Genomic DNA, 99,723 nt, shown 5'->3' with positions numbered 1-99,723 from the left:
CCCGGGCGCCGCACGGGCCCCAACCGCGGCCCGTCCGGCGACCGAGTACGAACAGACCTAGGTCGTGTCTTCGAAGTAGCGCCGTCCGCCCGCAGGGCGGGGCCCGCGGCGGCTGGTGCGGTGCATCGCGAGGCGGAGGATCGGCCTTGTGGATGGACCAGCCGTACTTGGCCGACTCCGACAACGCGGCGAGGCGCCGTGCCAGGCGCCGCGGGCCAGGCGGGACTTAGAAGACACGGCCTAGCGCCATGGTCCCGTGATCGCGAACGTCTTGCCCGGCGTGTAGGAGTTCACGTACATAGTGTCGCCGTCCGGCGCGAACGTGACCCCCGCGAACTCACCCCACTCCGGCTCCTCGGGCGTCCCGATGTTCTCCGCCGCGCGCGCCATCTCGTACAGCTCGCCGTGCCGCGTCAGCCCGTACACGTGCTGCACGCCACCGCCGTCCTCGCACACCATCAGGCCGCCGCTGGGCGCGAGGCAGATGTTGTCGGGGGACTCGCCGGGCAGCTGGATGTCGGTGTCCGGGCCGAAGGCGATCACCAGCGTGAGCCGGCGCCGCTGCGGCTCGTACTTCCACACCTGCCCGTAGTGGTCGGCGGCCGAGCCCTCCGCGCTCTTCGCGAAGCTCGACACGAAGTAGACGGAACGGTCGCCCCAGTAGCAGCCCTCCAGCTTCTGGGCGTGCGTGATGCCCTTCTTGCCGAAGTCCTGGAGCCGGATGGGCGTCTCCTTCGCCTGCGAGTCGGGCACGGGCACCCACTCGACGCGGTCGAAGCTCGCGCCCGGCTCCTGGATGACCGACAGATCGGGTACGCCGGGGACGCGCATGGCCTCCAGCGTGCCGCCCGCGCGCAGCGACCCCAGGCCGCCCAGCGGCTTCTCGGGCAGGAAGCGGTAGAAAAGCCCGAAGGGCTTGTCGAACGCGTCCTCCGTCTCGTACACGACACCCGTACGCGGGTCGATGGCGATCGCCTCGTGCTGGAAGCGGCCCATCGCCTTCAGCGGTACGGCGCCGGTGCGGTGCGGATCGGCGCCGTCGACCTCGAAGATGAAGCCGTGGTCCTTGGTGTAGCCGTTGGTGCCGGCCTTGTCCTCGGTCTCCTCGCAGGTGAGCCAGGTGCCCCAAGGGGACGGCCCGCCCGCGCAGTTGACCGCGGTGCCGGCGATGGCGACACGCTCGCCGAGTACGTTGCCCTGCCCGTCGAGTTCGAGCGACGTACAGCCGCCCTTGCCCATCGGGTCGTAGGTCAGACCTTCGACGGTCGGGACGCCGATCTTGCCGTCGGCCCGGTTCTCGTGGTTGCGGACCAGATGGACGCGTCCGCGGCGGCCGGCGAAGGCCGCCATGCCGTCGGGATTGCTGGGGACTTCGCCCTCGCCCGAACGGAGCTCGTCGCCCGTTCTGGACAGGACGCGGTAACGGAAACCTTTCGGCAGGTCGAGCAAGCCGTCCGGATCGGGTACGAGCGGGCCGTAGCCGCTGCGCCCCACTTCCTGTGCGACAGCGGTGCCGGCGAAAAGCTCCGACACCGCTCCGGTGAACGCGATTCCGGCGACCGATGCTCCGGTGGCCAGGACCTGACGTCGTGTTGCGGACATGAGGCAACTCCCTGTTGGCGGACAGGAGACGTGACCCGCACGTGTGTATCACGGGTGTTGTGCACACGTGAACTGTGCGGGCCACTGAGCCTGATGTGTCCTGAGAGATCAGCGGTTCAGCGGATCAGTGATTCGGCGGATCCGTAGGTCCGCGATCCGCAGTCCCCAATCCGCAATCCGCAATCCGCAATCCGCAGTCGCGGTCCGCGGTTCAGGCAAGCGAGGCGGTGAGCGTGATGCTCGTGCCCGCGAGCGCCTGGCTGACCGGGCAGTTCGCCTTCGCGTCCTCGGCGGCCTTGACGAACGCCGCCTCGTCCAGGCCCTCGACCTCGCCCTGAACGGTGATGTGGACGCCGGTGATACCGGTGCCGGGCACCAGTGTGACCTCGGCCTGGGTGGTCAGCTTGGTCGGCGGGGTGCCGGCCTTGGCGAGACCGTTGGACAGGGCCATCGAGAAGCAGCTGGAGTGAGCGGCGGCGATCAGCTCCTCCGGGCTGGTCTTGCCGTTCGCCTGCTCGGCGCGGGAGGCCCAGGAAACCGGCTGCTCGGCGATGCCGGAGGAGTCGAAGGTGACGACGCCACTGCCCTTGAGGAGGTCGCCTTCCCAGACGGTGTGTGCCTGGCGCGTGGTAGCCATGGTGATGGGAACCCTTCTGTATCGGGCACGCGGGAGCTGATCGACCGCACCTCGCGCGCCGCACATCGTTACGGCACCGAACTTACTCGGCGAGCAGGCCCTTTGCGTCGCGTGCCAGGGCGGTGAGACGTGAGATCGCACGGAAGTACTTCTTCCGGTAGCCGCCGTTCAGCATCTCTTCGCCGAACAGCCGGTCGAAGGGCAGCCCGGAGGCGAGGACCGGTATCTCCCGGTCGTACAGCCGGTCGGCGAGTACGACCAGCCGCAGCGCCGTCGACTGGTCGGGCACGGGGCCCACGTCCGTGAAGCAGGCGGCCCGCAGACCCTCCGTCAGCGCGCCGTACCGGCTGGGGTGGACGGTGGCGAGATGGGCGAGAAGAGAGGGGAAGTCGTCCAGGCTGGCGGCCTCGGTCGCGTGCGCGGCGCGCGTCACCTGCTCGGTGGTGAGCGGGGCGGGGGCCTCGGGCAGCCCCCGGTGCCGGTAGTCCTCGCCGTCGATACGCAGTGGGCGAAAGCGCGCGGAGAGCCCCTGGATCTCGCGCATGAAGTCGGCGGAGGCGAAGCGGCCCTCGCCGAGCTTGCCGGGCAGCGTGTTCGAGGTCGCGGCGAGCGCCACGCCCGCCTCCACGAGCCGGCTCAGCAGGCTCGATACGAGGACGGTGTCGCCCGGGTCGTCCAGTTCGAACTCGTCGATGCAGAGCAGCCGGTGGCCGCCGAGGGTCTTCACGGTCTGCTGGAAACCGAGCGCGCCGACGAGGTTCGTCAGCTCCACGAAGGTGCCGAAGGCCTTCTCCTCCGCGGCGGCGGGAGTGGCGTGCCAGAGGGAGGCCAGCAGGTGGGTCTTGCCGACGCCGTAACCGCCGTCGAGGTACACGCCACGGGGGCCGGCGGCGGCGGTGTCGGCGGGCTTCCGGCCGAACCAGTGTCGCTTGCCCCGCTTGGTGTCGGCCGCGCCGTCGAGCCCGGCGGCGAATGTGCTCAGTACGGTGACGGCCTCGGCCTGGCTGGGCTGCCTCGGGTCGGGGACGTAGGTGTCGAAGCGCACGGAGTCGAAGCGCGGCGGCGGCACCATCTCGCCGACCAGCCGCTCGGCGGCGACGCGGGGGGTGCGTGCGCAGAGGGATACGGGGCGGGGGCTTGCGGCGGGGGAGACGGGCACGGTGCTCAACTGTAGAGCGTGTGGCGAGGTCCGGGTGCCTGCGGGCGGCTCTGTCCTCAAGCGCCGGACGGGCTGGTGGGCGGCGGGGCCGGGCTCGGGCCCGACTGCCCGTCGTGGGGGTGTCCTCAAGCGCCGGACGGGCTTGAGAGGCGGGCCTGGGCGGGCTTGCGATCCGGATGCCGTTGGGGAAGGGCCCGCCTGCCGACCGGTTCGTCCTCAAGCGCCGGACGGGCTTGGAACGTCTGCCTGGGCGGGGTTGAGAGGCGGGCCTGGGCGGGCTTGCGATCCGGATGCCGTTGGGGAAGGGCCCGCCCGCCGGCCGGTTCGTCCTCATGCGCCGGACGGGCTTGAAAGGCCCGCCGGGCTGGTTTGAGAAGGCGCGCCTGGTCCTCAGGCTTGTCGCCCTGGGTCGGGCACAATCAGCCCGTCCGGCGATTGAGGACACACCCCCGTCCGGGAGAACGTTCGCGTCCCGGCTCGGCCAACCTCCAGCCCGTCCGGCGCTTGAGGACAGAGCCGCCCGCAGGGCACCCCCGGCCCACCCAGCCGGAGGCCACCGCGCGTGTCAGACTGCGCGCATGCGACGCCTGTTCCCCGTGCCCTCCGAGCCGCCGACGCCAGACCACGAGTGGGCCCTGGACGACCTCGCCGACGCGTACGCGTACCCCGAGCCCCGCGAAGACCGGTCCTGGCTGCGCGCCAACATGGTTTCCACGCTCGACGGCGCCGCCCACCACAATGGCCGTTCGCAGGCCATCTCGTCCGACGCCGACATGCGGATCTTCGGCACCTTGCGCGCGCTCGCGGATGTCGTCCTCGTCGGTGCTGAAACGGTTCGCCTGGAGGGCTACCGGCCCGCCCGCGCCCGTGACGCCTTCGCAGAGCGGCGGGCCGCCGCCGGGCAGGCGCCCGCCCCCGTGATCGCCGTCGTGAGCGCGAGCCTGAACCTGGACTTCTCGCTTCCGCTTTTCGTCTCGCCCCTCGTCCAGACCCTGATCCTGACCGGCGCCGCCGCGTCCCCCGACCGGATCCGCGCCGCCGAGAAGGCGGGCGCGCGGGTGCTCGTCGCCGGGGACGGGCCGGGCGTCGAGCCGCCCCGCGCGGTCGCGGCCCTGGCGGAGATGGGCCTCAAGCGCCAGCTCACCGAGGGCGGCCCCCGCCTGCTCGGCCAGTTCGTGGCGGCCGACGTACTGGACGAACTCTGCCTGACCGTCTCCCCGCTCCTCGCGGTCGGCAACGCGCAGCGCATCACGGGTGGACCGGACCTCGCGGACCCCGAGCGCTTCGCCTTGGCGGCCGTACTGGAAGAGGGCGGGTTCCTTTTCGCTCGATACCGCCGGATCTGACATTGGGCGGAATATCTCGTTCCGGTTAGCTTCCGCTGGGCACACTTACTCACGCAGACCCCGTGCGGACACGGGGAAGGATGGTTTCCGCAGCGGGCCTCACGGGCCCCTGAACGATGAAGGGCGCCTGTCGTGTTCACAAGCGTATTGATGATCGAGAAGCCCCTGTCGTCCGTGGACGTCGACTTCGTGACCACGCTCCACGGCGAGGAGAACGTCACCTTCATCGTGCTCATGCAGCCCCGCGGCGACCAGGCGGACGCCCTGCTGCGCGCCATCGACGACGTCGCGTTCGGCGAGCTGCGAGAGGCCGGCCGCGAGGGGGAGGAGCCCGAGGGCGCCGCCGCCCGCGGCCCCGCCGAGCTGGCCCTCGCCCACTCGCTGGCCGCGCTGAAGGCGGCGGGCCGGGAGGCCACCGGCCTGGTGGTCGAGAACCACCCGTTGGACCACCTCAAGTCCGTCGTCGAGCAGTCGGCCGCCGACGAGGTGATCGTGCTCACCGAACCGCACTACGTGGAGGAGTTCTTCCACCGGGACTGGGCCTCGCGCGCCCGCCACAAGGTCGGCGTACCCGTGCTCAAGCTCTTCGCGCACGGCGCGGAGGACGACAACGCCGAAGGGCGGACCAGGGGGGCGGGCTGAGCCGGCCGAAGCGAATAGGCTGGGGGATCGCTGACGGCGTGCGTACGGCCGACGGCCCCGCACCGAACGCACGGAACGCACCGCACCGACAGCCCCGCACCGACCGCACCACCCTGGGAGAACACGTATGGCACCCGGTATCCCCACCGCCATGGAACGGCCGCACTTCATCGGCATCGGCGGCGCCGGAATGTCTGGTATCGCCAAGATCCTCACCCAGCGGGGCGCCAAGGTCGCGGGCAGCGACGCCAAGGAGTCCGGCACCGCCGAGGCCCTGCGCGCCCTCGGTGCCACGGTCCACATCGGCCACGCGGCGGAGCACCTCGCGGACGACGCCTCGTGCGTGGTCGTCTCCAGCGCGATCCGGGCGGACAATCCGGAGCTGGTACGGGCCGCCGAGCTGTCCGTCCCGGTCGTCCACCGCTCCGACGCGCTCGCCGCCCTGATGGGCGGTGGCCTGCGGTCCATCGCCGTCGCGGGCACGCACGGCAAGACGACGACGACCTCCATGCTGGCCGTCGCGCTCACGGAGCTGGGCCTCGACCCGTCGTACGCGATCGGCGGCGACCTGGACGGGCCCGGCACCAACGCCCGCCACGGCGACGGGGAGATCTTCGTCGCCGAGGCGGATGAAAGCGACCGGAGCTTCCAGAAGTACGACCCCGAGGTCGCGATCGTCCTCAACGTCGAACTGGACCACCACGCCAACTACGCCTCCATGGACGAGATCTACGAGTCCTTCGAGACGTTCGTCGGCAAGATCGTCCCCGGCGGCACGCTGGTGATCGCCGCCGACCAGCCCGGCGCGGTCGAGCTGACCGCGAAGGTCCGCGACCTGTCGACGATCAAGGTCGTGACGTACGGCGAGGCGGCGGACGCCGACGTACGCGTCCACAAGGTCACCGCACGCGGTCTGACCAGCGAGGTCACGGTCGTCCTGGCCGGCCGCTTCCTCACCTTCACGGTCTCCGTCCCCGGCCGCCACTACGCCCACAACGCGGTGGCCGCCCTCGCGGCGGGCGTCGCGCTCGGCATCCCGGCGCACAACCTCGCCTCCGCGCTCGGCAAGTACACCGGCGTCAAGCGCCGCCTCCAGCTCAAGGGCGAGGCGAACGGCGTGCAGGTCATCGACTCCTACGCGCACCACCCCACCGAGATGACCGCCGACCTGGAGGCGATGCGCGCCGCCGCCGCTCCCGGCTCCCGGCTCCTCGTCGTCTTCCAGCCGCACCTCTTCTCGCGCACGCAGGAGCTGGGTACGGAGATGGGCCAGGCCCTCGCCCTGGCCGACGGCTCGGTCGTGCTGGACATCTATCCGGCTCGCGAGGACCCGATCCCCGGCATCACCAGCGCGCTGATCATCGAGGCGGCCAAGACGGCGGGCGCGGACGTACACGCCGTTTCCGACAAGGGCGCGGTGGCCGATGCCGTGGCGGGAATGGCGAAGCCCGGTGATCTCGTTCTCACCATGGGGGCGGGCGACGTCACGGACCTCGGTCCGGAGATCCTCGCCCGGCTGTCCCACTGAGGCGCATCACCCCGAGGCGCGAGAGAGGAAGTCATGGCGTACGACATCGACAAGCCCGACGAGCAGTGGCGCGAGGAGCTGTCCCCGGCCGAGTACGCGGTGCTGCGCCAGGCCGGTACCGAGCCCGCCTTCGTCGGTGAGTACACGGACACCAAGACGGCCGGCGTCTACTCCTGTCGCGCGTGCGGCGCGGAGCTGTTCCGCTCCGACACGAAGTTCGAGTCGCACTGCGGCTGGCCGTCTTTCTACGACCCGAAGGACAGCGACGCGGTCGAGCTGATCGAGGACCGCACGATGGGCATGGTCCGCATCGAGGTCCGCTGCTCGCGCTGCGGCTCGCACCTGGGCCACGTCTTCGAGGGCGAGGGCTACCCCACGCCGACCGACCAGCGCTACTGCATCAACTCGATCTCACTGCGCCTGACCGCCGACGAGACCTGAGCCCTCCGCGGTACCGACGGCGGCCACCTGGCGTGATCACTCGCCTCCGGTGGCCGCCGCTGCCTCCGCCTCGGAGCGCAGCAGCGGATGGATCACACCGGGGAGCACCCGCACCCGCACGACTTCCTCCGCCGACCCGCCGACCACGACGGTTTCGGCGACGCCCCAGGGGCGCCCGGCCAGGTGCACGGTGAGGGTGTACGAGGAAGAGCAGCCGGTGCACTCGTACCGATCGGCCCAGGTCTCGATCTCGGTGGTGCTGCCCGGGTAGCGCTTCACATGGCGGTGCCGCGCGTGGCAGTGATCGCAGGTCTCACCCGGCTCACAGGTCTCACCGCACGGGCAGGGCACATCAAAGCTCTCGGCGGGCAGCCAACGCTGCACGAGGGCGGCATCGCGGGTGGCGCCCATGTCCTTCATGGCCTTGAGATTGCGGGCGGCGACGTTGTACGACTCGCCGGTAGCGTTCATCCGGTCACGGATGACGTCTTTGCGTCCTCGGTTGGTCGTCATGGGCTTCCTTCACCTCTGTCTTCGGGTGTCACGCAGCCCGCAGGGAGGTGCACGAGATTGATAACCCCTACGGTACCCGGCAGCCCCGGGCCCGCGCCCCGCGACGGTTCTCTTCCCGCCCGAGGCGGGCGGATCATCTTCTTGAACGGGACGTCGAGTTCGGGGAAGTCCAGCATCGCAAAGGAACTGCTGCACCGCTTGGACGAGCCGTACCGGGGTTTCCACCGGGCAGTCGCCGGAATGGCCGCAGCGGGCAACAGCGTGGTGGTGGACCACGTACTGAGCGAGGAGTGGCGGTTGCGGGACTGTCTCGCCTTCTTCCCTGCCAGGGATGTGGTCCTGGTGGGGGTGCGTTGCTCGCTGGAGGAACTGGAACGGCGGGAGCGGGAGCGCGGCGATCACCCGGTGGGACGGGCTGTACGACGTCGAGTGCGATACGTCCATGGCCAGTGCGGTGGACTGTGCCCTGAAGATTCAGCGCTCCGGGCCGGGCAGGTCCAGGGCGCGTGCGAGCGCGGCGGTGACGGGGGTGGCGTGCGGTAGGTGGCGGGTGGCCCAGAGGGAGGCTGTTGCGAGAAAGGCGGTCAGGTCGCGCTCGACGCTGGCCAGCAGCCGGCCCAGCTCGGTGACGGGAAGCTCGATCACCGGGCCGTCGTCGCGGTCGGCGTCGACGGTCAACCGGACGGTGTCGCCGAGGCGTTCGGCGCGCGGGGCGGGGTCGTGCCCGAACTCCGCCGCGCCGTCTCCCTCCCCGTCCACCACCCCCAGCCAGCCTCGCCACTCCTCAAGTCCGGTGCAGCATCCCGGCACCAGGACCGTGCCGGAGGCGGTGTCCGTGAACCTCAGGCCGCCGGACGCGTAGAGATCGTCCATGGTGAGCAGCCCGTGCAGGAAGCCCGCGAGGGGGTCGGCGGGTCTGGGCGGGCGGTCCTCGTCGTGCTCGGGGTCGATGTCGTTGCACTGGGCGATGCGCCTGACCGCCGTGCCGATCTCGATGGGCTGGAGCGCGCCGGTGAGGGGCATGAGGCCGTACGAGTCCGACTCGGCGACCGCCCAGAGCGCGAAGCCGTCGGAGCCGTAGACCTGCAGAACGGGCTCCGCCACGACGGTCGTTGGGCGGTGCTTCCGTCTTCCCATCGGCGGTCGGGCCCTTCGTGCTCCCGGGCAGTGACACTTTCTGTCCGCCCTCCGTGATCGTACGCCGACGCGGGGGCGGAACTGGACCTTCCGCACTCAAGGGACGGTCCGCTCCGGTGGCCTTGTGCGGGGTTGGCCTGTCCATGACGATGAAGCGCCGGTTCATCGCTTCGGAAGGGATATTCCATGCCCGAGCAGTCCGCTGGAACGCCACGCAGACCGCGTAGAAGGACCGTACTCACCTCGGCCGCCGTGACCGCCGCCGCCGGCGTTCCCCTGGTCGCCTCCGCCGGGCAGGCCGTCGCCGCGTCCGGTGGTGGACGTGAGAGCGGCGGCGGGGCCGCCACCACCCAGGCGCCCGACCGGGAGTTGCGCAAGCTGCTCAAGGAGATCGACGCGGACCGTATCGAGGCGACCGTACGGCGGCTCGCCGACTTCGGGACCCGGCACACGCTGTCGGTCCAGGACGACCCCGAGCGTGGAATCGGCGCCGCTCGTGACTGGATCCTGGCCGAGATGAAGAAGTACGCGGCGGTTTCCGGCGGCCGGATGACCGCAGAGCTCCAGTCGTACGTCCAGGAGCCCGCCTCGCGGATCCCGGTGGCGACGCGGATCACCAACGTCGTTGCCACGCTTCGCGGTTCGGTCACCCCCGACCGCGTGTACGTCGTCGCCGGGCACTACGACTCGCGCGTCACCGACGTCATGGACGCGACCAGCGACGCGCCCGGCGCCGATGACGACGCGTCAGGTGTCGCGCTGGTCATGGAACTCGCTCGGGTGATGGCGAAGCGGCGCCCGGCGGCGACGATCGTGTTCACCGCGGTCGCCGGTGAGGAGCAGGGCCTGTACGGATCTCGTTACGCCGCAACGCAGTTCAAGGCGGCGGGTGTTGACGTCCAGGGCATGTTCACCAACGACATCATCGGCAGCTCGCGCGCCGACGACGGCACCCGCGACCCGTACACGGTGCGGCTCTTCGCGGAGGGCGTGCCGACGTCCGAGACCCCGGCGCAGGCCAACACCCGCCGATCGGTGGGCGGCGAGAACGACTCGGCGACCCGGCAGCTCGCCCGCTTCGTCAGCGACGTGGGCGACAACGACGCGACCGGCATGAACGTCCGCGTGGTCTACCGGCGCGACCGCTATCTGCGCGGCGGCGACCACATCCCGTTCCTCGAACAGGGCTATCCGGCGGCCCGGTTCACCGAACCGGCCGAGGACTTCGCGCATCAGCACCAGGACGTACGGGTGGAGGACGGCAAGCAGTACGGCGACCTGCCCGAGTTCTGCGACTTCGACTACATCGCGCGCGTGACGCGCGTGAACGGCGCGGTGCTGTGGACCCTGGCGCAGGCACCGGGCACACCGCGCGAGGCGCGGATCGTCACCAGCAACCTCACCAATGACACCGAGCTGAAGTGGGCGCCCGGCACGGAGCCGGACCTGGCGGGCTACGAGGTGGTGTGGCGCGAGACCACGGAGCCGGAGTGGACGCATGTGATCAAGGTCGGCCTCGCGACCACGCACACCGTGGACCTGTCCAAGGACAACGTCTTCTTCGGCGTACGCGCGGTCAACCGTGACGGGAGGCGGAGCCCGGTGGCTTTCCCGATGCCGGGGAACTGACGCGCCCACCATCCGGGCGGTGGCGCGCCCGGATGGTCGGTGAGATGTTGCCGCGCCGAACGCCCACCGTGACGCTGAGCGAAACGTCACCCGGTCTCAGCGAGCGTGGGCGCCAACCGCGCCGGTCGTGGTGGGCGGAAGGAGCGAGTGCCATGCGGGTCATGTTGAGAGCGCGGTTCGACACCCAGGTCGCCAACAAGGCGATCAAGAACGGCGCACTGCAGAAGATCATGCAGTCGATGACGGAACAGCTCAAGCCCGAGGCGACCTACTTCGGCCCCAGCGAAGGCGAGCGTTCCTGCACTTTTGTCTTCGACATGAAGGACAGCTCGCAGCTCGTGGTCATCTCCGAGCCGCTCCTCGAAGAGCTGGGCGCGAAGATCGAGATCCAGCCCGTGATGAACGCGGACGACCTCCAGAAGGGGCTTGCCGCGGCGCGGTAGCCCTACGGGGCGGCCGGCTGGAGGAGGTCCCAGCGGTTGCCGTACAGGTCCTCGAAGACCGCGACGGAGCCGTACGGCTCGTGCCGGGGCTCCTCCAGGAAGCGGACGCCCGCGGCCGTCATCCGGGCGTGGTCGCGCGCGAAGTCGTCCGTGTGGAGGAAGAAGCCGACCCGGCCGCCGGTCTGCGCGCCGACGCTCGCCCGCTGGGCGTCATCGGCCGCGCGCGCCAGCAGGAGCGCGCCTCCGCTGCCGCGCGGGCGCACGACCACCCAGCGGGAGCCGTCGCCCCGGTCGGTGTCCTCGACCAGCTCGAAGTCGAGGGGGCCGGTGTAGAAGGCGATGGCCTCGTCGTAGTCGCGGACGACGAGGGTGACGAGGGCGATGTGTGGCATGCGGGCACGTTATACGTATGACCGGGTGGTAGGCAAGATAGGTCCGGGCCCGCCCGGTTGCCGGTCCGTCCTCAATCGCCGGACGGGCTGGATGGTGCCGGTCCGTCCGGCGCCCGGCGGGCTCGGTAGCGCCGGCGTCGGACCAGCTTGATTCTTGCCGGACAGGGGGAAATCAAGCCCGTCCGGCGATTGAGGACATACTCCGGGCCGGGGGACCGGCCACCTCCGCGGGCCTGGGTGGGAGAATGCCCCGCATGGACGCGCGGCAGTTCGACGTACTCGCCCGCCGTGCCCGGCAGCTCGCCGCCCCCGGGCAACGGCGGATCCTCGGCATCGCGGGCGCGCCCGGCGCGGGGAAGTCCACCCTCGCCGCCGACCTCGTCGCGGCGCTCGGCGGCAGCGCCGTACTCGTTCCCATGGACGGCTTCCACCTCGCCCAGGCCGAGCTGCGCAGACTCGGCCGCGCCGACCGCAAGGGCGCGCCCGACACCTTCGACGCCGTCGGGTACGCCGCGCTGCTCGCCCGGCTGCGAACACCCGCGCCGGGGGTCGTCGTCTACGCGCCCGCGTTCGACCGGTCGCTGGAGGAGGCCGTCGCCGGCAGCATCCCGGTGGGCCCCGACGTCCCGCTGGTCGTCACCGAGGGCAACTACCTGCTGCACGACGGCGGCGACTGGGCGCAGGTCCGCGCGCTCGTCGACGAGGCGTGGTTCCTTGAGATCGACCCCGTCGTGCGCGTGCGGCGCCTGGTCGACCGGCATGTGCGCTTCGGTAAGGAACGGCCCCACGCGGAGCGCTGGGTCAGGGACTCCGACGAGGCCAACGCGCGACTGGTGGCACAGGGCCGGCACCGCGCGGACCTGGTGGTTCCGGTCACCGTCGGACCCGGCCGGCCGGCACCGTAAGCCCCCTACCGGACATCAGCCGCCATCCAGGGCCTACCATCTAACGTTCGACGCACATCGACGATCACAGCGGTAGCGGGGAAACGGGGACGGGGACCGACGGGGACCCGGACCAGGGGCCGGGGCACGAAACCGAGCGCGATCATGGGGAGGCGGACGACGTGGGGTTGTTCAGACGTGGGCCGAAACGGCACGGGCGCGAGATGCCACGCGATCCCGAATTCTCCTTCTTCTCGACCGGCGAGGCAGCCCTCTTCCGCAGTCAGGTCCGTGAGGCGTTCGCCGAGCGGGGCCTGGAAGTCACCGTCTACTCCGACCTGGTGACCGACAGCGCGGGCCGCCAGTTCGGGCTCGCCAACCTCGCCGCCGTCTGTCACAACGACGACCGGGGCGCCCGCGTCTGGGGCGAACTCGTCCGGCAGCACGCCGGGATGGTGCTGCGGACCATGGACGGTCCGTCGGCGCTCGACACCCTCTCGCCCACGCAGATCCGCGCCCAGCTCTACCCACGGGTGATCAGCGGCGACAGCCTCGACGCGCAGTCCTTCGCGTACGCGCGCTCCGTCGCTCCCGGACTGTACGAGATCCTCGCCCTCGACCTCCCGGAGAGCGTCATGATGCTCACCGACGAGGCGCTGGAACCGCTCGGCCCGCTGCCCGAGCTGCGGGCGCAGGCGCTCGGCAATCTGCGTCAACTGCCCGTCGAGGGGCGGGAGACGGTCAAGGACGCGGAGGGGATGCGGTTCGAGGTCGTCATGGGCGACTCGTTCTACACCGCGAGCCGCGTCCTGGCGCTGGACAGTCTCGTACAGCAGGTCACCGGTCGGCGCCTCGGTACGGACGGGGCGCTGGTGGCGTTCCCGTTCCGCCACCAGGTCGCGTTCCATGTCATACGCGACGCCACCGTCATCCCGTCGCTGAACGCGATGGCGTCGTTCGCCGCGTCCGGCTTCGAGGACACTCCGGGTGCGATCAGCCCGTACGTCTACTGGTGGCGCGACGGCACGCTGACCCAGCTCAGCGACAAGGACGAGGGGAACGTCGAGGCGGGCGGGCTGCGCATCGTGGTCGGTGAGGACTTCCAGGAACTGCTGGAACGCCTGGTGGCGCCGTCGGGGCCCGCTGACGAGGCCTGACCGTTCAAGCACCCGGCGGCGGCCCGTAGTTGCCGGCAGTTGCCGGCACACGGATGCGGTGTGCGCACGGTGCGCGTGGGTTCCGCCGGACGGCAGAACGATGGGCGAGGAGATCTCTCTCCTCGCCCTTCTCAACGTATAGCGCACCGGGGGGCTTGCGGCAAGACCCGGGTGGTGGCGCAAAATCGTCGGCCGAGACCACAATCCGCGGGAATTTGGGGGCACGACGTGCGTGTGTTGTCGACGTATGGGGGACGCCGTTCGGGGCGCCGGGACACGGCCGGCCCGGAGGTGTCGCGATGACCGAGCGGGACGTATTGGATCTTCAAGAGGTTGACGAGACGCAGGTCTCGGTCGTCGGCGGCAAGGGCGCGAACCTGGGCGGGCTGTCGCGGATCGAAGACATCCGCGTGCCGGTTGGCTTCTGTGTGACGACGGACGCCTTCCGGCGGATCATGGCGGAAGCGCCGTCTATCGGCGATCGGCTCGATGAGCTGTCGTGTCTGGACCCGGACGACCGGGAGGGGATCCGAACGCTCAGTGCGCAGATCCGCCGGAGCATCGAGGACATCGCCGTCCCGGCCGATCTCGCGGCGGCGATCACCCGCTCGCTCGCCCGGCTCGGCGAACACGCCGCCTGCGCCGTCCGGTCCAGCGCGACGGCGGAGGACCTGCCGACGGCGTCCTTCGCCGGCCAGCAGGACACGTACCTGAACGTCATGGGTCCGGAGGAGGTCCTCCGGCACGTCAGCCGGTGCTGGGCCTCGCTGTTCACCGAGCGGGCCGTGACGTACCGCCGCCGGAACGGCATCGACCACCGTACGGTCCACATGGCCGTGGTCGTACAGCGCATGGTCTTCCCGGAGGCCGCCGGCATCCTGTTCACGGCCGATCCCGTCACGGGCAACCGCAAGGTCGCCACCGTGGACGCCGGCTTCGGCCTCGGCGAGGCGCTGGTTTCCGGCCTGGTGAACCCGGACGTCTTCAAGGTGCGGGACGGCGAGGTCGTCGGCAGGACGATCGCCGCCAAACAGCGTGCCGTACAAGCACTGCCCGACGGAGGTACGCGGGAAGTGGCGATCGACTCGCGGCGGCAGGAGCTGCCGGCGCTGACGGACACTCAGGTGGTGCGGCTCGTGGGGCTCGGGCGGCGGATCGAGGCGCACTTCGGCCGACCGCAGGACATCGAATGGTGTCTGGGCGACGACGGCTTCCAGATCGTCCAGAGCCGGCCGATCACGACGCTGTTCCCCGTCCCCGAGGTCGGTGACGAGGAGAATCACGTCTATCTCTCCGTCGGTCATCAGCAGATGATGACCGACCCCATGAGGCCCCTGGGACTCTCCGTCTGGCAGCTGACGGCCATGGCGCCGATGCTCACGGCCGGCGGGAGGCTGTTCGTCGACGCCACCCGGCGCCTGGCCTCGCCCGCGAGCCGCGCCGGCTTCCTGGACGTCGTGGGGAGGGGCGATCCGCTGATCAGGGATGCGCTGGAGACCGTACTCGGCCGTGACGGTTTCGTCCCGTCGCTCCCGGACGCGGGTCCCGGCGGGCCGCCGGCCGGTGCGTCCGTCCCGATCGAGACCGATCCGGCCGTCGTCACCGAGCTGATCGAGCGCAGCCAGACGTCCGTCGCCGCCCTGAGGCGCGATATCCGGACGAAGACCGGACCGGCGCTTTTCGACTTCCTGCTGGAGGCCTTCGAGGAGCACAAACGAGTCCTCGGCGACCCGCTGAGCCTTCAGGTGATCATGGCGGGGATGGAGGCCACGTGGTGGCTCAACGACAAGCTGTGGGAGTGGCTGGACGAGAAGAACGCGGCTGACACGCTCACGCTGTCCGCCCCCGACAACGTCACGTCGGAGATGGGCCTGGCGCTGCTCGACGTCGCGGACGTGATCCGCCCTCGGCCGGAGGTGGTGGCGTTCCTGCGGGGCGTCGAGGACGAGGGTTTCCTGGACGAGCTGGCGAAGATCCCGGGCGGTACCGAAGCGCGCGACGCCATCGTGGCCTACCTCGACCGGTACGGCATGCGCTGCGTCGGCGAGATCGACATCACGAGGCCGCGTTGGCGCGAGCGCCCCACCACGCTCGTGCCCGCGATCCTCGACAACGTCAGGAACTTCGAGCCGGGCGCGGCCGGGCGGCGCTTCGAGGAGGGCCGGCAGAAGGCGCGGAAGAAGGAACAGGACGTGCTGTCACGCTTGCGGGCCCTGCCGGACGGGGACCGGAAGGCCGACGAGGCCAAGCGGATGATCGACCGGGTCCGAACCTTCATCGGATACCGGGAGTACCCCAAGTACGGCATCATCAGCCGCTCCTTCGTCTACAAGCAGGCTCTGCTGGAGGAGGCCGAGCGCCTGGTGCGGGCGGACGTGCTTGCCGAGAAGGAGGACGTCTACTACCTCACCTTCCCGGAGTTCCACGACGTCGTGCGCTCGCGGCAGGTGGATGACGGGCTCATCCAGCGGCGCAAGGACGCGTTCCGGTCGTACCAGGCGCTCACACCGCCCCGGGTCCTCACATCGGACGGCGAGGCCGTCAACGGCGCGTACCGGCGCGACGACGCGCCGGCCGGTGCCCTGATCGGCCTCCCGGTCTCCGCGGGGACCGTCGAGGGCAGGGCCCGCGTCATCCTCGACATCGCGCAGGCCGATCTTGAGCCGGGCGACATCCTGGTCACGGCCTACACGGACCCCAGCTGGTCGCCGCTGTTCGTCGGAATCGCGGGCCTGGTGACGGAGGTGGGCGGCTTGATGACCCATGGCGCGGTGATCGCCCGCGAGTACGGCCTGCCGGCCGTCGTGGGCGTGGAGGGGGCCACGCGGCTGATCCGGGACGGCGAGCGGATCCGCGTGCACGGAACGGACGGGTACGTCGAGATCCTGCCCTGACGCTGTCCTTCACCCGGGACGAGCCACTGGGGAGGGTCCTGGGGCGTGTCCGCGAAGTAGCGCCGTCCGCCCGCAGGGCGGGGCACACAGCGACTGGTGCGGTGCGTCGCGAGGCGGAGGATCGGTCCTGTACCGGACGTACTTGGCCGACTCCGACTCCGACTCCGACTCCGACAACGCGGCAAGGTGCCGTGCCAGGCGTCGCGGGCCGGGCGGGACTTTGCGGACACGTCCTAGAGCGTCCGCAGCCAGGCGGTTCCCCGAGGGGAGAGCGTGTAGCCGGTGTCGAGGCTGAGCGTGAGGCCGAGGGTCTTCAGCTTGCGGATGTCGCGCTTCAGTGTGTCCTTCTCGACGCCGAGGGTCCCCGCGAGGTCCACGGCCCGCGTGCCCCGGTTGTCTTCGATCAGCCGCAGCGTCTCGCGTGTCCACGCGCCCCGCGTACTGCGGGCGTCGAGCCGGTCCAGCGCCCCCGCGATGCGCGCGACGTCGTCGGGCGTGAGCGCGGCGTCGGCCGCGATCGCGTCGCGGGGGTCCGGGCCGCCGTACGACAGGGCGATCCGGAAGACCGGATCGCCCGCGGCGCCGCGCAGCGTCGCCAGGATGTCTCCGACACCGCCGGCGCCGGCCGCGTGGGCGTCCTCGGGGGTGATCGTCACCGGATCGATCCGCTCGACGGTCTCGACGACGATCACCCCCGCGACGGAGAGGAACGTGCCGCCGGGGGAGACGCGGCTGGTCGCCCAGCGGCGGAACGCGAGCGTGACGTCGCCCCTGGCGACACCTTCGGCGACGGCCCGCGTGAGCATCATGACGGCGCGCCGTTCCGGTCGGTCGTGGCCGTCGGCGGGGCGGTCATCGTCGTACTCCCGGGGGCCGGCGGGCAGGTTGGGACCCATCCTGCCCCAGGCCCACGACATCCGCGCCGTGGCCCTGGACCGGCCTCCGGCCTCCGGCCTCAGACGAAGCGCGACAGCACGTTGTACGGATACGGCAGCGGCCGTGCGCTCGCCTCGTCCAGACGGGCCGTCTGAGCCTCCGTCAGCTCCCAGCCCACCGCGCCCAGATTGTCCGTCAACTGGTCGTGCGTGCGCGCGCCGATGATGGGGGCGGTGACTCCCGGCCGGTCCAGCAGCCAGCGCAGGGCCACCTGCGAAGGGGTGTGCTCCGTCTCGTCGGCGATCGCCTGGACGGTCTCGACGACGCGCCAGGTCTCTTCGTTGTCCCGGCCGCGCCAGCTCTCGCCGTCCCCGTGCGACTCGCGGCTGCCGGGCGGGACCGATGTCATGCCGCGCCGGTACTTGCCGGTGAGCCAGCCGCCCTGGAGGGGGCTGTACGGGATGACGCCGACGCCCGCCGCCTCGCTCTGCGGCAGCAGTTCCCACTCCACCTCGCGCGCCAGGAGGTTGTAGATCGGCTGGAGGCAGACGTACGGTGCCCAGCCCCGCCGGTCGGCCACGTCCAGCGCCCGCTGGAGCTGGCCGGGCGAGACGTTGCTCGCGCCCAGATAGCGGACCTTGCCCGACTTCACGAGGGTGTCGAGCGTGCCGAGGGTCTCCTCGATCGGTGTTTTGAAGTCCCAGACATGTGTCTGGTAGAGGTCGATGTAGTCGGTGCCGAGTCGCCGCAGGCTCGCCTCCACCGACGCGATGATGTGTTTGCGGCTCAGGCCCGCGTCGTTGGGACCCCCACCCATCGGGAGGGCCACCTTCGTCGCGACGACGAGTCCGTCACGGTCGCGTCCCTTCAGCCAGCCGCCGAGTACTTCCTCCGAGACGCCCTGGCCGTACGCGTCCGCCGTGTCCAGGAAGGTGCCGCCGGCCTCCGTGAAGGTGTCGAGGATGCGGTGCGCGCCCGCCTCGTCGCCCTTCACGAAGGTCATCGTGCCGAGACAGAGTTCGCTGACACGGAGTCCTGTCCTACCGAGAGTTCGCTGCTTCATGGCGTAGACGCTAGATGTTCGAGCGCACACCAGGGCAGTCGATTTCCCTCGCGGCAGAATCCCGTTCCGGCGCCGGGAGTTCACCCGCCGCCGGTTCGCCCGCCCCCGGTTCAGCCGCCCCCGGTTCCCCCTCTCCCGGTTCAGCCGCCCGACAGCACCGCGCAGGACTCCGGCGGCAGCCGCAGCACGCCGTCGGGGCCGGGCGGCTCCACGGGGTCCCAGGTCACCAGTACCTGGCCACTCCGGCCGCCCAGGGGGATCTCGACCGGCTCTGCGGACAGGTTCAGGGCGACGCGCAGATCGCCGCGCCGGTACGCGAGCCAGCGCGCGCCCTCGTCGTACGCCACCTTCACGGTCGCCAGGTCCGGATCCGAGAGGTCCGGGTGGCTGTGGCGAAGGGCGATCAGGTCGCGGTGCCAGGTCAGCAGCCGCGTGTGCGGCTCGCGGGTCGGCTCCGTCCGGTCCAGGCACGAGCGGTCGCGCGTGGCCGGGTCCTGCGGGTCGGGAATGGACTCGGCCGCCCAGCCGTGCGCCGCGAACTCCCGCCGCCTGCCGTTGCGTACGGCCTCCGCCAGCTCCGGGTCCTGGTGGTCGGTGAAGAACTGCCACGGCGTACGGGCGCCCCACTCCTCGCCCATGAAGAGCATCGGTGTGAACGGGCCTGTCAGGACGAGCGCGGCGGCGCACGCCAGCAGACCGGGGGAGAGGGTCGCCGACAGCCGGTCGCCGAGCGCGCGGTTGCCGATCTGGTCGTGGGTCTGCGCGTAACCGAGGAAGCGATGGGAGGAGGTCCTGGCGGGGTCGACGCGGCGGCCGTGCGTCCGGCCCCGGAAACTCGAATACGTACCGTCGTGGAAGAAGGCGTGGGTCAGGGTCTTGGCCACCGCGGCGATCGGCTCGGCCGCGAAGTCGGCGTAGTAGCCCTGCGATTCGCCGGTGAGCGCGGCGTGCAGCGCGTGGTGGAAGTCGTCGTTCCACTGGGCGTGCAGTCCGAGTCCGCCCTGTCGGCGCGGCGTGGTCGTCCGCGGATCGCCCAGATCGGACTCGGCGATCAGGAACAGCGGACGGGCCAGCTCGGCCGAGAGCGCGTCGACGGCGGTCGACAGTTCTTCGAGGAAGGTCAGCGCGCGTGAGTCGGCGAGGGCGTGTACCGCGTCGAGCCGCAGCCCGTCGAAGCGGTAGTCACGCAGCCAGGCGAGCGCGCTCTCCAGCAGATACTCGCGGACCTCGTCCGAGCCGGGGGCGTCGAGGTTGACGGCGGAGCCCCAGGGCGTGTGGTGCGTGTCCGTGAAGTACGGGCCGAACATGGGCAGGTAGTTGCCGGACGGGCCCAGGTGGTTGTGCACGACGTCGAGTACGACGCCCAGGCCCAGCCCGTGCGCCGTGTCGACAAAACGCTTCAGCGCCTCGGGCCCGCCGTAGGGCTCGTGGACCGCCCACAGCGACACACCCTCGTACCCCCAGCCGTGCGTCCCCGGAAAGGGGCACACCGGCATCAGCTCGACGTGCGTGATGCCGAGCGCTGCCAGCGGGGCCAGATTGGCCGCGGCGGCGTCCAGCGTGCCCTCGTCGGTGAACGTGCCGATGTGCAGCTCGTACAGGACCGCGCCCGGCAGCGGACGGCCGCGCCAGGGATCGGCCCACTCGTACGCGCTCTGGTCGACGACCGCGCTGAGCCCGTCCGGTCCGTCCGGCTGGCGGCGCGAACGGGGATCGGGCAGAACAGGGCCGTCGTCCAGCGCGAAGCCGTAACGGGCGCCGTCGGACGCGGGTACGTCGGCGGTCCACCAGCCCTCGCGGAGCGGATCGCGGGTCATGGTGTGGTCGGCGGCGTCCCCCAGACGGAGCGTCACCCGGTCCTGCGCTTTCGGTGCCCAGACCTCGAACTGCACGGATGGTCCCCCTCGATCGCCTCTGCCGTCGGCACTCTTGTCACCATATGGTGACAAGAGTGCAGGCCGGAGGCTCGATGATCGTGCCGTTTCGCCGGACACGACCGGAACCGGTCAGACCAGATTGATCCGTTCCTGGACCACCGGGTAGCCCGCGCGCGTGAAATGTGCGGCCATCGGGAAGTTGCCCTGGTCCGTCCCGCCCGCGATGAACGTCGCCCCGTTCTCCGCCAGCACGTTCGTGCACTCGACCAGCAGGTCGTACGCGTACCCGTGGCCGCGCTGCTCCGGTACGACCCCGATGAACCCGACGCACGGCCCGGACGGGTTGTGCGCGGGTACGTGGATGCCGACGAGCTCACCGGCCGCGTCGTACGCCAGCTGCCACCACTCGCGCGGCGACGGGCACCAGCGGAAGAAGTCCAGCTCCTCCTGGGCGGCCCGGTCCAGACCCTCCTCGTCGCTCGCACGCGACGCGTGCGCGTCGAGCGTCGCGGAGTGGACGCGGCGCAGCACGTCGAAGATCACGTCGTCGTCGGGCTCGGGGCGGAACTCCAGCCGGCCCGGCCGCTCCGGCAGCCCGAGATCGGGCGTCCACCGGTACTGGAAGCGCTCCACCAGTGGCTTCATCCCGGCCGCCCGTGCGGCGTCCGTCCGGCACTCGACGGCTTTACGGACTGCGGGGTCGTCGCGCCAGCCGGCGGGCGCGATCAGTTCGAACTCGATGTTCCACGGTGCGCGGCGCAGCAGTTCGGCGCCCGCCTCGTCCTCGCCGTCCGCGATGTCGAACCAGTTGAGGAGCAGCGGCTCCCGGTCGTCGGGCCCGCCCCACCAGGCGGCGCGTGCCACGACGACGCCGTCGCGCAGCGCGACCCAGCTCCACTCGGGGCGGTAGTCGCCGCCCTCGGCGACGGTGCGGTACTCGACTCCGGTGATCGCGCGGCCGACGAGGCCCGCGTCGGGCAACGAACGGAAGAGGGGGGCCTCGGAGTCGGTGAGCTGACGGAAGACCGGGGCGGACGGGTCCGCCGGGGTGGGCTGGTCGGACGGGTTGGACGGGACGGACGGTTCGGTCATGAAAGAAGTGCCTCCAGAAAGGGGCGCTCACCGTAAACGACCAGCCCGTGGCCGGGCGAACGTTTTTTCGCCGACGGATTAGGTCCTTCTGGACACGTCACGAACTCGGCCCGACAATCAGTCATGTGACGTCCTCGTTCGAGTTCCACACGTATCCCGCGCGGCTCTCCGACGCCGAGCGCGACCGTGTGCTCGCGGTCCTCAGAGAAGGGGCGGCACAGGGCAAACTGTCGCACGACACCTTCATACGCCGGATGGACCTCGCGCTGGCCGCGCGCAGGTCCGAAGAGCTGGCGGTGCTCACCGCCGACCTGGACACCGACGGCCGCTGGGCACGGCGGCTGTTCGGCGCGGTGGGCCGGGCGTCGGCGTTCTCGGCACGGCTGCGCCGGGCCTGGCAGATCGAGCGGCTGCCGAAGCTGCTGCTGCCCGATCCGGGCCCGGCTCCGCTGCGTATCGGCCGTGATCCGATGAACGGGCTGCGGCTGAGCGACGACACCGTCTCCCGGCTCCACGCCGAGCTGATGATGCAGGGTGGGCGGTGGATCCTGCGGGATCTGGGATCGACGAACGGCACGACGGTCAATGGTCGTCGGGTGACGGGGACCGTGGTGGTGCGGGACGGGGACATGGTGAGCTTCGGCCAGCTGAGCTTTCGCCTGGCGGCGCACTGAAGTGTGGCGGGCGGGGGTGCGGGGTGTTGTCCTCAATCGCCGGACGGGCTGATTTTCTGCGCGGGCGCCTTGCCCGTGCGGCCGGGTGGGCGGTGTCCTCAAACGCCGGACGGGCTTGAATTACCCGCGGACCGGCTCGCGCCTGCGACCGGTCGGGTGGGTGTCCTCAAACGCCGGACGGGCTGGTTGGTGCGGCCCGACGATGGGTGTCCTCAATCGCCGGACGGGCTGATTTGCGCGGCCCGGTGGTGGTGTCCTCAAGCGCCGGACGGCTTGATTTTCCGCTGCCCCGGCTGAAAATGGCCGTCCGGGCTGCGCGGGCAAGCATGCCCGCGCGCAAATCAAGCCCGTCCGGCGATTGAGGACACCACCGGCCGGCGGGTGAGAACCAAGCCCGTCCGGCGATTGAGGACAGAGCGCGCAGCCTGTCCGGCGATTGAGGACAACCTCCGGCCGGCCCAGCTACTCGCGGCGCGACAGGAGTGCCACCGGGCTTGTTGAGAGGAGTTCCGTCAGGGAGATCGGGCCGCCCGGGAACTCGCGGTCCGGGGACAGCGCGTCCGTCCAGCGGCCCGCCGGCAGCTCCAGCACCGTGCCCGACCAGCCGCCCGACGCCGTCAGGCGCAGGGACAGGCGTGTGATCACCGAGATGACCTCGCCCGAGCGGGAGAACGCCGTGCAGTGGTCCGTCGCGGGCCCCGTCGCCGTCAGTGGGGTGTACGTGGCCGACTCCGCGAAGGCGTGCGGGCGTTCACGGCGCAGGCCCAGCGCCGCCACCGTGAGCACCGTCTTCTCGTCCGGCGGGCCCGTACGGAAACGTTCGCGGTTGTCCGGGTCGACCAGGGCCAGATACTCCCGCTCCGTCCGCTGGTAGATGTCCGGCACACCCGGCATCGTCAGATGCACCAGCGCCGCCCCGAGCGCGTTCGCCCGTACGTGCGGGGCGAGTTCGCGGGCCAGGCGGGCCACCGCCTCGCGTGGCCGGCCCGCCGGGCCCGCCGCCACGAAGTCCCGTACCGCCTGTTCGTACACCGGGTCCTGCTCCGTCCAGCTGGTGTGCAGCCCCGCCTCCCGCACCGACTTGAGCAGCGCCGGCTCCATCCGGGTGCCGTCCGGCGGCGCCTCCACCGGGGTGAAGCCGATGGCCGTCTGCCAGGCCTGCCAGGCCAGTTGGGCGTCCGGCGCGGCCACCCCCGCCAACTGGCGCAGCAGCGCGTCCCACCGTTCGGGGCACTCCGACAGGACGGCGATCCTGGCCCGTACGTCCGCGCTGCGCTTGGTGTCGTGCGTGGTCAGTACGGTGCCCGTGGCCGGCCAGTCGCGGGCCAGCCGCGCGCAGTAGTCGTGGAAGCGCTCAGGGCTCACCGCGGGCCGCCCCGGATCGCCCCCGACCTCGTTCGCGGACAGCAGCGGCACATGGCGGTAGAACGCCGTGTCCTCCACGGCCTTGGCGCGCAGCGCGGACGACGTCTGGGCGAAGCGCGCGCAGAACGCCGTCCGGTCGGGGCCGCCGCCGAGCCTGCCGAGCGCCAGCTCCCGTACGACGTCGACGGCCGTCGCCTCCTCCGGCACGGCGAAGGCCGCCTTCGCCTGCCGCGCGGCCTCCTCCGACACCGCGACCTCGTCGGACTTGCGGCACGGCCCGCCCGCGACCGTGTACGGCCGGTAGACAGGCACCCGTACCAGCAGTTCCCGGATCGCCGTCCGCAGCGCCCACGGCGCGTGGTCGCGCAGCGCGACGTCCGCCGCGCAGATCCGTTCCGCGATTCGGGTCAGCGCGTTGGTCTCGGCGGCCAGTTCGTCGATGACGACCTTGTACATCGCGCGCCGCACGGTCGCTTCCCAGTAGCCGCCCCGGTCGCCCGCCGGTCCGGCGAAGTCCCGGAAGCGGTGCGCCAGTTCGACGGCGCCGGCCGGGTCGGTGAACAGCCCGTCGATGTGGTGCAGCGCGTCGTAGCCCGTCGTCCCGGCCACCGGCCAGCTCGCGGGCAGCGGTTCGTCACCGGTGAGGATCTTCTCCACGACCGTCCAACAGGCCCCGCCCGTGGCGTCGTTGAGTCGTCGCAGATACTCCTCGGGGTCGGCCAGACCGTCCGGGTGGTCGACACGCAGACCGTCGACGACGCCGTCCCGCACCAGTTCGAGGATCTTGGCATGGGTCGCGGTGAAGACCTCGGGGTCCTCAACCCGCACCCCGATCAGCTCCGAAATGGTGAAGAAGCGGCGGTAGTTGAGTTCGGTGCGGCCCAGCCGCCACCAGGCGGGCCGGTAGTGCTGGGCGTCCAGGAGCGCGGGCAGCGGCAGCTCCTGCGTGCCGGCGGCGAGCGGGAATCGCTGTTCGCCGTGGTGCAGCATGCCGTCCTCGACGCGGAGTCCGGCGAGTTCACCGCCCACCGGACCCGGCAGCACGGGCAGCAGCAGCTTCCCGCCGCCCGCCTCCCAGTCGATGTCGAACCAGCGCGCGTACGGGGACACGGGCCCCTCCCGCAGAACCTCCCACAGGGCCCTGTTGTGCCGGGGCGCGGTCGCCATGTGGTTGGGGACGATGTCGAGGACGATCCCGAGCCCGTACTCGCGCGCCCGGTGGGCGAGCTGCCGCAGCCCCTCCTCGCCGCCCAGTTCGGCGCGTACGCGCGTGTGGTCGACGACGTCGTAGCCGTGGGTCGAGCCCGGCACGGCCTCCAGCACCGGTGACAGATGCAGATGCGATACCCCGAGCGCGGCGACGTACGGCACGGCCTTGGCGGCGGCGGCGAACGGGAAGTCCGGCTGGAGCTGGAGTCGGTAGGTGGCAGAGGGGGTCATGCGAACGTACGTACCCCGCTGAGCGGCATGTGTGTCATCCGCTCATGCATTCGGCAGCCCACACGCGATCAAGCGCCACCACACACCACGACACGTCACCACACACCACGACACGCGACGACAGGACCAGCCGGGACCCGTCAGGACCGACCGGGGCGGAGGCACGTGTCCCGCACCCCCGCCCCGGCCGTTCCCGCACCGCTCCCGCGCCTACACCGACCGCATCAGCACCGTCAGGCTGCGGCCGATCATCGTGATCCGCTCGGCCGCGTCCACCTTCGGGCCGTCGCCCGGCGGTACGCCCTCCGGGCGGGACGTGTCCACGACGATCCGCCACTGGCTGCCGTGATTCACGGGCACGGCGAATTCCAGCGTCTCCGCGCTCGCGTTGAACATCAGCAGGAACGAGTCGTCGGCGATCCGCTCGCCGCGCGGTCCCGGCTCCGAGATGGCCTGCCCGTTCAGGAAGACCGTCATGGCCTTCGCGTCGGTCGCCTGCCAGTCGCCCTGGATCATCTCTTCACCCTCAGGGGTGAACCAGGAGATGTCCGACAGCTCGTCGTGCGTCCCCTCCACCGGACGGCCGTGGAAGAACCGCCGCCGCCGGAACACCGGATGGTCGCGCCGCAGCCAGACCATGGTCTGGGTGAAGGCCAGCAGGCCCTTGTTCTTCTCGTCGCCCTTCTCGGGCCAGTGCACCCAGGCGACCTCGTTGTCCTGGCAGTAGGCGTTGTTGTTACCGCCCTGCGTACGGCCGAACTCGTCGCCGTGGCTGAGCATCGGCACGCCCTGGGACAGCATCAGCGTCGCGATGAAGTTGCGCACCTGACGGTCGCGCAGCTCCAGCACCTCGGGATCGTCGGTCTCTCCCTCCACGCCGCAGTTCCACGAACGGTTGTGGCTCTCGCCGTCCCTGTTGCCCTCGCCGTTCGCCTCGTTGTGCTTGTCGTTGTAGGCGACCAGGTCGTGCAGGGTGAAGCCGTCGTGGCAGGTGGTGAAGTTGATGGACGCCAGCGGACGCCGCCCGTCGTCCTGGTACAGATCGGACGACCCGGTGAGCCGGGAGGCGAACTCCGCCAGGGTGCGCGGCTCGCCCCGCCACAGGTCGCGGACGGTGTCGCGGTACTTGCCGTTCCACTCGGTCCACAGCGGCGGGAAGTTCCCCACCTGGTAGCCGCCCTCGCCCACGTCCCACGGCTCGGCGATCAGCTTCACCTGACTGACCACCGGGTCCTGCTGGACCAGGTCGAAGAACGACGACAGCCGGTCAACCTCGTGGAACTGGCGTGCCAGTGTCGCGGCCAGGTCGAAGCGGAAGCCGTCGACATGCATCTCCTCCACCCAGTACCGCAGCGAGTCCATGATCAGCTGGAGTACGTGCGGACTGCGCATCAGGAGCGAGTTCCCGGTGCCGGTGGTGTCCGTGTAGTAGCGGGGGTTGTCGGCGCCGAGACGGTAGTAGGAGGCGTTGTCGAGGCCCCTGAAGGAGAGCGTCGGGCCCAGATGATTGCCCTCGGCCGTGTGGTTGTAGACGACGTCGAGGATCACCTCGATGCCCGCCTCGTGCAGCGCCTTCACCGCCTGCTTGAACTCCAGCACCTGCTCGCCCCGGTCTCCCCAGGAGGCGTAGGTGTTGTGCGGGGCGAAGAAGCCGATGGTGTTGTAGCCCCAGTAGTTGTTGAGGCCGGCGTCCACCAGCCGGTGGTCGTTGACGAACTGGTGCACCGGCATTATTTCCAGCGCGGTCACGCCCAGCTCGGTCAGATGCTCGATGACCGCCGGATGGGCGAGCCCCGCGTACGTACCGCGCAGTTCCTCCGGCAGATCCGGGTGCAGCATCGTCAGGCCCTTCACATGGGCCTCGTAGATGACGGTGCGGTGGTAGTCGGTACGCGGACGGCGGTCGTCGCCCCAGTCGAAGTACGGGTTGACCACCACGGCCGTCATCGTGTGCGGGGCCGAGTCCATGTCGTTGCGCGAGTCCGGCTTGCCGAAGTGGTACCCGTACACCGACTCGTTCCAGTCGATGCTGCCGCTGATCGCGCGGGCGTACGGGTCCAGGAGCAGCTTCGCCGAATTGCAGCGCTGCCCGCTCGATGGCTCGTACGGCCCGTGGACCCGGAAGCCGTACCGCTGGCCGGGCATGATGCCCGGCAGGTAGGCATGCCGGACGAATGCGTCCGCCTCGCGGAGCTCCACCGCCGTTTCTGAACCGTCGTCGTGCAGAAGGCACAACTCGATCCGGTGCGCGGCCTCTGAGTAGACCGCGAAGTTGGTACCGGCGCCGTCGTACGTGGCGCCGAGGGGATACGTCTGTCCCGGCCAGACCTGCATAGATTGACTCTTCCACTTCTGATCCGGGTGCTGGGGCTTTTCCTCGACCAGATACTCCCCGAAAGAGGCGCAACCTCCTAGGAGGCCCGTGCGAAAGCCGGGCCGGAAGCGGTCGGTCGGGCAGTGCGGGTCAACTTCGGGTTCTCAGCGCGTCACCCCGTTGCCGGACCGTGTCCCACGTCGCATATGGCCGGATTCAGACCATACGCCGCCCCTTGGCCGACCATCCGTCACCAGGCCCAATCCCTATGAATCATCCCACTCCGGCCGAGATCGGCACACAGAACGCCCGCACGCATCAGGGGAGTTGAGAAACCAGCCTGTGCATCCGGCTGCACCCGCTCCCCATTGCGCAGTACCCTTCCTTGATCGTTGAAAGGGGAGGGAAGGCGGTGCGCGGGTGAGCTCGGGAGGGCTGGAGCTACCCCCAGGTGACCCTGGTCACGAGGGGGTTTCCGGCGACATCCCGCCCGGAGCGGTCTCCCTCGCACGGCCGATGGAGATCGGGGCGGAGCTGGACTGGGGTCCGGAGGCCTGGACCGAGGTGCGTACGCGCGCCCAGCGGGCCGGCCGGGCCTATATCTGGCTGAATCTTGTCGAACAACGGCTCCGTGCCGTCGTCTCGGCGATCCTCAAACCCATCTACGAGCCGGTGCACGGCGACGACTGGGTGGTGGCCGCCGCCGGACCGGCGGGCCAGGAGTGGGTCCAGCGCGCCGTCGCCGTCCGCGAGGTCTCCCGCCGCAAGGGCTATCTGCTCGACCCGGCGGACGACAACGTCCTGAGCTTCCTGACGCTGCCGCAACTGCGGGAGCTGATGGTCCAGCACTGGCCGGGCTTCCAGCCGTACTTCGACGACCGCCGCGACGTCGAGCTGGCCCTGGACGAGCTGGAGGTGGCCCGTAACGTCGTCTCCCGCAACCGGGCGCTGTCCGAGGCCGTCCTCGCGCAGGCCGAGCGGGCCTCCGCGCGGCTGCTGGAGATCCTGGGCAGCGGAACGGCCGTGCCGTCCGCCGACCGGCTCAGGGTGGACGCCGTGGAGGACCTGGTCGGCGACCGGTACGCGGACGTGGTCTCCGTCCACCCCGACCGGGTGCGGCTCCAGCGGCAGATCCCCGCCGAGGACCTCTTCGGCGGCGCCCGGCGCCTCGACGCGGTCGGGATAGGCCTGAACCTCCTCGTACAGAACTTCTCCGGCCGGCGCCTCGTACGGCTCGCCGAGTCCGGCTGCCGGATACGGCTGCTCTTCCTGAACCCGGCCAGCAGCTCGGTCAAGCGCCGCGAACGCGAACTGGGTCTCAAGAAGGGCGAGCTGAGCCGCTCCGTGGAGATGAACATCCTCCATATGCGCCGGGTCCGCTCCCGTCTCCGCGACCCGGGCGCCTTCGAGATCCACGTCTTCGACGAGACCCCCCGCTTCACCGCGTATCTGGTCGACGGGGACGGCGCGGACGGGCTCGCGGTCGTGCAGTCCTATCTGCGGCGGGCGCGCGGCATGGAGGCACCGGTGCTGGTGCTGCGGGGCGCGGGGCGCGATGTGGTGCGGGTCGGCCAGGACACGGAACACGGTCTGTTCCAGACCTACCGGGAGGAGTTCGAGTCGGTGTGGACCGACTCGCGCCCCGTCTCCTGACGGTGTGGGAGCGCACTGACGTGCTGAAGGCGCGTCAAGGCTCCACCCGGCGTTGTCAGTGCCGCGTGCGAAGGTGAATGTCGAACGGGGAGAAGCGTGAGGGAGGACCGGGATGGGCTGGCACGGGGAGCCGTTGGTCGGATTCGATCTGGAGACGACCGGTACGGAGCCGCTGGAGGCGCGCATCGTGACGGCCGCGGTGATCGCGGTGCGGGACGGTGCGGTGGAGGAGCGGCGGGACTGGCTGGCCGATCCGGGCATCCGGATCCCGGAGCAGGCGTCGGCGATCCACGGGGTCACCAGCGAGCGTGCGTCGGCGGAGGGCCGGCCCGCGCGTGAGGTCGCCGACGAGATCGCGACGACGCTGGCCGAGTACTGGACGCGGGGCGTGCCGGTCGTGGCGTACAACGCGTCGTTCGATCTGACGCTGCTCGCGGCGGAGTTGGCGCGGCACCGACTGCCGTCGCTGAACGACCGGGTGGGCGGCGGGCCGATCGGCCCGGTGATCGATCCGTACACGATCGATCGCGCCGTCGACAAGTACCGGCGGGGCAAGCGGAATCTGGAGGCGGTCTGCACCGAGTACGGGGTGGTGCTGGACAGCGCGCACAACGCGGGCGCGGACGCGCTGGCGGCCGTGCGGGTGGCGACGGCGATAGCGGGCCGCCACCGCCAGGTCGGCGCTCTCACGGCTGCGGCGCTGCACGAGCGGCAGATCGCCTGGTACGCGGAGTGGGCGGCGGACTTCCAGAGCTTCCTGCGCCGCAAGGGCAACACGGACGCGGTGGTCGACGCGGACTGGCCCATGCGCGAACTGGTCCCGGCGGCGGGCTGAATTCGAGCCCGTCCGGCCGATCGAGGGGCGAACCCCGGTCGCCGGTCGGGCTGTCAGAACGGGTACCAGCGGACCTCGGGGTCACCGTCGCGCAGCGACGCGACGCGGCGGCGGAATTCCGTGAGCGCCTTCGGATTCGTCGGGGCGTGCTGCGCCACCCACGCGCAGCTCGCCGTCTCGCGGGCCCCGCGCAGCACGGCGCAGCCGGACCAGTCACGTACGTCCCAGCCGTACGCGGCCGTGAAGGTGTCGTACGCCTCCGGGGGCATGCCGTACCGGTCGCGGGACAGCGCCATCACCACCAGGTCGTGCTCGCGCAGATCGGTGGAGAAGGTCTCCAGGTCGACCAGGACCGGTCCGTCCGGGCCGACATGGACGTTGCGGGGGAGCGCGTCGCCGTGGATCGGGCCGGGTGCGAGGTGCCCGGTGAGCGCCGCCGCGGCGGTGGCGAAGCCGTCCCTGCGCTCGCGCAGATAGTCGGCGTCGGCCGGGTCGATCGCGTCACCGGCGATCCGCAGCCACCGCTCCACACCGCCGAGCAGTTCCCTGCGGGGTAGCTCGAACGGCGGCGCGGGCAGCGCGTGGACGAGCCGGAGGAGGGCGGCCAGATCGGCCGGGCCCGCGGGGCGTACGGCATCGGGCAGCCGCCGCCAGAGCGTCACCGGGTGGCCGTCGACCGTACGGGCCTTGGGCTCGGCCGCCCGGACCGCCGGGACGCCGCTCTCCGAGAGCCAGTCGGCGACGGCCAGTTCACGCTCGGCGCGCTCCAGCAGCTCCGGCGCTTCGGCGAGGCTCCGGCCGACCTTGACGACCAGGTTGCCCGTCGCGAACACCGCGTTCTCGCCCAGCGCCAGCAGCTCGGCGCCGTGCGACGGCCCGTGCGGGGCCCCGTGTGCCGGCCCTGTCGCGTCGAGTACGGCGCGCGCCCGTGCCTCGTCCATCGAACTCTCCCTCAATCCCGCCGCTCGTCGTCGGTCACCTGAACCGGCCACCGGGCGGACCCGGGTGAACCGGCCCGGTCACGGCCCCAAGTCTCGCATCCGTGCAGGTTGGCTTGACGAACCCGTCGCTCGTCAGCACGATGACGGAGGCCGCCGGGGCGGCCATCCCCACAAAGCCGCCCGAAGGAGCCGAATCCGTGACACTGGCGACCGCGAAGACGCGGTCCGGCAAGAAGCCGCGGTCCGGCAAGAGCGCGCCAGGGGGTGGACCGCGTCGGGAGAGGGTGATCGACGGCGGCGCCTGGTTCCTGGTGCTGCCGGCCCTGATACCGATCCTGGTACTCAGCGTCGGCCCCCTGCTCTACGGGATCGTCCTCGCGTTCACCGACGCGCAGTCCGGCCGCACCGAGCCCACCGAGTGGATCGGGACGCTGAACTTCCAGGACCTGTACCACGACACACTCTTCTGGGAGTCCTTCCGGATCGGCCTGCTGTGGGCGGTCGGTGTGACCGTCCCGCAGTTCGTGCTCGCCCTCGGTCTCGCCCTGCTGTTGAACCAGCGGCTCCGTTTCCGCTGGCTCGCGCGGGCCCTCGCGATCATCCCCTGGGCCATGCCCGAGGTGGTCGTCGGCATCATGTGGCGCCTCGTCTACAACGCCGACGCCGGAATCCTCAACGAGACGATCCGCGACTTCGGCCTCGGTGACGGCCGTGACTGGCTCACCGGCCTGGCCACCGCCCTGCCCGCCGTGATCGTCGTGGGGATCTGGGCGGGCATGCCGCAGACCACGGTCGCGCTGCTCGCCGGTCTCCAGAACACCCCGGAGGAGCTGCACGAGGCGGCGGCGCTGGACGGCGCGGGCGCCTGGCGCCGGTTCCGTACCGTCACCTGGCCCGCGCTCAAGCCGGTCGCGCTCGCCATCACGGCGCTCAATTTCATCTGGAACTTCAACTCCTTCGCCCTGGTCTACGTGCTGACCAACGGCGGCCCCGGCGGCCGGACCCGGCTGCCGATGCTCTTCGCCTACGAAGAGGCCTTCCGCTACGGGCAGTTCGGCTACGCCGCCGCCATGGGCTGCGTCATGGTCGCCGTGATCTCGGTCTTCCTCGCCTTCTATCTGGTGGGACGTCTCAAGTCGGGGGAGGAGAAATGAGTCTCCGCACCAGCAGGCCTGCGCGCGCCGGGCAGTACCTCGCGCTCCTCTGCTATCTGGTCTTTCTCGCCTTCCCGTTCCTGTGGCTGATCTCCACCGCCTTCAAACCGGCGCGTGAGCTGGGCAGTCTGCACCCCACCTGGATACCCGACAGCCCGACCCTGGAGAACTTCCGGCAGGCGTTCGACGAGCAGCCACTGCTCAGGGCCGCCGGCAACAGCCTCACCGTCGCGCTCTCCGCCTCCCTCATCGCCGTCGTCATCGCGACACCGATGGCCTATGTGATGGCCCGGCAGCGGAGCAGGCTCACGACGGCGGCGACCGGATGGGTCGTGGTCAGCCAGGCGTTCCCGTTCGTCCTGGTGATCATCCCGCTCTTCCTGGTGCTGAAGAACCTCCACCTGATCAACTCCCTGTTCGGGCTGATCATGGTGTACGTGGTGTGGTCCCTGCCGTTCGCGCTCTGGATGCTGGTCGGTTACGTCCGCGCCGTGCCCGCGGAGCTGGAGGAGGCGGCGGCCGTCGACGGCGCCGGCCGGCTCCGTACGCTCGTCTCGGTCACCGCCCCGCTGCTGGCGCCGGGCATCGTCGCCACCACGATGTTCGCCTTCATCACGGCGTGGAACGAGTTCTTCTTCGCGCTCGTCCTGCTCAAATCCCCGGAGAAGCAGACCCTGCCGGTGATCCTCACCCACTTCCTCGGCGCCGAGGGCGTCGCCGACCTGGGGCCGCTCGCGGCGGCGGCTTTCCTCGCGACGATCCCCTCGCTCGTCATCTTCGCGATCATCCAACGACGGATCACGGGCGGCATGCTCGCCGGGGCGGTGAAGACCTGATGCGTACGAGAAGCCTGACGGGTACGGGTACGGGAACACGGCTCGTGGCCGCTGCCGCCGCCCTCGGACTGCTGCTCACCGGCTGCTCGGGCGGCGACGGCGAGTCGTCGGACGGGCGGATCACCCTGCGCTTCCAGTCGCTGGCCTGGCAGGACGAGTCGGTCCAGGTCAACAAGGAGCTGGTGAAGGAGTGGAACGCCGCCCATCCCGACGTCCGCGTCGAGTACGTGCAGGGAAGCTGGGACAGCGTCCACGACCAACTGCTCACCTCCTTCGAAGGCGGTGAGGCGCCCGACATCATCCATGACGCCTCCGACGACCTCGCCGACTTCGCGTACGGGGGTTATCTCGCCGACCTCGACGGGCTGCTGCCCGACCGGCTGGAGCGGGACATCCCGGAACGCAGCTGGGAGACCACGGAGTTCGGGGACGGGGTGTACGGCGTGCCGTTCCTCCAGGAACCGCGCGTGCTGATCGCCAACAAGAAGATCCTGGAAGCCTCCGACGTACGGATCCCGACCGTCGAGAAGCCGTGGACCTGGGCCGAGTTCAGGGCCGCCGCCAAGGAACTCACGGCGGGAGAAGGACGGAAGCCGGGGGCCGGGCAGGCGGAGTACGGGGTGGCCTGGCCGCTGAAGGACCCGGTCTCCGCGACGCTCAACCTCAGCCGGTCCACCGGCGGGCAGCTCTTTCACCGGGGCGCGGACGACAAGGTGACGATCAAGTACACGGAGGCCGACGCCGAGGTCCCCGCCGTCATCCACGACCAGGTCAACAGCGACGGCAGCGCGTCGGGCGCCACGCTCGGCATGGGCGGTTCGGACACCCTGCCGGGCTTCTTCGGGGGCAAGTACGCGATGGTGCCGCTCGGCTTCTCCTACCGGCAGCAGATCATCCAGCAGGCGCCCAAGGGCTTCGAGTGGACGGTGCTGCCTGCCCCCGCCGGGGCCGACGGCGCGACGCAGGGCGTCAGCCCGCAGACCCTGTCGGTCTCCGAGGACACGTCTCACAAGAAGGAGGCGGTGGCCTTCATCGACTTCCTGCTCCAGCCGGAGAACATGGTCCGCCTCGCCCAGGGCGACTGGATGCTGCCGACCGGTACGGCGGCGCTCGCCGACCCGTCCCTGCACACCGGGAAGCACGGCTGGGGGACCGGCGCCGCGCTCGCCCGCGAACTGCTGCCGGCGCCCGCGCAGACGGTGCGCGGCTACCCGGAGTGGAAGGACAAGGTCGCGACGCCGGCGCTCCAGGAGTACTACAGCGGCGCGATCGACCGCGCCGAGCTGGAGAAGCGGCTGGTGAAGGACGGCAATCTGGTGCTGGCCCGCTACCAGCGCTGAGGTCGTACGGTGCGGAGCCGGTCAGGGACCGTCGCTCAGGCCCTACCGGCGACGCCGACGACATTGCCCTCGGGGTCGGCGAAGTGCCCGACCACCAGGGCACCGGGCTCGGGCCGCGCCGGCTCTGGGCCCATCCGGCGCGTCCCGCCGAGGGCCTCGGCCTGCCGGAGCGCGGCCTCCACGTCGGGTACGCCGACGTAGAAGAGGACCTGTGGCCGGAAACCCGTCCCGCCGGCCACTCCGCCGTTGATCCCGGGCACGCTCCCGCTCGCGCCGTCGCCCGGCACGGGATTCGCGGCGCCGTGCACGAAGCCGTACTCGCCCGGCCGCGACACCACCGGCGTGCTCGCGTCGCCCAGGTCGAAGTCCCACCCGAACAGCTCTCCGTAGAAGGCGCGCAACTTCGCGGGGTCGGCGCCGACGATCTCGAAGTGCACCACCGGCAGTCCCATGACCACTCCTCTGCTCGTACCTCGTACGTCCCTGGTGGACCTCTCAAGGCGAGTTCGCGGCCCCCGCGGACCGATCTCCGGGGCCTCCGCATCCGGCGGCGGAGGAAATCTCGGTTGTGGGAGATGAGCCGGCCCGCCTAGCGTCCGGGTCATGGGTAGCAACTTCACGGCGATCGTAAACCCCCGTTCCGCCCGGGGCTCCGTCGCCGCCTTTTCCCGGCTGCGGCGTGCCTCCGGCGCCCTGACCGGTCCGGGGACCTTCGACCGCTGACTCTCGGCGTCCCCCCGCGCGCACCGATCCGCGATCCTTCGCGATCTCTCATGATCTTCCGGGATCCGTGATCCGTGCGCCGCTTCACCCTGCTCCGGTCAGGGCCTTCGTCTGCCCACGAAGCCCCTTTCAGGAGACAGGACGCAGGCCATGGCCCGCAGCCCGCAGCACCGCCGATCCCGCACGCTCTCGCAGAACTTCCTCACCGACCGCGCCACCGCGGCCCGCTTCGTACGCGCCGCCCGCCCCGACCCCGCCGGGCTACTGCTCGAAGTCGGCCCCGGGAAAGGCGCGTTGACCACCGCGCTCGCACCGCACTGCCGCGAGCTGCGCGCGTACGAGATCGACTCCGAGCTCGTCCCGGAACTCCGCTCCACCCTCGCCGCCACACCCCATGTGCGGGTGTACGAGCGGGACTTCGGCACCGTACGGCCGCCGGGCGAACCCTTCGCCGTCGTCGGCAACGTGCCCTTCTCGCGTACCGCCGACATCGTCGACTGGTGCCTGCGCGCGCCCGCGCTGACCGAAGCCACGCTCATCACCCAGCTCGAATACGCCCGCAAGCGCACCGGGGACTTCGGACGCTGGTCGCTGCGGACGGTGCAGACCTGGCCGCGTGTCGAGTGGCGGCTGCTCGGCCGGATCGGACGGCGGGAGTTCCGTCCGGTGCCGCGCGTGGACGCGGGGATCCTGCGCGTCGAGCGGCGCCCGCGCCCGCTGCTGCCCGCCGCCCAACTCGCCGACTACCGGCGGCTGGTCGAGGTGGGCTTCGCCGGGGTCGGCGGATCGCTGTACGCGTCGCTGCACCGGGCCGGCCACCCACGCCGGCGGCTCGACGCGGCGTTCGACGCGGCGCGTGTCGACCGCGCCGAGATCGTCGCGTTCGTGCCGCCGGGGGCGTGGCTGACCCTGCACGCGGTGCTGCGCCGCACCTGAGCCCCGCCCGGCGGTCCTGGCATCGAACGAGATCAGACGAGACGTCTCGTCTCGTTTGATGTTAGGCTTCGGACATGACCTCACGAGAGCGCGCCCATATCGCCATGTTCTCCATCGCCGCCCACGGGCACGTGAACCCGAGCCTCGAAGTCATCAGGGAGCTCGTCGCCCGAGGGCACCGCGTCAGCTACGCCATCCCGGCCTCCTTCGCCGAGAAGGTGGCAGCCACCGGCGCCGAGCCGGTGATCTACACCTCCACCCTGCCGATGGACGACGACCCCGACGCGTGGGGCACCGAGCTGGTCGACAATCTGGAGCCGTTCCTCACCGACGGGACGCAGGCGCTGCCCCAACTGGCCGAGGCGTTCGAGGACGACCGCCCCGACCTCGTCATCAGCGACATCACGTCGTACCCGGCGCCGGTCCTGGCCCACCGGTGGGGCGTCCCGTACCTCCAGCTCTCACCGAACATGGTCGCCTGGGAGGGCTACGACGAGGAAGTCGCCGCTCCCCAGAACGCCCAGCTCGCCGAGTCCGAGCGCGGCCGGGCCTACCGTGCCCGCTTCCAGGCGTGGCTCGACGAGAACGGCATGGACCTTCCCCTGGACCGGTTCGTCGTCCATCCCGATCGCGCGATCGTGCTGATCCCGAAGGCGCTTCAGCTGTTCGCCGACCGGGTGGACGAGTCCGTCTACACCTTCGTCGGCGCGTGCCAGGGGGAGCGGGCGGACCAGGGGGAGTGGGAGCGGCCGGCCGGGGCCGGGAAAGTACTGCTGGTCTCCCTCGGCTCGGCCAACACCAAGCAGCCCGACTTCTACCGCGCCTGCGTCGAGGCGTTCGGCGGCCTGCCCGGCTGGCATGTCGTGCTCCAGATCGGCAAGTTCGTCGATCCGTCCGAACTGGGCGAGATCCCCGGCAACGTTGAGGTGCACCCCTGGGTGCCTCAGCTCGCCATCCTCAAGGAGGCCGACGCGTTCATCACCCACGCGGGCGCCGGTGGCAGTCAGGAAGGGCTCGCGACCGGTACGCCGATGGTCGCCGTACCACTGCTCGCCGACCAGTTCGGCAACGCCGACACGCTCGTCTCGCTCGGTGTCGCCCGGCGCCTGTCCATGGAGGAGGCGACGGCCGAGAGGCTCCGGGAGGCGGTCACCGGGCTCGTGGCGGACCCCGAAGTCGCCCGCAGGGGCGCGGAGATCAAGCGGGACATGGCCGAGGAGGGCGGCACGCGCCAGGCGGCCGACATCATCGAGGCCGCGCTGCCGGTGCGTGGCGCCTGACGCCTGACGCCTGACGCCTGACGCCTGACGCCGGGTGTCGGGCGCCGGGCGCTGGGAGCCGGGAGCCGGATGCGCCGCACGCCCGGCCGGTGGAGGCCGGTCGGGCGTGCGGCGCGTGCGGCGTACGGGGGAAGTGGGCGCCTCAGATCCGTACGGGATCGGGCTGTTCGCCCGTCTTCCCGTACGCGTCGACCGTCGGCGCACCGTCGCCGCCGCCCGATTCCGCCTCCGTCTGCGCGGCGACCGACTCGTCGTGCGTCAGGTCGGGCAGCCACCGCAGCCAGGAGGGGAAGTACCAGTTGCGCTCGTCGAGCAGCGCCATGACCGCCGGGAGCAGTACGCCCCGGATGATCGTCGCGTCGATCAGCACCGCCGCCGCCAGGCCGACGCCCATCTGCTTCATCGACTGCATCGACAGCGTCCCGAAGATGGCGAACACGGCGACCATGATCACTGCCGCGCTCGTCACCACGCCCGCCGTGGTCACCACTCCGTGGGTGATGGCTTCGCGAGTGGTGAGACCCCGCATCCGCGCCTCACGGATCCGCGACACCACGAAGACGTGGTAGTCCATCGACAGTCCGAAGAGGATCACGAAGAGGAACAGCGGCAGCCAGGAGATGATCGCCCCGACGCCTTCGGCGCCGACCAGCGACGCGCCCCAGCCGTGCTGGAAGACGGCGGTCAGGATGCCGTAGGCGGCACCGACCGACAGCAGGTTCAGCACTATCGACGTCACCGCGATCGTCAGCGACCTGAAGCAGAGCAGCATCAGTACGAAGGCGAAGATCACCACGAAGGCGAAGACGGGTGCGACGGCCCCGACGAGCTGGTCGTTGAAGTCCTTCGACCCGGCGACCTGGCCGGAGATCGGCGCCTCGACACCGTCGACCGCGCCGAGCGTGGCGGGCCGTACGGTGTCCCGCAGCAGCTCCAGACTCTTCTCCGCCCGGTTCTGGTCCGAGCCGCCGACCAGCGGCACCTCGATGATCGCGACGTTCCGCTCGTCGTGCGTGACGATCTCGACGGGCCCCTCCGAGGCGCCCGAACTCACCGCCTGTGCCCGGAAGTCGGCGAGTGCCTGCCGCACGGGCGCGGCGTTGATGTCGTCCGCCCGCACCACGACCTCGGCCGGTTCCGCTCCTCCCGGGAAGGCCTCGTTGACCCGCTCGTACGTCTGGACGATGGGCAGCGAATCTCCGAACTCCTGGTCCAGTGTGAAGTTCTGCGTCTGCATGCCGACGGCCGGCAGGGCGATCGCGACGAGCGCGCCCGCGGCGACCGCCAGCGCCATCTTCGGCCGGTGCAGTACCCGACCGAGCACGGCACGCCAGAACCGGCTCTCGCCACTCCCGCCAGCGCTACCCGCACCACCGGCTCCGGCGGCCGCGCGCTGCTTCTTCGACTGCTTGAGGCGGTTCAGGAAGGGCACCCGGCCCCGCTCCACGCGCTCACCGAGCAGCGACAGCAGCGCGGGCAGCACGGTCACCGAACCGACCATCGCCACCGCGACCACCATCAGCGACGCCAGCCCCATCGCCTTGAACTCGGCCAGCCCCGTGAAGAGCATGCCCGCCATGGCGACACAGACGGTGACACCGGAGACGATGACGGCCCGGCCGCTCGTCGCCGCGGCGATCCGCAGGGCGGTCTCGGCGTCACGGCCGGCCTCGCGCTCCTCGCGCTCACGCCGCAGGTAGAACAGGCAGTAGTCGACGCCGACCGCCAGACCCACCAGCAGCATCACCGAGTTGGCCGTGTCGCTCATCGGCATGACATGGCTGACCACGGCCATGAGTCCCATCGTCGCCATGATGGCGGTCAGGGCGAGAACGACCGGCAGCAGCGCGGCGACCAGCGCGCCGAAGGCGATCAGCAGAATGCCCAGGGCCACCGGCACGGCGGAGATCTCCGCCTGCTTGAAGTCGTCTCCGAACGCCTCGTCGAAGGTCTTGTTCATGCTGGCGCCACCGATCTCCGCGATCCGCAGCGTCTCCTTGTGCTCCTCCTGTACGCCCTCGACGGCCTTGAGCACCGTCTCCACGCGCTCGCTCGAAGTCTCCGGATCGCCGCGCATGTTGAACTGCACCAGCGCGCTGCGACCGTCCTTGGAGATGGTCTTCGTGTCGTACGGCGAGGTCACGTCGGCGACTTCGCCCGTACTCTCCACGGCCGTCAGGACCGCCGCGACCCCGGCGCGGAACTCCTTGTCCGTGGCGGACGTCGACGGGTCGACACCCTGGATGAGAACCGACTCGCCCACCGGCTCCTTCAGACCCGCGTCCTCGATGATCCGCTCGGCCTGGCTGACCTCGCCGGACATCTGCTCGCTGTCCTTGACGTCGACCTGGCCCGCCGCCGAGCCAAGTCCCATGGCGAGTACGACGAACAGCACCCAGGCGGTGACCGCCGTCCACCGGTGCCGCGCGCTCCAGACCCCGGCCCGCGCCGCGATTCCGCGCGGCGCGGGCGCAGCCCCCGGGCCCCGCCCCGGCGGTGTCGCGCGTCCCCGTCCCCGGCCCTGTCCCCGTTGCCGTCTCTCTGTCGCCACCATCGCCGGTCCGTCCCCTCGGGCCTGAGAGCGGCCGTGTGCCGCGGTCTCCGACTCGAATTTATGGTCGGATTCAGGCCTTCTCCTCCTGCTCCCCGGTGACCTGAAGAGGGCCGGCTCTCCTTCTCACGGGGTGGTGACATCCCTGACAAGAGGGATGGAAGCCCCTTACAACTAACGCGCCGGGGCGGGAGATCACGGTCGTGGTCCGAGTTGGGCACACATGGCCGATTTCGTATTAAGCAATGTTGTTTTCTAAGTCACAGCAGCCTGAAGGTCTTGATCTGAGCGCGACAATCAGCCAGGGTTTCGAATCAGTCCGCCGGAAGTTCTTCGTCCGACGGGCCATCCCCCCACAAATGCTCACGAGGAGAACCCTCTTCATGACAACTCATAAGCGCGCCACCCGGATGAGACTGACCGCGGCGATAACCGCGGTGGCAGCCGTCGCCGGTATCACCGCCTTCGCCCCCACGGCGGGCGCGGCCACCCCCCTCGGCACGGTGTACGGGGCCGATGCCAAGGGCGCGGTCGCGGGCAGCTACATCGTGATGCTGGACCAGAAGACCAACAAGAAGGACCTCGCCGCGGAGTACGGCGGGAAGCTGAACCGCACCTACACCGCCGCCATCAACGGCTTCTCGGCCAGCGGCCTTTCGGCCACCGAGGCCAAGCGGCTCGCCGCCGACCCGGCCGTCTCCAAGGTCGTCCAGAACAAGAAGTTCTCGATCGACGCCACCCAGGACAACCCGCCGTCCTGGGGTCTCGACCGGATCGACCAGACCGCGACCGCCGGTGACAACGCCTACACCTACCCGGACGCCGCGGGCGAGGGCGTCACGGCGTACATCATCGACACCGGAGTCCGCGTCACCCACGCCGACTTCGAGGGACGCGCGTCCTCCGGCTTCGACGCGATCGACAACGACGACAACGCCGACGACGGCAACGGCCACGGCACGCACGTCGCCGGCACCGTCGCGGGCGCCTCGCACGGTGTCGCCAAGAAGGCGAAGATCGTCGCGGTCCGGGTCCTCGACGACACGGGCAACGGCACCACCGAGCAGGTCGTCGCCGGCATCGACTGGGTCACCGCCAACCACAGCGGCCCGTCCGTCGCCAACATGAGCCTCGGAGGGGGCGCCGACCCCGTCCTCGACGAGGCCGTCAGCAAGGCGATCGCCTCCGGCGTCACCTTCGGCGTCGCGGCGGGCAACGACAGCAGTGACGCGGGCACGACCTCCCCGGCCCGCGTCGAGGAGGCCATCACGGTCGCCTCGTCCACCGTGGACGACCAGCAGTCGTCCTTCTCCAACTACGGCCCGATCGTGGACATCTACGCCCCGGGCAGCGACATCACATCGACGTGGAACGACAGCGACACCGGCACCAACACCATCTCCGGCACGTCGATGGCGACCCCCCACGTCGTCGGCGCCGCGGCGGTGTACCTCGGCGGGCACCCCGACGCCGCGCCGGCCGATGTCGCCACGGCCCTGACCGACGGGGCCACGCCCGACGCCATCAGCGACGCCGACCCCGGCACCGCGAACAAGTTGCTGAAGGTCGTCGAGTGACCGGGACGGCCTGACGTCTCAAGACAGCCCAGGACCGGCGGTCGTCGTGCTCTCCCCCACGGGGCGCGGCGACCGTCTTCCGCATGCCGGAGCGGTCCCGACCTATCGTGGACCCATGACGACGACCAGGTACGCGGCGCTGCTGCGCGGAATCAATGTCGGCGGCAGCCGGAAGGTCCCGATGGCCACTCTGCGCGACGTGCTCGCCGGCCTCGGCCACGGCGACGTCGCGACGTACCTTCAGAGCGGCAACGCCGTCTTCACCGACACCACCGGCGCCGACGAGTCCACGCTCGCCGCCGCGCTCGGGGACGCCATCCAGGAGGAGTTCGGCTTCGCCGTCGACTGTCTGGTGCGCGACGCCGCCTATTTGAAGGCCGTCGCCGACGCCTGCCCCTTCCCCGCCGCCTCGCTCCAGGGCAAGCAGCTCCATGTCACCTACTTCTCCGAGCCGGTGGGCCCCGAACGCTTCGCCGCCATCGACCAGGAGTCGTACCTGCCCGAGGAGTTCCGGCTCGGCGACCGGGCGCTGTATCTGTACGCCCCCGACGGCCTCGGCCGCTCCAAACTCGCCGAGGCGCTCTCCAGGCCCCGTCTGTACCCCGGCACCGTCGCCACCAGCCGCAACTGGAACACCGTCGTGAAACTGGTGGAGCTGACCCGTGGCTGAGTCACCCGCGGTCGTCGCCGCCATCGAGGCCGAGCTGCGCCTACTCGACCCGGCCGTCCGCTCGTCGGCTGAGCTGATCGGGGAGCTTCTTCACCCGGAGTTCACCGAGTTCGGTTCGTCCGGCCGGCGCTGGGACCGCCGGTCGATCATCGCGGCCCTCACCGCGCACGACGCGCCCGCCGCCCGGCCCATCACCACATCCGAGATGCGGGGCGTCGAACTCGCGCCGCATCTGGTGCTGCTGACGTTCGACACCGAACACAAGGGGCTCCTCGCGCACCGGAGTTCTCTGTGGATGCTGACCGGCGACCTCTGGCTCCTCTACTTCCACCAGGGCACCGTCTTCACGCCGTAGGGCCTACCGGCCGTCCCTGCCATCCCCGGGCGCCGACGACCATTCGGGTGGGATCCGTACCGCCGCGCCCGAAATGCGGCTCACGCACCGCTATAAAGGGGCCCGTCACGTTGATCAACTGATGGGTGCTCACCATGCTGAAGGCCGCTCTGCGGGTCCTCGCCACCGCCACACTCGCCACCACCGCGCTCGCCCCGACCGCCGCGTCCGCGTCCACCACGGCCCCGATCCCGGCCCCGGCGTCCGCCCCGGCCCTCGCGCCCGCCCTCGACACGGGACCCTGCGGTCCGGTCACCGAGTACCGCTCCTGGGACTGGTGGCGTACGACCACCAACCCGCTCATCGCGGACTCCGTCAGGGAGAATTCGGTGTCGGAGCGCTGGCAGTGGCGCAACGACGACAACACGCTGTGGCGGGGCGACACCCGCGAGAACGTGGAAGACCTGTTCGACGAGGGCTTCACCCCGCGCGGGGACACGATGGTTCCGCTGGCCGAGTACATCGTCAAGGGCGGCGGACAGAACAGCGCGCACGTCAGCACCACCTGTGAGGAGTGGGTGGCGCAGAAGTTCGCCACCTACGGCGCCGCCAAGACCGGCTGGGTGTACGAGATCGACGCCCCCGGCGGTATCGACGTCAACGCCACGGCCGCCGTCAATCGCTACGAGTCGCCGTACCTGTGGAACAAGGAGATCGACTTCCCGGGCGGTATCGAGGGCCGCTACATCAAGAAGGCGTGCAAGTACCACCTGACCAAGACCGACCCGAAGACGAAGGTCAACACCTACGACAACCTCGGCTGCAAGACGAACAAGGGCTTCCGGCCCCTGACCGCCGAGCAGCCTGCGGCGGCGCTCGCCGCCGAGTAGGACCCCGCCCCGACCGCCGGACGGACCTCGTCGGCCCGTCCGGCATTGTCGTGGACGGGGGTGCGGAGTTACCGTGACGGCATGTACTCCCGGCGTCATATCGACCTGCTGCGCGTCGCCGGCGCGCTGTGTCCGGCGTACGGCGACGCCGCCACGCGGCACACGGCCCCACCGCGCACCGCTCTCTGACGCCCCACCCCCGAGGCTCTTTCCGGGGGTGACCGCTGTCCGGCGCGCGTGTCCATTCCGCCGAGTTCGTTGACTCCTGGACAGCAGGAAGCGGTATATCTCCATGCCCCTGTCCCCTCCGCACCTCCATCTCGCCGTCGCCCTCGACGGCGCGGGCTGGCACCCGGCCGCCTGGCGGGAGCCCGCCGCCCGCCCCGCCGAACTGTTCACCGCCCGGTACTGGACCGATCTGGTGACCGAGGCCGAGCGCGGTCTGCTGGACTTCGTCACCATCGAGGACTCCCTCAGCCTCCAGTCCTCGCGCCCCGACGCACCGGACGGCCGCACCGACCGAATACGCGGCCGGCTCGACGCCGTACTGATCGCCGCCCGGGTGGCACCGAGGACGCGGCACATCGGGCTCGTACCGACCGCGATCGTCACGCACACCGAGCCGTTCCATCTGTCGAAGGCGATCGCCACGCTCGACCATGTGAGCGGGGGACGGGCCGGGATACGGGTCCGGGTCTCCGGCCGCGCCGACGAGTTCGCGCACGTCGGACGGCGCACGGCTCCCACGGCCCCCACCGCGACCGGGGCTCCCTCCGCGACCGGGGCCACCGCGTCCGCCGCGCCGCTCACGACCGCCGCCGTCGAGAAGCTGTTCGCCGAGGCGCGCGACTACGTCGAGGTGCTGAGCCGGCTCTGGGACAGCTGGGAGGACGACGCGGAGATCCGGGACGTGGCCACCGGCCGCTTCATCGACCGCGCCAAACTCCACTACATCGACTTCGAGGGCGCCGAGTTCAGCGTCAAGGGCCCCTCCATCACACCGCGTTCGCCGCAGGGCCGGCCGCCGGTCGCAGCCCTGGCGCACGACACCGTGCCGTACGAACTGGTCGCCACCTCCGCCGACATAGGCTTCGTCACCCCGCGCGACACCGACGACGCCCGCGCGATCGTCGCCCGGATCCGCGACGCGCGAGCGGCGGCGGGCCGCGCCGACGACACCGTGCACATCTTCGGCGATCTGCTCGTGTACCTGGACGACGAACCGGGCGCCGCCGCCGACCGCCGGGCCCGCCTGGACGAACGGGCGGGCGCCGCCCACACGAGTGACGCCCCCGTCTTCACCGGCACCCCCGCCGAACTGGCCGACCTCCTCCAGGAGGGACAGCGGGCCGGACTCACCGGCTTCCGGCTGCGGCCCGCCGCCCTGCCGCACGACCTGGAGCGGATCACCCGCGCACTGGTGCCCGAACTGCACCGACGCGGCGCCTTCCGTACGGCCTACCGGGCGGACACCCTGCGCGGTCTCCTCGGCCTGCCGCGCCCGGCGAGCCGATACGCCGCGGCCTGAGCGCACCCGCCGCAGCCCGCCGGACCCCCTGACCCGTACGAGTCGAAGGACACCTCTGTCATGAGCAAGCCCGCCAAGCCCCTCAAGCGGATCCACCTCGCCGCCCACTTCCCCGGCGTCAACAACAGCACCGTGTGGAGCGATCCGGCCGCCGGCAGCCAGATCGACTTCAGCTCCTTCATCCACTTCGCCAGGACCGCCGAGCGTGCCAAGTTCGACTTCCTCTTCCTGGCCGAGGGGCTGCGGCTGCGCGAGCAGAACGGGGAGATATACGACCTGGACGTCGTCGGGCGCCCCGACACCTTCACCGTCCTCAGCGCGCTGGCCGCGGTCACCGAGAAGCTGGGCCTCGCGGGCACCGTCAACTCCACCTTCAACGAACCGTACGAAGTGGCACGGCAGTTCGCCTCGCTCGACCATCTCTCGGCGGGGCGGGCCGCGTGGAACGTCGTCACCTCCTGGGACGAGTTCACCGGCCAGAACTTCCGGCGCGGCGGATACCTCGCGCAGGAGGACCGCTACGAGCGCGCCAAGCAATTCCTCGCGGCGGCCTGGGAGCTGTTCGACTCCTGGCACGGGGACGAGATCGTCGCCGACAAGGAGTCCGGCCTCTTCCTCGCCCATCCGGACCCGGGCGGATTCGACCACCACGTGAAGCAGTTCGACATCAGCGGCAACTTCAACGTGCCGCGCGGACCGCAGGGCCGGCCGGTCATCTTCCAGGCGGGCGACTCCGACGAGGGACGGGAGTTCGCGGCGTCCGCCGCCGACGCGATCTTCACCCGGCACGGCACCTTCGAGTCCGGACAGGCCTTCTACGCCGACGTCAAGGGCCGCCTCGCCCGCTACGGCCGCGCCCACGACGAGCTGAAGATCCTGCCCGGCGTCACCTTCGCCCTCGGCGACACCGACGCCGACGCGAAGGAGAAGGCTGCCGTGATCCGGCGCCAGCAGGTGAGCGGACAGACCGCGATCCGCCTCCTCGAACAGCTGTGGAACCGCGACCTCAGCTCCTACGACCCCGACGGGCCGCTGCCCGCCGTCGATCCGCTCCCCGGCGAGAACACCGTCGCCCGGGGCCGGGCGAGCGTACGGATGCACCGCGACCCGCTCGCCACCGCCGCGCGCTGGCGCGCCCTGGCCGAGGAGAAGGACCTCTCGATCCGGGACCTGATCATCGAAGTGACGGGGCGTCAGACGTTCATCGGCTCCCCGGCGACGATTGCCGCCGCGCTGGATCACTTCGTACAGGCCGACGCCTGCGACGGATTCATCCTGACGCCCCATCTGACACCCGGCGGACTGGACGAGTTCGCCGACACGGTCGTGCCGCTGCTCCAGGAAAGGGGCGTGTTCCGCACCGAGTACGAGGGCGACACGCTGCGCGACCACCTCGGGCTCCGCACACCCGTGCCCGTCGCCCAGTCCGCCGCCCACTGACAAGGAGCACGACCGTGTCCATCCCCGTACGCACCCCGCTCGCCGTCCTGGACCTCGTGCCGGTCTCGTCCGGATCCGACCCCGGCCAGGCCCTGCGTAACAGCATCGACCTGGCCCAGCAGGCCGAACGGTTCGGCTACACCCGCCACTGGTTCGCCGAGCACCACCTCAACCCCGGCGTCGCGGGCACCTCCCCGGCGGTCGTTCTCGCCCTCACCGCCGCGGCCACCTCCACCATCCGGCTCGGCTCCGGAGCCGTACAACTCGGCCACCGCACCGCCCTGTCCACCGTGGAGGAGTTCGGGCTGCTCGACGCGCTGCACCCCGGCCGGTTCGACCTCGGACTCGGCCGGTCCGGCGGCAAGGCGGAAGCGGCGACGCCCGCGCCGGCGCCGGAGAACGTGACCCCCGTCGTAGACGGCCGCACATCGAACGGGCTGCGCATACCGGCAAAGTTCTCCGTCGCGGGCCTGCTGCGCTCCCCGCGCTTCGCCCTGCACCGGAAGCTGCTCCAGCAGCCGGGAGCCGAATCGCAGCCGTACGACGAGCAGATCGCCGACATCCTCGCGCTGCTGGCGGGCACCTACGCCACCGAGGACGGTGTCGAGGCGCACATCGTGCCGGGGGAGGGCGCCGATCTCCAGGTGTGGATCCTGGGCAGCAGCGCCGGGATCAGTGCGCAGGTCGGGGGCGCCAGCGGGCTCCGGTTCGCGGCGAATTACCACGTGAGTCCGGCGACCGTGCTGGAGGCGGCCGAGGGGTACCGGGCCGCGTTCAAGCCGTCCGCCGAGCTGGACCGCCCGTATGTCAGCGTGTCGGCGGACGTCGTCGTCGCCGACGACGAGGCCACCGCGCGTGAACTGGCCACCGGCTACGGCCTGTGGGTGCGCAGCATCCGCAGCGGCGAGGGCGCGATCCCGTTCCCCACGCCCGACGAGGCTCGCGCGCACCGCTGGAGCGCGGCGGACCGGGAGCTGGTCGCGGACAGGACACAGACGCAGTTCGTCGGCTCACCCGCGAGCGTCGCGGACCAGTTGGAGGTCCTGCGGGACGCCACGGGGGCCGACGAACTGCTGATCACCACGATCACCCACGACCACGCGGACCGGGTCCGCAGCTACGAACTGCTGGCCGAGGAGTGGGCACGACGGTGACCGACCGACCTCACGTGCCGGACAGGATCTAGGTCCTGTCCGGCGGACAGGACCTAGGCGTTCTGGCCCGTGAGGTCGACGCCCAGTTCCTCCAGCAGCCGCTCGCGCAGCGCCGCGTACTCGGCGCTGCTGTGACCGCGCGGCGCCGGCAGCTCGACGGGGATGTCGGCGCCGATTCGGCCCTCGGCGAGAACGACCACCCGGTCGGCGAGGACGATCGCCTCGTCCACGTCGTGCGTCACGAGCAGGACCGTCGGCCGGTGCTTGGCGCAGAGCCGGCGCAGCAGTACGTGCATCCGGATGCGGGTCAGCGCGTCCAGCGCGCCGAACGGCTCGTCGGCGAGCAGGAGTCCGGGCTCGCGTACGAGCGAACGGGCCAGTGAGACGCGCTGCTGCTCACCGCCGGACAGCTCCACGGGCCATGCCTTCTCCCGTCCCGCCAGGCCGACTTCCGCGAGCGCGGCCCGGCCGCGCCCGACCGCGTCGGGGCCGTCGAGACCGAGGACGACATTGTCGAGCACACGCTTCCAGGGCAGCAGACGCGCGTCCTGGAACACGACGGAGACCGGCTCGGGGGAGCTGAGTTCGCCGGAGCCCGTCACGTCGTGGTCGAGACCGGCGAGCGCGCGCAGGAGTGTGCTCTTGCCGGAGCCGCTGCGGCCGAGCAGCGCGACGAACTCCCCGGCGCCCACGCTGAGATCGAGGCCGTCGAGGACGTTCCGGTCGCCGAAGGAGCGGACCAGATTCGTGATCTGTACGGTGCCGGGGCCGGTGTCGGCCGGGTGTTCGGCGGTCAGCCCGCCAGTGTGCGTCGCCATGACAGCGTCCTCCGTTCGACGAGACGTACCAGCGCGTCCGAGAGCAGGCCCAGGAGCCCGTACACGACCAGGCCGACGATGATGACGTCGGTCTGCCCGTACGTCCTCGCCAGCTCCATCATGTAACCGATACCGCTGGTGGCGTTGACCTGCTCGACCACGACCAGGGCCAGCCAGGCACCGGTCACGGCGAACCGCATGCCCAGCAGGAATCCGGGCAGCGCGCCGGGCAGGACGACATGGCGCAGGAAGGCCGTACGGCTCAGCCGTACCGTCTCGGCCAGCTCCACATAGCGGTTGTCGATGGTGCGCAGTCCGTTGTGCGTGTGGATGTAGACGGGCACGAAGACGCCCAGGGCGATCGTGATGACCTTCATGGACTCGCCGATGCCGAACCACAGGATCAGCAGCGGGATCAGGGCGAGGGACGGGATGGCCCGCTTGATCTGCACGGGGCCGTCGATCACCCCTTCGGCGATCCGGCTGAGCCCCGAGACGAGCGCCAGCAGCAGACCTCCCACGACACCGAACAGCAGCCCGAGCGCGGCGCGTTGGGCGGAGGTGGCCAGGTTGGACTGGAGCCGGCCGTTCTCGATCAGATCGCCCGCCGTCGTGACCACGGTCCACGGCGCCGAGAGGTTACGGGCGTCGATGAGGCCGGTCGCGGAGCCCGCCGCCCAGACGGCGAGCAGCAGCAGGGGGCCCAGCGCCCAGCCGTAAGGGACGGGGCGCCCGAGACCGAGCCGGCGGCGCGGCCCGAGCCGCCGGGCGGGGGAGGCTTCCGTCCGGACGGATTCCGCGGTCCGCGAGGCGGACGCCGTTCCGGTCTCCGCGGTGCCCTTCGGGCCGCTGTCCGTCAACTCGGCCTTGGTGAGCGTGACTTCTTCGGCCGCTTCGGTGCTCATGATCCGGCTCCCGTCTTGGCTCCGGTGTCGGCTCCGGTGCCCGCGACCGCTTCGGCGCCGACCTTCTCGTAGCGCCGGTCGAAGAGGATCTCCGAGTCGAACGGCTTCTGGTCCGTCTCCTTCGCCAGCAGGTCCACCGTCTTCTGCTGATCGGCGATGGCCTCCGTCCAGTCGTCCGGGATCGCGGGGTGACCGCCGGCCTTGACCAGATACTCGCCGTCCTCGCGCGACAGCCCCTGGTCCTTCACGTAGTAACCCTCGATCCACTCCTCGGGGTGCGTGTCGATCCAGACCCTCGCCTTGGCCCAGTACGTGACGAACTCCCTGATGGCTGCGGCCTTCTGAGGGTCACTCACCGACGCTGTCGGCACCCAGAGGTGCCCCGGGTCGTCCCGCAGCCCGTGCGGGATCGTCTTGCCGCCGTCCTTGCCGTACTTCGCCGGATAGCGCTTGATGTTGACCCCGCCCAGCGGCGCGGCGTCGACCTGCCCGCCGCCGAGCGCGGTGGGGTAGACGTCACCGGTGCTCGGCAGCTCGACCAGTTCCACATCGCTCTTGGCGAGCCCGGCCTTGGCGAGGATGCGCAGCACGAGCGCGCCCTGCGCCTGCCCGGGGCTGTACGCGATCTTCTTGCCCCGCAGGTCCGCGAGGCTGTCGATGTCGGCGCCCGGCGCGATGCCGAGCTCGTATATCGGGTTCTTGACGGGGTCGGTGCGGAACGCCGCGGCCACCAGCTTGGTGTCGAGCCCGGTCCAGTGGGCGTGGATCGACGGGATCTCGGCCGCCGAGCACACGTCCAGGGAATTGGCACGGAAGGCCTCGGAGCACTGCGGACCGCCGCTGAGATTCGCCCACTTCACCTTGAAGGGGAGCTTGTCGATCTGTCCGGACAGCTTGAGCGCCACCTGGATCTCCGGACTGCCGATCGTGATCTGGGTGTCCGGATCGACCGTCTTCGGGATCTCGACGTCGGAGAGATCCTTCGAGGACGCGGTGGTGGTGGCGGTGTTGTCGGCGCAGCCGGTGAGCACGGCCGAGCTGATCAGGACGGTGGCGAGCAGGGCAGCACGGAGTGCTCTGGACATGTGTGTTCCCGGTTCTCTGAATTGCTGGGGGCGTCGCGGAATGGGGCGGTGCGGTCAGCTACAGAGGGCGGTGGCGACGCGCATCAGATCGACGGCGCGTCGTTTGCTCAGCCGCTGGGACATGGACATGCCCGCGAAGCTAGCGGCGGTTCCAAGCCATGGGCAAGGGGCCCGGTCCGAATATGCGATACGGCAACAAGGGCTTCGTACCGCCGCTATACGCCCGACATGAACCTGCGACAAAGGGGTCAGCCCACCGTGACAGGAACCCTGATCACCGCGTCGAAGAGATACCCCTGCGTGTTCGGCACCGAGTGCTCGGGCTGGGTGTTGCCCGCCGTGTCCGTGGCGCGCGCCAGGAGGTGCGTCTGCCCGGTCGTGTGCGGTCGCCAAGGCGCGTACCAGCGCACCCAGTTGTTACGGCGGGGCGTGTCCCGCAGCTGCGCCCGCTGCCAGCTGCCCCCGCCGTCGGTGCTGAACTCGACGTGGCGCACCGGCGCGTGGGCCGACCACGCGCGGCCGGTGAGCCGGTGGGTGCGCCCGGCGGCCAGCACGGTGTCCGGCGCGAGCTCGAAGCCGGACTTGATGGTCTGCCGAGTGAGCGGAGCACTGCCCCCGGGCGGATAGGACGGGCCGAACAGCCGGTAGAAGTCCGTGTTCCACGGCGAGCTCAGCGGCTCGGCGCTCACCTCGATGTCGCCGAGCCACTTGATGGAGGCGATCCCCACCCAGGACGGCACGACGACCCGGACCGGATATCCGTGGTCGTACGGCAGCGGCTCGCCGTTCATCTCGTACGCGAGGATCACGTCGTCCAGCGCCTTCGCCACCGGCAGCGGGCGGCGCACCCGGCCCAGGTTCACGCCCTCGGTGACGTACTCGGCGTCGAGTCCCCGGGGCATCACGTCGACCGCGTGCGCGCCGACCCCGGCGCGCCGCAGCACGTCGGAGAGGCGCACGCCGCGCCAGCGCGCGACGCCGATCGCGCCGAGCGTCCAGGCCGTGCCGGAGGCGGCGTCGCCCTGCTGGGAGGTGTAGAAGCTGCGGCCGTTGCCCGCGCACTCGACGGCCACGTCACGGGTGACGGATGGAAGCCGGCGCAGCTGGTCGTACGTGAAGCGGACCGGGCCGCCGCGCAGACCACTGCCCCACACCGTCAGGCTCCAGGAAGCCGCGTCCAGCACGGGGGTCGCGGTGTGGTTGCGGACGAAGAAGCGCTCCACGGGGGTGTGCGGGCCGGTGTCGCGCAGGGCGGCGAAGTTGGCCTCGGCGTTGGTGCCGCGAACGGTGAACAGCTCGGGCGGCAGCGGCTTGACGATGCCGGGGGCGGCGCTCGGGGCGGGCGCGGCCCTCGGAGCGGCCAGGGCGGGCGTGGCCGTGGAGACCTGAGCGGCCACCGGGGCGGCGGCGAGCAGCTTCAGCACGGAACGGCGAGCAGGGGTCATCGCAAGACTCCTCGGAGGAGGGGAGGACGGGGAGACCGGACAGGAACGGCCGGGAACGGCGCGAGAACGCGGGAGAAAGCGAAAGAACGGTGCGAGAAACGCGGAAAGACAGGCGTCAGCGACAACAACAGCGGCGCGGCGAAAGGCGCGACATGACAGCCATGCGGGAATCCTAGGACACCAACTGGCGCCACGTCTGCCGGTGTTCGCCCTGTCGGACGGACCGGGCAGCACGCGGGCGCCACCGGACCGGCGATCGGGCGGCGGCGCGGCGGGGCTCAGTCGGTCTGCCGGGCGGTGGACCGCCGGAGGGTGACCATGGCGATGTCGTCGTCGAGGAGGGCGTGCCGCCGCAGGTCGCTCTGGATGGCGTCGAGCAGCGCGGCCGGGGGGCGGGTGGCCCAGTGGCCGACGCGTTCGGCGAGCGGGTAGAACTCGCCGGCCGCGTTCCGGGCCTCGACGAGGCCGTCGGTGTAGAGCAGCAGGGTGTCGCCCGGTTCCATACGGTGACTCTCGACGTGCACGGGGTCGGTGCCGAGACCGAGAAGTCCGATCGGCAGCGCGGGTTTCGGGGAGGCCAGTTCCCGCGCCGTCCCCTCGTGCAGAAGCAGCGGCGCCGGGTGGCCGCAGTTGACCATCCTCACCTCTTCGCCGTCCCCGACGATCTCGGCCACGACGGCGGTCACGAAGGACTCGCGCATCCGGCGCCCCATCTCGGGTTCCTGCGTGAAGTCGCCACTCTCGTGTGCCATGTCCCTGGCGAGTGACAGTTCGCGGCGCACCGCGTCGTCGAGGAAGCCCGGCAGATCGGGCAGGGCGACACCTTGCCAGGCGGCCCGGCGGAAGGCGTTCAGCATGAACAGCACCACTTCCAGGGTGGACAGACCCTTGCCCTGGACGTCCCCCACGATCACCCGCGGACGCCCGTCGACCATCGCGCAGGCGTACAGGTCGCCGCCGATCGTGGACTCCGCGTCGGACGCCAGATACGACGACGAGATCTCCATCGGGCCCAGCCGGGGTGGCAGCGGACGCAGCAGCGTCTGCTGCGTCTGGGCGGTCACCCGGCGTGACTGTGCGAGCTGGCGCGCCCGTCTCTCCCGCACCGCGGCCGCGCCCACCGCCGCCGCGCTGATGACCACGCCCGTCGCGATGGCGACCGGCGCGTCCTCCCAGGTCAGGCGATGGTTCTCGGCGAGGGTCACGACATAGGCGGGCATCATCGCCCCGGAGATCACCGCCACCGCCCAGGGGCCGGTGAACACCGCCGCCAGAGCGGGCAGGGCCAGCATGATGCCGCCCAGCCGGATCCTGTACCCGCCGAGCACATCCGCGGCCAGGACCAGTGCAAGGATGACGACCGCCAGGGCCACGACGGCCCACGGCCCCCGCCACAGCTCCTCTGACTCGCGCCTCTGCGCGTCGACGGACGGCATGTTTTCACGGTACAGCGACCAGCGGATCCTGCCCTGTGGGCAGCGCGGGCCGACCAGCCGGAGCGCCCTGCCGGGCGGGATCTATGCTCGGCACGAATCGAACCCGCGGTCGAACGGAACGGAGTCGGGATGCGCTACATCATCATCGGGGCGGGCGCCGTCGGCGGCAGTATCGGCGGCCGGCTCGCCGAGTCGGGCCACGACGTCGTCCTCGTCGCTCGCGGCGCGCACCACCGGGCTCTGCGCGATCACGGTCTGCGACTGACAACCCCCGACGGCACCCGCGTGCACCGGCTGCCCGTCGTCGAACGGCCCGACGAGCTGGACCTGCGCCCGGACGACGTCCTGCTGCTGTCGGTGAAGACCCAGGACAGCACGGCGGCCCTGGACGCCTGGGCCGCGCGGCCGGTCGCCGGCGGCGGGACCGCCGGAGGCATGCTTCCGCTGGTCTGCGCGCAGAACGGGGTGGAGAGCGAACGGCTCGCCCTGCGCCGCTTCCGGCACGTGTACGCCATGTGCGTCTGGCTGCCCGCCACCCATGTCGAGCCGGGCGTCGTCTCCGCCGGGGGCACCCCGTACACCGGCACCCTGCACCTCGGCCGCTACCCGTCCGGCACCGACGAGACCGCCGTCCGGATCGCCACCGACCTGGAGAAGTCCCGGATCCTGGCCCCGGTCGTACCGGACGCGATGCGCTGGAAGTACGGCAAGCTGATCGCCAACCTCGCCAACGCGGTGGAGGCGGTCACCGGCCGCATCCTCGGCGACGAGGCCCGTGACCTCGCCGCCCGCACGCTCGCCGAGGGCCGCGTCGTACTGGCCGCCGCGGGTGTCGAGTACGTGAGCGCCGAGGAGCAGGAAAAGGTCCGGAGCCGGATGAGCTTCGACCCGTACTCCGTACCGGAGGGTGGCGGCGGCTCGTCCTGGCAGAGTCTCAGCCGGGGCACCGGCACGATCGAGTCGGACTACCTCAACGGCGAGATAGCCCTGCTGGGGCGGTCGCACGGCGTGCCGACGCCGATCAACGAGACCCTTCAGCGCGTCGCCAACACCTTCGCCCGCGAGCGCAGGCCGGCCGGCTCCCTGCCCGTCGGCGAACTGCTGAGGATCATCGACGCCGGTGCGTGAGATGGCTCGTGGTGCCGCCGCCGTTCTCCGGAATGTCCCGCACACGTGTGTATCCGAGCCGGGCGAGCAGTGACAGCGAGGGCGCGTTCCCCGCGTCGACGGTGGCGTGGACCTCGGCAAGACCGAGGGTGTCGTGCCCGTACGCGGTGAGCGCCACGGCCAGTTCACGGCCGAGCCCCCGGCCCTGGACGGCCGGGGCCGGCGCGTGGATCAGCTCGTGGCCGTCCAGCCAGGGCTCCGGGGACGGCTTGATCTCGGCGTGGCCCGCGTCCAGCGGGAGACCCGGGTGACCGACTTGCGACCTGTCGCCTTTCTTCAAGACCGGTGACCGGTGGCGTTCCTACCGTGGGCTCCATGAACAGCGACACAAGCAGTGACACCGGCGGCGGTACGAGCGGGGACACGAGCGGCCCGGTCGACACCGTGTACCCCGCGATGCGGGAGTGCGCCGCCGAGGCGGCCCGGATCGCGGACCACGTGCCCGCCGGCCGGCTCCCGGACCGCACCCCCAGCGCGGACTGGGACGTCCGGACCCTGGCCAACCACCTGGTGCTTTACACCTCGCACGGGCTCGAACACCGGGCCCGGCGCACCGAGATGCCCGGAACACTCACCGCGCGCGACTTCACGTCCGACGCCGACTGGCCCGAGCGGTACCGGGTCGCACTCGACCGCGCGGTCGCCGCCTGGGCCGATCCTGCCGTGTGGGAGGGCGAGATCGGCGAGGGCCCCGGAGCGACTCCGGCGGTCTCCGTCGGCACCCTCATGACCCTTGAAATGGCGCTGCACGGCTGGGAGTTGGCGCGGGCCACCGGACAGGAGTTCCGCATCTCCGAGGAGACCGCCGCGTTCGTGCTCGGCGTCGTCGACGAGTACGCGGAGATGTACCGGAAGTACGACGGCTTCGCCGATCCCGTGCCGCTCCCCGCGACGGCCGGGACGTTCGACCGGGCACTCGCGGCGAGCGGCCGCGACCCGGGGTGGACGGCCACACCCGGCCCGTCCGGCGATTGAGGACAGCGCTCACAGGCCGCCGCGCCGCGCCGAAGTGGCCCACCCGATCGCCGTACGAATGGCCCGCAGGGCGGGGCCACCGTCCGGCTAGCCTCGGTGGTATGAACGATCAGGAACACCGCACCACCGTCGACTTCTACTTCGATCCCGCCTGCCCCTTCGCGTGGATCGCCTCGCGCTGGATGCTGGAGGTCGAACGGGAGCGTCCGCTCGATCTGCGCTTCCATGTGATGAGCCTCTACCTGCACAACGCCGGCAACGAACTGCCCGGCTGGTACCGCGATCTGGTGGACCGCTCCATCGGGCCCGTCCGGGTCGCCGTGGCCGCCGCCCAGCAGCGCGGTGACGGCATCCTGCGCGACCTCTACACCGCGCTCGGCACCCGGATCCACGAGCGGAAGAACAAGGACTTCGACGCGGTCGTCGCCGAGGCGCTGGCCGAGCTGGGGCTGCCCGCCGACCTCGCCGACGCGGCCCACGACCCGGCGTACGACGACGCCGTACGCCGCAGCCACGACGCGGGCAAGGACCCGGTCGCCGAGGCGTACGTCGGCACGCCGACGATCCATGTGGACGGAACGGTCTGGTTCGGCCCGGTCCTGCGGGCGATCCCGCGCGGCGAGGAGGCCGGGCGGTTCTTCGACAGCTTCCGGGTGCTCGCCAACCACCCCGACTTCTTCGAGCTGAAGCGCACCCGCACCGGCGGCCTCGACTTCGGCTGAGCCCGCCCGGAGGCCGGAGCGCCCGAGCCGTCAGGCCGACAGCGCGGCGACCTCCCTGACGGCCCTCGCCGCCTCGTACCGCCGTACCAGCAGCCGCGCCAACTCCGGCGCCGGGCCCAGCACATCGGCCAGTACGTCCGCCCCCGAAGCGTGCGCGCCCCGCGCGATGCGGTCGGGCAGGCGGCCGGGGGCGATCACGTACGGGGCCACGGCCACCCGCCGTACGCCATCCGCCCGCAACTCGCGCACCGCGTCCTCGGTGCGCGGCAGTGAGGCGGAGGCGAACGCGGGCCGCACGGCACACCAGCCGGTGCGCCGCCACTCCCGCGCGACATGAGCGATCACCGCGATCGCCTCCGGGTCGGAGGAGCCCGCCGAGGCCAGCACGACCCCGGTCGAGCCCTTGTCGCCGGGCCGGAGCCCGGCCTCGTACAGCCGGCGCTCCAGCGCCTCCGTCAGCAGCGACGACGGGCCGAGTACATCGGCCTGCCGCACGGAGAGCCGGGGCAGCCGGACCCGCGCCTCGTGCAGCACGGCCGGGATGTCGGACTTGGCGTGGAAGGCGCGGGTAAGCAGCAGCGGGAGCGCCACCGCGTCCCGTACGCCCTCGGCGTCCAGCCGCTCCAGCACGCGCGGGACCGACGGGGTGTTGAAGTCCAGGAAGCCCGCCTCGACCCGCAGCCCCGGCCGCAGCGCGCGCACCCGGCGCAGCAGCGCGTGCACGGTCGCGGCGTGCCGGGGGTCTCGGCTGCCGTGCGCGACGACGACGAGCACCGGTCGGCCGGGCGCCGGTCCGGCGGGCGTACGGAACATGGGATCAGCTCCTGACCAGGAGACCGCGGCTGCGCAGGACGCGGCGCTCCAGGGGCGAGAAGAACAGCAGGTCGATGCCGATGCCGACGATCAGGATGAGGATGATCGTGGCCAGCACACCGGACATGTCGCTGTAGGTGCGGAAGTTCTCCATGAGCTGGCCGAGTCCCGTACCGAGGTCGGGCGAGCTGGCGATCAGCTCGGCGGCCATCAGCGAACGCCAGGAGAACGCCCAGCCCTGCTTCAAGCCTGCCAGATAGCCGGGCAGCGCCGCGGGCAGCAGGACGTGCCTGATGCCGTTGACGCCGGTGGCGCCGATGGTCCGGCCGGCCCGCAGATACAGCGGCGGGATCTGGTCGACACCCGCCACCAGACCGTTGGCGATGGACGGTACGGCGCCCAGCAGCACCACCGCGTAGATGGTGGCGTCGGTCAGGCCGAACCAGATGATCGCCGCGGGGACCCAGGCCACGGACGGCAGGGACTGGAGGCCGGACAGGATGGGTCCGATCGCGGCCCGTACCACCTTGACCCGTGCGACCAGCAGCCCCAGCGGGGTACCGATGGCGACGGAGACGGCGAATCCCAGCGCGCCCCGCGAGACACTGGTCCAGATGTAGCCGAGCAGCGTGCCGTCCAGCCACATCTTCTCGATGGAGCGCCAGACGTCGAGCGGCCCCGGCAGTACGTAGTCGGGCTTGAGGTCGGAGGTGGCGGCGAGCTGCCAGACCGTGATCACCAGGACGACCGCCACGAGCGGCGGGACGATCTTGGAGAGCAGGACGCTGCCCAGCGACACCCGCTCGGCGGTCCTGGTCTCCAGGGCGTCCAGGCCGGCCTCCAGGCCCGCCAGGTCCTCCTTGGACACCTTCCGGCCCTTCGGCTGACTCTTCGACGACTTCGGGTCGGACGCGTTGCCCCCGGAAGGCCCGGCGGCGTCGGAGGCTTCCGGCGCCCCGGAGGCTCCGGAAACCCCGGTCTCAGTGCTGGCCATGTCGGCGGATCTCCCCCCGCAGTTCTTCGGTGATCTCCACGGACAGGTCGGCCACCGCGGCGTCCTCGATCCGGCGCGGCTGCGGGATGTCGATACGCCACTCCCGCGCGATCCGCCCCGGCCTGGACGACATCAGCACCACGCGCTGCGCGAGCCGCACCGCCTCGCGGACGTTGTGCGTGACGAACAGGACCGACACGTTCGTCTCGGCCCAGATCCGGGTCAGCTCCTCGTGGAGCACATCCCGGGTGATGGCGTCGAGCGCGGCGAACGGCTCGTCCATCAGCAGCAGTTGGCTGTCCTGCGCCAGCGCGCGGGACAGCGCGACCCGCTGGCGCATACCGCCGGACAGCTCGTGCACCCGCTTGCCGTACGCGCCATTGAGCCGTACCAGCTCAAGCAGCCGCTCGGCCTCGCCGCGCCGCTCGGACTTGGGCATGCCCCGCATCTTCAGGGCGAGTTCGATGTTCTTGCCCGCGGTCAGCCACGGGAACAGCGCGTGCTCCTGGAACATCAGCGCGGGCCGGCCGCCGGGGACGTCGATGGACCCCGCCGACGGCAGGTCGAGCCCGGCGACCAGGTTGAGCAGGGTGGATTTTCCGCAGCCGGACGCCCCCAGCAGGGTCACGAACTCGCCGGGCGCCACATCGATGCTGACGTCGTCCAGCACGAGCTGACGGCCGCCGGGCCGGCCGAACGACTTGGACACATGGTCGAGACGGGTGGCGTACGGCTGTGTGTCGACCGTTGCGGCCGGCTTGACGAGTGCGGTGGCCATGAGTCACACCTCCTGGGGGCGATCCGGTTGCGGGACGGGTCGGACGAGGGTCGGCCGCTCGGCTACTTGGCGCCGAGACCGGCGTCGTCGATCGCGGGCTTGCCGTCCGCCTTCAGCACCTTGTTGAGCAGCGACAGGTCGTAGATGCCGTCGAGCAGCGGGTCTTCGAGGAGGCCCGCCTTCACCGCGTGCTCGGAGGACACGCTCAGCGTGGAGGCCAGCGGGTCGTCGGTGATGTCGACGTTCTTCCACGCCGGGTCGATCACCTCGGGCGGCAGCGCCGCCCCCGAGTCCGCCTTGAGCTTGGCGTTGGCCGCCGCCTTCGCGTCGTCCGGGTTCTCGTTGATCCAGGCGTTCGTCTTCACCGAGCCGCGCAGCACCGCCTCGACGACGTCCGGGTGCTCCTTGAGGAACTTCTGGGAGACGATCACGTTCGTGATGACGAACTTGCCGTCCTTCCACAGCTTCTTCTCGTCCAGCAGCACCGAACCGCCGCCCGCGACCAGCTTCGACGCGGTCGGCTCGGGCACCCACGCGCCGTCCAGCGAACCGGCCTCGAAGGACGCGGGGATCTGCTTGTTGTCCTGGCGGATGACGGTGACGTCGCCCTTACCGGTGTTGGTGTCGACCTTCAGGCCCTTTTCCGACAGGTAGTTGAGCAGCGCCACGTCCTGCGTGTTGCCGAGCTGCGGCGTCGCGATGCGCTTGCCCTTGAGGTCGTCGAGGGACTTGATCTTCTTCGGGTTGACGACGAGCGAGACGCCGCCGGAGGCCGAGCCCGAGATGATCCGGAGGTTCTGGCCCTTCGACTTCGTGAAGCCGTTGATCGAGGGGGAGGGACCGATCCAGCCGATGTCGATCGCGCCCGCGTTGAGCGCCTCGATCTCCGAGGGGCCGGCGTTGAAGACCTGCGGCTTGATCTTGGTGCCGCCCAACTCCTTCTGGATCAGGCCCTCCTGGAGCCCGACCAGCGCGGTGGCGTGCGTGATGTTGGCGAAGTAGCCGATCTTCACCTCGTCGAGGCCGCCTATCTTCTCGCCCTCGGCGGCGGGGGCGACCTTCTCGTCCTTCTCGCCCTCGGAGCCGTAGCCACAGGCACCGAGTACCACGGCGAGGAGGGGCAGGGCCGCTACGGCGGCGATGGTACGTCGGCGGCGCTGGGTGGAGCGGGTGGCTGGCACGGGAGGTGTTCCTCTCGTCGGCCCGTGCTCACGTCCCTCGGTGACGAGGCGGCGTGGCCGGGAGGTCGGCAGGTCTTCGGCGGAACAGATGCGGCGGGCGTGACACGGCGGTCTCGCGGGTGCTCTGGGCGCGCGTGCGGTGCGCGTACGTCAGCGCGCACATCGCGCCACCCCGCCGGTCCCCGCGCCGAGGGCGCCGCTGCCGACCCGGCCGCCCTCCTTCGCGAACGTCGCGAACACATCCACCATCTCGACGGGCATCAGAAGTCCCAGCCCTCGTCGTCGCCGGTGTCCGCCACCGGGGCGGGCGGCGGTTCGGCGGCGAACGAGTCGCCCGCCATGCCGGCCGACAGCGTGGTGCCGTCGGCCGGGTCGATCAGGATGAAGGAGCCGGTACGGCGAGAGTCGCGGTAGGCGTCGAGCGCCAGCGGTTCGGCCGTACGGACCGTGACCCGGCCGATGTCGTTGGCGACGAGCTGCCCCGGCGCGGGGTGCTGCGACAGGTCGTCCAGGGTGAGCCGGGACGGGATGTCCTTCACGATCGCCTTCACCGTGCGGGTCGTGTGCTTCAGCAGCACCCGCTGGCCGACGGTCAGCGGCCGGTCCGCGACATGGCAGACGGTCGCCTCGATGTCCTGCGTGCTCGCGGGGACTCCGGAGCTGGGCGCGATCAGATCGCCGCGCGAGACGTCCACGTCGTCGGCGAGCCGGATCGTCACCGACTGCGGCGCCCACGCGATGTCGACGCTCTCGCCGAGCGCGTCGATGCCCTCGATGGTGCTGGTACGGCCGGACGGCAGCACGGTCACGGCCTCGCCGACGCGCAGCACGCCGGAGGCGATCTGGCCCGCGTAGCCGCGGTAGTCGGGGTGCTCGGCGCTCTGCGGCCGGATCACGTACTGGACGGGGAAGCGCGCCGGGCAGCCGGACAGGTCGTGGCTGACCGCGACGGTCTCCAAGTGCTCCAGGACGGTCGGCCCGCCGTACCAGTCCATGTGTCCCGAGGGCTCCACCACGTTGTCCCCGGCCAGCGCCGAGATCGGGATCGCGGTGACCTCGGGGACGCCCAGCGAGGCGGCGTACGCGGTGAACTCCTCGGCGATCGCGGCGAACACGGGCTCCGCGTACTCCACGAGGTCCATCTTGTTCACGGCCAGCACCACGTGCGGGACCCGCAGCAGGGCGGCGACCGCCGCGTGCCGGCGGGTCTGCTCGACCACCCCGTTGCGCGCGTCGACCAGCACGACGGCCAGCTCGGCGGTGGAGGCGCCGGTCACCATGTTCCGGGTGTACTGCACATGCCCGGGGGTGTCGGCGAGGATGAACCGGCGCCGGGGCGTGGCGAAGTAGCGGTAGGCGACATCGATGGTGATGCCCTGCTCGCGCTCGGCGCGCAGCCCGTCGGTGAGCAGCGCCAGGTCGGGGGTGTCCTGGCCGCGGCCGAGCGAGGCGCGCTCGACGGCCTCCAACTGGTCGGTGAGCACGGACTTCGAGTCGTGCAGCAGCCGCCCCACCAGCGTCGACTTGCCGTCGTCCACGGAACCGGCGGTGGCGAAGCGCAGCAGGGTGGTGGCCGACAGCTGCTCGGTCAGCTGGTCGGCGGACGGGTGCCCGGTGGTCGTCATGGTTAGAAGTACCCTTCGCGCTTGCGGTCTTCCATGGCGGCCTCGGACATTTTGTCGTCGGCGCGGGAGGCGCCGCGCTCGGTGAGGCGGGAGGCGGTGATCTCCGTGATGACGGCGTCCAGCGTGGTGGCCTCGGAGTCGACGGCTCCCGTGCAGGACATGTCGCCGACGGTGCGGTAGCGCACGAGGCGGGTCTCGGTGGGCTCGCCGTCCTTGGGGCCGCCCCAGTCGCCCGCCGTCAGCCACATGCCGTGGCGGTTGAAGACCTCACGCTCGTGCGCGAAGTAGATCTCCGGCAGCTCGATGCCCTCGCGTGCGATGTACTGCCACACGTCCAGCTCGGTCCAGTTGGAGAGCGGGAAGACCCGGACGTGCTCGCCCGGCGCGTGCCGTCCGTTGTAGAGCTGCCACAGCTCGGGGCGCTGGCGCCGCGGGTCCCACTGCGAGAACTCGTCGCGCAGCGAGAACACCCGCTCCTTCGCCCGCGCCTTCTCCTCGTCGCGGCGGCCACCGCCGAAGACCGCGTCGAACCGCTCGGCCTGGATCTTCTCCGTCAGCGGCAGGGTCTGGAGCGGGTTACGGGTGCCGTCCGGGCGCTCGCGCAGCGTCCCCGCGTCGATGTACTCCTGCACGGACGCCACGTGCAGGCGCAGCCCGTGCTCGGCCACCGTACGGTCGCGGTAGGCCAGCACCTCGGGGAAGTTGTGACCGGTGTCGACGTGCAGCAGCGTGAAGGGCACCGGCGCGGGCGCGAACGCCTTCAGCGCCAGATGCAGCATGACGATGGAGTCCTTGCCGCCGGAGAAGAGGATCACCGGCCGCTCGAACTCGCCCGCCACCTCACGGAAGATGTGCACACCCTCCGACTCCAGGGCGTCCAGATGACTCAGGGCGTACGGCGCCTCACCGCCGGCGCCCTCGGTCCCCTCGTCGCGGTCGCTGCCATCGGTTCCGCCGGTGACGGATGCGACGGTGGTCGTCATCGGGCCAGACCCCTCTCGGTGAGCAGCGCGTGGAGCGCCGCCGCGGACTCCTGCACGGACTGCGTGTGCGACTCGATCCGCAGATCGGGCTCCTCGGGGGCCTCGTAGGGGTCGTCGACGCCGGTGAGACCGCTGATCTCGCCGGCCGCCTGCTTCGCGTACAGGCCCTTCACGTCCCGTACGGAGCACACCTCGACCGGAGTCGCGACATGCACCTCCAGATACGCGGTGCCCTCGCTCTGGTGACGCTTGCGTACGGCCTCGCGGCTGTCGGTGTACGGGGCGATCACCGGCACCAGCGCCTTGACGCCGTTCGACGCCAGCAGTTCGGCGACGAATCCGATGCGCTGGACGTTGGTGTGCCGGTCCTCGCGGCTGAAGCCGAGGCCCGCGGAGAGGAATTCGCGGATCTCGTCGCCGTCCAGGACCTCCACGCGGTGGCCCTCGGCGCGCAGCCGGGCGGCCAGTTCGACGGCGATGGTGGTCTTGCCCGCGCTGGGCAGACCGGTGAGCCAGATCGTCGCGCCCTGCTCGGTACGGCTCATCAGTGAAGCCCGCATTCGGTCTTGGAGTTGCCCGCCCAGCGGCCGGCGCGGGCGTCCTCGCCCTCCAGCACGCGGCGGGTGCAGGGAGCGCAGCCCACGGAGGCGTAACCGTCCGTCAGCAGCGGGTTGGTGAGGACGCCGTGTTCGGCGACGTACGCCTCCACGTCCTCCTGGGTCCAGCGGGCGATCGGCGAGACCTTGACCTTGCGGCGCTTGTCGTCCCAGCCGACGACCGGGGTGTTCGCGCGGGTCGGCGACTCGTCGCGGCGCAGGCCGGTCGCCCAGGCGTCGTACGCGGTCAGGCCCTCTTCGAGGGGCTTGACCTTGCGCAGGGCGCAGCACAGGTCGGGGTCGCGGTCGTGCAGTTTCGGGCCGTGCTCGGCGTCCTGTTCGGCCACCGTCCGCCGGGGGGTGAGCGTGATGACGTTGACGTCCATCACGGCGGCGACGGCGTCACGGGTGCCGATCGTCTCGGGGAAGTGGTAGCCGGTGTCGAGGAAGACCACGTCGACGCCCGGCAGGGCGCGGGAGGCGAGATGGGCGACCACCGCGTCCTCCATGGAGGAGGTGACGCAGAAGCGCGCGCCGAAGGTGGTGGTGGCCCAGGTGAGGATCTCAAGGGCGGAGGCGTCTTCGAGTTCGCGGCCCGCGCGTTCGGCGAGATCCTTGAGTTCGGCGGCCTTCTTGTCGTCGGCCGTCTGTGCGTCGGTCCCGGTGAGAGTGGTCATATCCGTTCCCCTCCGTCGTCCGTCGTCAGGCCACGAGTCAGCAGCCCGAGGAACTTCAGTTGGAAGGCCCGGTTGCAGGCCCCGCATTCCCAGGCGCCGTGGCCCTCCTCGTTCGGGCGCAGGTCCTCGTCGCCGCAGTAGGGGCAGTAGAACGGGGCGGCGCGCTCGCTCACGACAGCGCCTCCTCGGACGCGCGGGCCGCCCAGGTGGCGAAGCGCTCGTCGCTCTCGCGCTCCTTCTGAAAGCGCGTCAGGACACGCTCGACGTAGTCGGGGAGCTCGACGGCGGTGACCTTCAGACCGCGGACCTTGCGGCCGAACGCGGGCTCAAGACCGAGCGCGCCGCCGAGGTGCACCTGGTAGCCCTCGACCTGGTTGCCGTCGCCGTCCAGCATCAACTGGCCCTTGAGACCGATGTCCGCGACCTGGATCCGGGCGCAGGCGTTGGGGCAGCCGTTGACGTTGATGGTGATCGGCTGGTCGAAGTCGGGGATACGGCCCTCGAGTTCGTCGATCAGCGAGGCGCCGCGCGCCTTGGTCTCGACGATCGCCAGCTTGCAGAACTCGATACCGGTGCAGGCCATCGTGCCGCGCCGGAACGGCGACGGCTTGACCCGCAGATCGAGCGATTCCAGGCCCGCGACCAGCGACTCGATCCGGTCCTCGGCCACGTCGAGCACGATCATCTTCTGCTCGACGGTGGTCCGTACCCGGCCGGAGCCGTGCTCCTCGGCGAGGTCCGCGATGTTCTTCAGGGTCGGCCCGTCCACCCGGCCGACACGCGGCGCGAAGCCGACGTAGAAGCGGCCGTCCTTCTGGCGGTGCACCCCGACGTGGTCGCGCCACTCCTCCACGGGCCGCGCGGGCGCGGGGCCGTCGATGAGCGTCCGCTTCAGATACTCGTCCTGAAGGATCTGCCGGAACTTCTCCGTGCCCCAGTCGGCGAGGAGGAACTTCAGCCGGGCGCGGGTGCGCAGCCTGCGGTAGCCGTAGTCGCGGAAGATCCCGATGACACCGGCCCAGACGTCGGCCACCTCCTCCAGCGGGACCCAGGCGCCGAGCCGCTGGCCGATCTTGGGGTTGGTCGACAGTCCGCCGCCGACCCACAGGTCGAAGCCGGGGCCGTGGTCGGGGTGCTCGACTCCGACGAAGGCGATGTCGTTGATCTCGTGCGCGACGTCGAGCAGCGGCGATCCTGAGACGGCCGTCTTGAATTTGCGCGGGAGGTTCGAGAACTCCTTGGTGCCGATGAACCGTTCGTTGATCTCGTCGATCGCCGGGGTGCCGTCGATGATCTCGTTCTCGGCCACGCCCGCGACCGGTGAGCCGAGGATCACGCGGGGCGTGTCGCCGCAGGCCTCGGTGGTCGACAGACCGACGTCCTCCAGCCGCCGCCAGATCTCGGGGACGTCCTCGATCCGGATCCAGTGCAGCTGGATGTTCTGCCGGTCGGTGATGTCGGCGGTGTCCCGGCCGAACTCGTGCGAGATCTGGCCGATGACCCGCAGCTGCTCGGTGGTCAGCCGGCCGCCGTCGATCCGGACCCGCAGCATGAAGTACTTGTCGTCCAGCTCCTCCGGCTCCAGGATCGCGGTCTTGCCGCCGTCGATGCCGGGCTTGCGCTGGGTGTACAGCCCCCACCAGCGCATCCGTCCCCGCAGGTCGGCGGGGTCGATGGAGTCGAATCCGGCCTTCGAGTAGATCGTCTCAATGCGTGTCCGCACATTGAGACCGTCGTCGTCCTTCTTGGCCTGCTCGTTGGCGTTGAGGGGAGTGAAGTGACCCACGGCCCACTGGCCCTCGCCGCGGTGACGGCTCACCTTGCGGCGGGGCGTGGCGGCAGCGGGCTTCTCAGGGGTGGCGGCCATGGCTGGATACGTCCTTCGGGACTACGGAGGGCGGCTCTGACCTGCACACGGGGCTGGCGGCGCAGCGGTGCGCAGAGGGAGGATCGAGCGGGGGCGAGCGAGGGGGAGCGACAGGAGCTGTGCTGGTCAGCTCGCCCGACAGATGGCGCTGGACATGCGGCAGAGATCGACGTGCCGCCGACTCACCAAGGCAATTCCAGCTGTAGACATGGGGGAAGCCTGGCACGCGGATCTGAGGGCAGTCCACCACGATCCACGATGTGGACGGGAGTGTCCCACTATTCGAGATGGGGTGTCGGATGGGCACCGGCCCACGGCCCCGGCGCCGTCACGTCGGGCTCCTCGGCCACCTTCGTGTCGAAGAGGGTGAAGCCACGGCGCAGATAGTTGTCCATCGCGTGCTCCCCGTCCTTGGAGCAGGTGTGCAGCCAGACCCGCTTCGTCGGTGTCCGCTCCGGCCTGCGCTCCGCCATGTCCCAGGCGCGCGCCACACCGTACGACAGCAGATGCCCGCCGATCCGGCGGCCCCGGAAGGCCGGGATGAGCCCGAAGTACACGATCTCGACCGTGCCGTCGTCCTGCGCCTCCAGCTCCACGTAACCGGCCGGGGTGCCCTTCTCGTACGCCACCCACGTCTCGACGCCCGGCCGGGAGACGGCCTCGTGCCACTCCTCGTACGACAGGGAGAGCCGGTCGGTCCAGCGGATGTCACCGCCGACGGCGGTGTAGAGGAACCGGCTGAACTCCGCCGAGGGGACTTCGGACCGGACGATCCGCACGTCCCCGTCGGGCGCGGTGGTCGGCCGCAGATCGGCCGGTGAGGTCTGTTCCAGGGACCAGGTGGTCACAGTGATGCTCATGGGCGTCAGGGAATCACGCGGCCTTCTTCCGGCCAAACCGGCCGCGGTGGGTCATTTGCAGACCGTCCGGCGATCGAGGACGGCTACGGCCCGGGAGCCGGACTCCGTCACCGGACCTGTTCAATGCGCGACCCGCCCGTCCGTCACCGCCGGGGCCGTCGAGTGGGGGAGCAGATCCGCCGGGTGGTCCGGCCGTACGACCGTCACCTCCACCTCCTCCTTGAAGCGGTACGGCCGGTGGGCCAGCACCCCCGCCAGATGACGGCGCACCCGCGACATCTCGGCCCGCACCGTCACCGTGCGCGTCGGGTCCCCGAAGACATCGGCCGCCAGCTCCGCCGCGCTCCGGCCCTCCCGGTGCACGGCCAGCACGTACAGCAGCTCCGCGTGGCGCGGGGTCAGCTCCTGCGCCCAGCTGCCCGCCGCCCCCGAGACCGTCACGGACCAGCGCCGGGAGCGGCTCAGGTCCAGCACGACCTTGCTGGGCGCGTCCGGCGGCGGCTCCTCCTCCACGGTCAGCAGCCAGCCGCCGGGCAGCGGCTCGACGGTGCACATGCCGAGCGACGGCAGCCAGAGCCGACCCGGTCGAACCGACTTGGGCAGCGGCAGCCGGTCGACCGGCGCCATGCCCGTCACGGCGGCCGTCCAGCCGTGTGTGTCGACGGCCGCGGCCCGCCCGCCCACCCGGCACAGGATCGGCGCCGCCACCGAGCGCAGCCGTTCCACGGCCCGCAGATGCCGCTCCCGCAGCTCGCCCTCGGCGAGCCTGGCGACGGCGGTCACCAGCGCCAGCGTCGTCGGATGGAAACTCGTCGCCGGGCCGCTCACGTCGACGACACCCAGCAGCCGGCCGTCGCGCGGATCGTGCACCGGCGCCGCCGCACAGGTCCACCGCGTCAGGTTGCGCACGAAGTGCTCGGCCGAGTGGACCTGCACCGGGACCCTGGCGGCCAGCGCCGTACCGATGGCGTTGGTCCCGGTGGCCTGCTCGGCCCAGGACGCGCCCTCCTCAAGGCTGATGCCGTCGGCCCGCCGCTTCACCCTGGTGTTGCCCTCGCGCCACAGGACCCGGCCCTGCTCGTCGGAGACCACCAGGATCTGGAGCGACGAGTCGACGAAGCCGCCGAGCTCGTCGCAGACTCCGCGAATCACCTCGCCGAGTGCCGTTGTACGACGCCGGTGTTCGAGCTCCTCCGGCGGCATCACCACCGAACCGGTCTCCCCGTGGGGGCTCACGCCCAGGCGCCGCATCCGCTGCCACGACGCCTCGATGACGGGGCGGGGTGCCATCGGCGGCCTGTCACCGGCCAGCGACGCCTCCCGGATCTCCTGGAGCAGCCGTGTCGCGTTGCCGCCGTTCATCCTGGCGAGGCGGGACAGGCTGAGCGGTGTGTCCTTCATCGGGCCCCCCGCCGCGTACGGCGAATTATCGATTCCGCGTTATGCGGAGCTGATCGCTCCGCTCGCTCCATCGTGCCGCTCCGGCCCGTACACGGACGGTGGTTCGCAGATTCTGCAACCACTTGCAACCCTGGCGAACAGCCGCTCCCATGCGTGAAGGTGACCTCAAGTCGTGGGTGGTGCCGTGTCGGCGCAGCACCACCCTCGGCCCCCAACGCGAGAAGGCACGACGGCACGAGCCGTCGTCGAGCGGCCCGACTCAGCCGACCGCCCGCGCCCGCGTCACCACCGACTCCAGGTCCAGGCTGTGCGGCAGCGTGCCGAACGCCGTACCCCAGTCCCCGCCGAGCCGTGACGCGCAGAACGCGTCCGCGACAGCCGGCGGCGCCCACCGCACCAGCAGCGACCCCTGGAGCACCAGCGCCATCCGCTCCACCAGCCGTCGCGCGCGGGCCTCGATACCGTTCAGATCGGCGAGTTCGGTCAGCAGGTCCTTGATCGCCCCGTCCAGTCGGTGGTCCGCGCCGCGCGCCTTGCCCACCTCCTGGAGGAACGCGTTGAGCGCCTCGGGCTCGCGCTGGAGCGCGCGCAGCACGTCGAGCGCCTGCACATTCCCCGAGCCCTCCCAGATCGAGTTGAGCGGCGACTCGCGCAACAGCCGCGGCATCCCCGACTCCTCGACGTAACCGTTGCCGCCCAGACACTCCAGCGCCTCGGCCGCGACCGGCGTACACCGCTTCGTCACCCAGTACTTGGCCGTCGGCACCGCGAGCCGCAGGAACGCCCGCTCCGCCTCCGAGCCGGTGCTCTGCACGGCGTCCTGCGCCGCCGCCAGCCGCAGCGCCAGCGTCGTCGCCGCCTCCGACTCCAGCGCCAGATCGGCCAGTACGTTGCGCATCAGCGGCTTGTCGATCAACTCACCGCCGAACGCGCTGCGGTACGCGGCGTGATGGACCGCCTGCGCGACCGACTGCCGCATCAGCGCCGCCGATCCGAGCACACAGTCCACCCGTGTCGCCGCCACCATCTCGATGATGGTGCGCACCCCACGCCCCTCCTCGCCGACCCGGCGGGCCCACGTGCCGTCGAACTCCACCTCGCTCGACGCGTTCGACCGGTTGCCCAGCTTGTCCTTCAGCCGCTGGATCAGGAACACGTTGCGCGTACCGTCCGGCAGCACCCGTGGAACGAGGAAGCACGTCAGCCCGGCCGGAGCCTGCGCCAGCACCAGGAACCCGTCGCACATCGGCGCGGAACAGAACCACTTGTGCCCGGTGAGCAGATACTCGCCGTCGGCGCCCAGCGGCTTGGCCGCCGTCGTGTTGGCCCGTACGTCGCTGCCGCCCTGCTTCTCGGTCATGCCCATCCCGAACAGCGCGCCGGCCTTCTCGGCGGCGGGCCGCAGACCGGGTTCGTACCGGTGCGAGGTGAGCCGCGGCTCCCACTCGGCGGCGAGCTCCGGCTCCGTCCGCAGCGCGGGCACCGCCGCGTGCGTCATGGACAGCGGACAGCCGTTCCCGGCCTCAGCCTGCGTCCACACGTAGAAGCCGGCGGCCCGGCGCAGATGCCCGTCCGGCCTGCCCCACGCGTCCGTCAGCCCCGCCGACACCGCCCGGTCCAGGAGTTGGTGCCAGTCCGGATGGAACTCGACCTCGTCGATCCGGTTGCCGTACCGGTCGTGGGTACGCAGCTTCGGCGGGTTCTCGTTGGCCCGGGTCCCCCACTCCTGGGCCCGCGCCGAACCGGCTTCCAGACCGAGCGCGGACAGCTCCGACCGTGCCTCGTCGAGGACTTCGGGGGAGGCGTGCCGCTCCAGCCCTTCCGCGAGGACCCGGTCGCCGGTGAAGACGTCGTATCCCACCAGGGGCGGAACCTGGTTGGTCACTGTGTGAGTGCTGGCAGTCATGCCGCTACGGTAAGGAGGTGCAGGCAGCAAACGAAACACCCGAGCGGCCATCGGGCCGACTCCGGCGGGTCCGTGCCCTCTACCGCAACGTCTCCAAGCGGAGGATGACCTGGCTGCTGCTGAAAGACACGGTCAACTCGTGCATCGAGTACCGGATCCTCGGTCTCGCCGCGGAGGCGGCGTTCTTCACGCTGCTCTCCCTGCCGCCGCTGATGATGGGTCTCCTCGGCCTGCTCGGGTACATAGACGACTGGACCAACACCACCACCGTCGCCTCGATCGAGGAGAACATCCTCACCGCGGTCGGCACGGTCCTCTCGGACCGCGGCGTCGACCAGATCGCGAGACCGCTGCTGTCGGACGTCACGCACGGCGGACGCCCCGACCTCATCTCCATCGGTTTCGCCATCGCGCTCTGGTCGGGCTCCCGGGCGGTGAACGTCTTCATCGACACGATCACCGTGATGTACGGACTCGACGGCCGCCGCGGCATCGTCGCCACCCGGCTGCTCGCCTTCCTCCTCTACATCGTGGCGCTGCTCATCGGCGCCGTGGTGCTGCCCCTCGCGGTGGTGGGGCCCGACAGGGTCGTCGACATCATCCCCTGGGGCACGGAGGTCGCCAGCGTCCTGTACTGGCCGGTGGTGATCCTGCTCTCCGTCGCGTTCCTGACCACGCTCTACCACGTGTCCGTGCCCGCGCGGTCGCCGTGGATAGAGGACGTGCCGGGCGCGCTCGTCGCCCTCGCCATGTGGGTCTTCGGCAGCTTCCTGCTGAGGATCTATCTCACGAGTACGGTCGAGGGCCCCACCATCTACGGATCGCTCGCCGCCCCCATCGCGGTCCTCCTGTGGATCGGGATCTCCGCCTTCGCCGTCCTGGTCGGCGCGGCGGTCAACGCCGCCATCGACCGGGTCTGGCCGTCCGTCGCCACGGCGGCGGCCCGCGCGGCCAACGAGCGCCTGCGCGCGGCGCACGCGGCGGAGCTGGTGGCGAGGAACGAGGCGCTGTCGGGGGACACGGACGACGGCGAGTACGGCCCGGACCCGGACATGCCCTCCGAATTCCCCGAGCGGTGGTCCCGCTTCCTGCCTCCGGACGACCTGAAGTCGCGTTTCCACGCGGGCCGCGACAAGGAGCAGCGGCCGTGATCGCCGCCCCGGCGCCACGGGGCGGCGCCGGTAACCTGGAGGTGTGTACAGGGAACGGGCGTCGCACGCCGAGGGCGTCGTCGTATGGACGCGGACAGCGCCCGAGCGGGACGACGGCCCTCTCTACCCCGTCCTGCCGGACGGCTGCATGGATCTGCTCTGGACCGGCGGCCGGCTGAGCGTCGCCGGACCCGACACACACGCCTTCGCCCCGAAGCTGTCGAACGGCGGCGGTGGCTTCGCCGAGGTCGTCGGGGTCCGCTTCGCGCCCGGTGTCGCGCCCGCGCTCCTGGGCGTACCGGCGCACGAGCTGCGCAACCGGCGCGTGGAACTCTCCGACCTGTGGCCGGGCCCCGAGGCGCGTGAGATCGCCGAGCGCGTCGCCGCCGCCACCGACCCGGCCGCCGCCCTGGAGACGGTGGCACTGCGCCGCATCGCCGTCACCGGACCGCCCGACCCGCTGCTGCGCGCCGTCGTCGACGAGCTCGACGCGGGGCACACGGTCGCCTCCGTAGCCGACACCGTCGGCCTCGGTACCCGCGCGCTGCACCGCCGTTCCCTGGACGCCTTCGGCTACGGCCCCAAGACCCTGGCCCGTGTCCTGCGGCTCCAGCGCGCGCTCGCGCTCGTACGGGCGTCGGTGCCGTACGCGGAGGCCGCCGTCGCCGCCGGCTGCGCCGATCAGGCGCACCTCGCCAGGGAGACGCGCGATCTGACCGGTCTGACGCTCGGTGCCTACGAGGCGTTGGCGAAGAACGAGACGCCGCAGCCGTCCGGGTCGAGCACGACCGCGTAGCGCTGGCCCCACTCCGCGTTCCACGGCTTGAGGTGCCCGCGGTACCCGGCGCCGGTCAGCTCCGCGTAGACCGCGTCGACGTCGGCGGGGCTGTCGCAGAGGAAGTTGAGGCCCAGCCGGTCGCCGGTCGACGGCGGGGTCCACTCGGGGTCGAAGGAGCGCACGACGTCCTCCGTGTCCCACGCCAGCCGCATCCCGCCCGGAAGGGCGGCCTCCACATGGGGAGCGGTGTCCGCGTCGGTGGGGATGTCCAGGCCGAGCCTGCGGTAGAAGGCGAGCGAGGCCGCCATGTCGGAGGTGACGATGCCGATCAGATCGAGTCGTGGAGTCATGCGCCCAAGGTAGGCGCGGGCCGTCGCGACGGTCTTGAACGAATCGGACAGGGTGGCGGCGCCCGCTCCACCGGCCCCGTCCGGGGCGCGGCCGTTCGATAGCCTCGAACGGTGCGTTGGTGGGGTGGGACGAGCGAAACGGCCCGGACGGGCGATACGGGCGCGAGCAGCGATACGCGGGGCTGGACGGCGGTGGGTCCGGCCGTGCGCGACACCGCCCTGTGGCTCGCCCTGGCCGGGGTCGCGCTGGTCTGGTTCGTGGGCCACCCCGAATCCTCCGTCGCGCTGGAACTGGTGCTGCCGCTGGCCGTCCTCGCCGTCGCGATCCCGGGAGGTCGCCGGTGGCCGGTCGCCGCCGTTTTCGCCGTCAACGCGCTGTGCGCCATCGGCCTCGCACACCCCGTCACGCCCGCGAACGCGTACGTCGTGGCGCTGGCCGTATCGGCGTATCTCCTGGGCACCGGACCCACCACCACCCGCTCCGCGCTGTCGGCGTTCGGCGGCTGTCTGGCGCTCGACCTGGCGCTCTGCGCCGTGCTGGGCGGGGGAGCGGTCTGGTGGTACTACACGTTGACGGCGTTCCCCCTGGCGCTGCTGGTGCCCTGGCTCTTCGGCCGTTACTGGCAGGCGCAGCTCGCTTTCGTACGCGGCGGCTGGCAGCGGGCGCAACTCCTGGAGCGCCAGCAGCGGCTCGTCGCCGAACAGGCCCGGCTGCGGGAACGGACCCGGATCGCCGCCGACATGCACGACTCGCTCGGGCACGAGCTGAGCCTCATCGCCCTCCGGGCCGGCGCCCTGGAACTCTCACCCACGCTGACCGGCCAGGACCGGGCGGATCTGGGCGAGTTGAGGGCCGCCGTGTCGGACGCCGTCGGGCATCTGCGGGACACCGTGGGGGTGTTGCGCGACGACGAGGGTGACCGGGCCGCGGCGCCGGCGGCCGAGTCCGTCGAGGAACTGGTGGACCGGGCGCGGGACTCCGGCGTCACGGTGGACCTGCGGCGCGACGGCGCCCCTGCGTCTCCCGGCCTCTCTCCGCTCGTCGACCGCGCCGTCTACCGGGTGGTGCGGGAGTCGCTCACCAACGCGGCCAAGCACGCTCCCGGGGGCGCGGTACGCGTGCGGATCACGCACGAGGGCGGGCGCACGGACGTACGGGTGACCAACTTGGCCGGGGACGCGGGGAAGTCGCTCTCGCCGTCGGGCCCGGTATCGGGAGGGCACGGTCTGACGGGGCTGCGGGAGCGGGTGGGGGTGGTCGGGGGGACGCTGCGGGCCGCGCCGTACGGGAGCGGGTTCGAGGTCGTCGCGACGATGCCGGACCGGGTGGGTCAGGACCGGGTGGGCCGGCACCGGCCGAGGAGCGCGGGGCAGGAGCCGGTACGGGAGTCCGGGGCCGCGACCGACTCCGAGTCCGACGTGAACCCGGACCCGGACCTGCACCCGGACCTGCACCCGGAGTCGGCGTCGGAGTCGGTACGACAGCTCACCACCGCCCGGCGAAGGGCCAGGCTGCGGTTCGCCGCCGCGTTCGTGGTGCCCGGCGGATTCGGGCTCATCACCCTGGGCTCCGCCGCCTACGCCGCGTTCCAGCTCGCGACCTGCGTGCTGCGGCCCGCCGACTACGCCCAGCTCCAAGTCGGCCAGGACCGCGCCGAGTTCGCGCACGTCCTCCCGGCGCGGCAGTTCCCCTACGTCTCCGACTCCGTCAAGGCCCGCCCCCGCCCCGCCGGGGCGACGTGCGCGTACTACCGCTCCAGCGGCAGCCTGCTCGACCAGGTGGACGTCTACCGCCTCTGCTACACCGGCTCCCGGCTGGTCTCCAAGGACGTCGTGCCCGGGTCGGGCAGCGGGTGACGACGTCGCGCCGCCACCGGACAGGACCTACGCGTCACGCCGCCGCAGCACCTGACGCCCGATCAGATGACCGACGGCCGCCCACCCCGCCACGATCAGGAAGCCCGCCACCCGTGGATACGGCGCGTCGTCGGCCAGCATGGCGTGCGTGCCCGCGCCGTGCGGCAGATGGTCGTTGACGGCTCGCAGCACCTCGCCGCCCAGCCCCGCCAGCACGGTCGGCACGCCGTAGAGCAGCAGGAAGAGCACCGTCAGTACCCCGGCCGGTGCCCGCAGGGCGAAAGAGACCCCCACCGTCAGTACCGCCACCAGCGCCAAGTAGCCGCCCAGAAGCAGCACTTGACCGAGCACCGTGGTGGCGTCGAAGGTCGCCCGGCCCTCGAACGACGCCCACGCCACGGCCGTGCCCAGCACCCCGAACAGCACACCGGCCACGAACGCCACCGCCGCGGTGACCACCCCCTTGGCCAGCTCGACCCGGTGTCTGACCGGCACCCACAGCAGCGTCGCGCGCACCCCGCCCGTCGCGTACTCGCTCGTCACCGTGGTCATCGCCAGGACGACCACCACGAACTGCACCAGCACCGCCGCGGCCACCGGCGCGTTGCCGACCGGCTGGACGGGATGGTCGTTGATGCGGGCGATGGCGCCGTAGTAGAAGGTGAACACCCCCATCAGCAGCGCGCCCGCGACCAGGCACACGTACGCGGCCCGCACCGTCCACAGCTTGGTCCACTCGGAGGCCACCGCCCCCGCGAACCCGCCCCCGCCCGCCATGCCCTCGCCCCTCATGCCCTCGCCCGTCATGCCCCCGACCCCCATGTCCCGGCCCCCGCCCCGTACTCCACGCTCTGAGCCGTCAGTTCCATGTATGCCTGCTCCAACGAGGCGCAGACCGAGCGCAGTTCATGCAGTCGCACGCCCAACCCGTGTGCCGCGTCCCCCACTTCTTCTGCGGTGCGGCCCGTCACGATCAGCTCCGTCTCACCGGCCGGCGCCACGTCCGCGCCCTCCCGGACCAGCCGCTCCACCAGCGCGCGCCGGTCGTCGGCGCCGGGGACACCGACCCGCACGGAGGCTTGTGAGCCGTCGGCCAGGAAATCCGCCATCGCCATGTCCGCCAGGAGCTTTCCCCGGCCGATGACGACGAGTTGATCGGCCGTCAGCTGCATCTCGCTCATGAGATGGCTGGAGAGGAAGACCGTGCGCCCCTCGGCGGCCAGCGAGCGCATCAGCTCGCGCACCCAGCGCACCCCGTCCGGGTCGAGACCGTTGACGGGCTCGTCGAAGACGAGGACGCGCGGATCGCCGAGCAGGGCGCCCGCGATGCCGAGCCGCTGGTACATGCCGAGCGAGAACGCCCCGGCGCGTTTGCGGGCCACCGACGCCAGCCCCACCAGCTCCAGGACCTCGTCCACCCGGCCGACCGCGATGCCGTTGCTGCGGGCCTGCGCCGTCAGATGCCCGCGCGCGGAGCGTGCGGGGTGCAGGGCCTTCGCGTCCAGCAGCGCGCCGACCTCGCGTACGGGATGACGCAGCGCCGCGTACGGCCTGCCGTCGATGAGAGCCGTGCCGCCGTTCGGACGGTCCAGCCCGAGGATCACGCGCATGGTGGTCGACTTGCCGGCCCCGTTCGGGCCGAGGAAGCCGGTCACCCGGCCTTCCGCTATGTCCAGCGTCAGACCGTCCACGGCGACGGTGTCGCCGTAGCGTTTGGTCAGCCCTCTCAGGGTGATCACGTGTGTGCTCGTCCTTCCGGTGCCGTCCGTTCCTGTCCTTCGGACGGTACGAATCACCGGTGCGGTACACATCGGACATTCGTCAGCGATCACACCCCCGACTTTCGTCGGGGACCCTCCCGTGACCCGGCTCGGTACACTCCGCCCGTGGTCAGAGTGCTGGTGGCGGACGACGAGGCGCTGGTCCGCGCCGGAGTGCGCGCGATCCTCGCGAGGGATCCGGGGATCGAGGTCGTCGCTGAGGCGGCGGACGGCCGGGAGGCCGTCGACGCCGTACGCGAACACCGCCCGGACGTCGCCCTGTTGGACATCCAGATGCCGGGGCTCGACGGGATCAGCGCCGCGGAACGGATCCATCGCGAGCTGCCCGGTACGGCGGTGGTCATGCTGACGACCTTCGGCGAGGACGATTTCATCGCCCGTGCGCTGAGCGGCGGGGCCGACGGGTTCCTGCTCAAGGCGGACGACCCAAGGGAGTTGCTGGCGGGCGTGCACGCGGTGGCGGGGGGCGGCGCGTACCTCTCACCGAAGGTCGCGGCCCGTGTCGTCGCGGGGCTGCGGGCCGGCGGGGCGGGCGCGGCGGCCGTGAGACCGCTGGCCGAGCGGCTGACCGGGCGGGAGCACGATGTCCTGGCGCTGGTCGGCTCCGGGCTGTCCAACGCCGAGATCGGCGGACGCCTGCATCTGGTCGAGGGCACGGTGAAGGCCCATGTCAGCGCGATCCTGGCCAAGTTGGGCGTACGCAACCGGGTGGAGGCGGCGATCGCCGCGTACGAGGCGGGTCTGGTCGGCCGGGAGTAGCGGGCGCCCGGACACACGACGGCGGGCCGCGCCTGGGGCGCGGCCCGCCGGGGACAGCTCGTCCCTGCGTCGTTCAGGGCTTCAGGGGATCGTCATCCCCCGGGGGCCCGGACGCCTCGGATGTTCAGATGATCGAGACGCCGTAGACGCTGAGGGCCTCGGTGACCGGCTGGTAGAACGTGGTGCCGCCGGAGGAGCAGTTGCCGCTGCCGCCGGAGGTCAGGCCGTGCGCCGTGGTGCCGGAGAAGAGCGCGCCGCCGCTGTCGCCGGGCTCGGCGCAGACGTTGGTCTGGATCATGCCGGTGACGATGCCGTCGGCGCCGTAGTTCACCGACGCGTTGAGGCCCGTGACGGTGCCGCTGTGGACACCCGTCGTGCTGCCGCTGCGGGTGACACCCTGACCGACGGACGGGTCGGCCGCGCCGTTGATCTCCTGGTAGCCGCCGTTGTACAGGTAGACCCTGCCGTCGGCCGCACCCGGGTTGGAGTGCTGGATGATCCCGTAGTCATTGCCCGGGAAGCTGGTACCGGCGGTCGTGCCGATGGACCAGCTGCTGCCGATGTTGGTGCAGTGACCGGCGGTCAGCGCGTAGTTGGCGCTGCCGTTGGTGACGTTGAAGCCGAGGGAGCAGCGGGCGCCGCCGGTGGTGATGGCCTCGCCGCCGGCGATCAGCTTGCTGAAGGTGCCGGGGGTGCGCTTGATCGTCACGCCGGCGTCGGTGCCGGCGACGGCCGACTTGACCTCGGCCAGCTCGGCCGCCGAGACGGTGCTGTCGGCGGTGACGACGATCTTGCCGGTGGCCTTGTCCGTGTACCAGGCGGTGCCGGCCACGTCGGCGCCGCGAACCGCGGAGCTGGCGTCGGCGAGCTGAGCCGCCGTCACCTTGGCCTCGGGGGCCGGTGCGGCCACCGCTGACGGGACGGCGAGCGCGACGGCGGCCACGAGACCGGTGGAAACGGCCAGGGCACGAGCGCGTCTGGACACGCCGTTACGGGGGGAGAAGCGCTTGAAGGTCACGAAATCCTCCATCGGTGGGGGGAAAGCACGGCCCCGTGGGGTGTGGGCCGTTGTTCGTGCGCCGGTCCGTGGCCGGTCTTATCCGGTCGTGGACCTGTCGAGCCGCACGGATGGAATCGTTGACGGGCTGCGCCTCGTACACAAGGCCGACTTCCGGACCCCGGCCACGCGCGCCACCGTCCGGCCTGGACAACGCTTCTGATGGTGCGTCACTTTTTCTTTGCACGCGCATGGGCTGTGGTTTGCTGCAAATTGAACCGGCGAGGTGAACCAGTTGCGCGATACGGGCGGAAACTCCCGGCGAGGCAGCGGATTTGAGCCTGTATGCCGGGGGCTGCGACGGGTCACTTCACGAACACGCAGGGTTTGCGGGGTGGTTCGGTGCCCGATATCAGCGGTGTGTACAACCGCGAGAGGGTCCGGTCCGGCGGGCTCCGCCGAACGCCTCCCTTGTTGCCGGTGAAGCCTTATGTGTCGTACGTGCGAATTGCGCGCACCCGATCGATGGCTGAAAATGCTCGCCCTGGCCCGAGTTGGGGATAAAGAGCCTGTCCGGAATCGGCCAAGGTCGCGCCCTTGCCGGGCGGCGCCCACCTGTGCATTGACCATGAAGTGCCGCCGGAAGCCGTCCGCATGGACGGCCCCGGCCGGGAAACCCGGAACGCATGACGGACGACACGAGAAGACCGGACGGGACAGGGCCCAGGGGCCGGGACGAGTCGCCGGAGGAGCGGGCCGACCGGCGCTGGGCCGAACTGCTTCAGGAGGTGCGCGTCGCGCAGACCGGGGTGCAGATCCTGTTCGGATTCCTGCTCACCGTGGTCTTCCAGCCGCGCTTCGGCGATCTGTCCGACACCGACACCAACATCTACCTCGCGACGGTGGTGCTCGGAGCCGTCGCCACCGGCGCGCTCATCGCGCCCGTCTCCTTCCACCGGATGGTCACGGGGCGTCGGCTCAAGCCCGAGATGGTCGAGTGGGCGTCGCGGCTCACCGTCGTCGGGCTGGTCTTCCTGCTGTGCACCATGGCGTCGGCCCTGCTGCTGATCCTGCGCGTGGCGCTGCACAACGCCACCGCGCTCTGGATAGTCGCGGGCCTGGTCCTGTGGTTCGTGCTCTGCTGGTTCGTCCTGCCGGCCTGGGCCCGCCGCGACAACGCCAGGAGCGCCACCGATTGACCGGTGCCGCGCCTACCCACGCCGAACGGTCAGGCCGGGCGGTCCTGGAGCACGGAGAGGGTGTTGCCCGCCGGATCGGTGAACCACGCGATGTACGGGCCGCCGAGCCGGAAGATCCCCTTCTCGTCCGTCTCCATGCCGGGATAGCTCTCGAAGCGCACGCCCCGCCTGACCAGTTCGTCCACGGCCGTCTCGATGTCGTCCACGGGGAAGTTGAGGATCGTGTACGTGGCGGGGACATGGTCCGGCTTCGGATACACGAGCACCTCCGCCCCGCCCGCGAGGCGCAGCCGCAGCATGCCGTTCGCCTCGGTGACGTCCAGGCCGAGCGTCTCGCCGTAGAAGAGGCGTGCCCTCGGGATGTCGTCCACGGCGAAACCGCTGAACGCCTTGCTTCTGCCGAGCATGGCTGCTTCCTCTCGTCCGGCCGGTTCCCCTCGTTTCCGACCGTACAAGCAGGGTCGGGACCCGGCAGCCCGACCGGCCCCCGGCGGGTCCCGCAGCGCGGGCCGCCGTACCGGATGCGTAATACTCGGAGTATGACCCCGCGTATTACCGGTATCCGCCGTCCGGCGGACAGCACCGCGGCCGACATGTCCGTCCGGCGGGCCACGGCGCGTGACGCCAGGCGGCTGACCAGGCTCGTCCGGTCGTCCAGCGCCTACGAAGGCCCGTACGCGCCCATGATCGCCGGCTACCGCGTGGGGCCCGACTACATCGAGACCCACCGGGTCTTCCTCGCCACCGCCCCGGACGGCCGGCTGCTCGGCTTCTACGCCTTGCTGCTCGCCCCGCCCGAACTGGACCTGATGTTCGTCGCCGACGCCGCGCAGGGCCTCGGAGTCGGACGGCGGCTGATCAACCATATGAAGGGGGAGGCGCGCGCGGCCGGTGCCGGTTCCGTACGCGTCGTGTCGCATCCGCCCGCCGAGGGTTTCTACCGCGGCGTCGGCGCGGAACGCGTCGGTACGGTGCCGGCGAACCCGCCCGCGGTCATGTGGGACCGTCCCGAGCTGGTCATCCGGGTCGATCCCGCCGATGACGCTCCGACTCGAACGGTCGAACAAGCCACCCACACGGGTAGTTGAAGCGCGGGCACCCCCCGATCCGCGTCGGGATGTGGTCCGATGAGATGCGGTCGGACCCATTGACCGCGTTCCACCAAGACGTAACGCTGTCGCACATGACTGAACGCCGGACATTCATGTGAATGCGCGTTCAGTGGTCCCGCGCCATCGTGCGTCATCGAGAAGTCACTGCTGAATCACTCCCTGATCCCCCACATCTCAGGAAGGCAGGCAACGGCTCATGAAGGACTCACAGGAAACGGCCCAGGAGCCCACGGACGGCACGATCAACTGGCAGACCCCCGACTTCGTGGTCGTCGAGACCGCGCTGGAGGTCACCGCCTACGCCCTCACCGACCGGTAGACCCCGCCGCCATGCTGCTGCAGGTGCTCGGCGCCGCGGCGGGCGGCGGGCTGCCCCAGTGGAACTGCGCGTGTCCCGGCTGTGCCGGGGCACGCGCGCACCCGCACCGGCGCCGCCGCCATGCCTCACTCGCCCTGCGCGCCGACGAGGACCGCTGGTATCTCGTCAACGCGACCCCCGACATCGGCGACCAGATCGAGGACAGCCCCGCCCTGCACCCGGGGCCCGGAGCGCGTGACACACCCGTGGCCGGAGTGATCCTCACCGACGCCGAACTCGACCACACCCTGGGCATCGCCCGGCTCCGCGAGGCGCGGGGATTCGACGTCCTCGCCACCCGGTCCGTCCACGGGGCCCTGACCGGCCTGATGAGACTGGACGACATCCTCGCCCCCTACACCCACGTCGAATGGCGGGAGCTGGGCGCCGAGCCCGAGCCACTCATCAAGGGCGGCGCCGTCGAGATCGACGCCGTACCCGTCTCGCCCAAACGCCCGCGCTACGCCGCCACCGCGGACGGAGCGAACGGACCGGACGGGGCGGCCGCCGTGGACGGGGCCGACGGAGCGGACGGGGCCGACGACGACGCCAACTGGGTGGTCGCGCTGCGGCTGCGCGAGACCGCCACCGGCCGCAGTCTCGTCTACGCCCCCGCCCTCGCCCGCTGGACCGACACCTTCCAGGACGCCGTCGAGGCCGCCGACTGCGTGATCCTCGACGGCACCTTCTGGGACGACGACGAACCCGTACGGACCGGCATCTCGGACCGGACCGCCACCGGCATGGGACATCTGCCGATCGCCGGACCGGGCGGCACCGCGCGCCGGCTCTCCGGGCTGCGCGCCCGCTGCCTCTACACGCATCTCAACAACACGAACCCCCTCGGCGACCCGGACGCCCCGCAGCACACGCTGCTCGGGGAGTGGGGCCTGGAGGTCGCCGCCGACCGAATGGTGATCGAGCTGTGAGCACAGCCGCCCCGACAGCGACGCGGACCGACGGGCCCTGGAGCCCCGAGGAGTTCACGGACCGGCTGCGCGCCGTACCCGCCGAGCGCTATCACGACCGCCACCCGTTCAACGTACGGATGCACGAAGGCACCCTGAAACCCGACGAGTTGCGCCGCTGGATCATCAACCGCTTCCACTACCAGCGGCACATCCCCGTCAAGGACGCCCTGATCCTCGCCAAGTTCGACGACTCCTCGCTGCGCCGCTCCTGGCTCCGCCGCATCCAGGACCACGACGGCCCGGTGGAGGGGGAGGGCGGTATCGAGCGCTGGCTGCGGCTCGGCGAGGCCGCCGGGATCGACCGGTCGCGGCTCCGCTCGGGCGCGGAGGTCCTGCCGGGCGTACGGCTCGCGGTCGACGGATACGTCAACTTCTGCCGGCTGGGCTCCCCGCTCGAAGCCGTCGCCGCCTCCCTCACCGAACTGGCGGCCCCCGGCATCATGCGCACCCGCATCGACGCGTTCGAACTCCACTACCGGTGGATCGAGCCCGACGGGCTGATCTACTTCCGCGACCGCATCGGACAGGGCGGGCGGGACAGCGAGGAAGCCCTCGCCCTGGTCCTCGGCTGGGCAGGGACCCGGCGGGAACAGGAAGCGGCGGTCGCCGCGCTCCGCTTCAAGTGCGACGTGCTCTGGTCCCTGCTCGACGCGGTCGACCACGGGCAGCCGGGGGAGCGGCCATGACCGGACGGCCGGACACCGACTCCGACTCCGACTGGAAACCGGTGCTCTCCCGGTCGGTGGTCCTCCGGCACGACCGCGTGCGTGACACGGACCTGATCGTCCTGCCCGAGCGCGTCGTCGTGCTCCAGGGCGACGCCGGATCCGTCCTGCGCCTCTGCGACGGCGCGAACGACGTCGGGACGATCGTCGCCACCCTCGCCGAACAGCACCCCGGCGCCCCCGTGGCCGACGAAGTGCCGGTCTTCCTGGGGCGGTTACGCGCGGAAGGCTGGCTCAAGTGAGTGGACGGACCGGCCCGGCCCCGCCGTGGGCGCTGCTCGCCGAGCTGAGCCACGGCTGCCCGCTGCGCTGTACGTACTGCTCCAACCCCCTCGAACTCATCAGCCGGAAAGATGAACTGACGACCGATCAGTGGGACGGGGTCTTCCGACAGGCCGCCGATCTCGGAGTCGTACAGACCCATCTCTCCGGCGGTGAGCCGCTGCTGCGCCGGGATCTGACCGAGATCGTCGCCGCCGCCGACGGAGCCGGAATCCACACCCAGCTCGTCACCAGCGGCGTCGGCCTGCACGAGAAGCGGCTGGCCGCACTGATGGCCGCCGGGCTGCGCAGCGTGCAGCTCTCGGTGCAGCACGCCGACCCCGCCGCGTCCGAACTCATCGCGGGCGCACGCTCGTTCGCCGCCAAGGAACGCGCGGCCGCGCTCGTGCGCGCCGGGGACCTGCCGCTCGGCCTCAACGTCGTCCTGCACCGCTCCAACCTCGACGCGCTGGACGATCTCGTCGAACTCGCCCTCGCCTGGGGCGCGGAGCGCATCGAACTGGCCAACACCCAGTTCTACGGCTGGGCGTTGCGCAACCGCGACGCGCTCCTGCCCGATCGGGCCCGGATCTCCCGGGCCAGGGAGTCCGTCGAGCGGTGGCGGGAGCGCCTGGCCGGACGGCTGGATTTGGTGTGGGTCGTGCCGGACTACGTGGACGGGACGGCCAAGCCCTGCATGGGCGGCTGGGGCGCCGTCTCGATGACGGTCGCGCCGGACGGCACCGTCTACCCCTGCCCGGCCGCCGCAGCCCTGCCGGGGCTGGACGCGCCCAACGTCAAGGACCACTCCCTGGAGTGGATCTGGCGCGAGTCGAGAGCCTTCAACCTCTACCGGGGCGAGGAGTGGATGAGCGCCCCGTGCCGTAGCTGTGAGCTGCGCACCAAGGACTTCGGGGGCTGCCGCTGCCAGGCCCACGCCCTCACGGGTGACGCCGCGCGGACGGACCCGGCCTGCCACCTGTCACCGGACCACGCGCTCGTACGTGACCTGGTGGACGCCCCGACGGCCCCCGAACCCCTGCCGGTCGGTGCGGCACCGGCCACGCCCGCGTACGTGTATCGGGACCACCCGGACGACCACGGAACCGCACGCGGTCACCCCTAGAACTTCCTTTCGCGCGGCCCCCCATGGCCGCACCGCACACAGCACCGCTCCCGCACCGCGCACAGCACCTCCCACCCCCACTTCATCCGGAGGAAACCATGCACGGCAGCAAGCCGAGGAAGACCCTCGTCAGGACGGCGGCGGCCACCGTCGCCGCCGCGGCGCTCGTCGCCGGACTCGTCCAGACCGCCGGCGCGAACGAGTCCGGCGCCACCGCCGCGGCCGGCGTACCGACCGGCATCACCACCATCTCCACCGGCTACTCGATCCCCTGGGGCATGCACTGGCTGCCCGACAACTCCTCCGCGCTGGTCACCGAGCGCAACTCCTTCAAGGTCTTCAAGGTGACCCCGGCCGGGCAGCGGACCGAGATCGGCTCCGTCCCCGAGTCCCAGACCACCGGCGGTGAGGGCGGTCTGATGGGCGTCGCCGTCGACCCGGACTGGGAGAGCAATCACTTCGTGTACTTCATGCACACCGCGTCCGAGGGCAACCGGATCGCGCGCATGACCTACGACGGCACCGGACTCAGCGGCTACACGGCCCTGTTGAAGGGAATCGCGAAGAACAGGTACCACAACGGCGGCCGGCTCGCCTTCGGCCCGGACGGCCATCTCTACGCCTCGACCGGCGACGCGCAGAACACCGCCCTAGCCCAGGACAAGAACTCCCTCAACGGCAAGATCCTGCGGATGACGACGGACGGCGCCCCGGCGCCCGGCAACCCGTTCGGCAACCACGTCTACAGCCTGGGCCACCGCAACCCGCAGGGCATCGCCTTCGACCCGCAGGGCCGGCTCTGGGAAGCGGAACTCGGCGAGAACGCGCGCGACGAACTCAACCTCGTCAAGGCGGGCAACAACTACGGCTGGCCCATCTGCGAAGGCAACTGCTCCCAGGCCGGGATGACCAACCCCAAGGCCACCTGGACCACCGCCGAGGCGTCACCCAGCGGTATCGCCGTCGTCGACGGCGCCGTCTACATGGCGTCGCTGCGCGGCGAACGGCTCTGGCGGATCCCGGTCAACGCCGCCGACGAGAACGTCGGCACGCCGCAGGCGCACTACGTCGGCACGTACGGGCGGCTGCGCGGCGTCACCAAGGTGCCGGGCGCCGACGCGCTGTGGCTCTCCACGACGAACGTGGACAGCAACGGCGGTGAGCCGGCCGGGTCGGACAAGATCTTCCGGGTGACGATCGGCTGATCCGGCGCGCACGACGCACGACCGGCCGCGCTCGACCGGCGCGCGCCCCCCGACGGCCGCTGTCCGGCGCGGAACTCCCCTTCCGCGCCGGGCAGTCGGCCCGCCACCCCACGCCCCGCCCCCGCTCAGCCCACCAGCGGTTTCAGCAGCATCGGCAGCGCGTGACGCAACTCCCGCTCCCAGTAGGCCGGGGAGTGCGTGCCCGGATAGAAGTGCGTCGTCACCCGCGCGCCGGCTTCCCGCAGCCGGTCCGCCAGCGCCCGCGACTCCCGCTCCATCAGCGTCTCGGACGGCGAGATCACGTCGTCGCCGAAGGGATCGGCGGGATCCTCCAGCCCCGGGATCTCCTCGTCCGGCTCGACGTCCGGCGGATCCAGCACACCCGCCGTCCCGTCACCGGCGGACAGCCGCACGGGCATGCCCCGCAGCCGCTCGGCCAGGTAATACGGGTCGTGCGCAACCCAGTTGGCGCGCTGCTCGACCGGATCGCCCCAGATCGCCTTCCAGTCGAGCCCCAGATGGTCCATGCCCGCCTTGACGGCGTGCGGGTGCTGGAGCGGATGCACGTACCCGCTGAAGCTCGCGGCCGCGCGGAACATCCCCGGCCGCCGCGCGGAGTACGAGATGGCCCCGAACCCGCCCTGCGACTCGCCCGCCACCGTGCGCCGCGTACCGGCGCCGTACTCCCGCTCCAGGAGCGGCCGTACCTCGTCCAGATGGAAACGCTCCACACCGGGCGGCCCTCCGGCGCCCCCGTTCCACCAGTTCGTGTAGAAGCCGAACAGCGGCATCTCGGGCATCACCACCAGCACGTTCCGCAGCTCGGGCAGATCCTGCACCCCGTAGTCGCGGGTCCAGCTCAGATGGTCGCCGTCCCCGCCCGGAAGCAGGTAGAGCACCGGCCAGCGGTCGCCGGGGCGGCGTTCGTCCCAGCCGTCCGGCGTGGCCAGCCGCACCGCCGCCCGGCGGCCCAACGCCGGTGATTCGACGGTCAGATCGACCAGGCCCGACGTGCCTGCCCGCTCGCTCACGACCCGCGCCACGGGCGCCCGGTCGGCCGACGACGCCGGTCCCGCGGGAGGCAGCAGGGCCGCCACAGCGGCGAGAACGACCACCGCCCGCGCGCGTCGAATCCCGACTCTCATGGGAGTCCTCCTTGTCCGGCCGGAGGCGTTCCTCCGGTACCGACGACGCTACGGAGCGGCCCGTTCCCGGACATCCGGCAGCGGGAGTCGGCCGCTACTCCCGCCGGCGTACAACCACCGCGCGCCCGCCGACGGACGCCCAGCGGGCGCTCACGGCGTACGACCACGGCGCTCACGGCGTACGACACCGCGCGCCCACGGCGTGAGTTGTCCCCCTGTGGGGGTCTTCGCCGGAACGCTGCGCGCACGGCCCGTCGCTGTGTGTACTGTGCGGTTCTGCCTTCCGGGTTCACAAGGCCCGTCAGATTCCCCCGATCCTCCCGAGGTCCGTCCGATGATCGAGCAAACGGTTCTGGCCGCAGGCGGCCTGGCCGCCGGGACCCTGCTGGCGCTCGCTTTCGGAGGCGGGCTGCTCCGCTGCCGCCGCGACCGGTCCCGACTCCGTGAGGAGATCGACGGCCTGCGGGACCAGCTGGACGACGCGCGGTCCAAGGCCGATCGCGTGTCCGCCGAACTCACCTCCGAGATCGCGCACCTCACCAACAGGCGCGTCCCCGCCGTGGCGATCCGCGCCGCGCACCCTCACGTCCAGGTGCCCGGCCCGCTCAGCCCCGGCTTCGCCCGCACCGGACCGGGCGCCGGTCTGGACGGGGTGCTCCACGCCTTGTCGAGCGCCATGACGCAGGAGCGCAAACGGGTCGACGCCGCCGCGCGCGCCGGTATGCGCGGCACCACCCGCGAGATTCAGGCCGGGCTCTACCGGCTCCAGGACGTACTGCGAGGGCTCCAACAGCAGTACGACGATCCCGAATTGGCCCAGACCCTCTTCGAACTCGACCACGAGAACGAGCAGTCGCTGCGGCGCGCACAGGTCGCCGCCGTGGTCTGCGGTGCCTGGGTTGGCCTGGCCCGCCAGGAGTCGCACCTGGTGGACGCGGTGACCGGCGGCCAGTCACGGATCGTCGGCTACCACCGCGTCCGCGTCAACAACCATCTGGAGCCGGGCACCGCCCTCGTCTCCCACGCCGTCGAACCGGTCGCGATCATCGTCGCCGAACTCCTCGACAACGCCCTGCGGCACTCCTCGCGCGACACCGACGTCACGGTGAGCCTCGAACGCGCCCACCACGGGGTCGCCGTCACCATCGACGACGCCGGTGTCGGCATGTCCGCCGACGAACGCGCCTACGCCCAGCGGATGGTGGCGAGCAGCGAGCCGATCCTGCTCTCCGACCTCGGCGACCCGCCCCGCATGGGACTGGCCGCGATCGGCCAGCTCACCCGGCAGTTCGACCTGTCCGTCGATCTGTCGACCCCCTCGCCGTACGGGGGCGCACGCGCGGTGCTGCTCGTCAACAGCCATCTGCTCAGCCATGTCGACCCGGTCGTCAGGCCCCCGGCCGCCGCCGCACCGCGCTCCACCCGCCCCGCCGGGACGGAGCAGCCGGCCATGGCGGAGACGATCGGCAAACTGCCCATCAGAACCAGCGCGTCCTCACGGGCCGTACGGGCGACCGCCCGGCCGGCGCGCCCCGTCGTCCCCGACCTCCGCATGCCGGACCGGGCCCCCGCCACCGCGGCCGACGACCCGCGGGTCCCCGCCGCCGCCCACGGCCACGACGACGGACCCGGAGACGACACCGGCCCCGCCGACGACGTCCTGCCCCAGCGCAGACGGCGCCGTCCCCGCCCCGACACCGGGGCGGCGGTCCCGGCCGCCCGCCCCGTCCCCGAGCAGGCCCAACCGCCCGCCCGTACCCCCGAAGACTCCGCCGCGGCGCTCGGCGCGCTCCAGTCCGGCACCGCAGCGGCACGATCCACAGCCGACCCCGAAGGGAACGACCCGCGATGAAAAGCCGCGACGCCGGCGAAACGGCGTGGGTGCTCGATCCGATCCTGGAAATCCCGCATGTGCGGGCAGCCGTCCTGCTCACCAGAGACGGCCTCGTCTCCGGTTACACGGACGCGCTGACCCAGGCGGCCGCCGAACGCACGGCGGCGATCACCAGCACCGTGCAGGGCGCGTGCCGTACGGCCGCCGCCGCCTTCGCCGATCACGACGACGCCGAGATCCGCCAGGTCGTCATCGAGTCCGACCACGGCTACATCCTGGTCGCGCCCACCTCGCACGGCACTTGTGTCGCCGCGTACGGGGGACCCGAGGTACGGCTCGACCTGCTCGCCCACCGGGTGCACTCGCAGGTGGCCAGACTCGGCGAGAAAACGATGACCGCCGCACCCCGCGGGGGTCAGGGCGGCACTCCGGTATGACCGGCCGCAGAAGCGGCCGTCCACTGGTTCCCGCCTATCTGTCCACCGGCGGTGTGGCTCGGCCGAGCCACACCGACCTGGAGCGGCTCTCGCTGCTCACCGGCCAGGCGGGGCCCGCCCCCGACGGACTCCCCGCCGCCCGGCACGCGCTCTTCGAGGTGCTCGACGGCGGAACGCTCACCCTCGTGGAGGCCGCAGCCCTGCTGGAGCTGCCGGTCTCCGCCGTACGCGTGCTCGCCGCCGAACTGGTGGACCAGGGGCTGGTGAGCCTACGCGCGCCGGTACCCGCAGCAGCCCTGCCCGCACCCGACCTGTTGAAGAGAGTGGCCGATGGCCTCCGCGCCCTTAAGCTCTAGCACCGGTGGCACCGGCGACGGCGGGCTGCACCTGCCCGACACCACCCGCGAGCTGGTGAAGATCCTGGTGGCGGGCCCGTTCGGCGTGGGCAAGACCACACTGATCGACTCGGTGTCCGAGATCCGCCCGCTGCACACCGAGGAGCACCTCTCCGAGGCGTCCGTGGCCGTGGACGACCTCGCCGGCGTACGGGACAAGACCACCACGACCGTCGCCATCGACTTCGGGCGGATCAGCCTGGAAGCCGGCATCGTCCTCTATCTGTTCGGCACCCCCGGCCAGGAGCGGTTCCGCTCGCTGTGGGCGGACATCTCCCACGGCGCGCTCGGCGCCCTCGTACTCATCGACAGCCGCCGCATCGACGACTCCTTCGACGTGCTCGGTCTGGTCGAGGAGTCGGGACTGCCGTACGCCGTCGCCCTCAACACCTTCCCCGACGCGCGCACCTACACGGAGGAGCAGTTGCGCCGCTCGCTGGACCTGGAACCCGGCACGGCCATGGTGGTCTGCGACGCCCGGGACACCAACTCCTCCATCGACGCGCTGCTCGCACTGGTGCAGCAATTGATAGCGGGCCACGCCGCCACGGCGGCGGCCGTCGGCCCCGCCGCCGCCACCGGCAGCGGCACCGGCCCCATCCCGGAGACCTGGTGATCTCGTGACTTCCTACCCCGCACCCGCTGCGGCCTTCTCCCTCTCGGCGCCGGTCAGGCTCTGGGACGAGGGCTTCGCCGCCGACCCGCACGGCCGCTACGAGGCGCTCAGGGCGCAGGGGCCCGTCGGCTGGGGCGAACTCGCCCCCGGCGAGCCCGCGTACATCGTCACGGACCGCCGGGCCGCGCTCGACGTCCTGCACGACCCCGGCACCTGGTCGCACGACTCCAGGGAGTGGGAGGCCACCGCCGCCCCCGACTCGCCGATCCTCGGCATGCTGAAGTGGCGCCCCAATCCGCTGTTCACCGACGGCGCCGCGCACATGCGCTACCGCACCGCGCTGGTCGACGGCTTCGACCTCGTCGAGCCGCACGACCTGCGCGAGCGCGTGCACCGCGTCGTGGACCTCCTGGTCGGCCGGTTCGGCCCGGCGGGCAGCGCCGACCTCGTCGACGACTTCGCCCGCCCCCTGATGACGCTGATCTTCAACAACCTCTTCGGCCTGCCCGACAGTGAGAGCGCCCGCCTCAACAACTCGCTCGGACGGCTGATGGAGGGCGGCGACGAGGCCGCCGCCGGAGAGGTGGAGTACGGCGAGTACGTCACCGAACTCGTCACCGCCAAGACCCTCGAACGCGGTGACGACCTGACCAGCCGGCTGATCGACCACCCGGCGGACCTCACGTACGAGGAGGTCGTCTGCCAGGTCTTCCTCACCATGGGCGCGGGCCACGAGCCCACCGCGAACCTCGTCGCCAACGCCCTGTCCCGGATGCTCGGCAACCCCGCCTACTACTCCACCCTCACCAGCGGCTCCCGCCCCGTGATGGACGCGGTCCTCGAAGTCCTGCGCCACGAGACGCCGTTGGCGAACTACGGCATCCTCTACGCCCGCGAGCCGCTGAGCTTCCACGGCGTCTGGGTGCGCACGGGGGTGCCCGTCGTCGTCTCGTACGGAGCGCTCGGCTACCTCTCCGAGCAGGACAGCGCCGACGAACCGCACCACCCGCACGACGCCTCCCACCTGTCCTGGGGCGCGGGAGCGCACAAATGCCCCGTCAAACAGCACGCCCTGCTCATCGCCACCGAGGCCATCGAGCGGATCACCCAGTGGCTCCCCGACCTGGAACCCGTTACTCCGCGCGACCAACTCACCTGGCGGCCGGGCCCGTTCGTCCGGTCCCTGAAGTCGCTGCCCGTCCAATTCACCCCTCGTACGCCGGACACCACCGTTGTCACCCCGTGATCCACCCGAAGCGGTACCGTCCCTCGTAGCGTCCGGCCGGCAGGAGATACCGGCACCGGCGCACGGGAACCGACGGGAGCTCGGGGAGCGGTGTGATCGACGGCCTGACCCACGGACTCGGCGGCGGAGCGCTCGCGCTCCTCGCCGTCGTGGTCGGTGTCGCCGCGTTCGTCCAGGGCACGAGCGGCCTCGGCTTCGCCCTCATCGTGGCGCCGGTCGTCGGCCTGGTCGATCCGGGTCTGCTGCCGGTGTTCCTGCTGGCCTCGATGATCCCGCTGAATCTGTACGTGGCGTGGCGGGAGCGCGCCGGCATCGACGTACGGGGCGCCCGCTGGATCTCGGCGGCCCGGCTGGCGGCCACGCCCGGGGGACTGGCGCTGCTGTGGGCGGTCCCCGCACGCCACCTCGGGGTGGTCGTCGGGGCCGCGACGGTACTGGCAGCCGTGGCGAGCCTGGTGACGCCCGCGTTCACTCCGGGCCGGGCGGCGTACGTCGGCGCCGGTGCGGTCACCGCTCTCACCGAGACGGCGACCGGTGTCGGGGGCCCACCGCTGGCGCTGGTCTACCAGCACCGGCCCCCGGCCGAACTGCGCTCGACGGTCGCCGTCTGCTTCCTCGTCGGTGAAGTCGCCTCCCTGGCACTGCTGTTCGCCACCGGGCAGGGCCGGCCGGGCCAGGTGTGGCCCGCCCTGCTGCTCCTGCCCGTCCTGGCGCTCGGCGTGTGGCTCAGCCGTCTCGTGCACCACCGCGTCGACGCGGCGAAGCTGCGGATCACGGTCCTGGTGTTCGCGGCGGTGTCGGGGACGGTGCTGATCGTCGGGGTCTGAGGGCTGTCCCGAGTCGCTCCGGCCGGGCTACCTGAGATACGCGAGACCCGGGTGGACGTCCACGTAGCCCGCCACCAGCCGCCGTGCCACCGTCACCGAGTCCACGAGCGGATGCAGCGCGAACGCCTTGACCGCCGCCGTACGCGAACCGCTCTCCGCCGCGGCCAGCACCTCACGCTCGACGGCCTTCACCGCGCAGACCAGACCGGTCGCGTGGTACGGCAGCGGCGCCACGGACACGGGATGGGCGCCGTTCGCGTCGACCAGGCACGGCACTTCGATGACGGCGTCGGCGTCCAGCACCGAAAGCGTCGTGCCGTTACGGACGTTGAGGATCAGCGTCGCGCGGCTGTCGTGGGCGATGGCCCGCATCAGGGCGAGGGCGACCGTCTCGTACCCGCCCGACTCCAGGTCCTCGGCGGCGCGTTCACCCGCGCCGGCCGCCTCGCGGTTGTGCGCCATGTACGTGGCCTCGCGCTCGGCGCGGGTACGGTCCCAGGTCGCCAGCGCCGGGGTCTCGGGGCGAGCCATCTCCCCGTAGAAGCGGGCCTGTTGGTCCCGCAGGAAGGCGCCGCGGGTCGCCTCGGCCTCCCGGTACGCGCGTACCGTCTCGCGGTTGTAGTAGTAGTAGTGCAGATACTCGTTGGGGATCGAGCCCAGGGACCGGAGCCAGTCCGTGCCGAACAGCTTGCCCTCCTCGATCGAGCCCAGCAGTCCGGGATCGGCGAGCAGGCGTGGGAGTTGGTCCCGGCCGTCGATGCGCAGACCGCGCAGCCACCCGAGATGGTTGAGGCCCACGTAGTCGATGAACGCGGTGTCGGGGTCGCCGCCCAGGACGCGCGCGACGCGGCGGCCGAGTCCCACGGGGGAGTCGCAGATACCGATGACCCGGTCGCCGAGATGGCGCGCCATCGCCTCGGTGACCAGCCCCGCCGGATTGGTGAAGTTGATGACCCAGGCGTCCGGGGCGAGCCGGGCGACCCGGCGCGCGATGTCCACGGCGACGGGCACCGTGCGCAGCCCGTACGCGATACCGCCGGCCCCGACGGTCTCCTGTCCGAGCACCCCTTCGGCGAGCGCCACATGCTCGTCGGCCGCGCGGCCTTCGAGACCGCCGACCCGGATCGCGGAGAAGACGAAGTCGGTGCCCCGGACGGCCTCGTCCAGGTCGGTGGTGACGGTGACGCGCGGCGCGTCGGCCACCCCGGCCGCCTGGTCGGCGAGCACCCGGGCGATCGCGGTCAGCCGGGCGGTGTCGACGTCGTGCAGCACGATGTCGGTGACCCGGCCCGGCGCATGATCGCGGAGCAGCGCGCCGTACACCAGGGGGAGCCGGAAGCCCCCGCCGCCGAGGACCGTGAGCCTCATCCGACAACCACCTTCAACTCGCGCCGCGGCGCTCGGGCCGCAACCGACAGGACGGTCCCGTTATACGTCACCGATGCCGGAGATGTTCCCGGCGCCGGCTCCGCGGCCGGTGGGGTCGGGCTGCCGGGCGGGCTCGGGGGACACGGCGAGCGTGAACGAGTGACCCGCCGGATCGGAGTACGTCCGCGCGTCGCGCGGTCCGCTGTTGTTCTTGGCCTCCACCGGCCTGGCGCCGAGCCCGACCGCCTCGCGCTCGGCCTCGTCCATGTCACCCCGGTTCACGAGGATGCGCAGATGGGCCTGCTGGGAGTCGTCGGGCCGGGGCCAGCTCGGGGGCGCGTAGCCGTGGTCGCGGTGGATCGCCAGATGGACGCCGTTGTTGCCGACGACCTCGACGTAGTCGGGGTCGCCCCACGGGCGGATCTCCGCGTCGAAGAGCGCGGCGTAGAACTCGGCCAGTTCCATCGGTTCGGCGCAGTCCAGGACAAGGACACTCGTCTTCTCAACCATGCTCTCGCGTGTACCCGCCGCCGTCGGCGGCACGCGGTGGACACGCGTACGCGGGTGCCCGGAACCCAAAAGCGCTGGCGGCCCCGGACACCGCCCCGGCATGCTGGGGCCATGCTGATCAGGGAAGCCACCCCGCGGGACTGGCCCGCCATCTGGCCGTTCTTCCACGGGATCGTCGTCGCGGGCGACACGTTCACGTATCCGACCGACCTCGGCGAGCAGGTTGCCCTGGACTGGTGGCTGCTCGCCCCGCCGAACCGTACGGTCGTCGCCGTGGACGACGCGGGCACGGTCCTGGGCACCGCCAAGATGAACGCCAACCACATGGGCAACGGCGCGCACATCGCGAGCGCGAGCTACATGGTCGACCCGGCACACGCGGGCCGGGGCGTGGGCCGGGCGCTGTGCGAGTACAGCCTGGAGTGGGCGCGTACGGCGGGCTTCCGCGCGATGCAGTTCAACGCCGTAGTGGAGACCAACGCGCACGCGGTGAAGCTGTACGAGTCACTCGGCTTCACGGTGCTCGGCACACTCCCGGAGGGCTTCCGCCATCCGGTGCACGGCTACGTCGGCCTGCACATCATGCACCGCCCGCTCTGACCTCCGGTCCGTACCGGGGCCGCCCGGCCCCCGGGTGGGCGGCGCGGTGGTTCAGCGGATCTGGATGACGTGCTTGCCGCGTACGCCGCCTGCCTCCAACGCGCTGTGCGCGGCGGCGAGTTCGGCCAGGGGCCGGACCGTGTCCACCACGGGCCGGACGTCACCGCTCTCCGCCGTTCGGGCCAGCTCGGTGAGCAGGTCGTGCCGGGGGTTGCCGCTGAAGAAGCGCACCCGCCCCGAGCCATGGACGGCCGATGCCAGCATGTAGCCGATGCTGGCGCCGACGTGTTCGATGTCGAAGGCGATGGAGACCATGCGGCCCCGCGGGGCCAACAGCTTCCGATAGACGCGGTGTTGAGTGCCGACGGTGTCCAGGATGACGTCGAAGGAGCCGAGTTCGCAGGGGCTGGTGGTCCGGTAGTCCAGGACCTCGTCGGCGCCCAGGCCGTGGACGAAGTCCCGGCTCCGCGCTCCGGCGAGCGCGGTCACATGGGCCCCGTAGACCTTGCCGAGCTGGACGGCGACACTGCCGACGCCGCCGGCGGCACCGCGCACCAGAAGGCGTTCGCCGGGCTTGAGCCGGGCCTTGTCGCGCAGGGCGGTGATGCCGGTCGTCCCGCCGGCCAGGACGGAGACGGCCTCGACCGGTGTGAGGCCGGCGGGCGCGGCGGAGATCTGCCGCGGGCGGACGGCCACGTACTCCGCCATGCTGCCCATCCGGCGCGGCAGGATGCCCCACACCGGGGTCCCCTCGCGGGGCGCCGTGACCGCCGTTCCGGCCTCGGCGACCTCCCCGACGAAGTCGAGCCCGGTGCGCTGCGGGAACCGGCGCCCCGTCACCAGCCGTACCCGCCCCGCCCTGCCGTGCAGTTCCCCGCCGTTGACGCTCGACGCGTGCACGCGGACCAGTACCTCGTCGGGCTTGATCGCGGGTACGGGCACCTTGCCCTCGTAGAGCACCTCGGGGGGACCGAAGCTGTCGAACAGAGCGGCGCGCATCTCATCCATGTCGATTCCTGTCGCGTGCGGGTAACCTTAAACGGAATGGGTCGTCCGTTTACGTATTCACGCTAACGCACCAAACGGACGACACCTTCCGAATCCCGCGAAGTGAGAGAAATGCCTGCTCAACCCTCTCGAAAGGCCCCCGATCCGACCCGTGCGGACCCTTCCGTGGCGGCGCCCGGAGCACTGCGCGCCGATGCCCGGAAGAACCGCGAACGCATCCTGCGGGCGGCCCGCGAGGCGTACGCCGTCGACGGCATCGACGTACCGATGACGGCGATCGCCCGCCGCGCGGGCGTCGGCGCCGCGACTCTCTACCGGCACTTCCCCAGCCGGGTGGAGCTGATCACCGCGGTCTTCGCCGAGCAGTTCGCCCAGTGCGTGGCGGCGTTCGACGAGGCGTTCGAGGACCCCGACCCGTGGCACGGGCTCTGTTCCTTCCTCGACAAGGTGTGCACCGCGCAGGCGGCCGACCGCGGCTTCGGTGCCGCCTTCCTCGGCCAGTTCCCCGGCGTGGTCGACATCGAGAGCGAACGCGACGGCGCCGAGGCGGGGTTGGCCCGACTCGTACGGCGCGCGAAGGACGCCGGGCAGCTGCGCCAGGACTTCGACCCGAGCGACATCATCCTGCTGCTCCTGGCCAACGTGGGTCTCGCGGGCCAGTCCCCGCACGTCTCACCGGCCGCTTCAAGGCGCCTGGTCGCCTACCTGTTGCAGTCCTTCCGGGCCGGGCAGACCAACCCCCTTCCCCCGCCGGCGCCGCTGACCCTGCGTCAGATCCAGGAGCACGCGGGCGTTCCGGGACCTGGCTGACGGCACCTGGCTGACCGCACCCCAGCGGCGGCGTGCGGGAGGGATCAGCGCCCGGTGGCGCCGTCGATCAGTTCGCGGAGGATGTCCGCGTGGCCCGCGTGCCGGCCGGTCTCCTCGATCATGTGCGTGAGTGCCCAACGAACGCTGGGGGCAGAGCTGTTCGGCCGGGGACGGGGTACCGGCATGCCGAGGTCGGGGCACCCGTCGAGCACGTCGTTCGCCCGCGCGACCGTCGTCCGGTACCGGGCGACGACATCGGCCACGCCGTCCTCGGGTGCGGCACGGAAGGTCGCCTGCCAGTCGGTGACCCGGTCCCCGAGGAACGTGGCCCGCTCGACGAACGTCAGGTGGTTGAGCAGGCCGAGCAGATTCGTTCCCGACGGGACTCCGGCGGTTCGGACCTCCGGTTCGGGGGCGCCCTCGACCTTCGCGGAGACCGACTCCCGAAGGTGGTCGAGGAAGGCGCGCAGAACCTCGACCTCACTGCCTCCCGTCCGGGGCGGCGGGGTGTCGACGCGGCGTCCGCCGCCTCGGGTGGTGCTCATGGTGTCTCCTCGCGGGAGCCGCGCCGGTTCACGCGGTACGGCGGACGATCAGGACATGGTCGGTGACCTCGGCGGTGCGCCCACCTGGTCCGGTCGCGATCCGGCGGGGCGCGTCGGCCCGCTCGACCGTCCACGTCCCGGCGTCCAGGCCGATGTCTTCGGCGACCTCCCGCGCGGTCGGATACCGGACGTCGGGATCCTGGTCCCACGACCACGGAGCGGTCGATCCGTGGTCGACGACCAGCAGCCGCCCGCCCGGACGCAGGGCGTGCGCCGCGGCGCGCAGAACAGTCGCTCTGTCCAGATCGAGCGGGGTGTGCAGGTAATGGGCGCTGACGAGGTCGAACGTGCCCGGTGGGAACGACTCGCGCAGGTCGTGCCGCTCGGCGTCCATCCGGTCGGCCAGGCCGTGCGCGAGGGCGAGGCCGGTCAGCCGCTCGACCGCCACGGCCGAGACGTCGACGGCGGTGACCCGCCACCCCCGGCGGGCGAGCCACAGCGCGTCGCCGCCCTGGCCGCACCCGAGGTCGAGCACATCGCCGGGCGGCAGATCCGTGACCGTCTCGGTGAGTCGTACGTTCGGCCGCGGATCGGTGGCCGCCGGCCTGGCCGCGTACACGCCGTCCCAGAACGTGACCGCGCTGGTGGTGCTCATCGGGGGCTCCTTCTGTCGCTGTCGGGGCACGCGTCGCAGTCTTGCCCGGCGGACCGCGATCTGGCACGGGATCTTGCGGTTCTGGCAAGATGGCGCGATGGACCGCGAATCGGACGACGTGCTCGCCCTCGTGGGGCCCCGGCTGCGCGCGCTGCGCCGCGAACGCGGCATCACCCTCGCCGACCTCGCGGCGGTGACCGGCGTGTCGGAGAGCACGCTGTCCCGGCTGGAGAGCGGTCTGCGCCGGGCGACCCTGGAGCTGCTGCTGCCACTGGCGCGTACGTACAACGTTCCGTTGGACGACCTCGTGGGAGCCCCGCGCACGGGCGATCCCCGGATCCATCTGAAGCCGATCCGGCGGTTCGGGATGATCTTCGTGCCGCTGTCCCGGCGGCCGGGCGGTACGCAGGCGTTCAAGATGATCATCCCTGCCCGTCCGGAACCGCTGGAGCCGACCCCGCAGACCCACGAAGGCTTTGAATGGCTGTATGTGCTCAACGGTCGTCTGCGGCTGCTGCTCGGCGAGCGCGATGTGACGATGTCGCCGGGTGAGGCGGCCGAGTTCGACACACACGTGCCGCACTGGCTCGGCAGCGCGGACGGCGGAGCGGTGGAGCTTCTCATCCTGTTCGGCCCGCAGGGGACGCGCGCGCACCTGCGCACGGCGCCCGGCCCCGAAGATCCGCCGGAGACGACCTAGGCCGTGTTTTCGAAGTCCCGCCTGGCCCGCGACGCCTGGCACGGCACCTCGCCGCGTTGTCGGACTCGGCCAAGTACGGCCGGTCCATCCACAAGGCCGATCCTCCGCCTTGCGATGCACCGCACCAGCCGCCGCGGGCCCCGCCCTGCGGGCGGACGGCGCTACTTTGAAGACACGACCTAGGGCCTGTCGTTCGGATCTTGCCGGGCTCGCGGTCCCTGGCACGCACGCCCGCCGCGTTGTCGTCGGTCGCCAACGCTCCGCGTTGTCTCCCTCCTCCGCCTTGCGCTCGCACGCACCAGACCCCACTCCCTGATCCGGCCTGATCCAAACGACAGGCCCTAGGCCTTGTCGGGCGGGCGGCCCTGGAGGCGTGCGGCGCGGGCGCGTATCCGGGGGAGTTCCGCGTACAGGGCCCCGCCGGGGCAGCCCGTCGAATAGCCGTCGCGGTGCCCCGACACCGTACGGAAGATCTGCCGGGTGCCCTTCTTGTACCGGCTGGCGTCGTTGGTGGACACCAGGACCGCCGTGCCGCGCGGATCGACCCCGTACAGCCCGAGCTTCCAGGCGATCAGTTGGGCGAGCGAGTCGACCATGGGCTCGGGCACCGGCGTGCCGTCGCTGAAGTCGCCTATCGCCGCGATGCCGACGGTGGCGACGTTGAAGCCGATGGTGTGCGCGCCGACGACGGGGTTGGCGATGCCCCCGGCGCGGCCCTCGTAGATGATGCCGCCCCGGTCCACGAGGAAGTTGTAGCCGATGTCGTCCCACTCCCTGCTGTCGACGTGGTCGACAGCGAAAGTGCGGATGAGGCCGGGGACCTCGGGCCGGGTGTAGTCGTTGGGGCCGCTGGTGTGGTGGATGAAGACGGCCTTGACCTCGTTCGCCGTACGCTCCGGCTTGCGCCGGGGCGGGGGACGTTCCTGCCAGAACGTCCGGGGCTCGACGGCCGGCGCGGCGGCGGCCCACCGGAGCGGGCGCTCCGGGCGTGCCTGCGGACGCGGGCGAGGGGCGGGCCCGTCCTCGCCGGCTTCTCCGGCGGCGTCGGCGGCCAGGGTGAGGCCCGCACTCGCTGCGGCGGCCCAGCCCATGCCGCGAAGCAGCACGCGCCGGTCGATGCTCATGGGGACGAGCGTATGGCGGGGTGCGGGGATCCGCCTCCCCTCGGCGGGGGCGATCGGCCCGCGATCACGGCGGTGGGACCGTCGGGCATGGGCCCGGACCGAATTCGAACTGTTCGCCCGGACGGAGGTCGTACCCCCGCCCTCCTGGTCCGGCGCCGCGGCTCTGTTCCGGGTGAGCGGACGCCGGACGTGCCCATACGGCTCGGTCAGGACGTGCGGCGACGCACCGCCACGACGACACCGCCGGCCGCCAGCAGGGCAGCGGCGGCGCCGCCGGCGAGGAGTGTGCCTCCGCTTCCCGTCTCGGCCAGTTCACCGAGCTGGGTGCCGGTGCCGCCCGTGGAGCCCGTACCGCCCGACGACCCCGTAGCGCCGCCCGTCCCACCGGTCGTCCCGCCGCTCGTTCCGCCCGTGGTTGCCCCGCCGGCCGACGCGTTCACGACGATCTCGGCCGTGTTGTTGGTCCGGTTCTTGTCGAAGGGCAGCGTCCCCCAGTGGTGATCGCCCTTGACGAACGCCACCGTGCCCTTGGCGTTCGCGACGACCTTGTCGATCCGCAGCCCGAAGACGTACGCGCGCTCGCTGTCCTCGTCGGCGTAGTTGTACGGGGTCGTGCAGCGGTACGTCGCGGCCCCCGCCGCGCCCGCCGCCCCGGCCGGTTCGCAGAACTCCGGAACCTTCGTGACCGTCGTTCCCTTCGGGATCCCGACGTCGAAGACACCGATCGGCCCGTAGACGTCATTCCTCGCCCACGCCGGCCCCTTGTTGGCGAAGGTGACCTTCGCGTCCACCGTCCGGCCCGCCTTGCCCTTCACCTTCGAACCGGTCAGCGCGAAGTCCGCCGTGTTCTCGGCGGTGATGTCGACGCCGAGTTCGCCGCCGTGGACGGTGCCCGGCGCCTCCGGAGCGGTCCGCGCGACCAGCCGCAGCACCGGGTCCGCGCCACCGCCGTGCTGCGTTCCGTCGGGGAAAGTCGCCACCCCCGCGAGGATGTTGACGTTGAGACGTTCGTACAGAGCCCGGTCCAGGACATCCAGGCCGATGGGCTCGGCGGGTTCGTAGACGACCCCGGGCTCCAGGGTCTGCTCGATGTCGCACACCGCGTTGACCTGCGCCGGGCCCTCGTCCTGGGCGGGCGCGTCCTCGTACACGCAGTTGGAGTACTTCTTGTCGTAGGCCAGCCCCTGCGAGCCGCTGAGGTAGAGCACCACCCGCGTGGCGGGCGCGTCCCCCTTGTTCTTCACCGCGAACGGCACATCGACCGAGTCCCCGGGCCGAAGCCCGTCGATCGGCCCGCTCTGCTCGAACACCAACTCGGCGCCGGGCTCGGCCTGTTCGGCGGCGGCGGTAGCGCCGTGCGCCGTAGTCAGCGACCAGCCGACCGCCGCCACGACCACCGCGCCCGCGGTGAGCCGCCGTGGTGTCCGTGCCTTTGACATAGCTCTCATGTGTCCCTCCGAGGACGCGCGCACCGAGTGGCGAGCCGGGTGTGGAACGGAAGACACACGTGGGCACCGGACGGTTGTACGGAGAGAGTCCCGGCGCCCTCTCAGTCGTGCGAGGGGCGGCCGTCGAGCTGGTGGTCGGCCAGGTTCAGCGCCTCGTCGATCACGCGCCGCAGATGCCCGTCGCGGAGGCTGTAGACGACCCGGCGGCCCTCCTTGCGTGTGACGACGAGACCGGCGAGCCGGAGTTTGGCGAGATGCTGGCTGACGGCGGGCCGGGCCGCACCGCACACCTCGGTCAGCGTGGTCACGTCCGCCTCGCCGCGCGACAGCTCGTGCAGCAGGACCAGCCGCGTGCGGTCGGCGAGGACGGCGAAGACCTCGGCGGCGAGCGTGAACTGCTCCTCGCCGGGGATGGGCGGGTGCGCATCATGCGCAGGTGATAGTTGCATGCGTGCGTTCATATGCACATAATGGCGAAAGGAGTACGCCGCTGTCCAGCCGCGCCCTGCCAGGCCCCCACTCTGCCCGCGCGTCGGAAGGTCATCCCCATGAACGACCCGCACGGACATCAGCACGGACACCAGCACGACGGCCATGACGCACCCGGCCACAGCCGCGGCCAAGGGGGTGGGCGCGCCGGGCGC

100 protein-coding genes and 1 pseudogene (1 of these 101 running past the window's edge) are annotated in these 99,723 nt (G+C 71.2%); 51 read left to right on the top strand and 50 right to left on the bottom strand.

The window, feature by feature from the left end:
• Positions 1-240: 240 nt before the first annotated feature.
• The 3 genes from ACFWHU_RS03130 to zapE all read right to left on the bottom strand — a co-directional run bounded on the left by ACFWHU_RS03130 (position 241) and on the right by zapE (position 3,407).
• Positions 241-1,602 carry an alkaline phosphatase PhoX gene (locus ACFWHU_RS03130; RefSeq protein WP_385800394.1) on the bottom strand — a complete coding sequence of 454 codons (1,362 nt, stop codon included), beginning with the start codon at positions 1,600-1,602 and terminating at the stop codon, positions 241-243.
• A gap of 211 nt (positions 1,603-1,813) precedes the next feature.
• Complete coding sequence (locus ACFWHU_RS03125; RefSeq protein WP_078074482.1) at positions 1,814-2,239, bottom strand: OsmC family protein; 426 nt, start codon at positions 2,237-2,239, stop codon at positions 1,814-1,816.
• 82 nt (positions 2,240-2,321) lie between these two features.
• Complete coding sequence (zapE, locus tag ACFWHU_RS03120) at positions 2,322-3,407, bottom strand: cell division protein ZapE (protein ID WP_387223523.1); 1,086 nt, start codon at positions 3,405-3,407, stop codon at positions 2,322-2,324.
• A 569-nt stretch (positions 3,408-3,976) separates the two neighbouring features.
• On the opposite strand from zapE, the gene ACFWHU_RS03115 reads away from it, so the two are divergent.
• The 4 genes from ACFWHU_RS03115 (at position 3,977) to msrB (ending at position 7,355) form a co-directional block, all read left to right on the top strand.
• A complete protein-coding gene (locus tag ACFWHU_RS03115; protein WP_387223521.1) occupies positions 3,977-4,744 on the top strand; it encodes a pyrimidine reductase family protein in 768 nt (255 codons plus the stop codon).
• A gap of 132 nt (positions 4,745-4,876) precedes the next feature.
• Complete coding sequence (locus ACFWHU_RS03110; protein ID WP_385800401.1) at positions 4,877-5,386, top strand: indole-3-glycerol phosphate synthase; 510 nt, start codon at positions 4,877-4,879, stop codon at positions 5,384-5,386.
• Positions 5,387-5,513: 127 nt separating this feature from the next.
• Complete coding sequence (gene murC, locus ACFWHU_RS03105) at positions 5,514-6,914, top strand: UDP-N-acetylmuramate--L-alanine ligase (protein WP_387223519.1); 1,401 nt, start codon at positions 5,514-5,516, stop codon at positions 6,912-6,914.
• A 33-nt stretch (positions 6,915-6,947) separates the two neighbouring features.
• A complete protein-coding gene (gene msrB / locus ACFWHU_RS03100) occupies positions 6,948-7,355 on the top strand; it encodes a peptide-methionine (R)-S-oxide reductase MsrB (RefSeq protein ID WP_385800405.1) in 408 nt (135 codons plus the stop codon).
• 36 nt (positions 7,356-7,391) lie between these two features.
• On the opposite strand, the gene ACFWHU_RS03095 is transcribed toward msrB, so the two are convergent.
• A complete protein-coding gene (locus ACFWHU_RS03095; RefSeq protein ID WP_387223517.1) occupies positions 7,392-7,868 on the bottom strand; it encodes a hypothetical protein in 477 nt (158 codons plus the stop codon).
• 132 nt (positions 7,869-8,000) lie between these two features.
• On the opposite strand from ACFWHU_RS03095, the pseudogene ACFWHU_RS03090 reads away from it, so the two are divergent.
• Positions 8,001-8,364, top strand: a pseudogene (locus tag ACFWHU_RS03090) (chloramphenicol phosphotransferase); the annotation flags it as partial.
• Here the strand turns inward: ACFWHU_RS03090 and ACFWHU_RS03085 are convergent.
• On the bottom strand, positions 8,343-8,972 hold the full coding sequence (locus ACFWHU_RS03085; RefSeq protein ID WP_387223515.1) for a hypothetical protein: 630 nt from the start codon (positions 8,970-8,972) through the stop codon (positions 8,343-8,345). The pseudogene ACFWHU_RS03090 and the gene ACFWHU_RS03085 sit on opposite strands and share 22 nt — an antisense overlap.
• Positions 8,973-9,191: 219 nt before the next feature.
• On the opposite strand from ACFWHU_RS03085, the gene ACFWHU_RS03080 reads away from it, so the two are divergent.
• Both ACFWHU_RS03080 and ACFWHU_RS03075 read left to right on the top strand, forming a co-directional pair.
• A complete protein-coding gene (locus tag ACFWHU_RS03080; RefSeq protein ID WP_387223513.1) occupies positions 9,192-10,634 on the top strand; it encodes a M20/M25/M40 family metallo-hydrolase in 1,443 nt (480 codons plus the stop codon).
• Positions 10,635-10,786: 152 nt separating this feature from the next.
• Positions 10,787-11,077, top strand: coding sequence for a DUF3303 family protein (locus ACFWHU_RS03075; protein ID WP_187280137.1), 291 nt, complete (start codon positions 10,787-10,789; stop codon positions 11,075-11,077).
• Between the two features lie 2 nt (positions 11,078-11,079).
• On the opposite strand, the gene ACFWHU_RS03070 is transcribed toward ACFWHU_RS03075, so the two are convergent.
• Positions 11,080-11,469: a VOC family protein gene (locus ACFWHU_RS03070; RefSeq protein ID WP_385800413.1), complete on the bottom strand. Its 390-nt coding sequence runs from the start codon at positions 11,467-11,469 to the stop codon at positions 11,080-11,082.
• A gap of 245 nt (positions 11,470-11,714) precedes the next feature.
• Here ACFWHU_RS03070 and ACFWHU_RS03065 point away from each other — a divergent pair, with 245 nt between their 5' ends.
• From ACFWHU_RS03065 to rph, 3 genes are all read left to right on the top strand, one after another.
• Positions 11,715-12,374, top strand: coding sequence for a nucleoside/nucleotide kinase family protein (locus tag ACFWHU_RS03065; protein ID WP_387223510.1), 660 nt, complete (start codon positions 11,715-11,717; stop codon positions 12,372-12,374).
• A 161-nt stretch (positions 12,375-12,535) separates the two neighbouring features.
• Positions 12,536-13,510 carry a hypothetical protein gene (locus ACFWHU_RS03060; RefSeq protein WP_387223508.1) on the top strand — a complete coding sequence of 325 codons (975 nt, stop codon included), beginning with the start codon at positions 12,536-12,538 and terminating at the stop codon, positions 13,508-13,510.
• Positions 13,511-13,809: 299 nt separating this feature from the next.
• Positions 13,810-16,404: a rifamycin-inactivating phosphotransferase gene (gene rph / locus ACFWHU_RS03055; protein ID WP_387223506.1), complete on the top strand. Its 2,595-nt coding sequence runs from the start codon at positions 13,810-13,812 to the stop codon at positions 16,402-16,404.
• Between the two features lie 233 nt (positions 16,405-16,637).
• On the opposite strand, the gene ACFWHU_RS03050 is transcribed toward rph, so the two are convergent.
• The 4 genes from ACFWHU_RS03050 to ACFWHU_RS03035 all read right to left on the bottom strand — a co-directional run bounded on the left by ACFWHU_RS03050 (position 16,638) and on the right by ACFWHU_RS03035 (position 21,312).
• Positions 16,638-17,300 carry a hypothetical protein gene (locus ACFWHU_RS03050; RefSeq protein ID WP_387223504.1) on the bottom strand — a complete coding sequence of 221 codons (663 nt, stop codon included), beginning with the start codon at positions 17,298-17,300 and terminating at the stop codon, positions 16,638-16,640.
• 59 nt (positions 17,301-17,359) lie between these two features.
• On the bottom strand, positions 17,360-18,343 hold the full coding sequence (locus ACFWHU_RS03045; protein ID WP_387223502.1) for an aldo/keto reductase: 984 nt from the start codon (positions 18,341-18,343) through the stop codon (positions 17,360-17,362).
• Positions 18,344-18,483: 140 nt separating this feature from the next.
• Entirely contained in the window at positions 18,484-20,235 is a 1,752-nt protein-coding gene (gene treZ, locus ACFWHU_RS03040; RefSeq protein ID WP_387223500.1) for a malto-oligosyltrehalose trehalohydrolase, read from the bottom strand.
• Between the two features lie 114 nt (positions 20,236-20,349).
• Positions 20,350-21,312, bottom strand: coding sequence for a GNAT family N-acetyltransferase (locus tag ACFWHU_RS03035; RefSeq protein ID WP_387223498.1), 963 nt, complete (start codon positions 21,310-21,312; stop codon positions 20,350-20,352).
• Between the two features lie 125 nt (positions 21,313-21,437).
• Between ACFWHU_RS03035 and ACFWHU_RS03030 the strand changes: the two genes are divergently transcribed.
• A complete protein-coding gene (locus tag ACFWHU_RS03030; RefSeq protein ID WP_147875108.1) occupies positions 21,438-21,986 on the top strand; it encodes a DUF1707 and FHA domain-containing protein in 549 nt (182 codons plus the stop codon).
• A 462-nt stretch (positions 21,987-22,448) separates the two neighbouring features.
• On the opposite strand, the gene treY is transcribed toward ACFWHU_RS03030, so the two are convergent.
• Both treY and glgX read right to left on the bottom strand, forming a co-directional pair.
• The gene (treY, locus tag ACFWHU_RS03025; RefSeq protein WP_387223496.1) at positions 22,449-24,791 is read right to left on the bottom strand and encodes a malto-oligosyltrehalose synthase; all 2,343 of its coding nucleotides are present in this window, start codon (positions 24,789-24,791) and stop codon (positions 22,449-22,451) included.
• Positions 24,792-25,001: 210 nt separating this feature from the next.
• Positions 25,002-27,125: a glycogen debranching protein GlgX gene (glgX, locus tag ACFWHU_RS03020; RefSeq protein WP_385800430.1), complete on the bottom strand. Its 2,124-nt coding sequence runs from the start codon at positions 27,123-27,125 to the stop codon at positions 25,002-25,004.
• Between the two features lie 400 nt (positions 27,126-27,525).
• Here glgX and ACFWHU_RS03015 point away from each other — a divergent pair, with 400 nt between their 5' ends.
• Together ACFWHU_RS03015 and ACFWHU_RS03010 are read left to right on the top strand one after the other, a co-directional pair.
• The gene (locus ACFWHU_RS03015; protein ID WP_385800432.1) at positions 27,526-28,758 is read left to right on the top strand and encodes an SAV2148 family HEPN domain-containing protein; all 1,233 of its coding nucleotides are present in this window, start codon (positions 27,526-27,528) and stop codon (positions 28,756-28,758) included.
• A 112-nt stretch (positions 28,759-28,870) separates the two neighbouring features.
• Positions 28,871-29,593 (top strand): 3'-5' exonuclease, encoded by a 723-nt coding sequence (locus ACFWHU_RS03010; protein ID WP_387223493.1) that lies wholly within the window; start codon positions 28,871-28,873, stop codon positions 29,591-29,593.
• A 53-nt stretch (positions 29,594-29,646) separates the two neighbouring features.
• Here ACFWHU_RS03010 and ACFWHU_RS03005 read toward each other — a convergent pair whose 3' ends face one another.
• Positions 29,647-30,534 (bottom strand): phosphotransferase enzyme family protein, encoded by an 888-nt coding sequence (locus ACFWHU_RS03005; RefSeq protein ID WP_387223491.1) that lies wholly within the window; start codon positions 30,532-30,534, stop codon positions 29,647-29,649.
• 197 nt (positions 30,535-30,731) lie between these two features.
• Between ACFWHU_RS03005 and ACFWHU_RS03000 the strand changes: the two genes are divergently transcribed.
• From ACFWHU_RS03000 to ACFWHU_RS02990, 3 genes are read left to right on the top strand one after another with little or no spacing between them, the layout of a single operon-like run.
• Positions 30,732-31,688, top strand: a complete 957-nt coding sequence (locus tag ACFWHU_RS03000; protein WP_385800439.1) for a carbohydrate ABC transporter permease — start codon at positions 30,732-30,734, stop codon at positions 31,686-31,688.
• On the top strand, positions 31,685-32,524 hold the full coding sequence (locus ACFWHU_RS02995; RefSeq protein WP_387223489.1) for a carbohydrate ABC transporter permease: 840 nt from the start codon (positions 31,685-31,687) through the stop codon (positions 32,522-32,524). The genes ACFWHU_RS03000 and ACFWHU_RS02995 overlap by 4 nt, the downstream gene beginning before the upstream one ends.
• A complete protein-coding gene (locus ACFWHU_RS02990) occupies positions 32,524-33,864 on the top strand; it encodes an ABC transporter substrate-binding protein (protein ID WP_385800443.1) in 1,341 nt (446 codons plus the stop codon). Before ACFWHU_RS02995 ends, ACFWHU_RS02990 begins: the two co-directional genes overlap by 1 nt.
• Positions 33,865-33,899: 35 nt before the next feature.
• Here ACFWHU_RS02990 and ACFWHU_RS02985 read toward each other — a convergent pair whose 3' ends face one another.
• Positions 33,900-34,316 (bottom strand): VOC family protein, encoded by a 417-nt coding sequence (locus tag ACFWHU_RS02985; RefSeq protein WP_387223487.1) that lies wholly within the window; start codon positions 34,314-34,316, stop codon positions 33,900-33,902.
• A gap of 421 nt (positions 34,317-34,737) precedes the next feature.
• On the opposite strand from ACFWHU_RS02985, the gene erm reads away from it, so the two are divergent.
• On the top strand, positions 34,738-35,523 hold the full coding sequence (gene erm, locus ACFWHU_RS02980; protein WP_387223485.1) for an ErmE/ErmH/ErmO/ErmR family 23S rRNA (adenine(2058)-N(6))-methyltransferase: 786 nt from the start codon (positions 34,738-34,740) through the stop codon (positions 35,521-35,523).
• A 74-nt stretch (positions 35,524-35,597) separates the two neighbouring features.
• Positions 35,598-36,803, top strand: a complete 1,206-nt coding sequence (gene mgt, locus ACFWHU_RS02975) for a macrolide-inactivating glycosyltransferase (protein WP_385800448.1) — start codon at positions 35,598-35,600, stop codon at positions 36,801-36,803.
• A 142-nt stretch (positions 36,804-36,945) separates the two neighbouring features.
• Here the strand turns inward: mgt and ACFWHU_RS02970 are convergent, their stop codons facing one another.
• Positions 36,946-39,357 carry an MMPL family transporter gene (locus ACFWHU_RS02970; RefSeq protein ID WP_387223483.1) on the bottom strand — a complete coding sequence of 804 codons (2,412 nt, stop codon included), beginning with the start codon at positions 39,355-39,357 and terminating at the stop codon, positions 36,946-36,948.
• Between the two features lie 380 nt (positions 39,358-39,737).
• Here ACFWHU_RS02970 and ACFWHU_RS02965 point away from each other — a divergent pair, with 380 nt between their 5' ends.
• The 8 genes from ACFWHU_RS02965 (at position 39,738) to ACFWHU_RS02930 (ending at position 46,947) form a co-directional block, all read left to right on the top strand.
• Entirely contained in the window at positions 39,738-40,931 is a 1,194-nt protein-coding gene (locus ACFWHU_RS02965; protein WP_387223481.1) for a S8 family serine peptidase, read from the top strand.
• A gap of 115 nt (positions 40,932-41,046) precedes the next feature.
• Entirely contained in the window at positions 41,047-41,601 is a 555-nt protein-coding gene (locus tag ACFWHU_RS02960) for a DUF1697 domain-containing protein (RefSeq protein ID WP_387223479.1), read from the top strand.
• A complete protein-coding gene (locus tag ACFWHU_RS02955) occupies positions 41,594-41,956 on the top strand; it encodes a DUF4440 domain-containing protein (RefSeq protein WP_385800456.1) in 363 nt (120 codons plus the stop codon). Before ACFWHU_RS02960 ends, ACFWHU_RS02955 begins: the two co-directional genes overlap by 8 nt.
• A 134-nt stretch (positions 41,957-42,090) precedes the next feature.
• The gene (locus ACFWHU_RS02950) at positions 42,091-42,825 is read left to right on the top strand and encodes a hypothetical protein (RefSeq protein WP_385800575.1); all 735 of its coding nucleotides are present in this window, start codon (positions 42,091-42,093) and stop codon (positions 42,823-42,825) included.
• 81 nt (positions 42,826-42,906) lie between these two features.
• On the top strand, positions 42,907-43,014 hold the full coding sequence (locus ACFWHU_RS02945) for a putative leader peptide (protein ID WP_385800458.1): 108 nt from the start codon (positions 42,907-42,909) through the stop codon (positions 43,012-43,014).
• Between the two features lie 103 nt (positions 43,015-43,117).
• A complete protein-coding gene (locus ACFWHU_RS02940) occupies positions 43,118-44,353 on the top strand; it encodes an LLM class flavin-dependent oxidoreductase (protein ID WP_385800460.1) in 1,236 nt (411 codons plus the stop codon).
• Between the two features lie 60 nt (positions 44,354-44,413).
• Positions 44,414-45,793: an NtaA/DmoA family FMN-dependent monooxygenase gene (locus ACFWHU_RS02935; RefSeq protein ID WP_385800462.1), complete on the top strand. Its 1,380-nt coding sequence runs from the start codon at positions 44,414-44,416 to the stop codon at positions 45,791-45,793.
• Between the two features lie 14 nt (positions 45,794-45,807).
• The gene (locus ACFWHU_RS02930) at positions 45,808-46,947 is read left to right on the top strand and encodes an LLM class flavin-dependent oxidoreductase (RefSeq protein ID WP_385800464.1); all 1,140 of its coding nucleotides are present in this window, start codon (positions 45,808-45,810) and stop codon (positions 46,945-46,947) included.
• A 53-nt stretch (positions 46,948-47,000) separates the two neighbouring features.
• Here ACFWHU_RS02930 and ACFWHU_RS02925 read toward each other — a convergent pair whose 3' ends face one another.
• From ACFWHU_RS02925 to ACFWHU_RS02900, 6 genes are all read right to left on the bottom strand, one after another.
• Positions 47,001-47,765 carry an ABC transporter ATP-binding protein gene (locus ACFWHU_RS02925; protein ID WP_387223475.1) on the bottom strand — a complete coding sequence of 255 codons (765 nt, stop codon included), beginning with the start codon at positions 47,763-47,765 and terminating at the stop codon, positions 47,001-47,003.
• Entirely contained in the window at positions 47,741-48,670 is a 930-nt protein-coding gene (locus ACFWHU_RS02920) for an ABC transporter permease (protein WP_387223473.1), read from the bottom strand. The genes ACFWHU_RS02925 and ACFWHU_RS02920 overlap by 25 nt, the downstream gene beginning before the upstream one ends.
• Positions 48,667-49,755 carry an ABC transporter substrate-binding protein gene (locus tag ACFWHU_RS02915; protein WP_385800469.1) on the bottom strand — a complete coding sequence of 363 codons (1,089 nt, stop codon included), beginning with the start codon at positions 49,753-49,755 and terminating at the stop codon, positions 48,667-48,669. The genes ACFWHU_RS02920 and ACFWHU_RS02915 overlap by 4 nt, the downstream gene beginning before the upstream one ends.
• Positions 49,756-49,809: 54 nt before the next feature.
• Positions 49,810-49,878 (bottom strand): putative leader peptide, encoded by a 69-nt coding sequence (locus ACFWHU_RS02910; RefSeq protein ID WP_355180696.1) that lies wholly within the window; start codon positions 49,876-49,878, stop codon positions 49,810-49,812.
• Positions 49,879-50,003: 125 nt separating this feature from the next.
• Positions 50,004-51,200, bottom strand: coding sequence for a sulfite oxidase (locus ACFWHU_RS02905; protein ID WP_385800471.1), 1,197 nt, complete (start codon positions 51,198-51,200; stop codon positions 50,004-50,006).
• A 278-nt stretch (positions 51,201-51,478) separates the two neighbouring features.
• Positions 51,479-52,636, bottom strand: a complete 1,158-nt coding sequence (locus ACFWHU_RS02900; RefSeq protein WP_387223470.1) for a PP2C family protein-serine/threonine phosphatase — start codon at positions 52,634-52,636, stop codon at positions 51,479-51,481.
• Between the two features lie 129 nt (positions 52,637-52,765).
• Here ACFWHU_RS02900 and ACFWHU_RS02895 point away from each other — a divergent pair, with 129 nt between their 5' ends.
• A complete protein-coding gene (locus ACFWHU_RS02895; RefSeq protein ID WP_387223468.1) occupies positions 52,766-53,764 on the top strand; it encodes a ketopantoate reductase family protein in 999 nt (332 codons plus the stop codon).
• Here ACFWHU_RS02895 and ACFWHU_RS02890 read toward each other — a convergent pair.
• Positions 53,745-54,083, bottom strand: a complete 339-nt coding sequence (locus ACFWHU_RS02890) for a GNAT family N-acetyltransferase (RefSeq protein WP_387223466.1) — start codon at positions 54,081-54,083, stop codon at positions 53,745-53,747. The genes ACFWHU_RS02895 and ACFWHU_RS02890 overlap by 20 nt on opposite strands.
• A gap of 116 nt (positions 54,084-54,199) precedes the next feature.
• Between ACFWHU_RS02890 and ACFWHU_RS02885 the strand changes: the two genes are divergently transcribed.
• Together ACFWHU_RS02885 and ACFWHU_RS02880 are read left to right on the top strand one after the other, a co-directional pair.
• Positions 54,200-54,778 carry a TIGR03086 family metal-binding protein gene (locus ACFWHU_RS02885; RefSeq protein WP_387223968.1) on the top strand — a complete coding sequence of 193 codons (579 nt, stop codon included), beginning with the start codon at positions 54,200-54,202 and terminating at the stop codon, positions 54,776-54,778.
• A 101-nt stretch (positions 54,779-54,879) separates the two neighbouring features.
• A complete protein-coding gene (locus ACFWHU_RS02880; RefSeq protein ID WP_387223464.1) occupies positions 54,880-55,500 on the top strand; it encodes a DsbA family protein in 621 nt (206 codons plus the stop codon).
• Positions 55,501-55,530: 30 nt separating this feature from the next.
• Here ACFWHU_RS02880 and ACFWHU_RS02875 read toward each other — a convergent pair whose 3' ends face one another.
• From ACFWHU_RS02875 to ACFWHU_RS02810, 14 genes are all read right to left on the bottom strand, one after another.
• Positions 55,531-56,313, bottom strand: coding sequence for a sirohydrochlorin chelatase (locus tag ACFWHU_RS02875; RefSeq protein WP_385800482.1), 783 nt, complete (start codon positions 56,311-56,313; stop codon positions 55,531-55,533).
• Between the two features lie 4 nt (positions 56,314-56,317).
• The gene (locus tag ACFWHU_RS02870; protein ID WP_387223462.1) at positions 56,318-57,307 is read right to left on the bottom strand and encodes an ABC transporter permease; all 990 of its coding nucleotides are present in this window, start codon (positions 57,305-57,307) and stop codon (positions 56,318-56,320) included.
• Positions 57,294-58,085 (bottom strand): ABC transporter ATP-binding protein, encoded by a 792-nt coding sequence (locus tag ACFWHU_RS02865; RefSeq protein ID WP_385800486.1) that lies wholly within the window; start codon positions 58,083-58,085, stop codon positions 57,294-57,296. Before ACFWHU_RS02865 ends, ACFWHU_RS02870 begins: the two co-directional genes overlap by 14 nt.
• A gap of 62 nt (positions 58,086-58,147) precedes the next feature.
• On the bottom strand, positions 58,148-59,266 hold the full coding sequence (locus ACFWHU_RS02860) for an ABC transporter substrate-binding protein (RefSeq protein ID WP_385800488.1): 1,119 nt from the start codon (positions 59,264-59,266) through the stop codon (positions 58,148-58,150).
• Positions 59,267-59,526: 260 nt separating this feature from the next.
• Entirely contained in the window at positions 59,527-60,891 is a 1,365-nt protein-coding gene (locus ACFWHU_RS02855) for a sulfate adenylyltransferase subunit 1 (protein ID WP_387223459.1), read from the bottom strand.
• A 2-nt stretch (positions 60,892-60,893) separates the two neighbouring features.
• Positions 60,894-61,874: a sulfate adenylyltransferase subunit CysD gene (gene cysD / locus ACFWHU_RS02850; RefSeq protein WP_387223457.1), complete on the bottom strand. Its 981-nt coding sequence runs from the start codon at positions 61,872-61,874 to the stop codon at positions 60,894-60,896.
• Positions 61,871-62,419 carry an adenylyl-sulfate kinase gene (gene cysC, locus ACFWHU_RS02845; RefSeq protein ID WP_385800494.1) on the bottom strand — a complete coding sequence of 183 codons (549 nt, stop codon included), beginning with the start codon at positions 62,417-62,419 and terminating at the stop codon, positions 61,871-61,873. Before cysC ends, cysD begins: the two co-directional genes overlap by 4 nt.
• Positions 62,419-63,147 carry a phosphoadenylyl-sulfate reductase gene (locus tag ACFWHU_RS02840; RefSeq protein WP_385800496.1) on the bottom strand — a complete coding sequence of 243 codons (729 nt, stop codon included), beginning with the start codon at positions 63,145-63,147 and terminating at the stop codon, positions 62,419-62,421. The genes cysC and ACFWHU_RS02840 overlap by 1 nt, the downstream gene beginning before the upstream one ends.
• Positions 63,144-63,320 carry a hypothetical protein gene (locus ACFWHU_RS02835; RefSeq protein ID WP_385800498.1) on the bottom strand — a complete coding sequence of 59 codons (177 nt, stop codon included), beginning with the start codon at positions 63,318-63,320 and terminating at the stop codon, positions 63,144-63,146. The genes ACFWHU_RS02840 and ACFWHU_RS02835 overlap by 4 nt, the downstream gene beginning before the upstream one ends.
• Positions 63,317-65,014 carry a nitrite/sulfite reductase gene (locus ACFWHU_RS02830; RefSeq protein WP_387223454.1) on the bottom strand — a complete coding sequence of 566 codons (1,698 nt, stop codon included), beginning with the start codon at positions 65,012-65,014 and terminating at the stop codon, positions 63,317-63,319. Before ACFWHU_RS02830 ends, ACFWHU_RS02835 begins: the two co-directional genes overlap by 4 nt.
• A 126-nt stretch (positions 65,015-65,140) precedes the next feature.
• Positions 65,141-65,224, bottom strand: coding sequence for a putative leader peptide (locus tag ACFWHU_RS02825; RefSeq protein WP_329082446.1), 84 nt, complete (start codon positions 65,222-65,224; stop codon positions 65,141-65,143).
• A gap of 68 nt (positions 65,225-65,292) precedes the next feature.
• On the bottom strand, positions 65,293-65,874 hold the full coding sequence (locus tag ACFWHU_RS02820) for a GNAT family N-acetyltransferase (protein ID WP_387223452.1): 582 nt from the start codon (positions 65,872-65,874) through the stop codon (positions 65,293-65,295).
• A gap of 120 nt (positions 65,875-65,994) precedes the next feature.
• Positions 65,995-67,275: a GAF domain-containing protein gene (locus ACFWHU_RS02815; protein WP_385800504.1), complete on the bottom strand. Its 1,281-nt coding sequence runs from the start codon at positions 67,273-67,275 to the stop codon at positions 65,995-65,997.
• A 259-nt stretch (positions 67,276-67,534) separates the two neighbouring features.
• Entirely contained in the window at positions 67,535-69,181 is a 1,647-nt protein-coding gene (locus ACFWHU_RS02810) for an acyl-CoA dehydrogenase family protein (protein ID WP_385800506.1), read from the bottom strand.
• A gap of 17 nt (positions 69,182-69,198) precedes the next feature.
• On the opposite strand from ACFWHU_RS02810, the gene ACFWHU_RS02805 reads away from it, so the two are divergent.
• Positions 69,199-70,332, top strand: a complete 1,134-nt coding sequence (locus tag ACFWHU_RS02805) for a YihY/virulence factor BrkB family protein (RefSeq protein WP_385800508.1) — start codon at positions 69,199-69,201, stop codon at positions 70,330-70,332.
• A gap of 43 nt (positions 70,333-70,375) precedes the next feature.
• On the top strand, positions 70,376-71,128 hold the full coding sequence (locus ACFWHU_RS02800; RefSeq protein WP_387223449.1) for a DUF6597 domain-containing transcriptional factor: 753 nt from the start codon (positions 70,376-70,378) through the stop codon (positions 71,126-71,128).
• Here ACFWHU_RS02800 and ACFWHU_RS02795 read toward each other — a convergent pair.
• Positions 71,068-71,460: a VOC family protein gene (locus ACFWHU_RS02795; RefSeq protein ID WP_385800512.1), complete on the bottom strand. Its 393-nt coding sequence runs from the start codon at positions 71,458-71,460 to the stop codon at positions 71,068-71,070. The two genes, ACFWHU_RS02800 and ACFWHU_RS02795, sit on opposite strands and share 61 nt — an antisense overlap.
• Before the next feature lie 204 nt (positions 71,461-71,664).
• On the opposite strand from ACFWHU_RS02795, the gene ACFWHU_RS02790 reads away from it, so the two are divergent.
• Positions 71,665-73,317 (top strand): sensor histidine kinase, encoded by a 1,653-nt coding sequence (locus ACFWHU_RS02790; RefSeq protein WP_387223447.1) that lies wholly within the window; start codon positions 71,665-71,667, stop codon positions 73,315-73,317.
• Between the two features lie 27 nt (positions 73,318-73,344).
• Here ACFWHU_RS02790 and ACFWHU_RS02785 read toward each other — a convergent pair whose 3' ends face one another.
• Together ACFWHU_RS02785 and ACFWHU_RS02780 are read right to left on the bottom strand one after the other, a co-directional pair.
• Positions 73,345-74,124, bottom strand: a complete 780-nt coding sequence (locus ACFWHU_RS02785; RefSeq protein ID WP_387223445.1) for an ABC transporter permease — start codon at positions 74,122-74,124, stop codon at positions 73,345-73,347.
• The gene (locus ACFWHU_RS02780; RefSeq protein WP_387223443.1) at positions 74,121-75,056 is read right to left on the bottom strand and encodes an ABC transporter ATP-binding protein; all 936 of its coding nucleotides are present in this window, start codon (positions 75,054-75,056) and stop codon (positions 74,121-74,123) included. Before ACFWHU_RS02780 ends, ACFWHU_RS02785 begins: the two co-directional genes overlap by 4 nt.
• A 156-nt stretch (positions 75,057-75,212) precedes the next feature.
• Here ACFWHU_RS02780 and ACFWHU_RS02775 point away from each other — a divergent pair, with 156 nt between their 5' ends.
• Positions 75,213-75,857: a response regulator gene (locus ACFWHU_RS02775; protein WP_387223966.1), complete on the top strand. Its 645-nt coding sequence runs from the start codon at positions 75,213-75,215 to the stop codon at positions 75,855-75,857.
• A gap of 124 nt (positions 75,858-75,981) precedes the next feature.
• On the opposite strand, the gene ACFWHU_RS02770 is transcribed toward ACFWHU_RS02775, so the two are convergent.
• Positions 75,982-76,875 (bottom strand): S1 family peptidase, encoded by an 894-nt coding sequence (locus ACFWHU_RS02770; RefSeq protein ID WP_385800520.1) that lies wholly within the window; start codon positions 76,873-76,875, stop codon positions 75,982-75,984.
• Positions 76,876-77,540: 665 nt separating this feature from the next.
• Between ACFWHU_RS02770 and ACFWHU_RS02765 the strand changes: the two genes are divergently transcribed.
• Positions 77,541-78,053 (top strand): DUF6328 family protein, encoded by a 513-nt coding sequence (locus ACFWHU_RS02765; protein WP_385800521.1) that lies wholly within the window; start codon positions 77,541-77,543, stop codon positions 78,051-78,053.
• Positions 78,054-78,082: 29 nt separating this feature from the next.
• Here ACFWHU_RS02765 and ACFWHU_RS02760 read toward each other — a convergent pair whose 3' ends face one another.
• On the bottom strand, positions 78,083-78,460 hold the full coding sequence (locus ACFWHU_RS02760) for a VOC family protein (protein WP_387223440.1): 378 nt from the start codon (positions 78,458-78,460) through the stop codon (positions 78,083-78,085).
• Between the two features lie 132 nt (positions 78,461-78,592).
• On the opposite strand from ACFWHU_RS02760, the gene ACFWHU_RS02755 reads away from it, so the two are divergent.
• From ACFWHU_RS02755 to ACFWHU_RS02725, 7 genes are all read left to right on the top strand, one after another.
• Positions 78,593-79,141 carry a GNAT family N-acetyltransferase gene (locus ACFWHU_RS02755; RefSeq protein WP_385800525.1) on the top strand — a complete coding sequence of 183 codons (549 nt, stop codon included), beginning with the start codon at positions 78,593-78,595 and terminating at the stop codon, positions 79,139-79,141.
• 220 nt (positions 79,142-79,361) lie between these two features.
• Complete coding sequence (gene pqqA, locus ACFWHU_RS02750; RefSeq protein ID WP_387223438.1) at positions 79,362-79,484, top strand: pyrroloquinoline quinone precursor peptide PqqA; 123 nt, start codon at positions 79,362-79,364, stop codon at positions 79,482-79,484.
• An 11-nt stretch (positions 79,485-79,495) separates the two neighbouring features.
• Positions 79,496-80,452, top strand: coding sequence for a pyrroloquinoline quinone biosynthesis protein PqqB (gene pqqB, locus ACFWHU_RS02745; RefSeq protein ID WP_387223436.1), 957 nt, complete (start codon positions 79,496-79,498; stop codon positions 80,450-80,452).
• The gene (gene pqqC, locus ACFWHU_RS02740; RefSeq protein ID WP_385800530.1) at positions 80,449-81,180 is read left to right on the top strand and encodes a pyrroloquinoline-quinone synthase PqqC; all 732 of its coding nucleotides are present in this window, start codon (positions 80,449-80,451) and stop codon (positions 81,178-81,180) included. Before pqqB ends, pqqC begins: the two co-directional genes overlap by 4 nt.
• Positions 81,177-81,461, top strand: a complete 285-nt coding sequence (pqqD, locus tag ACFWHU_RS02735; protein ID WP_387223433.1) for a pyrroloquinoline quinone biosynthesis peptide chaperone PqqD — start codon at positions 81,177-81,179, stop codon at positions 81,459-81,461. The genes pqqC and pqqD overlap by 4 nt, the downstream gene beginning before the upstream one ends.
• The gene (gene pqqE, locus ACFWHU_RS02730) at positions 81,458-82,606 is read left to right on the top strand and encodes a pyrroloquinoline quinone biosynthesis protein PqqE (protein WP_387223431.1); all 1,149 of its coding nucleotides are present in this window, start codon (positions 81,458-81,460) and stop codon (positions 82,604-82,606) included. Before pqqD ends, pqqE begins: the two co-directional genes overlap by 4 nt.
• Positions 82,607-82,704: 98 nt before the next feature.
• Positions 82,705-83,811 (top strand): PQQ-dependent sugar dehydrogenase, encoded by a 1,107-nt coding sequence (locus ACFWHU_RS02725; RefSeq protein ID WP_385800536.1) that lies wholly within the window; start codon positions 82,705-82,707, stop codon positions 83,809-83,811.
• Positions 83,812-83,936: 125 nt separating this feature from the next.
• Here ACFWHU_RS02725 and ACFWHU_RS02720 read toward each other — a convergent pair whose 3' ends face one another.
• Positions 83,937-84,956, bottom strand: coding sequence for an alpha/beta hydrolase (locus tag ACFWHU_RS02720; RefSeq protein ID WP_385800538.1), 1,020 nt, complete (start codon positions 84,954-84,956; stop codon positions 83,937-83,939).
• A gap of 334 nt (positions 84,957-85,290) precedes the next feature.
• Between ACFWHU_RS02720 and ACFWHU_RS02715 the strand changes: the two genes are divergently transcribed.
• From ACFWHU_RS02715 to ACFWHU_RS02690, 6 genes are all read left to right on the top strand, one after another.
• Entirely contained in the window at positions 85,291-86,808 is a 1,518-nt protein-coding gene (locus ACFWHU_RS02715) for an ATP-binding protein (RefSeq protein WP_387223428.1), read from the top strand.
• The gene (locus tag ACFWHU_RS02710) at positions 86,805-87,227 is read left to right on the top strand and encodes a roadblock/LC7 domain-containing protein (protein ID WP_385800542.1); all 423 of its coding nucleotides are present in this window, start codon (positions 86,805-86,807) and stop codon (positions 87,225-87,227) included. Before ACFWHU_RS02715 ends, ACFWHU_RS02710 begins: the two co-directional genes overlap by 4 nt.
• Positions 87,224-87,583 (top strand): DUF742 domain-containing protein, encoded by a 360-nt coding sequence (locus ACFWHU_RS02705; protein WP_078074422.1) that lies wholly within the window; start codon positions 87,224-87,226, stop codon positions 87,581-87,583. The genes ACFWHU_RS02710 and ACFWHU_RS02705 overlap by 4 nt, the downstream gene beginning before the upstream one ends.
• Positions 87,558-88,238: an ATP/GTP-binding protein gene (locus tag ACFWHU_RS02700; protein WP_385800546.1), complete on the top strand. Its 681-nt coding sequence runs from the start codon at positions 87,558-87,560 to the stop codon at positions 88,236-88,238. Before ACFWHU_RS02705 ends, ACFWHU_RS02700 begins: the two co-directional genes overlap by 26 nt.
• 4 nt (positions 88,239-88,242) lie before the next feature.
• Entirely contained in the window at positions 88,243-89,484 is a 1,242-nt protein-coding gene (locus tag ACFWHU_RS02695) for a cytochrome P450 (protein WP_385800547.1), read from the top strand.
• 92 nt (positions 89,485-89,576) lie between these two features.
• Positions 89,577-90,311 carry a sulfite exporter TauE/SafE family protein gene (locus ACFWHU_RS02690; RefSeq protein WP_385800549.1) on the top strand — a complete coding sequence of 245 codons (735 nt, stop codon included), beginning with the start codon at positions 89,577-89,579 and terminating at the stop codon, positions 90,309-90,311.
• A 27-nt stretch (positions 90,312-90,338) separates the two neighbouring features.
• On the opposite strand, the gene ACFWHU_RS02685 is transcribed toward ACFWHU_RS02690, so the two are convergent.
• Together ACFWHU_RS02685 and ACFWHU_RS02680 are read right to left on the bottom strand one after the other, a co-directional pair.
• Positions 90,339-91,679: a 6-phospho-beta-glucosidase gene (locus tag ACFWHU_RS02685; RefSeq protein ID WP_387223424.1), complete on the bottom strand. Its 1,341-nt coding sequence runs from the start codon at positions 91,677-91,679 to the stop codon at positions 90,339-90,341.
• 60 nt (positions 91,680-91,739) lie between these two features.
• Positions 91,740-92,189, bottom strand: coding sequence for a VOC family protein (locus tag ACFWHU_RS02680; RefSeq protein WP_385800552.1), 450 nt, complete (start codon positions 92,187-92,189; stop codon positions 91,740-91,742).
• A 111-nt stretch (positions 92,190-92,300) separates the two neighbouring features.
• On the opposite strand from ACFWHU_RS02680, the gene ACFWHU_RS02675 reads away from it, so the two are divergent.
• Positions 92,301-92,789, top strand: coding sequence for a GNAT family N-acetyltransferase (locus ACFWHU_RS02675; protein ID WP_387223422.1), 489 nt, complete (start codon positions 92,301-92,303; stop codon positions 92,787-92,789).
• Positions 92,790-92,840: 51 nt separating this feature from the next.
• On the opposite strand, the gene ACFWHU_RS02670 is transcribed toward ACFWHU_RS02675, so the two are convergent.
• Positions 92,841-93,797 (bottom strand): NAD(P)-dependent alcohol dehydrogenase, encoded by a 957-nt coding sequence (locus ACFWHU_RS02670; protein WP_387223420.1) that lies wholly within the window; start codon positions 93,795-93,797, stop codon positions 92,841-92,843.
• Between the two features lie 111 nt (positions 93,798-93,908).
• Between ACFWHU_RS02670 and ACFWHU_RS02665 the strand changes: the two genes are divergently transcribed.
• Positions 93,909-94,607 carry a TetR/AcrR family transcriptional regulator gene (locus ACFWHU_RS02665; protein ID WP_387223418.1) on the top strand — a complete coding sequence of 233 codons (699 nt, stop codon included), beginning with the start codon at positions 93,909-93,911 and terminating at the stop codon, positions 94,605-94,607.
• 44 nt (positions 94,608-94,651) lie between these two features.
• Here the strand turns inward: ACFWHU_RS02665 and ACFWHU_RS02660 are convergent, their stop codons facing one another.
• Both ACFWHU_RS02660 and ACFWHU_RS02655 read right to left on the bottom strand, forming a co-directional pair.
• Positions 94,652-95,152 carry a DinB family protein gene (locus tag ACFWHU_RS02660; protein ID WP_387223417.1) on the bottom strand — a complete coding sequence of 167 codons (501 nt, stop codon included), beginning with the start codon at positions 95,150-95,152 and terminating at the stop codon, positions 94,652-94,654.
• Positions 95,153-95,180: 28 nt separating this feature from the next.
• Entirely contained in the window at positions 95,181-95,807 is a 627-nt protein-coding gene (locus ACFWHU_RS02655; protein WP_387223415.1) for an SAM-dependent methyltransferase, read from the bottom strand.
• Between the two features lie 97 nt (positions 95,808-95,904).
• On the opposite strand from ACFWHU_RS02655, the gene ACFWHU_RS02650 reads away from it, so the two are divergent.
• Positions 95,905-96,507 carry a helix-turn-helix domain-containing protein gene (locus ACFWHU_RS02650; protein ID WP_387223413.1) on the top strand — a complete coding sequence of 201 codons (603 nt, stop codon included), beginning with the start codon at positions 95,905-95,907 and terminating at the stop codon, positions 96,505-96,507.
• A 341-nt stretch (positions 96,508-96,848) separates the two neighbouring features.
• Here ACFWHU_RS02650 and ACFWHU_RS02645 read toward each other — a convergent pair whose 3' ends face one another.
• The 3 genes from ACFWHU_RS02645 to ACFWHU_RS02635 all read right to left on the bottom strand — a co-directional run bounded on the left by ACFWHU_RS02645 (position 96,849) and on the right by ACFWHU_RS02635 (position 99,540).
• Positions 96,849-97,631, bottom strand: coding sequence for a peptidoglycan recognition protein (locus tag ACFWHU_RS02645; protein ID WP_385800566.1), 783 nt, complete (start codon positions 97,629-97,631; stop codon positions 96,849-96,851).
• Positions 97,632-97,837: 206 nt separating this feature from the next.
• Entirely contained in the window at positions 97,838-99,079 is a 1,242-nt protein-coding gene (locus ACFWHU_RS02640) for a peptidase (RefSeq protein WP_387223411.1), read from the bottom strand.
• Between the two features lie 101 nt (positions 99,080-99,180).
• Complete coding sequence (locus ACFWHU_RS02635; protein WP_078074410.1) at positions 99,181-99,540, bottom strand: metalloregulator ArsR/SmtB family transcription factor; 360 nt, start codon at positions 99,538-99,540, stop codon at positions 99,181-99,183.
• Between the two features lie 87 nt (positions 99,541-99,627).
• Between ACFWHU_RS02635 and ACFWHU_RS02630 the strand changes: the two genes are divergently transcribed.
• On the top strand, positions 99,628-99,723 hold the 5' portion of the coding sequence (locus ACFWHU_RS02630; protein WP_387223408.1) for a cation diffusion facilitator family transporter. 1,032 nt of this gene lie beyond the right edge of the window; 96 of the gene's 1,128 nt are visible here — the first part of the coding sequence; its start codon is at positions 99,628-99,630; its stop codon lies beyond the right edge, outside the window.

The organism is Streptomyces sp. NPDC060366 (assembly GCF_042725135.1).
Taxonomy (GTDB): domain Bacteria; phylum Actinomycetota; class Actinomycetes; order Streptomycetales; family Streptomycetaceae; genus Streptomyces.
This window is presented reverse-complemented; position numbering and strand designations above follow the sequence as displayed.

What these genes read in the sequence shown, in the direction of transcription:
- ACFWHU_RS03130 (WP_385800394.1), bottom strand. Translation starts at nt 1,602, where the DNA reads ATGTCCGCAACACGACGTCAGGTCCTGGCCACCGGAGCATCGGTCGCC.
- ACFWHU_RS03125 (WP_078074482.1), bottom strand. Translation starts at nt 2,239, where the DNA reads ATGGCTACCACGCGCCAGGCACACACCGTCTGGGAAGGCGACCTCCTC.
- ACFWHU_RS03115 (WP_387223521.1), top strand. Translation starts at nt 3,977, where the DNA reads ATGCGACGCCTGTTCCCCGTGCCCTCCGAGCCGCCGACGCCAGACCAC.
- murC (WP_387223519.1), top strand. Translation starts at nt 5,514, where the DNA reads ATGGCACCCGGTATCCCCACCGCCATGGAACGGCCGCACTTCATCGGC.
- msrB (WP_385800405.1), top strand. Translation starts at nt 6,948, where the DNA reads ATGGCGTACGACATCGACAAGCCCGACGAGCAGTGGCGCGAGGAGCTG.
- ACFWHU_RS03095 (WP_387223517.1), bottom strand. Translation starts at nt 7,868, where the DNA reads ATGACGACCAACCGAGGACGCAAAGACGTCATCCGTGACCGGATGAAC.
- ACFWHU_RS03080 (WP_387223513.1), top strand. Translation starts at nt 9,192, where the DNA reads ATGCCCGAGCAGTCCGCTGGAACGCCACGCAGACCGCGTAGAAGGACC.
- ACFWHU_RS03075 (WP_187280137.1), top strand. Translation starts at nt 10,787, where the DNA reads ATGCGGGTCATGTTGAGAGCGCGGTTCGACACCCAGGTCGCCAACAAG.
- ACFWHU_RS03070 (WP_385800413.1), bottom strand. Translation starts at nt 11,469, where the DNA reads ATGCCACACATCGCCCTCGTCACCCTCGTCGTCCGCGACTACGACGAG.
- ACFWHU_RS03065 (WP_387223510.1), top strand. Translation starts at nt 11,715, where the DNA reads ATGCCCCGCATGGACGCGCGGCAGTTCGACGTACTCGCCCGCCGTGCC.
- rph (WP_387223506.1), top strand. Translation starts at nt 13,810, where the DNA reads ATGACCGAGCGGGACGTATTGGATCTTCAAGAGGTTGACGAGACGCAG.
- ACFWHU_RS03050 (WP_387223504.1), bottom strand. Translation starts at nt 17,300, where the DNA reads ATGGGTCCCAACCTGCCCGCCGGCCCCCGGGAGTACGACGATGACCGC.
- ACFWHU_RS03045 (WP_387223502.1), bottom strand. Translation starts at nt 18,343, where the DNA reads ATGAAGCAGCGAACTCTCGGTAGGACAGGACTCCGTGTCAGCGAACTC.
- ACFWHU_RS03035 (WP_387223498.1), bottom strand. Translation starts at nt 21,312, where the DNA reads ATGACCGAACCGTCCGTCCCGTCCAACCCGTCCGACCAGCCCACCCCG.
- treY (WP_387223496.1), bottom strand. Translation starts at nt 24,791, where the DNA reads ATGACCCCCTCTGCCACCTACCGACTCCAGCTCCAGCCGGACTTCCCG.
- glgX (WP_385800430.1), bottom strand. Translation starts at nt 27,125, where the DNA reads ATGCAGGTCTGGCCGGGACAGACGTATCCCCTCGGCGCCACGTACGAC.
- ACFWHU_RS03010 (WP_387223493.1), top strand. Translation starts at nt 28,871, where the DNA reads ATGGGCTGGCACGGGGAGCCGTTGGTCGGATTCGATCTGGAGACGACC.
- ACFWHU_RS03005 (WP_387223491.1), bottom strand. Translation starts at nt 30,534, where the DNA reads ATGGACGAGGCACGGGCGCGCGCCGTACTCGACGCGACAGGGCCGGCA.
- ACFWHU_RS02995 (WP_387223489.1), top strand. Translation starts at nt 31,685, where the DNA reads ATGAGTCTCCGCACCAGCAGGCCTGCGCGCGCCGGGCAGTACCTCGCG.
- ACFWHU_RS02990 (WP_385800443.1), top strand. Translation starts at nt 32,524, where the DNA reads ATGCGTACGAGAAGCCTGACGGGTACGGGTACGGGAACACGGCTCGTG.
- ACFWHU_RS02985 (WP_387223487.1), bottom strand. Translation starts at nt 34,316, where the DNA reads ATGGGACTGCCGGTGGTGCACTTCGAGATCGTCGGCGCCGACCCCGCG.
- erm (WP_387223485.1), top strand. Translation starts at nt 34,738, where the DNA reads ATGGCCCGCAGCCCGCAGCACCGCCGATCCCGCACGCTCTCGCAGAAC.
- mgt (WP_385800448.1), top strand. Translation starts at nt 35,598, where the DNA reads ATGACCTCACGAGAGCGCGCCCATATCGCCATGTTCTCCATCGCCGCC.
- ACFWHU_RS02970 (WP_387223483.1), bottom strand. Translation starts at nt 39,357, where the DNA reads ATGGTGGCGACAGAGAGACGGCAACGGGGACAGGGCCGGGGACGGGGA.
- ACFWHU_RS02965 (WP_387223481.1), top strand. Translation starts at nt 39,738, where the DNA reads ATGACAACTCATAAGCGCGCCACCCGGATGAGACTGACCGCGGCGATA.
- ACFWHU_RS02960 (WP_387223479.1), top strand. Translation starts at nt 41,047, where the DNA reads ATGACGACGACCAGGTACGCGGCGCTGCTGCGCGGAATCAATGTCGGC.
- ACFWHU_RS02950 (WP_385800575.1), top strand. Translation starts at nt 42,091, where the DNA reads ATGCTGAAGGCCGCTCTGCGGGTCCTCGCCACCGCCACACTCGCCACC.
- ACFWHU_RS02945 (WP_385800458.1), top strand. Translation starts at nt 42,907, where the DNA reads ATGTACTCCCGGCGTCATATCGACCTGCTGCGCGTCGCCGGCGCGCTG.
- ACFWHU_RS02940 (WP_385800460.1), top strand. Translation starts at nt 43,118, where the DNA reads ATGCCCCTGTCCCCTCCGCACCTCCATCTCGCCGTCGCCCTCGACGGC.
- ACFWHU_RS02935 (WP_385800462.1), top strand. Translation starts at nt 44,414, where the DNA reads ATGAGCAAGCCCGCCAAGCCCCTCAAGCGGATCCACCTCGCCGCCCAC.
- ACFWHU_RS02925 (WP_387223475.1), bottom strand. Translation starts at nt 47,765, where the DNA reads ATGGCGACGCACACTGGCGGGCTGACCGCCGAACACCCGGCCGACACC.
- ACFWHU_RS02920 (WP_387223473.1), bottom strand. Translation starts at nt 48,670, where the DNA reads ATGAGCACCGAAGCGGCCGAAGAAGTCACGCTCACCAAGGCCGAGTTG.
- ACFWHU_RS02915 (WP_385800469.1), bottom strand. Translation starts at nt 49,755, where the DNA reads ATGTCCAGAGCACTCCGTGCTGCCCTGCTCGCCACCGTCCTGATCAGC.
- ACFWHU_RS02905 (WP_385800471.1), bottom strand. Translation starts at nt 51,200, where the DNA reads ATGACCCCTGCTCGCCGTTCCGTGCTGAAGCTGCTCGCCGCCGCCCCG.
- ACFWHU_RS02900 (WP_387223470.1), bottom strand. Translation starts at nt 52,636, where the DNA reads ATGCCGTCCGTCGACGCGCAGAGGCGCGAGTCAGAGGAGCTGTGGCGG.
- ACFWHU_RS02895 (WP_387223468.1), top strand. Translation starts at nt 52,766, where the DNA reads ATGCGCTACATCATCATCGGGGCGGGCGCCGTCGGCGGCAGTATCGGC.
- ACFWHU_RS02885 (WP_387223968.1), top strand. Translation starts at nt 54,200, where the DNA reads ATGCGGGAGTGCGCCGCCGAGGCGGCCCGGATCGCGGACCACGTGCCC.
- ACFWHU_RS02880 (WP_387223464.1), top strand. Translation starts at nt 54,880, where the DNA reads ATGAACGATCAGGAACACCGCACCACCGTCGACTTCTACTTCGATCCC.
- ACFWHU_RS02875 (WP_385800482.1), bottom strand. Translation starts at nt 56,313, where the DNA reads ATGTTCCGTACGCCCGCCGGACCGGCGCCCGGCCGACCGGTGCTCGTC.
- ACFWHU_RS02870 (WP_387223462.1), bottom strand. Translation starts at nt 57,307, where the DNA reads ATGGCCAGCACTGAGACCGGGGTTTCCGGAGCCTCCGGGGCGCCGGAA.
- ACFWHU_RS02865 (WP_385800486.1), bottom strand. Translation starts at nt 58,085, where the DNA reads ATGGCCACCGCACTCGTCAAGCCGGCCGCAACGGTCGACACACAGCCG.
- ACFWHU_RS02855 (WP_387223459.1), bottom strand. Translation starts at nt 60,891, where the DNA reads ATGACGACCACCGGGCACCCGTCCGCCGACCAGCTGACCGAGCAGCTG.
- cysD (WP_387223457.1), bottom strand. Translation starts at nt 61,874, where the DNA reads ATGACGACCACCGTCGCATCCGTCACCGGCGGAACCGATGGCAGCGAC.
- cysC (WP_385800494.1), bottom strand. Translation starts at nt 62,419, where the DNA reads ATGAGCCGTACCGAGCAGGGCGCGACGATCTGGCTCACCGGTCTGCCC.
- ACFWHU_RS02840 (WP_385800496.1), bottom strand. Translation starts at nt 63,147, where the DNA reads ATGACCACTCTCACCGGGACCGACGCACAGACGGCCGACGACAAGAAG.
- ACFWHU_RS02830 (WP_387223454.1), bottom strand. Translation starts at nt 65,014, where the DNA reads ATGGCCGCCACCCCTGAGAAGCCCGCTGCCGCCACGCCCCGCCGCAAG.
- ACFWHU_RS02825 (WP_329082446.1), bottom strand. Translation starts at nt 65,224, where the DNA reads ATGTCTACAGCTGGAATTGCCTTGGTGAGTCGGCGGCACGTCGATCTC.
- ACFWHU_RS02820 (WP_387223452.1), bottom strand. Translation starts at nt 65,874, where the DNA reads ATGAGCATCACTGTGACCACCTGGTCCCTGGAACAGACCTCACCGGCC.
- ACFWHU_RS02815 (WP_385800504.1), bottom strand. Translation starts at nt 67,275, where the DNA reads ATGAAGGACACACCGCTCAGCCTGTCCCGCCTCGCCAGGATGAACGGC.
- ACFWHU_RS02810 (WP_385800506.1), bottom strand. Translation starts at nt 69,181, where the DNA reads ATGACTGCCAGCACTCACACAGTGACCAACCAGGTTCCGCCCCTGGTG.
- ACFWHU_RS02795 (WP_385800512.1), bottom strand. Translation starts at nt 71,460, where the DNA reads ATGACTCCACGACTCGATCTGATCGGCATCGTCACCTCCGACATGGCG.
- ACFWHU_RS02785 (WP_387223445.1), bottom strand. Translation starts at nt 74,124, where the DNA reads ATGACGGGCGAGGGCATGAGGGGCGAGGGCATGGCGGGCGGGGGCGGG.
- ACFWHU_RS02765 (WP_385800521.1), top strand. Translation starts at nt 77,541, where the DNA reads ATGACGGACGACACGAGAAGACCGGACGGGACAGGGCCCAGGGGCCGG.
- ACFWHU_RS02760 (WP_387223440.1), bottom strand. Translation starts at nt 78,460, where the DNA reads ATGCTCGGCAGAAGCAAGGCGTTCAGCGGTTTCGCCGTGGACGACATC.
- ACFWHU_RS02755 (WP_385800525.1), top strand. Translation starts at nt 78,593, where the DNA reads ATGACCCCGCGTATTACCGGTATCCGCCGTCCGGCGGACAGCACCGCG.
- pqqA (WP_387223438.1), top strand. Translation starts at nt 79,362, where the DNA reads ATGAAGGACTCACAGGAAACGGCCCAGGAGCCCACGGACGGCACGATC.
- pqqB (WP_387223436.1), top strand. Translation starts at nt 79,496, where the DNA reads ATGCTGCTGCAGGTGCTCGGCGCCGCGGCGGGCGGCGGGCTGCCCCAG.
- pqqD (WP_387223433.1), top strand. Translation starts at nt 81,177, where the DNA reads ATGACCGGACGGCCGGACACCGACTCCGACTCCGACTGGAAACCGGTG.
- ACFWHU_RS02725 (WP_385800536.1), top strand. Translation starts at nt 82,705, where the DNA reads ATGCACGGCAGCAAGCCGAGGAAGACCCTCGTCAGGACGGCGGCGGCC.
- ACFWHU_RS02720 (WP_385800538.1), bottom strand. Translation starts at nt 84,956, where the DNA reads ATGAGAGTCGGGATTCGACGCGCGCGGGCGGTGGTCGTTCTCGCCGCT.
- ACFWHU_RS02715 (WP_387223428.1), top strand. Translation starts at nt 85,291, where the DNA reads ATGATCGAGCAAACGGTTCTGGCCGCAGGCGGCCTGGCCGCCGGGACC.
- ACFWHU_RS02710 (WP_385800542.1), top strand. Translation starts at nt 86,805, where the DNA reads ATGAAAAGCCGCGACGCCGGCGAAACGGCGTGGGTGCTCGATCCGATC.
- ACFWHU_RS02705 (WP_078074422.1), top strand. Translation starts at nt 87,224, where the DNA reads ATGACCGGCCGCAGAAGCGGCCGTCCACTGGTTCCCGCCTATCTGTCC.
- ACFWHU_RS02700 (WP_385800546.1), top strand. Translation starts at nt 87,558, where the DNA reads ATGGCCTCCGCGCCCTTAAGCTCTAGCACCGGTGGCACCGGCGACGGC.
- ACFWHU_RS02685 (WP_387223424.1), bottom strand. Translation starts at nt 91,679, where the DNA reads ATGAGGCTCACGGTCCTCGGCGGCGGGGGCTTCCGGCTCCCCCTGGTG.
- ACFWHU_RS02680 (WP_385800552.1), bottom strand. Translation starts at nt 92,189, where the DNA reads ATGGTTGAGAAGACGAGTGTCCTTGTCCTGGACTGCGCCGAACCGATG.
- ACFWHU_RS02675 (WP_387223422.1), top strand. Translation starts at nt 92,301, where the DNA reads ATGCTGATCAGGGAAGCCACCCCGCGGGACTGGCCCGCCATCTGGCCG.
- ACFWHU_RS02670 (WP_387223420.1), bottom strand. Translation starts at nt 93,797, where the DNA reads ATGGATGAGATGCGCGCCGCTCTGTTCGACAGCTTCGGTCCCCCCGAG.
- ACFWHU_RS02665 (WP_387223418.1), top strand. Translation starts at nt 93,909, where the DNA reads ATGCCTGCTCAACCCTCTCGAAAGGCCCCCGATCCGACCCGTGCGGAC.
- ACFWHU_RS02660 (WP_387223417.1), bottom strand. Translation starts at nt 95,152, where the DNA reads ATGAGCACCACCCGAGGCGGCGGACGCCGCGTCGACACCCCGCCGCCC.
- ACFWHU_RS02655 (WP_387223415.1), bottom strand. Translation starts at nt 95,807, where the DNA reads ATGAGCACCACCAGCGCGGTCACGTTCTGGGACGGCGTGTACGCGGCC.
- ACFWHU_RS02650 (WP_387223413.1), top strand. Translation starts at nt 95,905, where the DNA reads ATGGACCGCGAATCGGACGACGTGCTCGCCCTCGTGGGGCCCCGGCTG.
- ACFWHU_RS02645 (WP_385800566.1), bottom strand. Translation starts at nt 97,631, where the DNA reads ATGAGCATCGACCGGCGCGTGCTGCTTCGCGGCATGGGCTGGGCCGCC.
- ACFWHU_RS02640 (WP_387223411.1), bottom strand. Translation starts at nt 99,079, where the DNA reads ATGAGAGCTATGTCAAAGGCACGGACACCACGGCGGCTCACCGCGGGC.
- ACFWHU_RS02635 (WP_078074410.1), bottom strand. Translation starts at nt 99,540, where the DNA reads ATGAACGCACGCATGCAACTATCACCTGCGCATGATGCGCACCCGCCC.